At 68.8% G+C, this 115,343-nt stretch carries 93 protein-coding genes, 1 other RNA gene, 3 pseudogenes and 1 riboswitch (1 of these 98 cut by a window edge); of the genes and pseudogenes, 64 read left to right on the top strand and 33 right to left on the bottom strand.

Translation table 11 applies throughout. From position 1 onward, the window contains the following. Positions 1-130: 130 nt before the first annotated feature. From LVB77_RS18660 to LVB77_RS18645, 4 genes and pseudogenes are all read right to left on the bottom strand, one after another. Positions 131-505, bottom strand: a pseudogene (locus LVB77_RS18660) (H-NS histone family protein); the annotation flags it as partial. A gap of 169 nt (positions 506-674) precedes the next feature. Beyond that, on the bottom strand, positions 675-2,393 hold the full coding sequence (locus LVB77_RS18655; protein WP_232907600.1) for a proline--tRNA ligase: 1,719 nt from the start codon (positions 2,391-2,393) through the stop codon (positions 675-677). A gap of 114 nt (positions 2,394-2,507) precedes the next feature. Further along, positions 2,508-2,774 (bottom strand): DUF4124 domain-containing protein, encoded by a 267-nt coding sequence (locus LVB77_RS18650; protein WP_232907599.1) that lies wholly within the window; start codon positions 2,772-2,774, stop codon positions 2,508-2,510. Between the two features lie 4 nt (positions 2,775-2,778). Next, positions 2,779-3,210 (bottom strand): DUF4124 domain-containing protein, encoded by a 432-nt coding sequence (locus LVB77_RS18645; RefSeq protein ID WP_232907597.1) that lies wholly within the window; start codon positions 3,208-3,210, stop codon positions 2,779-2,781. 106 nt (positions 3,211-3,316) lie between these two features. On the opposite strand from LVB77_RS18645, the gene pssA reads away from it, so the two are divergent. Genes pssA through rimI form a run of 3 tightly spaced genes read left to right on the top strand, consistent with a single transcriptional unit; the run spans position 3,317 to position 5,003 of the window. Continuing rightward, complete coding sequence (gene pssA, locus LVB77_RS18640) at positions 3,317-4,111, top strand: CDP-diacylglycerol--serine O-phosphatidyltransferase (protein WP_232907596.1); 795 nt, start codon at positions 3,317-3,319, stop codon at positions 4,109-4,111. Continuing rightward, positions 4,108-4,512 (top strand): alanine acetyltransferase, encoded by a 405-nt coding sequence (locus tag LVB77_RS18635; protein ID WP_232907595.1) that lies wholly within the window; start codon positions 4,108-4,110, stop codon positions 4,510-4,512. The genes pssA and LVB77_RS18635 overlap by 4 nt, the downstream gene beginning before the upstream one ends. Next, the gene (gene rimI / locus LVB77_RS18630; protein ID WP_232907593.1) at positions 4,509-5,003 is read left to right on the top strand and encodes a ribosomal protein S18-alanine N-acetyltransferase; all 495 of its coding nucleotides are present in this window, start codon (positions 4,509-4,511) and stop codon (positions 5,001-5,003) included. Before LVB77_RS18635 ends, rimI begins: the two co-directional genes overlap by 4 nt. Before the next feature lie 278 nt (positions 5,004-5,281). On the opposite strand, the gene LVB77_RS18625 is transcribed toward rimI, so the two are convergent. The 4 genes from LVB77_RS18625 to LVB77_RS18610 form a co-directional block, all read right to left on the bottom strand. Then, the gene (locus LVB77_RS18625) at positions 5,282-5,809 is read right to left on the bottom strand and encodes a hypothetical protein (RefSeq protein WP_232907592.1); all 528 of its coding nucleotides are present in this window, start codon (positions 5,807-5,809) and stop codon (positions 5,282-5,284) included. Positions 5,810-5,815: 6 nt separating this feature from the next. After that, a complete protein-coding gene (locus tag LVB77_RS18620; protein ID WP_232907591.1) occupies positions 5,816-8,869 on the bottom strand; it encodes a valine--tRNA ligase in 3,054 nt (1,017 codons plus the stop codon). A 280-nt stretch (positions 8,870-9,149) separates the two neighbouring features. Beyond that, complete coding sequence (locus tag LVB77_RS18615; protein ID WP_232907589.1) at positions 9,150-9,575, bottom strand: DNA polymerase III subunit chi; 426 nt, start codon at positions 9,573-9,575, stop codon at positions 9,150-9,152. A 19-nt stretch (positions 9,576-9,594) separates the two neighbouring features. Beyond that, the gene (locus LVB77_RS18610; RefSeq protein WP_232907588.1) at positions 9,595-11,064 is read right to left on the bottom strand and encodes a leucyl aminopeptidase; all 1,470 of its coding nucleotides are present in this window, start codon (positions 11,062-11,064) and stop codon (positions 9,595-9,597) included. Between the two features lie 174 nt (positions 11,065-11,238). Between LVB77_RS18610 and lptF the strand changes: the two genes are divergently transcribed. Next, complete coding sequence (gene lptF / locus LVB77_RS18605; protein WP_232907586.1) at positions 11,239-12,324, top strand: LPS export ABC transporter permease LptF; 1,086 nt, start codon at positions 11,239-11,241, stop codon at positions 12,322-12,324. Further along, positions 12,321-13,424 carry an LPS export ABC transporter permease LptG gene (gene lptG, locus LVB77_RS18600; RefSeq protein ID WP_232907584.1) on the top strand — a complete coding sequence of 368 codons (1,104 nt, stop codon included), beginning with the start codon at positions 12,321-12,323 and terminating at the stop codon, positions 13,422-13,424. The genes lptF and lptG overlap by 4 nt, the downstream gene beginning before the upstream one ends. A gap of 921 nt (positions 13,425-14,345) precedes the next feature. Here lptG and LVB77_RS18595 read toward each other — a convergent pair. Beyond that, on the bottom strand, positions 14,346-14,825 hold the full coding sequence (locus LVB77_RS18595; protein WP_232907583.1) for an RDD family protein: 480 nt from the start codon (positions 14,823-14,825) through the stop codon (positions 14,346-14,348). A gap of 95 nt (positions 14,826-14,920) precedes the next feature. Here LVB77_RS18595 and xerD point away from each other — a divergent pair, with 95 nt between their 5' ends. From xerD to LVB77_RS18485, 22 genes are all read left to right on the top strand, one after another. Continuing rightward, positions 14,921-15,889 (top strand): site-specific tyrosine recombinase XerD, encoded by a 969-nt coding sequence (gene xerD, locus LVB77_RS18590; protein WP_232907582.1) that lies wholly within the window; start codon positions 14,921-14,923, stop codon positions 15,887-15,889. 638 nt (positions 15,890-16,527) lie between these two features. Beyond that, on the top strand, positions 16,528-17,403 hold the full coding sequence (locus LVB77_RS18585; RefSeq protein WP_232907581.1) for a DsbC family protein: 876 nt from the start codon (positions 16,528-16,530) through the stop codon (positions 17,401-17,403). A gap of 295 nt (positions 17,404-17,698) precedes the next feature. Continuing rightward, positions 17,699-21,682, top strand: coding sequence for a phosphoribosylformylglycinamidine synthase (gene purL / locus LVB77_RS18580; RefSeq protein WP_232907580.1), 3,984 nt, complete (start codon positions 17,699-17,701; stop codon positions 21,680-21,682). Between the two features lie 389 nt (positions 21,683-22,071). Continuing rightward, positions 22,072-24,876, top strand: a complete 2,805-nt coding sequence (locus LVB77_RS18575; RefSeq protein WP_232907579.1) for a hypothetical protein — start codon at positions 22,072-22,074, stop codon at positions 24,874-24,876. Then, a complete protein-coding gene (locus tag LVB77_RS18570; RefSeq protein ID WP_232907577.1) occupies positions 24,860-28,285 on the top strand; it encodes an Ig-like domain-containing protein in 3,426 nt (1,141 codons plus the stop codon). The genes LVB77_RS18575 and LVB77_RS18570 overlap by 17 nt, the downstream gene beginning before the upstream one ends. A gap of 505 nt (positions 28,286-28,790) precedes the next feature. Further along, positions 28,791-31,577, top strand: a complete 2,787-nt coding sequence (locus LVB77_RS18565; protein ID WP_232907576.1) for a hypothetical protein — start codon at positions 28,791-28,793, stop codon at positions 31,575-31,577. A gap of 102 nt (positions 31,578-31,679) precedes the next feature. After that, on the top strand, positions 31,680-34,907 hold the full coding sequence (locus LVB77_RS18560; RefSeq protein WP_232907574.1) for an Ig-like domain-containing protein: 3,228 nt from the start codon (positions 31,680-31,682) through the stop codon (positions 34,905-34,907). A 28-nt stretch (positions 34,908-34,935) separates the two neighbouring features. Next, positions 34,936-35,322 (top strand): hypothetical protein, encoded by a 387-nt coding sequence (locus LVB77_RS18555; protein ID WP_232907573.1) that lies wholly within the window; start codon positions 34,936-34,938, stop codon positions 35,320-35,322. Positions 35,323-35,704: 382 nt separating this feature from the next. Continuing rightward, positions 35,705-37,375, top strand: coding sequence for a type II secretion system ATPase GspE (gspE, locus tag LVB77_RS18550; protein WP_232910362.1), 1,671 nt, complete (start codon positions 35,705-35,707; stop codon positions 37,373-37,375). Positions 37,376-37,415: 40 nt separating this feature from the next. Continuing rightward, positions 37,416-37,886, top strand: a complete 471-nt coding sequence (locus LVB77_RS18545; RefSeq protein ID WP_232907571.1) for a hypothetical protein — start codon at positions 37,416-37,418, stop codon at positions 37,884-37,886. A gap of 13 nt (positions 37,887-37,899) precedes the next feature. Next, on the top strand, positions 37,900-39,117 hold the full coding sequence (locus LVB77_RS18540; protein ID WP_232907570.1) for a type II secretion system F family protein: 1,218 nt from the start codon (positions 37,900-37,902) through the stop codon (positions 39,115-39,117). Between the two features lie 267 nt (positions 39,118-39,384). Next, on the top strand, positions 39,385-39,816 hold the full coding sequence (gene gspG, locus LVB77_RS18535; RefSeq protein ID WP_232907568.1) for a type II secretion system major pseudopilin GspG: 432 nt from the start codon (positions 39,385-39,387) through the stop codon (positions 39,814-39,816). A gap of 121 nt (positions 39,817-39,937) precedes the next feature. Beyond that, a complete protein-coding gene (locus tag LVB77_RS18530; RefSeq protein WP_232910360.1) occupies positions 39,938-40,357 on the top strand; it encodes a GspH/FimT family protein in 420 nt (139 codons plus the stop codon). Then, complete coding sequence (locus LVB77_RS18525; protein ID WP_232907567.1) at positions 40,354-40,815, top strand: prepilin-type N-terminal cleavage/methylation domain-containing protein; 462 nt, start codon at positions 40,354-40,356, stop codon at positions 40,813-40,815. Before LVB77_RS18530 ends, LVB77_RS18525 begins: the two co-directional genes overlap by 4 nt. Continuing rightward, entirely contained in the window at positions 40,812-41,483 is a 672-nt protein-coding gene (locus LVB77_RS18520) for a general secretion pathway protein GspJ (RefSeq protein ID WP_232907566.1), read from the top strand. The genes LVB77_RS18525 and LVB77_RS18520 overlap by 4 nt, the downstream gene beginning before the upstream one ends. Beyond that, positions 41,480-42,394, top strand: coding sequence for a type II secretion system protein GspK (locus LVB77_RS18515; protein WP_232907565.1), 915 nt, complete (start codon positions 41,480-41,482; stop codon positions 42,392-42,394). Before LVB77_RS18520 ends, LVB77_RS18515 begins: the two co-directional genes overlap by 4 nt. Beyond that, positions 42,391-43,602: a PilN domain-containing protein gene (locus LVB77_RS18510; RefSeq protein WP_232907563.1), complete on the top strand. Its 1,212-nt coding sequence runs from the start codon at positions 42,391-42,393 to the stop codon at positions 43,600-43,602. Before LVB77_RS18515 ends, LVB77_RS18510 begins: the two co-directional genes overlap by 4 nt. After that, the gene (gene gspM / locus LVB77_RS18505; protein ID WP_232907557.1) at positions 43,592-44,278 is read left to right on the top strand and encodes a type II secretion system protein GspM; all 687 of its coding nucleotides are present in this window, start codon (positions 43,592-43,594) and stop codon (positions 44,276-44,278) included. Before LVB77_RS18510 ends, gspM begins: the two co-directional genes overlap by 11 nt. Continuing rightward, on the top strand, positions 44,268-45,086 hold the full coding sequence (locus LVB77_RS18500; RefSeq protein WP_232907555.1) for a general secretion pathway protein GspN: 819 nt from the start codon (positions 44,268-44,270) through the stop codon (positions 45,084-45,086). The genes gspM and LVB77_RS18500 overlap by 11 nt, the downstream gene beginning before the upstream one ends. 10 nt (positions 45,087-45,096) lie before the next feature. Further along, positions 45,097-47,316, top strand: a complete 2,220-nt coding sequence (gene gspD, locus LVB77_RS18495; RefSeq protein ID WP_232907554.1) for a type II secretion system secretin GspD — start codon at positions 45,097-45,099, stop codon at positions 47,314-47,316. Positions 47,317-47,384: 68 nt separating this feature from the next. After that, positions 47,385-48,218, top strand: coding sequence for a glycosyltransferase family 2 protein (locus tag LVB77_RS18490; protein WP_232907553.1), 834 nt, complete (start codon positions 47,385-47,387; stop codon positions 48,216-48,218). A gap of 40 nt (positions 48,219-48,258) precedes the next feature. Further along, positions 48,259-49,098, top strand: coding sequence for a glycosyltransferase family 2 protein (locus LVB77_RS18485; protein WP_232910359.1), 840 nt, complete (start codon positions 48,259-48,261; stop codon positions 49,096-49,098). A 173-nt stretch (positions 49,099-49,271) separates the two neighbouring features. Here LVB77_RS18485 and LVB77_RS18480 read toward each other — a convergent pair whose 3' ends face one another. From LVB77_RS18480 to lpxO, 4 genes are all read right to left on the bottom strand, one after another. Then, a complete protein-coding gene (locus LVB77_RS18480) occupies positions 49,272-50,228 on the bottom strand; it encodes an MBL fold metallo-hydrolase (protein WP_232907551.1) in 957 nt (318 codons plus the stop codon). A 133-nt stretch (positions 50,229-50,361) separates the two neighbouring features. Continuing rightward, complete coding sequence (pyrF, locus tag LVB77_RS18475; RefSeq protein ID WP_232907546.1) at positions 50,362-51,174, bottom strand: orotidine-5'-phosphate decarboxylase; 813 nt, start codon at positions 51,172-51,174, stop codon at positions 50,362-50,364. Positions 51,175-51,548: 374 nt separating this feature from the next. Continuing rightward, on the bottom strand, positions 51,549-53,207 hold the full coding sequence (gene ettA, locus LVB77_RS18470) for an energy-dependent translational throttle protein EttA (protein ID WP_232907544.1): 1,659 nt from the start codon (positions 53,205-53,207) through the stop codon (positions 51,549-51,551). Between the two features lie 410 nt (positions 53,208-53,617). Then, positions 53,618-54,520, bottom strand: a complete 903-nt coding sequence (lpxO, locus tag LVB77_RS18465; RefSeq protein WP_232907543.1) for a lipid A hydroxylase LpxO — start codon at positions 54,518-54,520, stop codon at positions 53,618-53,620. A 225-nt stretch (positions 54,521-54,745) separates the two neighbouring features. Between lpxO and glyA the strand changes: the two genes are divergently transcribed. From glyA to thiL, 13 genes are all read left to right on the top strand, one after another. Next, a complete protein-coding gene (gene glyA, locus LVB77_RS18460; RefSeq protein ID WP_232907541.1) occupies positions 54,746-55,999 on the top strand; it encodes a serine hydroxymethyltransferase in 1,254 nt (417 codons plus the stop codon). Then, entirely contained in the window at positions 55,992-56,627 is a 636-nt protein-coding gene (locus LVB77_RS18455) for a TonB family protein (protein WP_232907540.1), read from the top strand. The genes glyA and LVB77_RS18455 overlap by 8 nt, the downstream gene beginning before the upstream one ends. Before the next feature lie 52 nt (positions 56,628-56,679). After that, on the top strand, positions 56,680-57,198 hold the full coding sequence (gene nrdR / locus LVB77_RS18450; protein WP_232907538.1) for a transcriptional regulator NrdR: 519 nt from the start codon (positions 56,680-56,682) through the stop codon (positions 57,196-57,198). 13 nt (positions 57,199-57,211) lie between these two features. Then, positions 57,212-57,697: a hypothetical protein gene (locus LVB77_RS18445; RefSeq protein ID WP_232907537.1), complete on the top strand. Its 486-nt coding sequence runs from the start codon at positions 57,212-57,214 to the stop codon at positions 57,695-57,697. A 93-nt stretch (positions 57,698-57,790) separates the two neighbouring features. After that, positions 57,791-58,984, top strand: a complete 1,194-nt coding sequence (locus tag LVB77_RS18440; RefSeq protein WP_232907536.1) for a hypothetical protein — start codon at positions 57,791-57,793, stop codon at positions 58,982-58,984. Between the two features lie 19 nt (positions 58,985-59,003). Next, positions 59,004-59,858 carry a hypothetical protein gene (locus tag LVB77_RS18435; RefSeq protein ID WP_232907534.1) on the top strand — a complete coding sequence of 285 codons (855 nt, stop codon included), beginning with the start codon at positions 59,004-59,006 and terminating at the stop codon, positions 59,856-59,858. After that, the gene (gene ribD, locus LVB77_RS18430; protein ID WP_232907533.1) at positions 59,855-60,955 is read left to right on the top strand and encodes a bifunctional diaminohydroxyphosphoribosylaminopyrimidine deaminase/5-amino-6-(5-phosphoribosylamino)uracil reductase RibD; all 1,101 of its coding nucleotides are present in this window, start codon (positions 59,855-59,857) and stop codon (positions 60,953-60,955) included. The genes LVB77_RS18435 and ribD overlap by 4 nt, the downstream gene beginning before the upstream one ends. A gap of 22 nt (positions 60,956-60,977) precedes the next feature. Then, a complete protein-coding gene (locus tag LVB77_RS18425; protein WP_232907532.1) occupies positions 60,978-61,739 on the top strand; it encodes a class I SAM-dependent methyltransferase in 762 nt (253 codons plus the stop codon). A 344-nt stretch (positions 61,740-62,083) separates the two neighbouring features. Continuing rightward, positions 62,084-62,230, top strand: a riboswitch (FMN riboswitch). 131 nt (positions 62,231-62,361) lie between these two features. Beyond that, positions 62,362-62,970: a riboflavin synthase gene (locus tag LVB77_RS18420; RefSeq protein ID WP_232907531.1), complete on the top strand. Its 609-nt coding sequence runs from the start codon at positions 62,362-62,364 to the stop codon at positions 62,968-62,970. Continuing rightward, the gene (gene ribB / locus LVB77_RS18415; RefSeq protein WP_232907529.1) at positions 62,967-64,085 is read left to right on the top strand and encodes a 3,4-dihydroxy-2-butanone-4-phosphate synthase; all 1,119 of its coding nucleotides are present in this window, start codon (positions 62,967-62,969) and stop codon (positions 64,083-64,085) included. The genes LVB77_RS18420 and ribB overlap by 4 nt, the downstream gene beginning before the upstream one ends. Positions 64,086-64,212: 127 nt before the next feature. Further along, positions 64,213-64,710 (top strand): 6,7-dimethyl-8-ribityllumazine synthase, encoded by a 498-nt coding sequence (gene ribH, locus LVB77_RS18410; RefSeq protein ID WP_232907528.1) that lies wholly within the window; start codon positions 64,213-64,215, stop codon positions 64,708-64,710. Next, positions 64,707-65,168: a transcription antitermination factor NusB gene (gene nusB / locus LVB77_RS18405; RefSeq protein WP_232907527.1), complete on the top strand. Its 462-nt coding sequence runs from the start codon at positions 64,707-64,709 to the stop codon at positions 65,166-65,168. The genes ribH and nusB overlap by 4 nt, the downstream gene beginning before the upstream one ends. 25 nt (positions 65,169-65,193) lie before the next feature. Next, the gene (gene thiL / locus LVB77_RS18400; RefSeq protein ID WP_232907526.1) at positions 65,194-66,141 is read left to right on the top strand and encodes a thiamine-phosphate kinase; all 948 of its coding nucleotides are present in this window, start codon (positions 65,194-65,196) and stop codon (positions 66,139-66,141) included. Positions 66,142-66,453: 312 nt separating this feature from the next. On the opposite strand, the gene LVB77_RS18395 is transcribed toward thiL, so the two are convergent. From LVB77_RS18395 to LVB77_RS18380, 4 genes and pseudogenes are all read right to left on the bottom strand, one after another. Beyond that, on the bottom strand, positions 66,454-67,875 hold the full coding sequence (locus tag LVB77_RS18395; protein WP_232907524.1) for an FAD-linked oxidase C-terminal domain-containing protein: 1,422 nt from the start codon (positions 67,873-67,875) through the stop codon (positions 66,454-66,456). Further along, positions 67,872-68,405, bottom strand: a complete 534-nt coding sequence (locus tag LVB77_RS18390; protein WP_232907522.1) for a metal-dependent hydrolase — start codon at positions 68,403-68,405, stop codon at positions 67,872-67,874. Before LVB77_RS18390 ends, LVB77_RS18395 begins: the two co-directional genes overlap by 4 nt. 7 nt (positions 68,406-68,412) lie before the next feature. Further along, positions 68,413-68,805, bottom strand: coding sequence for a YraN family protein (locus tag LVB77_RS18385; RefSeq protein WP_232907521.1), 393 nt, complete (start codon positions 68,803-68,805; stop codon positions 68,413-68,415). A 5-nt stretch (positions 68,806-68,810) separates the two neighbouring features. After that, a pseudogene (locus tag LVB77_RS18380) lies at positions 68,811-70,055 on the bottom strand (penicillin-binding protein activator); the annotation flags it as partial. A 266-nt stretch (positions 70,056-70,321) separates the two neighbouring features. On the opposite strand from LVB77_RS18380, the gene rsmI reads away from it, so the two are divergent. After that, positions 70,322-71,146, top strand: coding sequence for a 16S rRNA (cytidine(1402)-2'-O)-methyltransferase (rsmI, locus tag LVB77_RS18375; RefSeq protein ID WP_232907520.1), 825 nt, complete (start codon positions 70,322-70,324; stop codon positions 71,144-71,146). Between the two features lie 123 nt (positions 71,147-71,269). Here the strand turns inward: rsmI and LVB77_RS18370 are convergent, their stop codons facing one another. After that, positions 71,270-71,611 carry a hypothetical protein gene (locus LVB77_RS18370; protein ID WP_232907518.1) on the bottom strand — a complete coding sequence of 114 codons (342 nt, stop codon included), beginning with the start codon at positions 71,609-71,611 and terminating at the stop codon, positions 71,270-71,272. Positions 71,612-71,708: 97 nt separating this feature from the next. Here LVB77_RS18370 and rnpB point away from each other — a divergent pair. Next, positions 71,709-72,069: RNase P RNA component class A (gene rnpB / locus LVB77_RS18365), an RNA gene on the top strand. Between the two features lie 545 nt (positions 72,070-72,614). On the opposite strand, the gene LVB77_RS18360 is transcribed toward rnpB, so the two are convergent. Then, entirely contained in the window at positions 72,615-73,001 is a 387-nt protein-coding gene (locus LVB77_RS18360) for a VOC family protein (protein ID WP_232907517.1), read from the bottom strand. A gap of 515 nt (positions 73,002-73,516) precedes the next feature. On the opposite strand from LVB77_RS18360, the gene mraZ reads away from it, so the two are divergent. The 15 genes and pseudogenes from mraZ (at position 73,517) to lpxC (ending at position 90,614) form a co-directional block, all read left to right on the top strand. Beyond that, positions 73,517-73,963 carry a division/cell wall cluster transcriptional repressor MraZ gene (gene mraZ / locus LVB77_RS18355; protein WP_232907515.1) on the top strand — a complete coding sequence of 149 codons (447 nt, stop codon included), beginning with the start codon at positions 73,517-73,519 and terminating at the stop codon, positions 73,961-73,963. An 11-nt stretch (positions 73,964-73,974) separates the two neighbouring features. After that, entirely contained in the window at positions 73,975-74,916 is a 942-nt protein-coding gene (gene rsmH / locus LVB77_RS18350) for a 16S rRNA (cytosine(1402)-N(4))-methyltransferase RsmH (protein WP_232907514.1), read from the top strand. Further along, positions 74,913-75,179: a cell division protein FtsL gene (gene ftsL, locus LVB77_RS18345; RefSeq protein ID WP_232907512.1), complete on the top strand. Its 267-nt coding sequence runs from the start codon at positions 74,913-74,915 to the stop codon at positions 75,177-75,179. The genes rsmH and ftsL overlap by 4 nt, the downstream gene beginning before the upstream one ends. Continuing rightward, on the top strand, positions 75,176-77,137 hold the full coding sequence (locus LVB77_RS18340; protein ID WP_232907511.1) for a penicillin-binding transpeptidase domain-containing protein: 1,962 nt from the start codon (positions 75,176-75,178) through the stop codon (positions 77,135-77,137). Before ftsL ends, LVB77_RS18340 begins: the two co-directional genes overlap by 4 nt. Further along, positions 77,134-78,615 carry a UDP-N-acetylmuramoyl-L-alanyl-D-glutamate--2,6-diaminopimelate ligase gene (locus LVB77_RS18335; RefSeq protein WP_232907509.1) on the top strand — a complete coding sequence of 494 codons (1,482 nt, stop codon included), beginning with the start codon at positions 77,134-77,136 and terminating at the stop codon, positions 78,613-78,615. Before LVB77_RS18340 ends, LVB77_RS18335 begins: the two co-directional genes overlap by 4 nt. Further along, on the top strand, positions 78,612-80,018 hold the full coding sequence (gene murF, locus LVB77_RS18330) for a UDP-N-acetylmuramoyl-tripeptide--D-alanyl-D-alanine ligase (RefSeq protein WP_232907508.1): 1,407 nt from the start codon (positions 78,612-78,614) through the stop codon (positions 80,016-80,018). Before LVB77_RS18335 ends, murF begins: the two co-directional genes overlap by 4 nt. After that, positions 80,008-81,093 (top strand): phospho-N-acetylmuramoyl-pentapeptide-transferase, encoded by a 1,086-nt coding sequence (gene mraY, locus LVB77_RS18325; RefSeq protein WP_232907506.1) that lies wholly within the window; start codon positions 80,008-80,010, stop codon positions 81,091-81,093. The genes murF and mraY overlap by 11 nt, the downstream gene beginning before the upstream one ends. Next, a complete protein-coding gene (gene ftsW, locus LVB77_RS18320; RefSeq protein WP_232907502.1) occupies positions 81,093-82,394 on the top strand; it encodes a putative lipid II flippase FtsW in 1,302 nt (433 codons plus the stop codon). Before mraY ends, ftsW begins: the two co-directional genes overlap by 1 nt. After that, positions 82,391-83,506 (top strand): undecaprenyldiphospho-muramoylpentapeptide beta-N-acetylglucosaminyltransferase, encoded by a 1,116-nt coding sequence (murG, locus tag LVB77_RS18315; RefSeq protein ID WP_232907500.1) that lies wholly within the window; start codon positions 82,391-82,393, stop codon positions 83,504-83,506. Before ftsW ends, murG begins: the two co-directional genes overlap by 4 nt. An 8-nt stretch (positions 83,507-83,514) precedes the next feature. Further along, positions 83,515-84,948, top strand: coding sequence for a UDP-N-acetylmuramate--L-alanine ligase (gene murC, locus LVB77_RS18310; protein WP_232910357.1), 1,434 nt, complete (start codon positions 83,515-83,517; stop codon positions 84,946-84,948). After that, positions 84,945-85,922 carry a D-alanine--D-alanine ligase gene (locus tag LVB77_RS18305; protein WP_305068909.1) on the top strand — a complete coding sequence of 326 codons (978 nt, stop codon included), beginning with the start codon at positions 84,945-84,947 and terminating at the stop codon, positions 85,920-85,922. Before murC ends, LVB77_RS18305 begins: the two co-directional genes overlap by 4 nt. Beyond that, positions 85,919-86,614, top strand: a pseudogene (locus LVB77_RS18300) (cell division protein FtsQ/DivIB); the annotation flags it as partial. The gene LVB77_RS18305 and the pseudogene LVB77_RS18300, both read left to right, overlap by 4 nt. A 56-nt stretch (positions 86,615-86,670) precedes the next feature. Continuing rightward, positions 86,671-87,909 carry a cell division protein FtsA gene (gene ftsA, locus LVB77_RS18295; protein WP_055908594.1) on the top strand — a complete coding sequence of 413 codons (1,239 nt, stop codon included), beginning with the start codon at positions 86,671-86,673 and terminating at the stop codon, positions 87,907-87,909. A 186-nt stretch (positions 87,910-88,095) separates the two neighbouring features. Beyond that, positions 88,096-89,319, top strand: coding sequence for a cell division protein FtsZ (ftsZ, locus tag LVB77_RS18290; RefSeq protein ID WP_232907499.1), 1,224 nt, complete (start codon positions 88,096-88,098; stop codon positions 89,317-89,319). A gap of 386 nt (positions 89,320-89,705) precedes the next feature. Then, entirely contained in the window at positions 89,706-90,614 is a 909-nt protein-coding gene (lpxC, locus tag LVB77_RS18285; protein WP_232907497.1) for a UDP-3-O-acyl-N-acetylglucosamine deacetylase, read from the top strand. 230 nt (positions 90,615-90,844) lie between these two features. Here lpxC and LVB77_RS18280 read toward each other — a convergent pair whose 3' ends face one another. Next, positions 90,845-91,294: a DUF721 domain-containing protein gene (locus LVB77_RS18280; RefSeq protein WP_232907496.1), complete on the bottom strand. Its 450-nt coding sequence runs from the start codon at positions 91,292-91,294 to the stop codon at positions 90,845-90,847. Positions 91,295-91,301: 7 nt separating this feature from the next. Here LVB77_RS18280 and LVB77_RS18275 point away from each other — a divergent pair, with 7 nt between their 5' ends. From LVB77_RS18275 to LVB77_RS18265, 3 genes are all read left to right on the top strand, one after another. Further along, complete coding sequence (locus LVB77_RS18275) at positions 91,302-92,213, top strand: M23 family metallopeptidase (protein WP_232907494.1); 912 nt, start codon at positions 91,302-91,304, stop codon at positions 92,211-92,213. A gap of 503 nt (positions 92,214-92,716) precedes the next feature. Beyond that, positions 92,717-95,437, top strand: coding sequence for a preprotein translocase subunit SecA (gene secA, locus LVB77_RS18270; RefSeq protein WP_232907493.1), 2,721 nt, complete (start codon positions 92,717-92,719; stop codon positions 95,435-95,437). 201 nt (positions 95,438-95,638) lie between these two features. Next, entirely contained in the window at positions 95,639-96,598 is a 960-nt protein-coding gene (locus tag LVB77_RS18265) for a Nudix family hydrolase (protein ID WP_232907492.1), read from the top strand. Between the two features lie 147 nt (positions 96,599-96,745). Here LVB77_RS18265 and coaE read toward each other — a convergent pair whose 3' ends face one another. The 11 genes from coaE to LVB77_RS18200 form a co-directional block, all read right to left on the bottom strand. After that, positions 96,746-97,357, bottom strand: coding sequence for a dephospho-CoA kinase (gene coaE / locus LVB77_RS18260; protein WP_232907491.1), 612 nt, complete (start codon positions 97,355-97,357; stop codon positions 96,746-96,748). A 5-nt stretch (positions 97,358-97,362) separates the two neighbouring features. Continuing rightward, positions 97,363-98,226 carry an A24 family peptidase gene (locus LVB77_RS18255; protein ID WP_232907490.1) on the bottom strand — a complete coding sequence of 288 codons (864 nt, stop codon included), beginning with the start codon at positions 98,224-98,226 and terminating at the stop codon, positions 97,363-97,365. A gap of 23 nt (positions 98,227-98,249) precedes the next feature. Continuing rightward, positions 98,250-99,503, bottom strand: a complete 1,254-nt coding sequence (locus tag LVB77_RS18250) for a type II secretion system F family protein (protein ID WP_232907488.1) — start codon at positions 99,501-99,503, stop codon at positions 98,250-98,252. Positions 99,504-99,506: 3 nt separating this feature from the next. Continuing rightward, a complete protein-coding gene (pilB, locus tag LVB77_RS18245) occupies positions 99,507-101,234 on the bottom strand; it encodes a type IV-A pilus assembly ATPase PilB (RefSeq protein WP_232907487.1) in 1,728 nt (575 codons plus the stop codon). A 148-nt stretch (positions 101,235-101,382) separates the two neighbouring features. Beyond that, a complete protein-coding gene (locus tag LVB77_RS18240) occupies positions 101,383-103,317 on the bottom strand; it encodes a hypothetical protein (RefSeq protein WP_232907485.1) in 1,935 nt (644 codons plus the stop codon). A 206-nt stretch (positions 103,318-103,523) separates the two neighbouring features. Further along, positions 103,524-105,485 (bottom strand): hypothetical protein, encoded by a 1,962-nt coding sequence (locus LVB77_RS18235; RefSeq protein WP_232907483.1) that lies wholly within the window; start codon positions 105,483-105,485, stop codon positions 103,524-103,526. A 189-nt stretch (positions 105,486-105,674) separates the two neighbouring features. Continuing rightward, positions 105,675-106,103 carry a prepilin-type N-terminal cleavage/methylation domain-containing protein gene (locus LVB77_RS21315; protein WP_305068908.1) on the bottom strand — a complete coding sequence of 143 codons (429 nt, stop codon included), beginning with the start codon at positions 106,101-106,103 and terminating at the stop codon, positions 105,675-105,677. A gap of 240 nt (positions 106,104-106,343) precedes the next feature. Further along, positions 106,344-108,287 (bottom strand): hypothetical protein, encoded by a 1,944-nt coding sequence (locus LVB77_RS18220; protein ID WP_232907482.1) that lies wholly within the window; start codon positions 108,285-108,287, stop codon positions 106,344-106,346. A 125-nt stretch (positions 108,288-108,412) separates the two neighbouring features. After that, positions 108,413-108,829 carry a pilin gene (locus tag LVB77_RS21310; RefSeq protein ID WP_305068907.1) on the bottom strand — a complete coding sequence of 139 codons (417 nt, stop codon included), beginning with the start codon at positions 108,827-108,829 and terminating at the stop codon, positions 108,413-108,415. A 278-nt stretch (positions 108,830-109,107) separates the two neighbouring features. Continuing rightward, the gene (locus LVB77_RS18205) at positions 109,108-109,527 is read right to left on the bottom strand and encodes a pilin (protein WP_232907480.1); all 420 of its coding nucleotides are present in this window, start codon (positions 109,525-109,527) and stop codon (positions 109,108-109,110) included. A 356-nt stretch (positions 109,528-109,883) separates the two neighbouring features. Next, positions 109,884-110,303, bottom strand: a complete 420-nt coding sequence (locus tag LVB77_RS18200) for a pilin (RefSeq protein WP_232907479.1) — start codon at positions 110,301-110,303, stop codon at positions 109,884-109,886. A 473-nt stretch (positions 110,304-110,776) separates the two neighbouring features. Between LVB77_RS18200 and LVB77_RS18195 the strand changes: the two genes are divergently transcribed. From LVB77_RS18195 to LVB77_RS18180, 4 genes are read left to right on the top strand one after another with little or no spacing between them, the layout of a single operon-like run. Further along, the gene (locus tag LVB77_RS18195) at positions 110,777-111,139 is read left to right on the top strand and encodes an EamA family transporter (protein ID WP_232907478.1); all 363 of its coding nucleotides are present in this window, start codon (positions 110,777-110,779) and stop codon (positions 111,137-111,139) included. A gap of 11 nt (positions 111,140-111,150) precedes the next feature. Next, positions 111,151-111,945, top strand: a complete 795-nt coding sequence (locus LVB77_RS18190; RefSeq protein ID WP_232907476.1) for a glycosyltransferase family A protein — start codon at positions 111,151-111,153, stop codon at positions 111,943-111,945. After that, positions 111,942-112,973, top strand: a complete 1,032-nt coding sequence (locus LVB77_RS18185) for a glycosyltransferase (protein WP_232907475.1) — start codon at positions 111,942-111,944, stop codon at positions 112,971-112,973. Before LVB77_RS18190 ends, LVB77_RS18185 begins: the two co-directional genes overlap by 4 nt. Before the next feature lies 1 nt (position 112,974). After that, positions 112,975-113,574, top strand: coding sequence for a class I SAM-dependent methyltransferase (locus tag LVB77_RS18180; protein ID WP_232907474.1), 600 nt, complete (start codon positions 112,975-112,977; stop codon positions 113,572-113,574). 40 nt (positions 113,575-113,614) lie between these two features. On the opposite strand, the gene LVB77_RS18175 is transcribed toward LVB77_RS18180, so the two are convergent. Further along, positions 113,615-115,030, bottom strand: coding sequence for a sigma-54 dependent transcriptional regulator (locus LVB77_RS18175; protein ID WP_232907473.1), 1,416 nt, complete (start codon positions 115,028-115,030; stop codon positions 113,615-113,617). 65 nt (positions 115,031-115,095) lie between these two features. After that, positions 115,096-115,343 carry the end of an ATP-binding protein gene (locus LVB77_RS18170; protein ID WP_232907472.1) on the bottom strand. 1,372 nt of this gene lie beyond the right edge of the window, so only the last 248 of its 1,620 coding nucleotides appear in the window; the start codon falls outside the window, past its right edge; its stop codon occupies positions 115,096-115,098.

Raw genomic sequence — 115,343 nt, 5'->3', positions numbered from 1 at the left:
ATTATCCCTGGGGAAACTCCGGATCCGGCGTCCGCATTCATGTCGCGATAATCCGATTCGCGAAAACGAAAACGCCGGCGCGGGGCCGGCGTTTTCGCGAGCGCTGCGCGTGACCGCGCCGCGTTTACTTGATCAGGAACTCTTCCAGCTTGCGGCCGTTGCCGGTGTAGGCGGCCAGCCAGCGCGGCTGCTTGCCGCGGCCGGTCCAGGTCTCGCCGGTGTTGCCGGGGTTGCGGTACTTCGGCGCGACCTTGCCCAACGGCTTGCGCGCCTTGCGCGCGGCGCCCGCGGCCGGCTTGGCGGCCTTGGCGCGCGTGCTGGAGGCGCTGGCGCCGTTGCCGAACAGCTCGGCGATGTCGTAGCCCTCGGCCTTGGCGAGCTGGGTCAGCTTCTTGCGCACGGCCGCGATCGGCTTGCGCTTGTTGAGCGTGGTTTTGCGCTTTTTGGCCTGCGTGATCAGCGATTCGAGTTCTTTCGCGGACAACGAGTTCAGATCGATCGACATGGGGGGCTCCGGTGGGGAATATCGGTTTGGATTATCAGCCGCTCCATGGCTTGCCCGGGCATGTTAATCGGGCCGGGCGGCGGCGTAAATCTCCCGGGGTATCCCGGGAGATATTCGGTTCGATAATCCCCGCCGGCCGCGGACCCGACGGACGGGCCGCGCGGGCGGCTCAGGCGCCCGGCAGCAGGCGCGCGAACAGGCGCTCGCGGTCGAGGTTTTCGGCCTCGCTGGCGCGGCGCTGGCGGTACTCGTAAGTGCCCGCGGCCAGGCCGCGCTCGGACACCACGATCCGGTGCGGCACGCCGATCAGCTCCATGTCGGCGAACATCGCGCCCGGGCGCAGGCCGCGGTCGTCCAGGGCGGTGTCGACGCCGGCGGCGTTGAGGTCGCGGTACAGCGCCTGCGCCGCCTCGGCCACGGCCGGGTCGTTCTTGGGGTTGATCACGCACACCACCGCCGCCCACGGCGCCATCGCCTCGGGCCAGCAGATGCCGGCCTCGTCGTGGTTCTGCTCGATCGCGGCGGCGACGATGCGCGATACGCCGATGCCGTAGCAGCCCATGGCCGGCACCGCGGCCTTGCCGGTCTCGTCCAGCACGCTGAGCTTCATCGCCTCGGCGTACTTGCGGCCCAACTGGAACACGTGGCCCACCTCGATGCCGCGGCCGATGTCCAGGCGGCCCTGGCCGTCGGGCGAGGGGTCGCCGGCGACCGCGTTGCGCACGTCGGCGACCTCGTCCGGCTCGGCCAGGTCGCGGCCCCAGTTGACGCCGGCCAGGTGGTAGCCGTTCTCGTTGGCGCCGACCACGAAATCGGCCATGGCCGCGACGCTGCGGTCGGCGATCACGCGGATCTTCCTGGCCGGCGCGACCGGGCCGAGGAAGCCGGGGTTCGCGCCCAGGTGTTCGAGGATCTCGGCCTCGGTGGCCAGGCGGTACTCGCCCAGGCCGGCGAGCTTGCGCAGCTTGATTTCGTTGACCACGTGGTCGCCGCGCACCAGCACCAGCGCGAACTGCGGCTGGCCTTCGCCGTCCGCACCGACGACGGCCACCGACTTCACCGTGCGCGACAGCGCCACGCCCATCAGCGCGGCCACGTCCTCGCAGGTCTTCTGCGTCGGCGTGTCGATCTTGCGCATCGCTTCGGCCGCCGCGGCGCGCTCGCCCGGCGCCAGCGCCTCGGCCAGCTCGACGTTGGCGGCGTAGTCGGAGCCGTCCGAGAACGCGATCGCGTCCTCGCCCGAATCGGCCAGCACGTGGAACTCGTGCGAGGCGCTGCCGCCGATCGCGCCGGTGTCGGCGAACACGGCGCGGAACTTCAGGCCCAGGCGGGTGAAGATGCGGCCGTAGGTGTCGTACATGTTGCGGTATTCGCGGCCCAGGTCCTCATCGCTGAGGTGGAAGGAGTAGGCGTCCTTCATCAGGAACTCGCGCGCGCGCATCACGCCGAAGCGCGGCCGGATCTCGTCGCGGAACTTGGTCTGCACCTGGTAGAAGTTCACCGGCAGCTGCTTGTAGCTGGACAGCTCGTCGCGCGCGAAGTCGGTGATGACTTCCTCGGCGGTGGGGGCGTAGCAGTAGCCGGACTCCTTGCGGTCCTTGAACTTCAGCAGCTGGTCGCCGAATTTCTCCCAGCGCCCGGTTTCCTCCCACAGCTCGCGCGGCTGCACGGTCGGCATCAGCACCTCGATCGCGCCGGCGGCGTCCATTTCCTCGCGCACCGCGCGCTCGACCTTGCGCAACACGCGCAGGCCCAGCGGCGACCAGGTGTACAGGCCGGCGGCAAGCTTGCGGATCATGCCGGCCTTGAGCATCAGCTTGTGGCTGACGATTTCGGCCTCGGCGGGGGTTTCCTTGCTGGTATGGAGGTGGAACTGCGACAGACGCATCGGCGGGGCTTCGAAACCGGAGGGAAGCCCCCATTCTGCCGTGCGCGCGCGCATCGCGCGAATTCGACGGTTCGGATGGCGCCGGTTGGGATGCGTCCGTCCGGATGCGCCGGCTCAGTCGCGGTCGCCGTGGACTTCGATACCGGCCTGCGGCTGGCGCGGCAGGCGTTGGTAGGGGCGGCCCTTGGGCGGCGTGTCGCCGACATGGAGCTGGCCGTCGTCGTCGCGCCAGCGGTACAGGGGCGGGTCGGCGGCCTCGGCGCGGGCCTGCGCCTGGCGGGCGCGGGCGCTGTTCGCGGGGGCGGCTTCGTTCTGCGCGGCCCACCAGGCCAGGCCGACGCCGAGCGCGATGCCCGCGGCGATGGCCCAGCCCGGTTTCATGCGTTCAGGCTTGCGGCGTGCCGGCGGCGGCCACGGCCGGCTTGCAGTAGGCGGCGATCGAGGCCTCGGCCAGCTTGACCTGGGCGGCGCGCTGCTCCGGGGTGAAAGCGCTGTCGGCCTTGCCGTCCTTGTCGGTGTCCAGCCCGATCGGGGCGTTGCTCTGCAGTTGCTTGAGATTGCTGCGCGCGGTGGTGCATTCGGCGCTTTCGGTGGGCTTGGCCTGGGCCACCGAGGGCGTGCCGGTGCGGTTCTGGATCTGGCGGCCCTTGACGTTGCCCTGGTTGGCCGGCGGCGAATCGGAGTAGTGGGTGACGCCGTTGGCGTCCTTCCACTGGTAGACCTCGCCGGCGGCGGCGGGCAGGGCCAGCGCCAGCAGCGCCAGGGCTAGCCACGCGCGGCGCGGACGGGGGACGGGAGTACGGGTCGGGCAGGGCATGGTCGGCTCCGGGCAGGTCGGTGCTGGACGGTGGTAGGTACGGTACGGCGGGGGAACGTCGATTGCAGCACCGTGCCGGCGCGCAGGCAAGCGCTACACTTCCGTTATGGAACCTATGCCTACGCCTCGACCGCGCGGACGCGGCATCTATTTGCTGCCGAACCTGTTCACCACCGGCGGCCTGTTCGCCGGCTTCTACGCCATCATCGCCGCCACCCAGGGCCGCTACGGCGACGCCTGCATCGCGATCTTCATCGCCGCCATCCTGGACGGCGTCGACGGCCGGGTCGCGCGCCTGACCAATACCCAGAGCGAGTTCGGGGTGCAGTACGACTCCCTGGCCGACCTGATCAGCTTCGGCCTGGCGCCGTCGCTGGTGATGTACCACTGGGCGCTGGAAACGATGAAGCACGACGGCCCGATGCCGGCCAAGATCGGCTGGATCGCCGCCTTCCTGTACGCGGCCTGCGCGGCGCTGCGGCTGGCGCGCTTCAACTCCCAGGTCGGCCAGGTCGACAAGCGCTGGTTCATCGGCCTGGCCAGCCCGGCCGCGGCCGGACTGGTCGCCAGTTTCGTCTGGACCTGCGACGAGCTGGGCTGGACCGGCGAGGAGCTGCGCTACGCCGCGCTGTCGGTGACGGTGATCGCCGGCTTGCTGATGGTCAGCCGCTTGCGCTATTTCAGCTTCAAGGGCGGCGGCCCCAAGCACGACCGGGTGCCGTTCCTGGCGATCCTGATCGTGGTGGTGGTGGTGATCGCGATCGCGATCGATCCGCCCAGCGTGCTGCTGCTGATCTTCGCCCCCTACGCGCTGTCGGGGCCGGTCTACGCCCTGTACCGGCGCGCGCGGCGCATGCCGCCGGCGGAGACGGCACCGACAGACAAGGGCCCTGGCGCATGAGTTTGTGGAGCGCGCAGCAGCGCGAATGGCTGCAGGCATTGGGCCATCCGGCGCTGGCGCTGGCCACGGCCGGCGATGCGCCGCCGCCGCGCGCGGCCGAGCCTGTGCCCGTGCAGGCGCGCGCCGCCACCGAGCCCCGCGCGGCCGCAACCGCGGAGCCGACGCGCTCGCAAGAAACCCCGCAGGCGCGCACGCCCGAGCGCGCGCGTCCGGCGCCGTCCACGAATAACGACGACGCCCTGCTGCGCGCGGTGCTGCGCGCGGCCGGACGCCACCCCGGCGCGGCGCCCGACGCAGCGGTGCTGGCGCTGTACGATGCCGCCGCCTTGCGCGGCTATCCGGCCGCCAAGCGCGCGCTGTGGCCTTTGCTGCGCAGCCTGCGCCGGGGCGCACGCGCATGAGCGCGCAGGCCGTCGACCGCGAAGCGCCGGCCGCCGGTCTGCGGCCGATGCGCGAGGACGACCTGGACGCGGTGCACGCGATCGAGATCCGCGCCTACGAGTTCCCCTGGACCCTGGGCATCTTCCGCGACTGCCTGCGCGCGGATTACCCGTCCTGGGTGCTGTACCGCAACGACCGCATCCTGGGCTATTTCCTGATGAGCCTGGCCGCCGGCGAAGCGCACGTGCTCAACGTCTGCGTCGCACCGGAACAGCAGGGCCACGGCTACGGCCGGCGCCTGCTGCACGCGATGCTGCAGATCGCGCGCGGCCGCGGCGCGCAGCGGATCTTCCTGGAAGTGCGTCCGTCCAATCCCGGTGCGATCGCGCTCTACCACGCCGAAGGCTTCAACGAGATCGGCCGCCGCCCGCGTTATTACCCGGCCCGCGACGGCCGCGAGGACGCGCTGGTGATGGCGATGGAGTTGCTGGCGCCGGAAGGCATGGGCTAGCGCGCCCTGCTTTCTGTGGGAGCGGCGTAAGCCGCGATGAATCCCATGAGCCGGCGGAACCCGCGATCCGAAGTCGGGTGCGGCGACAACCGCACCATCGCTCCCGCCCGATAGCCGCGCCAATGCGGTGCGCCTTGCTTTCTGTGGGAGCGGCGTAAGCCGCGATGGATCCCACGTACCAGCGGAACCCGCGACCCGAGGTAGGGTGCGGCGACAACCGCACCATCGCTCTCGCCCGATAGCCGCGCCGATGCGGTGCGCCTGCGGCTTAGCGCATCCTACGGCTGGCGTTCGAGATAGAGCTCGGCGGGCAGCCCGAGGAAGGCCGGTGCGCCCAGCCTCGAACCGGCCAGGTCGCTTTCGTTGTTGAGCGCGTGGTTGACTGCGTCGACCATCGACGCGCGCGTCGCGATCGCCTGGAAACGCGCACGCGGCCCCTCGTGAAACATGCGCGCGGCGATTTGCGCGGCCTGCGCGAACAGCGGTTCGCGCCCCCAGCGGAACTCGTGCCAGCGCCCGTCCGCGTCCTGGGCCTGGAAGCCCTCGGGCTTGGTCACCTCGGCGCAGGCCGGAATATGCGCGATCAGCAGCAGGCCGAACGCCTCGGGCACCACGTCCACCAAGCGCCGCGCGGTCATCGCGTCGCCGGCCAGCGCCCGCATGTCGGCTTCGATCTGCTCGTCGCTACGGTCGCCCTCGCCGAACACCAGGACGGCGCGTTCGACCTCTTCGTCCGACAGCGCCCGCGGCGGCGGCACGACGATCGCCGGGCGCTTGCCGAACCAGTCGCGCAGACGCCGCAACACCCGATCTCAGCCCAGCTTCGCGCGCTGCGCCTGCAGCGCTTCCAGCTGCACTCGCCAGTCGCTCAGGCGCTTGCGCTCCTGCTCGACCACCGCCGGCGGCGCGTTCTGCACGAAGGTCTCGCTGGCCAGCTTGTTCTCGCACTTGCCGATCTCGCCTTCGACGCGCTTGATCTCCTTGTCCAGGCGCACGCGTTCGGCGCCCAGATCGACCAGCCCTTCCAGCGGCACCAGCAGGGTCAGGTCGCCGACCACGCCCGTCGCGGCGGCCGGCGAGGCGGCGCCCGCGGCGAGCGCCTCGACGCGCTCCAGGCGGTTGAGGAAGCGCAGCTGCGAATCGAAGCGGACGGCCCGCGCACGGTCGCCGTCGTTACCGCCGGACAGCAGCAGCACCACGTTCTTGGACGGCGCCACATTGAGTTCGCTGCGGATCTTGCGCAGCGCGCTGACCATCGCCATAAGCCACTCCACGTCGGCTTCGGCGCTGGCGTAATCCGCGGCGTAATCCGCGGCGCGCGGGTAGGGCCGCAGCATGATCGTGGCCTCGGCGATGCCCAGGCGCGGCGCGACCTGCTGCCACAGCTCCTCGGTCACGAACGGGACCAGCGGATGCAGCAGCGACAGCAGGCGTTCCAGCACGTACAGCAGAGTGTGGCGGGTGCTGTCGGCGGCGGCCTGGTCCTCGCCCTGCAGCGCCGGCTTGGCCAGTTCGACGAACCAGTCGCAGAACTCGTTCCAGGCGAATTCGTACAGCGCCTGCGCGAGCAAATCGAAACGGTAGGCGGCGAACTGGGCCTCGGCCTCGGCCGCGACCCGCGCCAGACGCGACAGGATCCAGCGCTCGGCGTCGGTGCGCGGCTGCGGGGCGCCGGCGAAGCTGGCGCCCTCGGTGTTCATCAGCACGAAACGGGTCGCGTTCCAGAGCTTGTTGCAGAAGTTCTTGTAGCCCTCGGCGCGGCCCAGGTCGAACTTGATGTCGCGGCCGGGGCCGGCCAGCGCGGTCATGGTGAAGCGCAGCGCGTCGGCGCCGAAGGCCGGGATGCCGTCGGGGAATTCCTTGCGCGTGGCCTTCTCGATCTTGGGTGCGTCCTGCGGCTTCATCAGGCCGGTGGTGCGCTTGGCGACCAGCGCATCGAGCGTGATGCCGTCGATGATGTCCAGCGGGTCGAGGATGTTGCCCTTCGACTTGGACATCTTCTGGCCGTCCTTGTCGCGGACCAGACCGGTGATGTAGACGTCGCGGAACGGCACGCGGCCGACCAGCTCGTCGGTCATCATGATCATGCGCGCGACCCAGAAGAAGATGATGTCGAAGCCGGTCACCAGCACGCTGGTCGGCAGCGCGACGTCGAAGCCGAGCTCGCCCATCTTGTCTTCGTTCGGCCAGCCCTGCGTGCTGAACGGGAACATGGCCGAGGAGAACCAGGTTTCCAGTACGTCCGGGTCTTGCACCAGTTCGATGCGGTCCTTGACCTTGTCGTAGTTGTCGCTGCCCAGCGCGGCCAGCAACTTGGCGTGTGCGGCGACCACGGCCTCGGCTTCCGTCCGGGCGACGATTTCTCCGCCGAGCAGCGGCGTGAAATCCGTTTCGCCGCTGCGGACGGTCCAGGCCGGAATGCGGTGGCCCCACCAAAGCTGACGCGAAATCGTCCAGTCCTGGATGTTCTCCAGCCAGTGGCGGTAGGTGTTGATCCAGTTCGACGGAACGAACTTCACCTCGCCGGATTCGACCAGTTCGAGCCCGCGCTGCGCCAGGCTGTCCATCTTCACGAACCACTGGTCGGTCAGGTACGGCTCGATCACCTGGCCGCTGCGGTCGCCGCGCGGCACCTGCAGGCGATGCGGTTTGACCTCGACCAGCAGCTCCGCGACATCCAGATCCGCGACGATCATCTTGCGCGCGTCGAAGCGGTCCAGGCCGCGATACGCGGCCGGAATGTACTTCTCGACGATCGCCGTCATGCCCTGTTCGGTGAACAAGGCGAAATCGTCCATGTACTGGGTCTGCTGCGGCGTGCGGTTGTCCAGATCGATCTTGGTGAAGTTCGGATCCGCGGACGACAGCACGTGCTTGAGCGCGACCGGGCCCGTATCGGTCCAGACCGACGCGTTGGGCGCGAAGATGTTGATCGACAGCAGCGAATGACGCTGACCCACCGCGTAGTCGTTGGCGTCGTGCGCGGGCGTGACCTTGACCACGCCGGTGCCGAAGGCGCGGTCGACGTAGCTGTCGGTGATGACGGGAATGCGGCGGCCGGTCAGCGGCAGATCGACGAACTTGCCGTGGATGGCGGTGTAGCGTTCGTCGTCGGGGTGCACCATCACCGCGGTGTCGCCCAGCATGGTTTCCGGGCGGGTGGTGGCGACCACGACGTAGTCGCGGGTCTCGCGCAGGGTTTCGTTGCCGTCGTCGTCGCGTTCGACGTATTCGTAGCTCGCGCCGTCGGCCAGCGGGTAGCGGATCGACCACATGTGGCCGTTCTCTTCCTCGTTGGCCACCTCCAGGTCGGAGATCGCGGTCTTCAGCACCGGATCCCAGTTGACCAGGCGCTGGCCGCGATAGATCAACCCCTTCTCGTGCAGGCGCACGAAGGCTTCGGTGATCGCCTCCGAGGCCATCGGGTCCATGGTGAACACGCTGCGCGACCAGTCGCCGCTGGCGCCGAGGCGGCGCATCTGGCGTTCGATGGTGTCGCCGGAGTGCTGCTTCCACTCCCAGACCTTTTCGATGAACTTGTCGCGGCCCAGCGAGTCGCGGGTTTCGCCCTTGCCTTCGAGGGCGAGGTTGCGGCCCACCACCATCTCCGTCGCGATGCCGGCGTGGTCGGTGCCCATCTGCCACAGCGTGCGATAACCGCGCATGCGGTGATAGCGGATCAGCGCGTCCTGCAGGGTGTGCTGGAAGGCGTGGCCCATGTGCAGGGTGCCGGTCACGTTGGGCGGCGGCAGCAGGATCGCGTAGGACGGACCGTCGCCGCGCGGCTGGAACACGCCGCTGCTCTCCCATTGCGCGTACAGGCGGGCTTCGAACTGCTTGGGGTCGTAGCTGGAGGCGAGGGACATAAAGACTCGTGATTCGGAATTGGATTGCGGGGCGTGGAACGGAACTTGGATCTGAGGGCGCGACGCTGCCGATTCGGGTCTTTGCCCGTCATTCCCGCACAGGCGGGAATCCGGCGACTTCGGCATCGTGCCTATTCGCTTTGGCTCGTCATTCCCGCGAAAGCGGGAATCCAGAGACTTGAGCGTCATGCCTGGATGAAGCCCTGGACCCCCGATGTCGCGGGGATGACGGATCGGGACTGGCGCCGGCCGCTGCCTTCCCGGGCTTCGAATCCGCCCGTTACATATCGTGCTTCTTCAACTCCAACCCGCGCGACTGATACTGCTTCCAACGCTCGCGCAATGGGCCGCGCGCCTCGGCGTCGGCGGGCACCACTTCCAGTACGCGCTCGAACCCGTCCCGGACCGCGTCGTCGCGCAGGTTGATCACCAGCGCGCGCATCGCCGCGTCGGTGCCGGGCGCGCTGATCAGCACGTCGGCCTCGTCCTCGTCGACGTCGGCGCCGGCGATCTGGTGCGGGATGAAGACGTCGTCGCCCATGTCCCACAGCAGATCGTCCAGGGCCTCGGCCTGGGCCGCGTCGCGGGCCAGGATCAGCGTCGGCAGGCCGGCGTCGACGGCCTTGCGCGCCAGTTCGCCCACCAGCCGCAGCGGCTCCTCGCGGAACCGCGCGGTGGTGATCAGATAGAAGTCGGCGCGCGGCATCCGATGCGGCCCGCCGGGCTCAGCCCGCGCGCTCGAGCAGCCACTGGCTCAGCATGCCGACCGGACGGCCGGTGGCCAGGCCGCGCTTGCCTTCGTCGTTGGCCACGCCGGCGATGTCCAGGTGCGCCCAGCGCTGGCCTTCGGTGAAGCGGGCCAGGAAGCAGCCGGCAGTGATCGCGCCGGCCCAGCGGCCGCCGATGTTGTAGACGTCGGCGAAGGTCGACTCGAGCTGGGTCTGGTACTCGTCCCACAGCGGCAGGCGCCAGGCGCGGTCGAACACCTGCTCGCCGGCGCTCAGCAGCTCGGCGGCCAGGTCGTCGTCCTTGCTCATCAGGCCGCTGGCGTACTTGCCCAGCGCGACCACGCAGGCGCCGGTCAGGGTTGCCACGTCGAGCAGGGCCTGCGGCTCGAAGCGCTGCGCATAGGTCAGCGCGTCGCACAGGATCAGGCGGCCTTCGGCGTCGGTGTTGCCGACCTCGATGGTCTTGCCGGACATGCTGGTCAGCACGTCGGAGGGGCGGTAGGCGTCGGCGTCGGGCATGTTCTCCACCGCCGGCACCACCACCACCAAGTTGATCGGCAGCTGCATGCCCACCGCGGACACGAAGGTGCCCATCACGGTGGCCGCGCCGCACATGTCGAACTTCATTTCCTCGATGCCGCCCTGCACCTTCAGGTTGATGCCGCCGGTGTCGAAGGTGATGCCCTTGCCGACCATCACATAGGGCTTGGCGTCGCCGCCGTTGTTGTACCTGAGCACGATGAGCTTGGGCGGATTGGCCGAGCCGCGCGCGACCGCGAGCAGCGAGCCCATGCCCAGTTCCTGCATCTGCGCGCGCTCTAGCACCTCGCAGCTGGTGGTGGGGAAGCGCGCGGCGAAGGTCTGCGCCTGCTCGGCCAGGTAGGCCGGGTTGCACACGTTGGGCGGCAGGTTGCCCAGCTCGCGCGCGAACGCGACACCGGCGGCGATCGCCTGGCCCTGAGCCAGCGCGGTGGCGTCGGTGCCGTTGATGGACAGCTTGCGCAGGCCGGGCTCGTCTTTCTTCTTGCCCAGCGTGGCGGTGTAGCGGTAGCAGGCGTGATCGGCGGCGATCGCGGCCTGGCGGATCGCCCAGGCGGCGTCGCGGCCGGCGACCGGCTCGTCGGACAGCGTGAAGACCGCGTGTTCGACCGGGCCGGCCTTGAGCGCGCGCGCGGCGTCGCCGGCGGCCTTGAGGTACTGCGGCACGCCGAACTTGCCGGCTTCGCCCAGGCCCACCACCAGCACGCGCGGCGCGGCGACGCCGGCCAGGTCGTGCAGCAGGGTGGTCTTGCCGGTCTTGCCGCTGACGTCGCCGCGCTCCAGCAGGGCGCTCAGGCGGCCGCCGCTGGCGCTGTCCAGGGCCTGCGCGGCCGCGGTCAGGGTCTTGTCGGCATAGGCGCCGACCACGATGCAATCGGTCTTGGCGGCGGCGGGCGCATCGCGGTTCAGGTCGAATTCGAGGGTCATCCAACAGATTCCCAGAGTAGAAGTGCAGCTAAAGGAAGTGAGTTCCGTACAATCGGGCGGCTTCCGGTGGGCTGGACTTGCCGGTGTCGGCGCGCATCGCGCCTGCCGCAGCCGTCCCACGCCGTCGAACGAACCCCCGAGTTTAACGCAAGCCCGCCCCGATGCCGAAGCCCAATGCCCAAGCTTGACCGCTATTTGCTGAGCGAATTCACCCAGGCCACCTTCGCGACCCTGGTGGTCCTGCTGATCGTCGCCGTGGGCGGGGCGTTCACCGACGTGCTGGGCGATATCGCCCGCGGCCGGGTGCCGGCCGGGATGATGCTGGCCCAGCTGGGACTGGTGCTGCTGAAGTGGCTGCCGCTGATCCTGCCGCTGGCGCTGATGCTGGGCCTGATGCTGGGCGTGGGCCGGCTGTACCGCGATTCGGAGATGCCGGTGATCGCCTCGATCGGCGTCGGCCCGCGCCGCCTGCTCAAGCCCCTGCTGATGCTGGTGCTGCCGATCGTGCTGGTGGTGGGCGCCTGCTCGCTGTGGCTGGGGCCCTGGGCCGAGCGCCTGTCCAAGCAGATGATCAGCGAGGCCAACCGCAACCTGATCGTGGCCGGCCTGGAGCCGGGCAGCTTCACCGAGCTGCCGGGCGGCAAGGGCGGGGTGATCTACGTCGGCGCGATGTCCAACGACGGCAGCCGCTTCCAGCGCGTGTTCGTCTACCGCCAGGGCGAGGACCGGCGCGAGATCACCACCTCCAACGACGGCGTACTCAAGGTCGACGAGCAGGGCAACCGCTATCTGACCCTCAACAAGGGCTTCCAGGTCGAGGGCCCGCGCGACAACGGCCTGGATTTCCGCATGATGCATTACGCCAGCAACGAGCTGCTGCTGCCCGCCGGCGAGACCAAGTACGACCCCAACAATCCCGAGCTGATGTCGACGCCGGCCCTGCTGGGCGACCCGCGCCGCGAGGCCGGCGCGCAGCTGCACTACCGCCTGGCGCCGGTGCTGCTGACCTTCGCCTTCGCCCTGATGGCGGTGCCCTTGGCGCGCAGCATGCCGCGCCAGGCACGTTACGGGCGCATTTTGATGGGCTTCCTGGCGTATCTGATCGGTGTGAATCTGATGATCGCAGGCACAGGCTGGCTGGAAACCGGCAAGATTTCGCTGAGCCTGGGGCTGTGGTGGCTGGTGCTGCCGATGCTGGCGCTGGCCTTGTGGCTGTATTTCGGTGACGGCCGTCTGGGCCGCGCGAAGGCGCTGGCATGAAGCCGTTTCCGAAGATCCACGACCTCTACGTCGGCCGCGTCGTGCTGGGCACGGTGCTGCTGACCTGGACGGTGATGATCGGCCTGGACGTGATGCTGGGCTTCGTCAGCAGCGAGCTCAGCGACGTCGGCAAGGGCAACTACGGCCTCACCCAGGCGCTGACCTACATGGTCTACACCATTCCGCGCCGCGCCTACACGCTGTTCCCGACGTCGGCGGTGATCGGCGCCCTGATGGCGCTGGGCCAGCTGGCGGCGACCTCCGAGCTGACCGCGTTGCGCGCGGTCGGTCTGTCGCGCCGTCGCCTCAGCTTGGCGGTGGCCGGTTCGCTGGCGACCCTGACCCTGCTGATGGTGGTCAACGGCGAGACCCTGTCGCCGTGGGCGCAGCGCAGCGCCGAGGCGCTCAAGGCCTCGGCCAAGTCCAAGAACATGATCGTGGCGCAGTACTCGGGGCTGTGGGCGCGCGAGGGCGATTTCATCCTCAACGCCGGCGGCGGTCAGGACCGCAGCAACGGCACGGACACCTGGCTGGAACTGCGCGACGTGTTCTTCTACGAATTCGCCGAGGACGGCCGCCTGAAGTCGGCGGCGATCGCGCACATCGCCGAGCACCGCCCCGGCGGTTGGGTGCTGCGCGACGTCACCCGCACCCGTTTCGACGCCAAGTCGGTGACGCAGACGCATGTGGCGCAGGAGCGCTGGGAGTCCAAGCTGGACGGCGCGGCGTTGATGGCCGGTTCGGAGCGTCCGCGTTATCTGAGTTCGACGGCGCTGTCGGCGGCGATCGATTACCGCGAGCGCAACGGTCTGGATGCGAGCGAGTTCAAGGAGCATTACTGGGGCCGCTGGTTCTATCCGATCAACGTGCTCGCGCTGTGCCTGGCGGCGATTCCGTTCGCGTTCGGTGCGTTGCGCAGCGGCGGCATGGGCAAGCGTTTGTTCATCGGCATCGTGTTCGCGCTGGGTTTCTGGCTGCTGCAGACGCAGTTCGTGAAGTTGGCCAGTGTGTACAAGTTCGATTTCCGCCTGGCTTATCTGATGCCGACGGTGATCATGGTCGGGGTGTCGGCGTTCTTGTTTAAGAAGCGCTCGGGGTAGCGCGGGTTTCGTTGGCATGGCTCCTTGGGTTGAAGGGGCGTTTTGCTGCCGTATTCCAAAGGCGCGTGACTTTTGCCTGCTGCGCAGTCGGGTCACTTTCTCTTGCCGGCGCTCTCTGTAGGAGCGGCGTGAGCCGCGACCGCGAATCCCGGCTATCGAGCCTATCCGGTTCCGATGGCCTCCAAATCCCGGTGTTGCGCTTTTAGCCCCCTCCTTTGACAAAGGGTGAAGCCGTGCGTTTACGAACCGCAGGTTCGTGCACGGGTGAACGACAACAGGCTGTGCCTGTTGGCCGGGCGGGCTGGGGAGGATTTGCTTTGGCCGTTGCTTTGCTGCTTCTGACCGAAGGTCAAAGGCTTCCGCCTGCTGCGCATGTGGGTCACTTTCTCTTGCCGACGCTCTCTGTAGGAGCGGCGTGAGCCGCGACCGCGAATCCCGGCGACCGCGTCTATCCGGTTCCGTTCGATCCCATGTGCCGATGTTGCGCTCTTAGCTCCCTCCTTTGACAAAGGAGGGTTGGGGAGGATTTGCTTTTGCTGTTGCTTCGCTGTTTCTGGCCGAAGGTCAAAAGCTTCCGCCTGCTGCGCATGCGGGTCACTTTCTCTTGCTGACCCAAGAGAAAGTAACCAAAGAGAAGGGTCTGAGCCAGAAGCTCCCGTGTGGTTTCGGTTCTGGCGCCGGGATTTTTCGATAAGACATCCCTGTCTTATCGAAAAACGGCGCGCGTCCTGCGCGCCGCCCTTCGGGTCTGGGAATGGTCGTGTGGCTTCGGATCAATGGACTTCAATGCCGGAGCAAACTCAACGGCAACGGCAACGGCAACGGCAACGGCAACGGCAACGGCAACGGCTTGCGTCGCAACCGAGTGCTTCGTTGTGAATTTGGAGGGCGGCGCGGCGTCGCTGCTTTCGCTCAACGGCCTCAGGTGCGTTTCGGCTCGCGCACCAAGCGCGTTCCGCTGGCGCGGTCGTGCCAGGTTAGGCGGTCGCGGTCCAGCCAGGCCCACCAGAAGCCCAGGCCGGCGAGCAGTAGCGAGGCGGTGCCGACGAGGTAGCGGATCAGCAGCGGTTTCCAGGCGGGTGCGCCGCCGTCGGTGCCGATCAGGCGCAGGCGCCAGGGGCGCATGCCCAGGGTCTGGCCGCCGCGGCGCCAGCTCAGGGTGGCGTAGACGCCGGTGAGCAGCCAGCACACCAGCCATAGCGCCCACTGCAAGGCGCTGAACGGTGCGATGTTCTCGTGTACGTCGTGGCCGGACACCGTGTAGCCGAGCGAGAACGCCGCCGAGGCCAGCATCCACAGCGCCAGCACCGGCCAGAAATCGTAGAACAGCGCGAACAAGCGCCACGGCAGCAGGGTGGCGGGGCGGGCGGGCGTGTTCGCGGTGGCGCGTTCGGTGTTCATCGCTACAGGATAACGGTCATGCGCTCGCGCTCGTAGCGCGTCGGTCGAAGGCATCGGGCTTGCGCGGGCGCCCGTGGCTGAGGGACGCTGCCGCGATGACGTCGTCGAAATCCCGTAAAACCACGCCGGCCGAGCGCCGTAGCCTGGCCATGTCGCTGCCGCCGCTGCCCGATGCGGACGAGGCCGCGATTCAAGCGTTTCTCGACGCGATCTGGGCCGAAAGCGGCCTGGCGCAGCAGACCCTGGACAGCTATCGCCGCGATCTGGCCGGGCTGGCGCGCTGGCTGGACGGGCGCAAGGGAGGTTTGACCGGCGCCGACCGCGCGACGCTGTTCGACTACCTGGCCTGGCGTACCCAGGAGGGCTATTCGCCGCGCAGCAACGCGCGCCTGCTGTCGGCCCTGCGTGCGTTCTATGCGCTGCGCCTGCGGCGCGGCGAGCGCAGCGACGATCCCACCGCCTTGCTCGAACCGCCGCGCTTGCCGCGCTCGCTGCCCAAGGCCCTGGCCGAGAGCCAGATCGAGGCGCTGCTGCATGCGCCTGAGATCGAGACGCCGTTGGGTCTGCGCGACCGCGCCATGCTGGAGCTGATGTACGCCGCCGGCCTGCGCGTGAGCGAGTTGGTCAACCTGACCGCCACCGCGGTCAACCTGCGTCAGGGCGTGCTGCGCGTGAGCGGCAAAGGCGGCAAGGAGCGGCTGGTGCCGCTGGGCGAAGAGGCGCAGCACTGGCTGGAGCGTTACCTGGCCCAGGCTCGGCCGGTGTTGGCCGGCAAACGCGCGCTGGCGCCGCTGTTCCTGGCACAAAGCGGCGAAGCGCCGACCCGCCAGCAGTTCTGGCTGCTGGTGAAGCGCTACGCCGCCGTCGCCGGCATCGACCCGGCCCGGATCAGCCCGCACGGCCTGCGCCACAGCTTCGCCACGCATCTGCTCAATCATGGCGCCGACCTGCGCGCGCTGCAGATGCTGCTGGGCCACAGCTCGCTGTCGACCACCCAGATCTACACCCTGGTCGCGCGCGAGCAGCTCAAGCAACTGCACGCCAAGCACCATCCGCGTGGGTGAGAGCACGCCGCTCAGGCGGCACTGCCGCCTGGCGTGCTCGAACGCCCGGCGCGCTGCGCCGGGCCGGAAGCGCTACTCCGAGTGCGGTGCCTTCTATCGAAGCGAGGCACTGCCCGCCTGGCGTGCTCGAACGCCCGGCGCGCTGCGCCGGGCCGGAAGCGCTACTCCGAGTGCGGTGCCTGCTATCGAAGCGAGGCACTGCCCGCCTGGCGTGCTCGAACGCCAGGCGCGCTGCGCCGGGCCGGAAGCGCTACTCCGAGTGCGGTGCCTTCTATCGAAACGAGGCACTGCCGCCTGGCGTGCTCGAACGCCAGGCGCGCTGCGCCGGGCCGGAAGCGCTACTCCGAGTGCGGTGCCTTCTATCGAAGCGAGGCACTGCCGCCTGGCGTGCTCGAACGCCCGGCCTGCCAGCGCCCCCGACGCCTCAAGGCGCCAGCCTAAACCCCGCTCAACGCCCGACGGCCGCCCCCAGCCCCCGTTTCCGTGTTTCCCCGTTCCCAAACCGCCAACCCCGTCGCGCTCGCAGAGGCCGGTCCGGCGGGGCGGGCCGACCCCTTTGCGCGCCCCGTGCGACAATCGTTGAACCACACCTTCCCCGCGCGGTCCAACGCCCGGTGAACCAGACAAGGACCCGATCGATGAAGTACGCCTTATTCGCTGTGCTCGGAGCGCTCAGCCTGTCGGCCTGCGCCGAGGCCCCCAAGCCCGCCGCCGATGCCGCCAAGACCCAGGCGGCCGCCAGCGCCAAGCCGGCCGAGGCCAAGGCCGCCGCCGGTACGCCGGACGCGCGCGCGATCGAGGCGATCCGCGTGCTCAATTCGCGCGTGACCGTCGAGCGCGTCGGCGCCGCGCCGATGCCGGGCTTCCGCGAGGCGATCGTCGCCGGCCAGGTGGTCTATGTCAGCGACGACGGCCGTTACCTGTTCCTGCCGGGCCCCGGCGGCGCGCTGTTCGACACCGCCGCCAAGAAGAACCTCAGCGAAGTCGCCCTGGCCGGCATGCGCAAAGAGGCCCTGAAGGCGATCCCGGCCAGCGAGCGCATCGTGTTCGCGCCGGCCAATCCCAAGTACACGGTGTCGGTGTTCACCGACGTCGAATGCGGCTACTGCCGCAAGCTGCACAGCGAGATCGCCGAGTACAACCGCCAGGGCATCGCGATCGAATACCTCGCGTTCCCGCGCGCCGGCATCGGCAGCCAGGATTTCAACAAGATGGTCTCGGTGTGGTGCGCGCCCGACCGCCGCAAGGCCCTGACCGACGCCAAGGCCGATCACGCGGTGCCGAACAAGAACTGCAAGAACTCCATCACCCAGCAGTACGACGTCGGCCAGCGCGTGGGCCTGACCGGCACGCCGATGATCCTGGCCGCCGACGGCACCCAGCTGGGCGGCTACGTGCCGCCGGCCGCGCTGCGCGAGAGCCTGGACAAGCTGGCCGCCGACGGCAACGCCAAGCCGGCCGCGACCGGTCCGGTCGACGCCGTGCCCGCCGCGACCACCGCCGGCGGCGCCTGAGCGTCGCCGTCCGGCCACACGGCCGGACACGCCGTAACCCGATGCCGCCGCGAGGCGGCATCGTCGTTTTCGGGGCGGTCGCCAAGCCGAACTGCGTCGCCAGCGGGGTCTGGGTTCGGACGTTGGCGCGCACCGGGGTGGGCTGCGAGCCAGGCGGGAGCAGGGCAAGACCTGTGGTTTCGGGCGCCCACCCGGCCGCGCCCGGCCCCGTCCGGCCGGTCGTGAACGGCGAAAACGGCGCGGAGCGGGGCGCTTGGATACAATACCGGGCCCGACGTTGCACGGTTCCCCGGACATGATCGTCCTCGAGGGCCTTTCGGCCCTGTCTCCGTTCCGCCGCGAACGGCTCCAAGCCCGCCTGCAAGCCATCCATCCCGAAGTCCGCCTGATCGACGCCTGGCCCGTGTACTGGGTCCGGCCCGATGCCGACGCGCAGCCGGACGGCGACACCCTGCGCCGCATCCTGCAGGCCGAACCCGACGCCGCCGCGCGCGAGCCGGGCGCGGTTTCCCGCTACGTGACCCCGCGCCTGGGCACGCTGTCGCCCTGGGCCAGCAAGGCCACCGAACTGCTGCGCGGCGCCGGGCAACCGGTCGCGCGCGTGGAGCGCGGCACCCGCTACGACTTGGCCGGCTGGCCGGCCGACGCCGCCCGCCAGGGCGCGCTGGCCAAGGCCCTGCACGATCCGATGACGCAGTCGCTGCTGGATGCGCGCGACGACGCCGCGGCGCTGTTCGCGGTGCCCGAGCGCGGCGAGCTGGAACGCATCCCGGTCGACGCGCTGGAGAACGCCAACGTGCGCCTGGGCCTGGCGCTGGCCGAGGACGAGATCGCTTATCTGCGCGAGCGCTACGCCGCGCTCGGCCGCGCGCCGTCCGACGTCGAACTGATGATGTTCGCGCAGGCCAACTCCGAGCATTGCCGGCATAAGATCTTCAACGCGTCCTGGACCATCGACGGTCGCGACATGCAGGTGAACGGTGGGCCGATCTCGCTGTTCAAGATGATCAAGCACACCCACGCGCAGACGCCGGAAAACACCCTCTCGGCGTACAGCGACAACGCGGCGGTGGTCGAGGGCTATCCGAGCCGGCGTTTCCGTCCGCAGCCCGGCAGCCACGCGTACCTGGCCGAAGCCGAAACGCCATCGGCGTTCTGCATCAAGGTCGAAACGCATAACCACCCGACCGCGATCGCGCCGTTCCCGGGCGCCAGCACCGGCAACGGCGGCGAAATCCGCGACGAGGGCGCGACCGGCCGCGGCGGCCGTCCCAAGGCCGGCCTGTGCGGTTTCAGCGTCTCGCACCTGCGCATTCCGACCCTGCCGCAGCCCTGGGAAGGCGAGCGCGCGCTCAATCCGCGCATGGCGCCGGCGCTGGAGATCATGCTGGACGGCCCGATCGGCGCGGCCGCGTTCAACAACGAATTCGGCCGTCCCAACCTGGTCGGTTATTTCCGCAGCTTCGAACTGTCCGAGGGCGGCCACGCGCGCGCCTACGACAAGCCGATCATGCTGGCCGGCGGTCTCGGCGCGATGGACCGCATCCAGGTCGCCAAGCTCGGCCTCAAGCCCGGGCATGCGGTGATCGTGCTGGGCGGTCCGGCGATGCTGATCGGCCTGGGCGGCGGCGCCGCCAGTTCGGTCGCCTCCGGCGACAGCGCCGAAGATCTCGATTTCGCCAGCGTGCAGCGCGACAACCCGGAAATGGAGCGCCGCTGCCAGGAAGTGATCGACCGTTGCGTCGCGCTCGGCGCGGACAACCCGATCGACAGCGCCCACGACGTCGGCGCCGGCGGTTTGTCCAACGCGATTCCGGAGCTGTTGCACGACTCCAGCCTGGGCGGCGTGATCGACCTGGCACGCGTGCCCAGCGACGATCCCTCGCTGTCGCCGATGCAGCTGTGGTGCAACGAATCGCAGGAGCGCTACGTGCTCGGCCTGCCGGCCGACCGCGTCGAAGACTTCGCCGCGATCTGCGAGCGCGAGCGCTGCCCGTTCGCGGTGGTCGGCTACGCCACCGCCGAGGAACGCCTGGTGGTGGGCTACGGCGCCACCGTCGAATCGGTGTATGGCGCCGACGCAGACGCGAATGCCGATTGGCCCATCGACCTGCCGATGGACCTGCTGTTCGGCAAGCCGCCCAAGATGCACCGCGACACCCGCCGGCCGCCGGCCGCGCCGTGGCCGGCGCTGAACTGGAACGGCCTGGACCTGCGTCAGGCCGCGCTGCGCGTGCTCGCGCATCCGACCGTCGCGTCCAAGCAGTTCCTGGTCACCATCGGCGACCGCAGCGTCGGCGGCCTGACCGCGCGCGATCAGATGATCGGCCCCTGGCAGCTGCCGCTGGCCGATTGCGCGCTCACCTTGTCGGGCTTCGACGGCTATGTCGGCGAAGCGATGGCGATCGGCGAACGCACGCCGCTGGCCCTGCTGGACGCCGCCGCCGCCGCGCGCATGGCGGTGGGCGAGGCGATCACCAACCTTTGCGCCGCGCCGGTGGAATCGCTGAACCGGATCAAGCTGTCGGCCAACTGGATGGCCGCTGCCGGGCACGCCGGCGAAGACGCGTTGCTGTTCGACGCGGTCAAGGCCGTGGGCCTGGAGCTGTGTCCGGAGTTGGAGCTGAGCATTCCGGTCGGCAAGGACTCGCTGTCGATGCAGGCGCAGTGGCAGGACCAGGGCGTCGCCCACAAGTCGGTGTCGCCGGTGTCGCTGATCGTCAGCGCGTTCGCGCCGGTGGTCGACGTGCGCCAGCAACTCACTCCGCTGCTCGCGCGCGAGGCCGAGAGCGAGTTGTGGCTGATCGGCCTGGGCGCCGGTAAGCAGCGCCTGGGCGGTTCGGTGCTCGCGCAATGCCATCCGCAGGCAACGCATGCCGCCGATGCCGGCGGTTTGCCCGCGTTCGCCGCGCAGTCCGCCGACGGCGACCGCGACGATCTGGGCGTGCCCGACCTGGATCACCCGCAGCGCCTGCGCGATTTCTTCGAGCTGATCCGCGATGCGCGCGAGGCCGGCCTGCTGCTGGCCTACCACGACCGCAGCGACGGCGGCGCCTTCGCCGCGCTCAGCGAAATGGCGTTCTGCTCGCGCCTGGGCCTGGACATCAGCCTCGACGGCTGGGGCGAGGATCCGTTCCGCACGCTGTTCAACGAGGAACTCGGCGCCATCGTGCAGATCGCCGACGAGGACCGCGCCGAATTCGCCGACCTGGTCGCACGCCATGGCCTGATCGATTGCGCGCAGCGCATCGCCAAGCCGGTGCTGAGCCGGGTCGAGGGCGCGACCGCCGCGATCCGCGTGCGCGAGGACGGTGCGACCCTGGCCGAATGGCGCTGGGAGGAACTGTTCGACGCCTGGTGGTCGGTCAGCCATGCGATGCAGAAGCTGCGCGACAACCCCGACTGCGCCGACGAGGAGCGTGCGATCGCGCGCGACTTCGCCGCGCCGGGTCTGAAGCCCAAGCTCACGTTCGATCCGGCCGACGACGTCGCCGCGCCGTTCGTGAACCTGGGCGCGCGGCCCAAGGTCGCGATCCTGCGCGAGCAGGGCGTCAACGGCCAGATCGAGATGGCGGCGGCGTTCGACCGCGCCGGCTTCGAAGCCTTCGACGTGCACATGAGCGACCTGATCGCCGGCCGCGTCTCGCTGCAGGACTACAAGGGCTTCGCCGCCTGCGGCGGTTTCAGCTACGGCGACGTGCTCGGCGCGGGCCGCGGCTGGGCCACCAGCGTGCTCGAGCGCAGCGCCCTGCGCGATGCCTTCGCGGCCTTCTTCGCGCGCGAGGACAGTTTCTCGCTGGGCGTGTGCAACGGCTGCCAGATGCTGGCCCAGCTCAAGCCCATCATCCCGGGCGCCGAGCATTGGCCGCGTTTCCTGCGCAACCGCAGCGAACAGTTCGAGGCGCGCCTGGGCCTGCTCGAAGTCGCCGAGTCGCCGTCGCTGTTCTTCCGCGGCATGGCCGGCTCGCGCATCCCGGTGTCGGTCGCGCACGGCGAAGGCCGCGCCAGCTTCGACAACAACCTCGACCAGAGCGCCGCGGACATCTCGCTGCGCTACATAGACGGCGAAGGCCGCATCGCCGAGCGTTATCCGCTCAATCCGAACGGTTCGCCCGACGGCATCGCCGGCCTGACCTCGCGCGACGGCCGCGCGACCATCCTGATGCCGCATCCCGAACGCACCCTGCGCAGCGCCAACCTGAGCTGGGCGCCGCGCGACTGGAGCGGCGACTCGCCGTGGATGCGCATGTTCCGCAATGCGCGGGTGTGGGTGGGCTGAGGCGCGGTTCTAGTTTGAAGTTGCGGAAGAGGGCGCCCGATGGGCGCCTTCTTCTTGCTTCATGCGCGCTGCTGCGGCGAGGCGTGCCTGATCTGCGATAAGACGTTTCAGGCCGTCGGCGCCTGCGCTTGAGCGTGCGCGAGCTGCGCCCAACCGGGCTCTTACGCAGCGCGGCTGACTCGATAATCCCCCTCGATCGTCGCATTCGCGCGATCGCAGCCGGTTTGCGGTAGGGCGGCATCACGCGCTCCGCCGAAGGCAAGGGCGAGGTTCGGGGGAATCCAATGAAAGCAAGACCAGTGCCGATCTTGCGGCCGGCGATCGTCGCCGCTTGTCCTGTGCGCACGCTTCGGCGGCGATGGTGGTCCTATGGGCGTGGCGTTGCGCTCTTGTTCGCGATCGCGCTGGCCTCGCTGCCGGCGATGGCCGTCGACTATCGCCAGGAATACGAGAAGCGGGTCAAATCGGCCACGGACATCGTAGCCCTGCAAGTCGACAGCGCGTCGGGCGAGAAGCTTTCGCTCTACGACGGACGACTGCAGTTTAACACCGTCGACATCGATGTTCCGGGCAATTCGGCGCTGCCGGTGCGGCTGGCGCGCAGTTGGAAGCTCGATCGGCAAGCCCGCAACGGCCCGCGCGCCTTCGACGATTGGGATCTGGATGTTCCGTATCTGTCGGGCATCTTCACCGCCAGCAAGGGCTGGACCATGCAGTTCGGTGAGCGCTGCGGCAGCGCGTCGGGCCTGCTGGCCAACGCACCGGCCTATTACGCGCACATGGTCGAGCCCCAGGGAGATTCGGCCCAGGCCCAGGGCGCGTATTACGTTTACTTCGAGCCGCGCCTGTTCTGGCACGGCTACAGCCTGCACGTGGACGGCGGCGAGCAGACGCTGCTGGTTAGGCATGCCGGCAATCCGAACGGGCCTTCCGCCGCGCACACCTGGAGTACCCAGGAGGGCTGGGCGTTCTCCTGCATCCCCGCCGATAATGGCGAGGGCTTCCTCGGACTCGACACCCAGGGCAACAAGTACTACTTCAATCATGTGGCCGCGCTGCCGTACGAGCCGGTGCATCAGGCCGTGGCGAACCCCTATGCGCCGCCCTGCGAACTGGGTTGCGATTACCCGCGCTATGCCAGTCCGCCGTTAGGGCCGAAGCTCTTGCGCAGCCAGGTCCGCCTGCTCGCGACCAGGGTGGAAGACCGCTTCGGCAACTGGGTGGCCTACGACTACGACGGCGCCAAGCTGCTGCGCATCCGCAGCAACGACGGCCGCCAGATCGACCTGGCCCACGACGCGCGCGGCCGGGTGATCCAGGCCACGGCCGGCGGCAGAATCTGGCTCTACGGCTATCAGCAGGTGGCCGCGCCCGCGAGCGACAAGAGCGACCATGTGCTCAAAAGCGTGACCTTGCCCGATGGCAGTGCCTGGAACTACACCCTGGACCGGTTGGGCTACGCCGAGTCCGTGCCGATGGCGGACGACGGCTGGCGCACGGACGAATTGGATTGCGGCCAGCTCGGTCCCGAACCGGACCTGTTCAACGGCAACGAAGTGTTCGCGGCCAGCGTGGTGACGCCGTCGGGCGCGCGCTACGACTACAAAGCCCGGCCCACCCGCCACCACTTGACCTACGTGACCGAAGCGCCGGTGTTCGGCGGCGTGTGCTTGGGCGGTTCGGCCATCCCGCGCTTGTTCGATGTCGTGTCGGTGTTCGAGCGCACGGTCAGCGGAGCGGGCGTGCCGGCCAGGACGTGGAGCTACGCCTACCAGCAGCCCGAACGCAAGTTTCGCTACGAGTGCGACGCGGCACCCGCGTCGTGCTCCGACCGCAAGACCGTGCTCATCACCGAACCCAGCGGCACCGTGCGCAAGCAGTACTACGGGGTCAAGGAGAACGCGAACACCGGCCTGTTGCTGGGCGAAGAGGTATGGAAGGACGGGGCGCTGTATCGCGTCACCGGGCAGATCTACCAAGAAACGCCGGCAGGGCAGCCGTATCCGGCGTTGCAGGGATTGACGCCCACCGAGCTCGGCCTCTATGCCGATGGCGAATGGCCCGGCGGCCGCAACCGGCCGCTCAAACAGGCGTGGATCGATCAGGACGGCGTGCGTTTCACCCGCGACACGGCCTCGTTCGACCGGTTTGCACGGCCTACGGCGACCAGCCGCTACAGCACGCTGGGCTACTCGGCGGCCGAAACCACCCAGTACGCCGACGATACGGGCCGGTGGATCCTGGGGCAGGTGGTGCGGTCGACGCAGGATGGCGTGGAAACCACGCGAGCGGACTTGGACGCGAACCTGCTGCCCTGGCGCACTTACAACCATGGCCAGTTGCTCGAAACCCTGGCTTACGCCGCCGACGGGACGCTGTTGACCAGCACCGACGCCAAGAACCGCGTCACCTCGTTCTCGCAGTGGAAGCGCGGCCTGCCGCAGCGGATACAGTACCCGCCGACGCCGGAAGCGCCGGCCGGCGCCAGCCAATCGGCTGTGGTCGACGACTCGGGTTGGATCACCTCGACCACCGACGAAAACGGCTACACCACGGCCTACAGCCACGACGCCATGGGGCGCTTGGCCACGCTGACCCATCCCGGTGGCGACAGCGTCGATTGGCTGCCGACCACGCAAAGCTTCGCGGTGTCGCCTTCCGCACAGCATGGGCTGCCGGCCGGACACTGGCTGCAGACGGTCACCACCGGCAATGCGCGCAAGACCACGCACTACGATGCGTTGAGGCGGCCGGTCGTGACGGTGGAGCAGGATTTGAACGATCCCGCGGGCACCACCCGTTGGTCTGCCCAGCGTTACGACGAGATGGGCCGAGTGGAGTTCGCCTCGTACCCGATCAATCCATATGCGAGCGGCTGGAAAAGCTACGCGGACGCCACGTTGGCCGGCGTGCTCACCCGCTACGACGCCCTGGACCGGCCCGTGCGCCGCGTACAGACCTCCGAGCTCGGCGATCTGACCACGACGATCGAATACCTGTCCGGTTTGAAGCGCCGCACCGTGAACCCTCGCGGCGTCGCCACCGTCGAGGCCTTCCAGGCCTTCGACCAGCCCGGCTACGACAGCGTGATCCGTATCGACACCGCAGCGGGCACGGCGGATGCCGTGCGCACCGTGATCGACCGCGACAACTACGGCAAGGCCAAGGAGGTGTCGCGTGGCGCTGGCGAATGACAATTTGCTGCCGGCGCGCCCGGCTACGCCGACTCCGTGGCGCACGCGACGAATGGCGCCCTTGGGCTGGCTGCTGGCGCTGTTGTTCGCAGCGCCGATGGCGCACGCGGACTGCCCGGTGCCGGACTTCAACAATCCCGACTGCATCATCGAGCCGCCGGCCGAGCGCGACGCCAATCCTTCGGCCATGTCGGTGCCGACCGTGATGCAGCCCGGTCGGTACTACCCGGTGTCGGTGACGTTCCGCAACACCGGCGCGGCCACCTGGACCGCAGGCGAAGGTTACAAACTCGGATCGGCCGGGCCGCAGGACAACTGGACCTGGGGGTTGTCGCGGGTGGCGGTGCCCGGCGCGATCGGGCCGCAGCAAGAGGCCACGTTCCACTTCACCGTGCGCGCGCCGGACACACCGGGCCGTTACACCTTCCAGTGGCGCATGCTGATGGAGGGAGTGGAATGGTTCGGGCCGTCGACTTCGGGCGTGTGGGTCGACGTCTATGCCGGTTCGATTTCCGCATCGCCTGCGACCTGCACGATCCCGTGGGGCGCCAACGCCTGCTACACCACGGTCAGCTGGAGCTCGAACGCGCCGAACGCGAAGGTCTGGTACTCGCTGCCGGACGGCAGCCTGATGACCCAGTGGGCCAATGGGCAGAACGGCTCGGCGGTAGGCGGTATCGACACCCGTGGGCTGCGCTTCCACCTCAAGAGCGGCGACCTGACCCTGGCGACCGTGGACGCGAGCGCGGTGCCGACCCACAACAGCGCCCCTTCGGTGGCGCTGACCGGTCCCGGCAATAACCATGTCTACCAGCTAGGCAGCGCGGTGGCGTTCACCGCCAATGCCTTTGACCCCGACGACGGCGTGCAACGGGTCGAGTTCCTGATCGACGGCGTCAAGATGGGCCAGGACACTAGTGCGCCTTACGAGCTGCATTGGACCGGCACCGACGGCGGCCACAGCCTGGTCGCGCGCGCGTTCGACACCCGCGGCTACCACACCGACTCGGTGGCCATGTGGATCGCCGCCAACGGCCTGCCCAACGTCGCCCTGACCAGTCCGGCCAACGGTGCCCGCACCACGGAACCGGCGAGCTTCCTGCTCAAGGCCGACGCCTCGGACACGGACGGCGTGCAACGGGTGGAGTTCTACGCGAACAACGCACTCGTCGGCACCGACACTGCCGCGCCCTATGAGGTCACTTGGTCGGGCGCCGGCGTAGGTACGCACGCGGTGCACGCGGTCGCGTACGACGTGCTGGGCGCCTCCAGGCGCTCGGCCACCTCCAACGTCGGCGTGGACCGGCTGGTGACCGGGCCTGCCGGCCTGTCGCGGCGTTGGGTCTACGACTCGCAGCAGCGGCTGTGCAAGACCCTCGATCCGGAAGCCGGCGCGACCGTGATCGAGTACGACGAGGTCGGCAATGTCGCCTGGAGCGCCGCTGGCCTGAACCTGCCCGATCCCTCGTCCTGCAATCGCACCGAGGCGGCCGGCTCCGGCCGCACGGTCGGGCGCAGCTACGACGGACGCGATCGTCTGCAGACGCTGAGCTTCCCCGACGGGCGCGGCAACCAAACCTGGGAGTACTACGCCGACGGTCTGCCGAAAACGGTGACCACGTCCAACGAAGGGGCGGGGCAGGGCATCGTCGTCAACACCTACCACTACGACAAACGCCGCCACCTGACCGCCGAAGCGCAGTCGCAGCCGGGCTGGTACAGCTGGTCCAGCGGTTACGGTTATCAGTCCGACGGTCAGCTGCGCTGGCACAGCTATCCCACCGGCGCGGTGATCGACTACGCACCTAATGCCCTGGGCCAGCCGCGCCAGGTGGCCACATCGGCGCAGACCTACGCCAGCAACGTGCGCTACTACCCGAACGGCGCGATCTCGCAGTTCACCTTCGGCAACGGCGTCGTTCACACCATGAGCCAGAACGCGCGCCAGCTGCCGGAACGCAGCGTGAGCACCGGCGTGCTGGATTTGCGAACCGGCTACGACCACGCAGGCAACGTCGTCGAGATACGCGACCTGGCCCGCGGCGACACCTACAGTCGCTGGATGGTCTACGACGGCCTGGACCGCCTGACCGCGGCCGGCTCCTGCAGCTTCGGCGGCGACTGTTGGCATCGCTACACCTACGACGCCTTGAACAACCTCAAGACCTGGTCGCTGGGCGGCGTCAAGGATCACCGCTACTACTACGATGCGGGCAACCGGCTGACGAATATCCAGAACGCCAGCGGCGCCAGCGTGATCGGCCTGGGCTACGACCTGCAAGGCAACCTGGACAACAAGAACGGCCAGGCCTACGTCTTCGACTACGGCAACCGCTTGCGCCGGGTAACCGGAAAGGAAGCCTATCGCTACGACGCCCTGGGCCGGCGCGTGATGTCGGCCAGCGCCGACTGGGCCACGGTCCGTCGCCTGTCGATGTACAACAAGGCCGGGCAGATGATCTATACCGAGGCGGGAAATCCGCGCAAGTCGCTCGAGCACTACTACCTGGGCGAGTCGCTGCTGGCGATCCGAGAAAGCGACTTCAGCCCAGGCGTTCCCGCTGTGGTGCGCTACCAGCATACCGATGCGTTGGGCAGCCCGGTGGCGGTGACCGACGCCGCGGGCGCTGTGGTCGAGCGTACCGATTGGGAGCCCTATGGTGCCGCGATCGGCAAGCCGAACTACGACGGCGTCGGCTACACCGGCCATGTCATGGACGGGGCTTCAGGTCTTACGTACATGCAGCAGCGTTACTACGACGAGGACGTAGGCCGCTTCCTGAGCGTGGACCCGGTGACGGTCGACACGGCCACCGGCTTCAACTTCAACCGTTACGGCTACGGCAACAACAACCCCTATCGCTTCACCGACCCCGATGGACGGCAGAGCGAGGAGAACGATAAACATAGCGTTTGCGAGAACGGCGGCGGTCACTGCGGCGAGCGGTTCGTCGCCGAGGCCTCCGATGCCATCATGAAACCCTTGATCGCCGGCCACGGTGCGTTCGTGCGCGCCGTGGAAGCTACAGCGGCCGCCATCAACGACAACGTGGGCGTCAAGTTCGAGCTGAGCGGAGGTGCTGTGGTGGCGGCATCGTTCACCCAAAACCTGGTCACCTCTTGGGAAGGCGATGTTTCGCTCGAGAGGGGCGCGGTGGGCGGGCTGCAAGGGGGGCTCTACTTGGAGAACAAGAATCCGTTGACGCTGGATCTCCCGTTCGAAATGCCTTTCGAATTTTCGAGCGGCGCGAGTTTCGGCACTGGGCTTGGTGTCGGTGTGGATGTCGACTTCAAGGGGAGTTCCGCAGAAATCAAGTTCAAAGGCGGTGTGTCGTTCGGCGCGAAAGGCAAGCCGTTCTCGTTTGGATCGAAGGTGATCGAGTGGAATTTGGGTTCTAAGGCAAAGTAGGGCGTCAACCGTTCGCTTGCTCGCAGTAAATTCCGCTCAGGATGGGCCCGCCTTGTAGTTCGGTATGTCGAAGCCTGCTGGCGCGTTGTGCATGGCGATCGCGCACCGAGTCGTGGGCGGCAGGGCGGAAGTACGGTCACGAAGGCTCATGATCCAAGAGCCCCGCAATGCGGGGCTGTTTTCGCCGACGCCTGCGGCCCGAGAGGTCATGGTGCCCCGGTTTCGGCGTTCGCCAACAGAGCACGGCTGCGTTACCCGAAAGGATCGCACTCGCGGGAGCCGTCAAGTGGCGCGGGTGCGTGCACACGGTAAGACCGGTATGCGGCAGACCGTGTTCGCGTTGCGGCGGGGCGTTTGGCCTTGCGGACGTTCACGACGCGATGCGCTCCGGCGTGCGCGCACTGCGCTGAGCCGTGCCCTATCGCGTTGCGGCTGACTCGACAATGCGTCACGCGATCGCCGCAACTGCGCCGATCGCATCCACTCTGGGGACAAGGAGTAAGCCGTGCGTTATCTGGTCGGAACGTTGCTTGCGCTCGCCTGCGGTGCGGCCTGCGCGGGAAGGGCGCCATGGGAGGAGTACGACAAGCTGATCAAGTCGGCGCAGACGGTGAAGTCCGAGGGGCCGACGCTGTTCGGAGATTCGGTCAACCTGTACACCGGCGCGACTAGCTTCGCGACTACGGATGTATCGATTCCAGGCAACTTCCCGATACCGGTCGCGCTGGGGCGGCGCTTCGCGGCCGCGACCGATGCGCGCAGCCGTCCGTTCGGCGACTGGGATTGGGATGTGCCGTACATCAGCGGCACATTCAGCAGTGCTGAGGGCTGGGTGCTGGGCTCGTTCGCAACCAACGCTACGGCCAATCGCTGTTCTTCTCCCACCAGTGTCGAGAGTGCGCGCCCACCGGCGGTGAAGATACAAAGCTCCACGCCGAGCCGTGCACCGGCCGTGCGGCCCGAGGAATACTGGAGCGGCTACAGCATGGCCGTGCCCGGGGGCGATCAGGAACTGCTGCTGGCCACCGCCGAAACTCGACCGCGTCCCACCGATGGCGGGGTCTATCCCTGGGTTACCAATAAGCATTGGCACCTGTCCTGCCTGCCCAGCCTGCAGAGCGGCCAGGCGGGCGAAGGCTTCATGGCGCACGCGCCCGACGGCACCCGCTACCGTTTCGATTGGATGGTAGTGCGAACCTCCGACGACCTGCTCAAGCCAGTGACTTCCGAAGGCGCCGTTGCGCAGCGACCGGTGCCGCGCGACGAGATCCGCCTGTATCCCACGCGCATCGAGGACCGTTTCGGGAACTGGGTCGCCTATCAATGGAATGGCGCACAGCTGCAGACTATTACGTCCAGTGATGGTCGTCAGCTCAGCTTTACCTGGGAGAACGTCAGCGGTTACGACCGTGTGGCCAAGGTGACCACCAATACCGGCCGCGAATGGCGCTACGGCTACTCGGCGTACTCGCAGCTGACCTCGGTGACCTTGCCGGACAGCAGCCGCTGGGCGATCGACTTCAGCGTGATGTGGGGTAATCCGTTCTATAGCAACGATCCGGAGCCCACCATTCCGGGTGGACAGGTGCGTCTGCAGGATAAGGCGCTGGACTGCAGCTGGATGCGCGCGCTGACGTCGGAGACCCGGACGGCCACGATCACCCATCCCTCGGGTGCGCGCGGCGAATTCGTGTTCCAGACCATCCGCCACGGGCGCCAGAACGTGCCCCTGGATTGCATGTCGCCTCCGGACATGAGCCCGCGGCCGGTACCGGACTACGAACCCACGCGCGACGCCTACACGGCCATGGTGCCGGCGCGCTTCGACGTTCTAGCCCTGCGCAGAAAGTCCGTGACCGGGCCGGGGTTGCCTGGCTATACCTGGACTTACGACTACACCACCCCGGTCGGTAGCTGGGAAGGCACCTGCGGCAACTGCGCGACCACCAAGACCACGACCGTCAACGGCCCCGGCGGCGAGCGCACGGTCAACACCTACGGCGTGGTCTTCGATCAGAACGAAGGCCAATTGTTGCAGGTGGAGGCCTACGCCGGCAGCACGTTGCTCCGCCGCACGACCAGCACCTACTTGAGTAACGCCGCCGCGCCGCAGCAAGCTTTCGCCGACCGCATGGGCCTGAGCCCGCAGGTGCGTCTGGACTCCTTCTCGTCCGAGCGCCAGCGTCCGCAGGTCTCCGGCTCGGTTCTGCAGGATGGTGTGAGCTTCTACAGCGATAACGAGACCTTCGACGAGTTCGCTCAGGTCACTCGTGTCGGCCAGTCCAACACCTTGGGCGCCACTCGCACCGATCTGACCGACTATTACAACGATAAGGCCAAGTGGGTGATCGGTCAGGTCGCCAAGCAGACCAACCTCAACACCGGCGCGATAGTTTCGCGTACCGACTACGATGTCGGCACCGCGCTACCCGTGCGCGACTACGCCTACGAGAAGCTGCAACAGACCCTCGGCTACAACCCCGACGGCACCCTGGCCAGTGTCAAGGATGGGCGCGATCTCGTCACCACGGTGAGCGATTGGAAGCGTGGCATGCCGCAGACGGTGCGCTTCCAGGACGGTACTCAGAAGCTCGCGGTGGTCGACGGCAACGGTTGGCTGGCCTCGCTCACCGACGAGAACGGCTACGCCACCGCTTATGGTTATGACGTCATGGGGCGGATCAACCGGATCACCCCGCCGGCGGGCGACGAGGTGGCCTGGCATCCGACGGTCGTCTCCTTCGAGCCGGTCGCGCAAAGCGAGTACGGACTCGCCCCCGGTCACTGGCGCCAGACCGTCACCACGGGCAATCACGTCAAAGCGGGTTACTTCGACGCCTTGTGGCGTCCGGTCGTGGAGAGCGAGCACGATGCGGCCGATGTCGCCGGTACCGCCCGTTGGAGCGCCAAGCGCTACGACGAAGAGGGGCGCACCGTGTTCGTCTCCTATCCGCGCAATCCCTACGTGGATGGCTGGATCAATTTCGACGACCCCTCGTTGAAAGGGACGCGCAGCGGCTTCGACGCGCTAGGGAGGCCGACCACGACGGTGCAGGATTCGGAGCACGGGCCATTGACCAGCCGCATCGACTATCTGGCCGGGTTCCGCCGCCAGACCACCGATGCGCGCGGCATCAAGGTCGTCGAGAGCTTCCAAGCCTATGGCCAACCCAGCTACGAGCAGCCGGCGACGATAGAGGCGGCCACCGGGACCGCGGACGCGGCGCGGACCAGCATCGTGCGCGACGTGTTGGGCAACACCAAGGAAATCGTGCGCGGCCCGGGCAGTTGATCCGGCGTTCGCTCAGGGGATTGCGGCGCGCGCGTCGCGGTACGGCATAGGACAGCAGGCCGGATTCGGCCCATAGGTTGGGGTATGCGCAAGACAGATGACATGAAGGCCCGCACGAGGGGGGCGAGGGCTCCGCGATGGACGCTGGCGTGGCTGTGGATCGCGCTGGCGGTCCTGCTGCCGGGCCTGGCGGCGGCCGGAGCCGGGCCGACCTTGAGTTTCAGCTATCCCGCTGCGCCGGAGATGAACTTCGCCGCGCCGGCCAACGTCAAGGTGCTGCTGAACGCGACCTCGGGCTGCGGCCCGATCAATATCTTCGTCAGCGGACCGGGGCTGGACACCTCGGTCAACAACGGCGACGTGCTAAACAACCTACCGCCGGGCCGCTACTTCATCGACGCCTCGTTTGAGATGTGCAACCGGCGCTGGGTCGATCCGGTCGGCGCCGGTCGCGCCTTCAACGTGCTCGGCGGCAGCATCAGCTCTTCGCCGGCCAGCTGCACCATTCCCTGGGGCAGCAGCCAATGCGTCACCACGATCAACTGGAACTCGAACGCGGCCAACGCGCAGGTCTGGTTCTCGTTCCCCGACGGCAGCGGCATGACCCCGTGGGTCAGCGGACAGAGCGGCTCGGCCGCGGCCGGCATCGGCACGCGCGGGCTGCGCTTCTATCTCAAGAGCGGCGACCTGACCCTGTCCACCGTGGACGTGAGCGCGGTGCCGACCAACAACACCGCGCCCTCGGTGGCGTTGACCGGTCCAGGAAACAACTACGTCTATCAGCTGGGCAGCGCGGTGGCGTTCACCGCCAATGCCTCCGACCCCGACGACGGCGTGCAGCGGGTCGAGTTTCTGATCGACGGCGTCAAGATGGGCGAGGACGCCAGTGCGCCCTACGAGCTGCATTGGACCGGCATCGAAGGCGGTCACAGCCTGGTCGCGCGCGCCTTCGACACGCGCGGCTACTACACCGATTCGGCGGCGATGTGGATCGTCGGCAACGGCCTGCCCAGCATCACCTTGACCAGTCCCGCCAACGGCGCGCAGGCGAGCATACCCGCCAGCTTTCAGTTGAGCGCCAACGCCTCCGACGTGGACGGCGTGAAACGGGTCGAGTTCTACGTCGACAACCAGCTCATCCATACCGATACCAGCGCCCCTTACGACTACACCTGGAGCGGCGTCGGCGTCGGGCCGCACTCGGTGTACGCGATCGTGCACGACAACCTGGGCGCATCCGTGCGTTCGGCCACGGCCAACGTCACCGTGACGATACCGCCGTCCGGGCCCAGTGGCGTGGCACGGCGCTACGTCTACGACCAGTACAACCAGTTGTGCAAGATCATCGAACTGGAAACCGGCGCCACGGTGATGGCCTACGACGCCGCCGGCAATCTCGCCTGGTCGGCCGCGGGCCTGGACCTACCGGACCCTAACCAATGCAACCTCGCCGAAGCCGAGCAATCCGGCCGCAAGGTGGCGCGCGGCTACGACAACCGCAATCGCTTGGCCGCCTTGGCCTTCCCGGACGGACGCGGCGACCAGACCTGGGCTTACACCTCTGACGGCTTGCCGCGTGAGGTGATCACGAGCAACGAGGGGCCGGGCCAGGGCAAGGTGATCAACAACTACACCTATAACAAGCGCCGTCTGCTCAATGCCGAGGCGCAGACCCAGGTGGGCTGGTACGTGCGCTCGGCCACCTATGGCTACGACGCGAACGGGAATCGCAACCGCTACACCACGCCGGACGGCTTGCCGGTCAGCTACGCCAACAACGCTTTGGGCCAGCCCACCGCGGTCAGCTCGACCTGGGGCAATCACGCCACCGGCATCAGCTATTACCCCAACGGCGGCATGAAGCGCTTCGTTTACGGCAACGGTGTCGTCCATTCGATGGCGCAGAACGCCAGGCAGCTGCCCGAGCGGGTGACCGATGCCGGCGTATTCGACCAGACCTACGCCTACGACGCGAACGGCAACACCACGGCCATTCGGGACGTCAATGCCGTGCAGGGTTTGTACAGCGGCAATCGCGACATGGTCTACGACAGTCGAGACCGTCTGGTGCAAGCGCACCTGCATTGGCTGACGGTCAGGGGCTTCGGCTACGATGCCTTGGACAACATCCGCTACAAGAGCAATTTCAACGGATCGACCACGGCCACGGATTACTACTGGTACGACGAGAAGAACCGGGTCACCAACTTCCGCAACGATCAAGGCGCCAGTACCTTGGGCCTGGGCTACGACCCGCAGGGCAACCTGAGCAACAAGAACGGCCAGGAGTACCTGTTCGACTTCGGCAACCGTCTGCGCAAGGTGACCGACAAGGAGGCCTACCGTTACGACGGCCAGGGGCGTCGCGTCCAGAACGCGAGCCTGTCCGACACGACCTATTCGCTGTCGTTCTACAACACCGATGGCCAGTTGCTGCTGCGCGAGGAGCATCACACGGGGGAGGCGGAGAATAACAACTATCCCGAGTTGACCATCCCGCACATCTACTTGAATGGCAGCCTGTTGGCGACCGTCGAGTGGGACCGCGTGACCAACAGCGGGCAGCTCAAATACCAGCACACCGATGCACTGGGCAGTCCGATCGCGGTCTCCAATGCCGCGGGCGCCGTGATCGACCGCACTCATTGGGAGCCTTACGGCGGTGCGATCAACAAGCCCAAGTACAACGGCGTGGGGTACACCGGTCATGTGATGGATGGCGCGACCGGTCTGACCTACATGCAGCAACGCTACTACGATCAGAGCGTCGGAAGGTTCTTGAGCGTCGATCCGGTCGCGGCCGATAAGATCAATGGATCGAACTTCAATCGTTACTGGTACGCCAATAACAACCCCTATAAGTTCACCGACCCCGACGGGCGGCAGTCGAAGGCGGCGGGCAAGAACCTGGGGCGGTGGATTCGCGCGCTTTGGGATAACGATGGCGATTACGAGAAGGCCAAGAAGCAGGTGGATAGGCAGCGAGAGGCGGATAAGGCAGTGCTCAACATCATTATCGAAGCGACTCCTATTTCCGCAGCTAAAGACGCGGTTGAGATCAGCGCCAAGCTCGCCAATGGTGAGGAAGCCCTGGGGCAAGCGACCGGATCGGCATCGGGCGACGTGGCATCTGAGGTCACCGAGCACGTGCTGGATGGAAAAGTGGGCGATGGACTTGCCAAGGCTGCCGGAGCCGCCGTCGGAAAGGTCGTGGGCGATATGGTGGAAGCGAAGGTTGATAAGGAACTAAGCGCCGGCCCCAATCAGGGCGGAGCCGATGGCAAAGTCGAACCCAGGCGGGATGTGCAGGATAAGATCGGAGATAAGTAAAGAAGCGGGAGCGAAGGTCAAGAGCGCTATGTTCAGGATTCTTGTCTTCGCCCTCGTGCTTTTTGCCCTGAGAGTCGTCGTCGGTTTTTTGTTTGGCGTTAGTGACGACGCATCCGGCATATCGGCTGTTCAGCGGTATCTCGCGGAATATTTCCTCGATTCCGCCGTGGTGGTGGCGGTGTTTGCCAGGCTGGCGGCCCTCGAGGTCGCCTCGCCCTGGAGGTGCGCATTCATCGTCGTCGTGTTGGAGGAGGCGTTCGGATCCATCCTGAGCGTTGCCGTGTTTGGCGGTCCCGTCCTTTCGCCTTCATGGATGCTCGACTATCCCGTCTTACTCTTGTCGCTCTCGATGGGTGTATGGATCGGGACCAAGATCGCGCATCGTGACCGCGGACGCGGTGGCGACGGCGCTTGATCGGGTCGCAGGCATGCATGCCGCAAGCGCCGTTTGGCTTGGGCTCAGTGAGGGCGGGCGCCTCTGGGGCGACGTGGAAGGCTTGATGGATCGGGCGCCATGCCTAGGCGGTCGCACATAGTTCGGCCGTCCAATCCCAACCACAGCAGTGTCGTGAAGGTGGGGGCAGCGTCCGGTAGTCGCGACGGCTCCAGAACGCGACGGATGGTCAGCCGAAACTGCTAAAGTCCATGTTCACGCGCAGGAGGGTGACGTGAACGCAGTAGCCACCACCACGGAGGGGCCCGGGCACGATCCGTCGGGCCTCCCACACACGGCCTCCGGCCAGACCGCGGCTGGGCCGGCGTCCGATGCCGGCCCGCAGGCCGCCGTCGATGCCGCCATTGTCGATGCCCTGCTGGCCAAGGGCCGGCTGAAGGAAGCCGACCTCGGCCGCGCCAAGCGGCTGCAGGAGGAAACCGGCGGCAGCCTGCTGGGGCTGCTGGCCCGGCTGGGCCTGGTGTCCGAGCGCGACCACGCCGAAACCGTGGCGGCGGTGCTGGACCTGCCCCTGGTCAGCATCAAGGACGCACCGGAATTGCCTCCGGAAGGCGTCGCGCTGACACTCAAATTCATGAAGCAGTTCGCGGTTTGCCCGGTCCGCGAGACCGAGCAGGCGGTTGAAGCGCTGATGGCCGATCCGCAGGATGTCTACACGCTGGACGCATTGCGCCTGGCGACCCAGCGCGAGGTGCGTCCCTATGTGGCGCTGCGCTCGGAGATCGGCGACCTGATCGAGCGCTGGCACGGCCAGGGCCGCAGCGCCATGGGCGCGATCGTGGAAACCGCCGAGGGCGAGGGTTCCGGCGATCTGGACGACGTCGAGCATCTGCGCGATCTGGCCTCCGAGGCGCCGGTGATCCGGCTGGTGAACCTGGTGATCCAGCGCGCGGTCGAGCTGCGCGCGTCGGACATCCACATCGAGCCGTTCGAAAACCGTCTGAAGGTGCGCTACCGCGTCGACGGCGTGTTGGCCGAGGGCGAGAGTCCGCCGGCCAACCTGACCGCGGCGGTGATCAGCCGCATCAAGATCATGGCCAAGCTCAACATCGCCGAGCGCCGCCTGCCGCAGGACGGCCGCATCATGCTGCGCGTGCAAGGCAAGGAGCTCGATCTGCGCGTGAGCACCGTGCCCACCGCGCACGGCGAGTCGGTGGTGATGCGATTGCTGGATCGCGAGACGGTGGTGTTCGACTTCCACAAGCTCGGCTTCACCGACGCCTTCCTGCCGCAGTTCCAGAAAGTGCTGGACCAGCCGCACGGCATCTTGCTGGTGACCGGCCCGACCGGTTCGGGCAAGACCACCACGCTGTACACCGCGCTGAGCAAGCTCAACACCAGCGACGTCAAGATCATCACGGTCGAAGACCCGGTCGAGTACCAGATCGAAGGCATCAACCAGATCCAGGCCAAGCCGCAGATCGGTCTGGATTTCTCGCACGCGCTGCGTTCGATCGTGCGCCAGGATCCGGACATCATCATGATCGGCGAAATGCGCGATCTGGAAACCGCGCGCATCGCGATCCAGTCCGCGCTCACCGGCCACCTGGTGCTGAGCACGCTGCACACCAACAACGCCGCCGGCGGCATCACCCGCCTGCTCGACATGGGCGTCGAGGACTATCTGCTGACCTCGACCATCAACGGCATCCTGGCCCAGCGCCTGGTGCGCCGGCTGGAGCCTACTCACGCCGAGAAATACCCGGCCTCGCCGGAGGAGATCGACAAGTTCGGCCTGCGCCGCTATCAGCCGCAGGGCGAGATCTTCCTGTACCGCCCGCGCGGTTCGGTGCTGGCGCCCACGGGCTACCACGGCCGCACCACGATCATGGAATTCCTGGTCATGAACGACGAGCTGCGGCGCGCGGTGATGCGCCATGCCGGCATGGGCGAGATCGAGCAGATCGCGCGCGAGTCCGGTGGCATGCGCACCATGTACGAGGACGGCATCGCCAAGGCGCTGGCGGGACAGACCACGATCGAGGAAGTGCTGCGCGTGACCGAGGACGCGTGACCGCGTCACGGCCGCGCGCCACCACCAAGGGGCAGGGCGTATGAACAAGGCAACGGTAAGAACGTCGGGCTGGACTGCGATCGCGCTCGCGGCCGCGCTGGTCTGCGGCGGCACGGCCTGGGCAGCGGGCAAGCCGGCGGCGAAGTCGCTGAGCAAGGCCGCGTTGCCGGCCGGCTTCGCGGTCGGCAGCGGTCAGCCGCCGCTGGCCCTGAAGGTCGAGGTCGCCGACGGCAAGGCCACGGCCAGGGCGGTCGCCGACGCGGCGCAGGCCAACGTCACCGCCAGCGGCGGCGCCGACGGCGGCGAGACCATGCTGACGATCCGCCACGATCTGGCGGTGGCGCTGAAGTTCGACCTGTACATCTCCGCCGACGGCGAGCGTTTCGACTACGCCAGTTCCTGCGCGGTCACGCCGGGGATTTCCAGCTTCGAGATGTGGTCGCGGCCGATCCGCGCCTTCGCGCTGGGCAACCCGCGCGTGGTGCCGGCCGACCGCATGACCTGCGACTGAGCCGACCGCGCCGATGCCCCTGTATCACTACAAAGCCCTCAACGCCCGCGGCGAAATGCTGGACGGGCAGATGGAGGCATCGACCAACGCCGAAGTCGTGCAGCGCCTGCAGGAGCAGGGCCATCTGCCGGTAGAGGCCAAGCTGGCCAGCGAGGCCGGCGGCGCGTCGGTGTGGAAGGGTCTGTTCAAGCCCAAGCCGTTCGGCGGCGCGCGCCTGGTCCAGTTCACCCAGCAACTGGCGACCTTGCTGGGCGCGGGCCAGCCGCTGGATCGCGCGCTGACGATTCTGCTGGAATTGCCCGAGGACGAAGCCGCCAAGCGCACCGTCACCGACGTGCGCGACGCGGTGCGCGGCGGCGCGTCGCTGTCGACCGCGCTGGAGCGTCAGCACGGCACGTTCTCGCGCCTGTACATCAACATGGTGCGTGCCGGCGAGGCCGGCGGCAGCATGCACGAAACGCTGGCGCGCCTGGCCGATTATCTGGAGCGCAGCCGCGCGCTGCAGGGCCGCGTCATCAACGCGTTGATCTATCCGGCGATCCTGGTGGTGATGGTCGGCGCCAGTTTGTTGTTCCTGCTGGGCTACGTGGTGCCGCAGTTCGCGGTGATGTACGAAAGCCTGGACGCGCCGCTGCCGTTCTTCACCAAGATCGTGCTCAGCATCGGCCTGTTCGTGCGCGACTGGTGGTTCCTGCTGGTCGCCACGCCGGCGGTGGCGCTGTGGTGGTTCGATCGCAAGCGTCGCGATCCGGTGTTCCGCGAAGCGCTGGACGGCTGGCTGCTCAAGCGCAAGTTCGCCGGCGCGCTGGTCGCCAAGATCGAGACCGCGCGATTGGCGCGCACGCTGGGCACGCTGGTGCGCAACGGCGTGCCGCTGATGACCGCGCTGGGCATCGGTCGCAACGTGATGGACAACCGCGTGCTCGCGGCAGATGTCGAGGCCGCGGCCGAGGAGGTCAAGAACGGCGTCGCCCTGTCGACCGCGCTCGGCAAGGGCAAGCGCTTTCCGCGGCTGGCGCTGCAGATGATCCAGGTCGGCGAGGAATCCGGCGCGCTGGACTCCATGCTGGTCAAGACCGCCGAGACCTTCGAGCACGAAACCAGCCTGGCGCTGGACCGCATGCTGGCGGCGATGGTGCCGGTGATCACCGTGGTGCTGGCCGGCGTGGTCGGCACCGTGGTGCTGGCCGTGCTCACGCCGCTCTACGATCTGACCAATGCGATCGGCTAGGGGCGGGGCGGCGAAACTGCGACACCGTTCCCTGTTCAGGCCCATGCCCGGCAGGCCGGATCGGCACGTTTCCGCCGTTTTGAACGCAAGCTGTACCGCTTCCCGCGCCGACGTGCCGGTGCCGGAAACGCGGCACAGAATCGAGCTGGACCACGCCGGCCCGGAACCGCTCAGGCGCGCGGCGGTCGAATCCAGGGCTGGGGGCAGCGGGATTAGGCCCCTGGCGAGCGTCTCTTCTGTGTACCCAACCACCTACGGATGAACGAAATGCGAAATCCCCGTTCCCTGCGCCGCCCGTCCGCCGCCCTGCAGCGCGGCATGAGCCTGATCGAAATCATCATCGTGATCGTGCTGATCGGCGCGGTGATGACGGTGGTCGGGACCAAGGTGTTCGGCGCCAACGACAACGCCAAGTTCAAGCTCGCCAAGACCCAGGTGCAGACCCTGGCCGGCAAGATCGAATCCTTCCAGATGGACACCGGCCGCCTGCCGGGCTCGCTGGAGGAACTGGTCAAAGCGCCGTCCGACGCCAACGGCTGGCTCGGTCCCTACGTCAAGGACACCGACCTCAAGGATCCCTGGGGCCATCCGATCGAATACCGCTCGCCTGGCGAAGGCCGCGATTTCGACGTGGTGATCCTGGGCAAGGACGGCAAGCCCGGCGGCACCAGCGTCGACGGCGACGTCAAGTACGAGTAAGCCGCGCATGAGGCAGTTGCGGCAGCGCCCTTCCGCTCCCGCGAGGGGAGGCCGGGGCTTTGCCGCGGCGCGGGCGGGCGTGCGCGCGCGCCGCGCCGGCGTCGGCTTCACGCTGCTGGAAATGCTGCTGGTGGTGGCGTTGATCGCGGCGATCGGTTTGCTGGCCGCGTTCGCCTTCACCGGCGGCATCGCCGGCATGCAGCTGCGCAGCAGCGCCAAGGAGCTGGCCGCGCAGTTGCGCTACACCCGCACCCAGGCGATCGCGACCGGCCAGAAGCAGACCTTCACCGTCGACCCGTCGGCGCACACCTGGAGCGGCGCCAACGGCCGCTCCGGCGAGATTCCGAAGTCCTTGAAACTGTCCTTCGTCGGCGCGCGCCAGACGCAGCCGCGCGAAGGCGAGGGCGCGATCGTGTTCTTCAACGACGGTGCCTCCACCGGCGGCCGCATCCAGCTCAGCGCCAAGCGCGCGGGCTGGAACATCGACGTGACCTGGCTGACCGGCGAAGTGCGGCTCAAGCGCGTGGAGGCGCGGCGATGAGCGCGCCGCCGCGGCGCGGCGCCGGCTTGCGCGCGCGGCATGCGCAGCGTGGCTACACCCTGATCGAGGTGATCATCGCCTTCGCCTTGCTGGCGCTGGCGATGACGCTGCTGCTGGGCACCTTGTCGGGTTCGGCGCGGCAGGTGCGCTGGTCCGGCGATGCCGGGCGCGCGGCACTGCACGCGCAATCGCTGCTGGACCAGATCGGCGTGGCCGAGCCGCTGTCGCCGGGCCAGCAAAGCGGGGACTTCGAGGAAGGCCGCTACCGCTGGACCCTGGGCGTGGCGCAATGGCGCGACCGCGCGGTGGCCGCGGCGCAGCAGCCGGTGGACGTGAACGGTCCGCAGTTGTTCGAAATCACCCTGGCGGTGGAATGGGGCGACGGCGGTCCCGCGCAGCGCTTCCAGTTGCGCAGCTTGCGCAGCGCGCAGGCCGGCACCGAGGCGGTGTTGCCGTGACGCGCGCCTGGCCCGCATCGCCGCGTCGCGCAGGCGCCGGCTTCACCCTGATCGAGATCCTGCTGGCGACGGTGCTGCTGGCCGCGGGCGTGGCGCTCGCGTTCGCGACGCTGTCGGCGGCGACCCAGACCGCCACGCGCGGCGAGGGCATGGCCCAGCGTAACGAGCGCCAGCGCGCGGTCGAAGGCTTTCTGCGCAAGCGTTTGATCGCGACGCGGCCGGTGGCGTTCGGCTTCGACCAGTCCAGCGCCTTGCCGCAGCGCTTCATCGGCGAGCCCGACCGCATGCGCTTCGTCGCCGACCTGCCGGATTACCTGGGCCGCGGCGGTCCGTATCTGCACGATTTCGCCATCGAGTCCGACGGCGATCAGGCGCGCATCATGCTGTCGCTGTCGATGGTGCTGGCCGGGCTGACCATCGAGGAAGAACAGGAGCGTCCGCCGGAATTGCTGGTCGAGGGCCTGAAGTCGGCGCGCTTCCGTTATCGCGCGCTGGACGAAACCGGCAGGCTCGGCGAGTGGCAGGAGCGTTGGCAGACCGTGGAACAACTGCCGCTGATGGTGGAGGTCACCTTCACCGATCTGGACGGCCGCGACTGGCCGCCGCTGGTGGTGTCGCTGCCGCTGGCGGCCAGCGTGGCGCGCGGCATCGTGCCGGGGACGATATGAGCGCGCCGCGCCGGTTCTCGACGCACAAGGCAGGCGGCGCCGCGTTGCTGCTGGTGCTGTGGCTGATCGCGATGCTGACCGCGCTGATCGGCGCGTTCGCGCTGTCGGCGCGTGTCGAAAACATGCAGGGCAAGGTCTTGATGCGTGGCTTGATTGCGCAGAATGCCGCGCGTGCGGGCATGGAATATGCGCTTACACGCGTCACGCAAAGCGATCCGCGCCTGCAATGGCGTCCCGACGGCACCGCCTACCGCTGGTCCTACGGCGGCGCCCAGGTGGAAGTGAAGCTGATCGACGAGAACGGCAAGGTCGACCTCAATCAGGCGGATCCGACGCTGCTGACCGCGCTGATCCAGGGCGCCGGCGGCATCGAGCAGCAGGCCGATGCGGCGCGACTGGCGTCGGCGATCGTCGACTGGCGCGATCCCGACCCGCTGACCCAGATCGCCGGCGGCGCCGAGGACCCGGACTACGCCTCCGCGGGCCTGCCCTACGGCGCCAAGGACTCGGAGTTCGAAAGCGTGGCCGAGGTCGAGCAGATCCTGGGCTTCACCCCGGCCCTGTACGCCAAGCTGGAGCCCTATCTGACCGTTTACAGCGGCCGTGCCCAGCCCGACCCCTCGTTCGCCGCCGCGCCGGTGCTGGACGCGATGGGCCTGAACGGCGCCGATGTGGTCGCCCAGCGTGGCCGTCGCAACCCCGACGGCACGCCGATGCCGGGCGGCGGATTGCCCGGACAACTGCCCGGTCTCGTCGGCGAAGGCAGCGGCACCTATAGTATCGACAGCCGCGCGCGGCTCTCCGATGGCCGCGAGTCGGTATTGCGGGTCGTCGTGCGCGCCGGAGGCAGTGCCGTGCCTGGCATGGCCTATACACCGTTGCGTTGGGAGGAGGGAGCTTCGCCACGATGAACTCGCAAGTCGAAAGCCGGCCGGGAAGCTGGCAGACGGACAATCCGTTGCGACGCCTGAGCGGCCGTTTGGCGCCGGGCGCGGGCGGCTTCCTATCGTGGTGGGGGCGCAATCTCGCCGCCTGGCTGCCGCTGCGCGCGCGCCAGGCCCTGGGCATGGACCGCGGCCGCCTGCTGCTGCAAGTGCAGGGCGATGCGGTGTCGCTGCGTCTGCAGCGCGGCGCCGAACTGCGCGAGCTGGGCGTGCTGCCCGGCCTGGCCGCCTATGCCGACCCCGCGTCGGCCGAACTGGCTGCGCTGTCCGGCCCTAACGCGGTGATCGCGCACACCGGCGATCCGCTGGCGCCGTTGCTGCCGTCCGGCCTGGCCGATCTGCCGCGCTGGCTGTTGCTGCCGGCCGCGAGCGGCCTGCGCCGCCGCCTGACCCTGCCGGCCGCGGCGGCCGATCGCCTGCGCGACGTGGTCGGTTTCGAAATCGACCGGCAGACGCCGTTCACCGCCGACGCGGTCGCGTTCGACGCGCGCGTGCTGGCGCGCCGCGAGGGCGACGGCCAGCTCGACGCCGAACTGGTCGCGGTGCCGCGGCAGGCCCTGAACGTGCAGCTGGCCGCGATCGGGCCGCTGGCCCAGAGTTTGGCCGGCGTCGACGTCGCCGGCGCCGACGGCGCGCCGCTGGCGGTGAACCTGCTGCCGCCCGCGCAGCGCCGCAGCCACAGCGATCCGTTCCGGTACTGGAACCTCGCCCTGGCCGCGGTCGCGCTGATCGCGATCGCCGCGACCATGTGGCAGTTGCTGGCCAATCGCCGCAGCGCCGCCGATATCCTTGAGCAGACCATCGCCAGCCACGCCGTCGCCGCGCGCAATGCCGCCGCGCAGCGCCAGGAACTGATCACGCTGATCGAAGGCCAGGCGTTCCTCGACCGCACCCGCGCCGAACGTCCGAGCACGATCGAACTGGTCAACGAACTCAGCAAGCGCCTGCCGGACAGCACGTATCTGGAGAAGCTGGCGATCGAGGACAACAGCCTGCTGTTGATCGGTTTGAGCCGCGAGGCTTCGTCGCTGATCGCGCGGCTGCAGGGCACGCAGTTGTGGCGTTCGCCGGCGTTGACCGGCGCGGTGCAGCCCGATCCCACCAGCGGCCGCGACCGTTTCACCCTGACCGCCGAAATCGGTCCGCCGCGTGCGGAGAACGCCCGTGGCCAATGACGTGAAAGTGTGGGGCATCGAACGCGACCGTTGGGCGGCGTTGGGTTTGCTGCTGGCGGTACTGGCGCTGGGCTATGCGGTGCTGATCCACCCGTGGTGGACGGTGCCGATGCTGGAAGCGAACGAGCGCCTGGACAGCCTGAAGGAACGCGAGCTGCGCCAGCGCATGCAGTTGCAGCAGGCGCCGCAGGTGCAGCAGCGCCTGCAGCAGGTGCGCCAGCAACAGGCCGGCCAGCCGGGCTTCCTGCCCGAGGCTTCGGCGGAACTGGCCAGCGCGGCGCTGGTGCAGCGCCTGGAGAACGTGGTCGCCCAGGCCAGCCCCGGCAATCGCAGCTGCCGCATCGACAACCGTTCGCCGCTGGCCGACACCAGCCGCCGCGATCGCTATGCGCGCGTGGTGGTGCAGGTGCGCCTGCGCTGCGGCACCGGCGAGACCGCGGCGGTGCTGCACGCGCTGGAAAGCGGCTCGCCGCGCCTGTTCGTCGGCAACCTCAATCTGCTGTCGGCGCGCGGCTACTTCGTGCCGGGCACCGGCCGGCCTTCGTCCGACGGCGGCGTCGACGTGAGCTTCGACCTGTACGGCTACCTGCGCCCCAGCCCCAAGGCCGCGGCGCCCGCCAAGCCCGCGGTCGGCATGCCCGCCGTCGATATGCCAGGAGCCGCCGATGCGCCTTGACGCCGCCAGCCCGCGCACCTGGTTGCTCGCCACCGTCGCCGGTTGGGCCGTGCTGGCCTGGGTGCTGGCCTTGGCCGGCATGGGCCGCGCCACGCGATTGCTCGACGACGACGCCAGCCTGGTCCAGGCCCTGCCGCAGTCGCGTCCGCCGGCGCAGCCACGGGTCGGCCCGCTCACCCAGTACGGCGAAATCGCCGCGCGCCCGCTGCTGATGGACGATCGCCGCCCGCGCGCGTTCTTCGTCCAGGGCAAGGGCGACGAGGCCGCGCAGGCCAACACCTTCGACTACGTGCTGACCAGCGTGCTGATCACCCCGACCCTGCAGATGGCGATCCTGCAGCCGGCCGACGGCAGCGAGTCGGTGCGGGTCAAGTTGGGCGAAGTACCCGAATCGCATCCGGCCTGGCGCCTGAGTTCGCTGGATCCGCGCAGGGCCGTGTTCGAAGGCCCCGAAGGCCGGCGCGAGATGGACCTGCGCGTGTACGACGGTCAGGGTGGCCAGCCGCCCACCGCGGTCGCGGTGCCGCCGGCGGCCGCGCCCAATCCGAGCGGGCCGAACACGCGACCGCCGCCGCCGCCGCCGCAACCGGTCGCGCGCAGCGCCACCGCGATGCCGGCGCCGGTCGCGACCAACGGCGGTCCCGCTCAGGTCGCACCCGTCACCAACAGCACCACCACCATCGCCCCGTCCGGTAGCGAACCGATGACCGAGCAGGCGCAGATGGAAGCCATCCGCAAAAGGATCGAGGCGCGTCGCGCCCAATTGCGGCAACAGCAAGCCCAGCAACCCCCGGCCAAGACGCCGTGAGAGTGAACGCATGAAGCTACGTCACAACCCAACCGCGTCCCGCGCCATCATCGGCTTCACCATCGCCAGCCTGCTGGCGGCTTGCGCGAGCGCGCCGGTCCCGGACATCCGGCGCGATGCCGATCCCAACGCCCTGGTCGGCAAGGCCGGCACCGCCGGCACGTCCTCGGCCGATCCGGTGTCGTCGCAACCGCTGCCGGAGGAGAACCGCGGCCCGCGTCCGCAGATCCGCCGCGGCACCGGACAGGTCATCAACCGCAGCGCCGCGGCCGAAGCGCCCGCAGGCATCGGCGCCACCAGCGGCTCGGCCACCTTCAACTTCGAAGGCGAGTCGCTGCACGCGGTGGTCAAGGCCATCCTCGGCGACATGCTGGGCCAGAACTACGTGATCGCGCCGGGCGTGCAGGGCACCGTGACCCTGTCCACGCCCAAGCCGGTCAGCCCCGCGGCGGCGATGAACCTGCTGGAAATGGTGCTGGGCTGGAACAACGCGCGCCTGGTCTACAGCGGCGGCCGCTACAACATCGTGCCCGCCGACCAGGCCTTGGCCGGCAACGTCGCGCCCAGCACCGCGCCGGCGTCGGCCGCGCGCGGCTTCGAGGTGCGCACCGTGCCGCTGCGCTTCATCTCGGCCACCGAGATGGAGAAGATCCTCAAGCCGTACGCGCGCCCGAACGCGATCGTCAACGTCGACGGCGCGCGCAACGTGATCAGCATCGGCGGCAGCCGCGCCGAGCTCGAGAACTACCTGCACACCATCGAAATCTTCGACGTCGACTGGCTGTCGGGCATGTCGGTGGGCGTGTTCCCGCTGCAGTCGGGCAAGGCGACCAAGGTGGTCGCCGACCTGGAGAAGGTGTTCGGCGAGCAGAGCAAGTCGCCGGTGGCGGGCATGTTCCGCTTCATGCCGCTGGAAGGCGCCAACGCGGTGCTGGTGATCAGCACGCAGCCGGACTACCTGGACGACATCCAGCAGTGGCTGGAGCGCATCGACGGCGCCGGCGGCGAGATGCAGTTGTTCACCTACGAACTCAAGTACATCAAGGCCAAGGAACTCGCCCAGCGCCTGTCGGAAGTGTTCGGCGGCCGCAGCGGCGGCAGCGGCGATTCCGGCGGCGGCTCGCCCTCGCTGATGCCGGGCCTGGACCCGGTCGAGCTGCAGGACGGCGCCAACGGTTCCACCGCCAACATCGGCGGCAAGGACAGCGGCACCGGCGGCACCGGCGGTGGCAGTGGCGGCGGCGAAATGTCGCTGGGCTCGCGCCAGAGCGGCAACGGCAGCGTGACCTTGGAGATCGATGGCGCGCGCGTGGGCGTGGCCGCGGTCGAGGAAACCAACTCGCTGCTGGTGCGCAGCAGCCCGGGCGCCTGGCGCTCGATCCGCGATGTGATCGACAAGCTCGACGTGATGCCGATGCAGGTGCACATCGAGGCCCAGGTCGCGACCGTGCAGCTGCGCGGCGACCTGTCCTACGGCGTGAACTGGTATTTCGAGCGCGCGGTCACCGACAACGGCCTGCCCGACGCGGTCGGCCGCACCACCTGGAGCACCCTGGCCGGCAGCATCAAGCCGGTCGACACCACCAACGGCACCGGCGGCCTGGGCTGGACCTTCCTCGGCCGCAACGCCGCGGCGGTGATCAGCGCGCTGGACGCGGTGACCGACGTGCAGCTGCTGCAGTCGCCGTCGGTGCTGGTGCGCAATAACGCCGAGGCCACGCTCAACGTCGGCAGCCGCATTCCGATCGCTTCGGTCACGGTCAATCCGGGCTCCAACAACGACAACACCTACAGCCAGGTCCAGTACCTGGACACCGGCATCATCCTCAAGGTGCGTCCGCGCGTGAGCAAGGACGGCATGGTGTTCCTGGACATCGTGCAGGAAGTCAGCAGCCCCACCGGCAACCCCGACCGCAACGGCAACGTCCGCATCGACACGCGCAAGCTCAAGACCGAGGCGGCGATCCAGAGCGGCGACACGGTGCTGATGGCGGGCCTGATCAGCGACCAGCTCGGCCGCGGCTCCTCGGGTTTCCCGGGGCTGAGCCGGATTCCGGTGATAGGCGGCTTGTTCGGGCGCCAGTCCTCGACCAACGAGCGTCTGGAGACGATCATCCTGCTGACGCCGACGATCGTGCGTAACCCGCAGGAAGTGCGCAACCTGACCGACGAGTACGGCCGCCGCTTCCGCGCCCTGGAGCCGCTGCAGCCCAAGCGCCGCAAGCCCTGAGCCCGGACAGGTCCGGGCCGGGCGTTGCGGCCTTGACGGATCCGCGAGCGATCGCGGATCGTCTGCGCATGCTCGAACTGCCCATCGTCGTGGTCCCGGTCGGCGTCGACGACGACGCGCTGGACGCCTGCCTGGCCGCGCTGGACGCGTGCACGCCGCCGGGCACGCGCGTCTGGCTGGCCGACGACGCCCAGGCCGGGCCGCGCGGCTACGCCATCGTCGAACGCTGGATGGCGCGCACGCCGCTGAAGGCCGACTACACGCGCCGGCAGCGGCCGATCGGCGAGGCCGCGCACCTGGGCGAGGCGCTGGCGGTGTGCGGCGACGCCGACGTGGCGGTGCTGGCGCCGGACGCGATTCCCGCGCCGGGCTGGCTCAGCCGGCTCGCGGCCTGCCTGAGCAGCGACGGCGCCATCGCCACCGCGACGCCCTGGAGCAACGCCGGCGAAGCCGCGTCCTGGCCGCGCATCGGCGAGATCGAAGCGGTGCCGGGCGATCTGGAGCGGCTGTCGCGCGCGGCCGCCGGCATGCCGGCGCTGTACCCCGAACTGCCCGCGGCGGTCGGCCACGCGGTGCTGTTGCGCGGCAGTGCGCGCAAGCGCGCCGGCGGCCTCGACGGCGCCAGCTACGGCTCCTGGTACGCGGCCCTGACCGACCTGTCGCTGCGCCTGTCCGGCCTGGGCTGGCGCAATGCGCTGTGCGATACCGCCTTCGTCGCCCGCCGCGGCGAAGGCGGACCTTGCGACGGCGATATGGACCATCTCGCGGTGCGCTGGCCGGACTGGCACGCGCGCCTGGCGGGTTTTTTGATGAGCGACCCGCTACGCGGTTCGCGCGAACGATTGGCCGCGCTGCTGGACGGCGTCGACCCCCCGGATCCGCAACGTGACTTCTTTACCTGATATTTCCGGCAACGACGCAGCGGCCGACGCGAACGACGGCATCGCCGCGATCGTGGTCAGCTACCAGAGTGCGGCCACCATCGACGACTGCCTGACGCGTCTGCGCGCGGCCCAAGGCGTGAGCGCGATCCGCGTGGTCGACAACCATTCCAGCGACGGCACGCTCGACATCGTCCAGCGCCATGCGGCCGGCGACGCGCGCGTGCGCTTCATCGACAACCCGGACAACCCGGGCTTCGGCGTCGGCTGCAATCAGGGCGTCGACGATCTGGGCGCGGTGCCCGCGCGCTGGCTGGCATTCGTGAATCCCGACTGCCTGCTCGAAGCCGACGCGCTGGCGCGCCTGCGCGCGCTGGCCGCGCCGCTGGGCGACGCGCTGTTGGGCGCCGACCTGGTCGACGAGGACGGCGTGCGCGACGGCGCCGCGCGCCGCAACGACCCCGACTTCGCCGGCATGCTGGCCGGCGCTCTGCGACGCGCGCCGACCGCGGCGCTCAATCTCGCGCCCGACGACGCTCGCGCGCTGCAGCCGGTGCAGGCGGTGTCCGGCGCCTTGATGCTGATGCCGCGCGCCTTGTTCGCGCGCATCGGCGGTTTCGATCCGGGCTATCGCCTGCACGCCGAAGACCTGGACCTGTGCCGGCGCGCGCGCGAGGCCGGCGCCACGGTCGCGGTCGCCAACCAGGTGCGCGTGCTGCACGTGCGCGGGGTGTCCAGCCGCTCGCGACCGTTGTTCGTGGAGTGGCATAAGCACCGCGGGCTGTGGCGCTATTTCCGCAAGTTCGAATACGCGCGCCGCGGGCCGCTGACACGTGCCGGCGTGTTCGCGGCGATCTGGCTGCGGTTTCCGATCGCGGCTTTGCGGGCTTGGTTGCGGTGAGCGGAGCAAAAGCAAATCCCCCCCTAGCCCCCCTTTTTCAAAGGGGGGAATCAAAAGCGGGGCGTGTTTCAAAGGGGCAAGAGCAGGACGTGGCCGTTGGTAGCCCCTCCTTTGAAGCGCTGTTGCTGTTCCCCCCTTTGAAAAAGGGGGGGTAGGGGGATTTGCTCTCGCCCTCAAATCTCCATCAAATCCCGCCCCACGATCAGCTCGCCCTTGAAATGCGGCGACACCGCCTCGCGCCACACCGCATCGGTCAGCGAGGCGTCGCCGCCGGGTACGAAGTGGTTGAGCACCAGCGTCTTCACTCCGGCCTCGCTGGCCAGGCGTCCGACCTGTTCGGTGGTGGTGTGGCTGTCTAGCAGGTGCTGGCGCAGGCGCGCGGCCTGCGCTTCGCTGGCGATCAGGCGTTCCAAGGCCGGCAGATACATCACCTCGTGCACCAGCACGTCGGCGCCGCGCGCCAGTTCGACCAGGGCGGGCGAGGGGCGGGTGTCGCCCGAGAACACGATGGAGCGGTCCGGTCCGTCGAAGCGGTAGGCGAACGCGGGTGCGACCGGCGGATGCTCGACCAGGGCGGCGGTCACCTTGACGCGCTCGTCCTGCATCACCACGCCGCCGCGCTTGAGCTCGTGCGCACGAATCATCGGCGCCAGCGGCGCGCGGCCCTCGTCGGCGATGCGGGTGCGGATATCGGCATCGTTCATGGCCAAGAACTGCCGCGTCATGCGCTTGAGCGGCGGCGGTCCCCATGTGTCGACCGGATGGCGCAGGTCGGCGGCCCAGGCCAGCCACAGCAGGTTGCCGTAGTCGGCGTTGTGGTCGGAATGATGATGGGTGATGAAGACGTCGGCGATGGCGCCCAGCGACAGACCGGCTAGCGCCAGCTGCCGCGCCACGCCGTTGCCGCAGTCGACCACGTAGACCGCGCCGTCGATCACCACCGCGCTGGCCGGCGCGGCGCGCAAGGCCTTGGGCGTGGGACCGCCCGCGGTGCCCAGCAGGACCAGCCGTGTGCGTTTGCGCGCGATCGCGCTGGCGAGCGTGGGCAGTGCGGGAGCGGCGCCTGCCGCGAGCGCGAACGGAGTGGCCGCGAGCAGGCGGCGACGGCGTGGATCGGCGGGAGTGTCCATGCCGCCAGCCTAACGCGAACGCGGCGCCGCGCTCATAAGGAAATGCGATGCCGCGAACACCGCTAATCGCCGCCTGCAGACGCGGGCAGCCGGTCGCGTGCCGTCGGCTCGCTCGGGGCAGGCGTGCCGACCCTCAGCGGTAGCGGTTGATCTCGTCGCGCAGCGACTTCGCCGCGTGCGCCGAGGCCTCGGCGTAGTCGGCGCCGTTGGACGCGTACAGGATCGCGCGCGAGGAGCTCACCATCAGGCCGGTGCCATCGGCGGTCTTGGCGTTGCTCACCACCGCTTCGACATCGCCGCCCTGGGCGCCGACGCCGGGCACCAGGAACGGCACCGCGCCGACGATCGCGCGCACTTCGCGCAGCTGTTCCGGCCAGGTCGCGCCGACTACCAGCGCGCAATTGCCGTGCACGTTCCAGTCCTGCGCGACCTTCTGCGCGAGATGCTGGTACAGCGGACGGCCGTCGACCATCAGATCTTGCAGATCGCCGGCGCCGGGATTGGAGGTGCGGCACAGCACGATCACGCCGCGATCGGCGCGGTCCAGGAACGGCTGCACCGAATCGCGGCCCAGATAGGGATTGGCGGTGACCGCATCGGCGGCGTAGCGGTCGAAGGCCTCGGCGGCGTAGTGCTGGGCGGTGCTGCCGATATCGCCGCGCTTGCTGTCCAGGATCACCGGGATCCCCGGGTGCTGCGCGTGGATGTGGGCGATCAAACGCGCCAGCGCGTCCTCGGCGCCCAGCGCGGCGAAGTGCGCGATCTGCGGCTTGAATGCGCAGGCGTACTCGGCCGTGGCGTCGGCGATGTCGCGGCAGAAGGCGAACACGGCGTCGGGCTCGGCGGCGAACTGCGCCGGGAACTTGGCCGGTTCCGGATCGAGGCCGACGCAGACCAAGGTGTCGGCCGATTGCCAGCGGGTGCGCAGTGCGTCGATGAAGCTCATGGGGCGCGGGCCTTGTGGGTTGTGCCTGGCTTGCTTGTGGTTTCTGCTTCGGGTTTGCTCGTCATTCCCGCGAAAGCGGGAATCCAGCTTTTGCCCTTCGCTCGTCATTCCCGCGAAGGCGGGAATCCAGCTTTTGTTTTCTTGCTCGTCGTTTCCCGCGAAGGCAAGAACTTAGCCTTTGCTTTTTTGCTCGTCATTCCCGCGAAGGCGGGAATCCAGAGTCGCGTCGTAACCTTCCCCGGCCATCGGGTCTCTCCCGATGGGTGCTGGGTGCCGCGGCTAGCAGGAAGCGGTGTCGCGACTCTGGATTCCCGCTTTCGCGGGGATGACGCATCGGCAAAGTCGGCCGCGCATTGCGCGGCCGGGCCGATGCGTCACTTCAACGCCTTGAACCGCAAACGATGCGGACCTGCGTTATCGCCCATGCGGCGCTTCTTGTCTTCCTCGTACTCGCGGTAGTTGCCCTGGAAGAACTCGACGTGCGAGTCGCCTTCGAAGGCCAGGATGTGGGTCGCGATGCGGTCCAGGAACCAGCGGTCGTGCGAGATCACGAAGGTGTTGCCCGGGAACTCGAGCAGGGCATCCTCGAGCGCGCGCAGGGTTTCGATATCCAGGTCGTTGGACGGTTCGTCGAGCAGCAGCACGTTGCCGCCCTGCAGCAGGGTCTTGGCCATGTGCAGACGGCCGCGTTCGCCGCCCGACAGCGAGCCGACCATCTTCTGCTGGTCCTGGCCCTTGAAGTTGAAGCGGCCGATGTAGGCGCGCGACTGGATCTCGATGCCGTTGATGTTGAGGATGTCCAGGCCGCCGGAGACTTCCTGGAACACGTTGTGGTTGCCGGTCAGCGCTTCGCGGCTCTGGTCGACGTAGGCCAGCTTGACGGTCGGGCCGGTCTCGATGGTGCCCGAGTCCGGCAGTTCCTTGCCGATGATCATCTTGAACAGCGTCGACTTGCCGGCGCCGTTGGGGCCGATGATGCCGACGATCGCGCCCGGCGGTACGGCGAAGCTCAGGTCTTCGATCAGCAAGCGGTCGCCGAACTTCTTGGTGACGTTCTTGAACTCGATGACCTTGTTGCCCAGGCGCTCGCCCGGCGGAATGAAGATTTCATTCGTTTCCTGGCGCTTCTGGTAGTCGACCGACTGCAGTTCCTCGATGCGCGCCAGACGCGCCTTGCCCTTGCTGCGGCCGCCCTTGGCGTTGCTGCGCGCCCACTCGAGTTCCTTCTGGATCGCCTTCTGGCGCGACTTTTCCTGGTTCTCTTCCTGCTTCAGGCGCTCGTCCTTCTGCACCAGCCAGTCGGTGTAGTTGCCCTTCCACGGAATGCCGCGGCCGCGGTCGAGTTCGAGGATCCACTCGGCGGCGTTGTCGAGGAAGTAGCGGTCGTGGGTGACGGCCACCACGGTGCCGGTGTAGCGGGCCAGGAACTGCTCCAGCCATTCGACCGATTCGGCGTCGAGGTGGTTGGTGGGTTCGTCGAGCAGCAGCATGTCGGGCTTTTGCAGCAGCAGCTGGCACAGCGCGACGCGGCGCTTCTCGCCGCCGGACAGGTTGCCGACGACGGCGTCCCACGGCGGCAGGCGCAGCGCATCGGCGGCGACTTCGAGCTGGTTTTCCAGGGTGTGCGCGTCGCCGGCGGCGAGGATCGATTCAAGACGCTGCTGTTCGGCGGCCAGCTTGTCGAAGTCGGCGCCTTCCTCGGCGTAGGCGGCGTAGACCGCATCCAGCGCGGCCTGGGCGTTGATGATTTCGCCCAGGCCCACTTCCACCGCCTGACGCACGGTATGGGCCGGATCCAGCTGCGGCTCCTGGGCCAGGTAACCGACCTTGATGCCGGTGGCCGGACGCGCTTCGCCGGTGAAGTCCTGGTCGACGCCGGCCATGATCTTCAGCACCGTCGACTTGCCCGCGCCGTTGAGGCCGAGCAGGCCGATCTTGGCGCCCGGGAAGAACGACAACGAGATGTCCTTGATGATCTGGCGCTTCGGCGGCACGACCTTGCTGACGCCGTTCATGGTGTAGATGTATTGCATGCGGACTCCGAAGCGTGGACGCGCCGAGCCGGGCCGGGGATGGCCGTCGGGGCGGGGCGGGAATCCCCAATTATCCCGCAGCGCAGGGCGGGGTGCCAGCGCGGGGCCGGCGGGCGGCTGAACCGGGGGGTGAAACGCCCGAAATGCTCTGCTTCCGACTTGGCGGGAGCGGGATTGGCTGGATTCGCGGTGTTTAGGCCGTCATCCCCGCGAAAGCGGGGATCCAGTGCCTTCAGCGCCATGCGGCCACGGCAAGGCCGGCGCGAATGCGCGAGCCAATGGCTTCAGCGCCATGCTTCGACGAGGCCCACGTCGGTGCAGCCCTGGGTTCCCGCCTTCGCGGGAACGACGATCGGGGGGATTCGCGATGTCAGGCCCGAACGAAGGTCGCGTAGCTCCGCAGGCCCGCCCTACAGCCAGATCACGAACGCGATCGCCGCCACCACCAGCGCGTACTTGAGCGCGTAATACAGCGTCTTGTTGCGCTCGCGCAGGCCCTTGGCCTTCAGGCGCAGGGCGTAGAAGTACTTGAACAACCGGTTGATGCCGCCGGTCTTGTCGCCTTCCATGTTCGGCGAGGCGCCGGCGGCGATGAAGTGCTTGGCCACGAAGCGGTTGATGCCGCGCGCCCAAGCGAAGCGCATCGGCCGCTCGATGTCGCAGAACAGGATGATGCGGTTGGCCTGCGAGGCGTTCTGGGCCCAGTGGATATAGGTCTCGTCGAACATGGTCCACTCGCCGTCGCGCCAGCTGTAGCGCTGGCCGTCGACGTCGATGAAGCAGGCGTCGTCGTTGGGCGTGTCCAGGCCCAGGTGCAGGCGCAAGGAGCCGGCGAAGGGGTCGCGGTGCGGGCGCAACTCGCCGCCCGGCGGCAGCTCGGCGAACATCGCCGCCTTCACCGCCGGGATCTGCCGCAGCAGCTGCGTGGTGCGCGGGCACAGCTCGGCCGCCGAGGGGTGGGCCTCGTCGTACCACTTCAGGTAGAAGCGCTTCCAGCCGCGGCGGAAGAACGAGTTGAAGCCGACGTCGTTGTAGCCGTCGGCGGCCTTGATGTGCTGCAGTTCGCGCAGGTGCAGGGCTTCCTCGCGGATCTCGCGCCAGCGCGCGCGCAGCGGTTCGAGCTCGGGGAAGTGGCGGTCGGGCTCGATGAAGGGGCTGGTCGGCACCCGCGAGCAGGCGTACATCAGCACGTTGATCGGGGCCATGAAGGTCGAATGGTCCAGCAATTGCCGTCCCAGACGGTGGCGTACCTTGCCGCGCAGGTGCACGTACACGGCGCTGGCCAGGAACAGGAAGACGAAGACCCATTTCACGGTCGGGACATCCAGTAAAGCGGTGGGGAAGGGGGTGGGGCGCCGATCCTGCGCCTCCTTGGTGCCACAAGGGGCCGCGGGCCCGTCCTTGGCGGTTGGCCGCCATACGCCCCTAGGCTAACATTTCGAGTCTTCCGTCTAGCCTGCTCGAAGGTTAACGCCGGCTCAGGCCCGACGCGACGCTCCCCCCTCCCCCCACGTCCGTTTTTCCCTCCGAGGCCGCGAATGTTCCCCAGCCAGACCCGTATTGCCGGATTCGACGACGAGCTTGCCCAGGCCATCGCGGCCGAGGCGCGCCGCCAGGAAGACCACGTCGAACTGATCGCCTCGGAGAATTACGCCAGCCCGCGCGTGCTGGAGGCCCAGGGCAGCGTGCTGACCAACAAGTACGCCGAAGGCTACCCGGGCAAGCGCTACTACGGCGGCTGCGAGTACGTCGACATCGCCGAGCAGCTGGCGATCGATCGCGTGAAGGAACTGTTCGGCGCGGACTACGCCAACGTGCAGCCGCATTCGGGCTCGCAGGCCAACCAGGCGGTGTACTTCGCCCTGCTCAACCCGGGCGACACCATCCTGGGCATGAGCCTGGCCCACGGCGGCCACCTCACCCACGGCGCCAAGGTCAACGCCAGCGGCAAGCTGTTCAACGCCGTGCAGTACGGCGTCAACGATCAGGGCCTGATCGATTACGACGAAGTCGAGCGCCTGGCGCTGGAGCACAAGCCGAAGATGGTCGTCGCCGGCTTCTCGGCGTATTCGCAGGTGATCGACTGGGCGCGCTTCCGCGCGATCGCCGACAAGATCGGCGCCTACCTGTTCGTCGACATGGCCCACGTCGCCGGCCTGATCGCCGCCGGCGTCTACCCCAGCCCGGTGCCGCACGCGCACGTGGTCACCTCGACCACCCACAAGACCCTGCGCGGCCCGCGCGGCGGCATCATCGTCGCCAAGGACGCCTCCGAGGACCTGGTCAAGAAGCTGCAGAGCATCGTCTTCCCGGGCATCCAGGGCGGTCCGCTGATGCACGTGATCGCGGCCAAGGCGGTGGCGTTCAAGGAAGCGCTGGAGCCGGAATTCAAGGATTACCAGGCCCAGGTCGTGAAGAACGCCCAGGCCATGGCCAAGACCATCATCGCGCGCGGCTATAAGATCGTCTCCGGCGGCACCCAGAACCACCTGATGCTGGTCGACATGATCGGCAAGGGCATCACCGGCAAGGCCGCCGAGGAAGCGCTGGGCAAGGCCCACATCACCGTCAACAAGAACGCGGTGCCGAACGACCCGCAGAAGCCGTTCGTGACCTCGGGCCTGCGCATCGGCACCCCGGCCGTCACCACCCGCGGCTACAAGGAAGCCGACTGCGTGGCGCTGGCCGAGTGGATCTGCGACGTGCTCGACCACCCGAACGACGACCAGGTCATCGCCGGCGTGCGCGAAAACGTGACCAAGCAGTGCGCGCAATTCCCGGTGTATGGCTAAAACCTTGCTGCGGCTGACGGCCGCCGGCTGGCTTGCATGCCTGGGCATGCAAGCCGCCGCGGCGCCGCCGGCGGTCGAGTACAAGACGCTGACGCCGGCCGAGGCCGCCACGGCGGTCGTGGTCGACGTACCGCCGCCGCCGAAGCCGGCGGTGGATTTCAGCCAGAACATCGGCATGACCGAGACCTACTACATCCCGACCTGCCAGGTGTACATGCCTGGCGGGCAGTACCGCGCCAGCTGGCGCGAGATCTCGGACTTCCATGCCCGCAACCAGGTGCCGTGGTTGTCGGAGCAGGATCGCGGCCACGCGCCGGATCCCTATTCGCTGCCCGGCAGCCGCGCGCCGGAGCCGAACAACCGGCCCAAGGCGGTCTATCCCGCCGCCGCGGGCGACAAGGTCGGCGAGGTCGTGGTGAAGGTCATCGTCGACGCCCAGGGCCGCACCCGCGACGCGATGGTGATCTGCAGCAACGACACGGTGTTCGACGGGCCCGCGCTGGCGTTCGCCAAGCAGGTGACCTTCCAGCCGGCGCTGCGCGATGGCCGGCCGGTCGCGGACTATGGCAATGTGAGCCTGCGCTTCTATCCGGACGGGCCGCAGTACGGGTTCCGGCGCCACAAATGACCGGCTCCGGACGCCGCGGTTTCCCATTCCCGTACCGACCCACGGTGGCTTGATGCATTGCCCCTTCTGCCAGCACCAGGACACCCGCGTGATCGATTCGCGCGTGTCCGACGACGGCGCCACCATCCGCCGCCGCCGCGTCTGCGAGGCCTGCGGGGAGCGCTTCAGCACGCTCGAGACCATCGAGCTCAAGCTGCCGATGATCATCAAGGGCGACGGCCGCCGCGAAGCCTTCGACGCGCGCAAGCTGCGCGTGGGTTTCGACCGCGCGCTGCAGAAGCGGCCGGTGGCCGAGGAACAGATCGAAGCCGCGGTGCGCGCGGTGGTGCACCAGCTGCGCATGACCGCCGAGCGCGAACTGCCGTCGCGCCGGGTCGGCGAGTTCGTGATGGCCGAGCTGCGCAAGCTCGACCATGTCGCGTACGTGCGCTTCGCCTCGGTCTACCGCTCGTTCGAGGACGTGGCCGATTTCCGCGAGGAGCTCGACCGCCTCGAACGCGACATCCCCGGCGACGGACAGCTGCCGCTGCTGGGCGAAGAGCCCATGCCCGAAAAGTCGCGCAAGCGCTGACGGAGAACCCGCGATGGAGACTCCGCGTAGGTTTCGCTTCGTGCGTGAAGAATTGCGCCGCGGCCTCACCGGCTTTACGCGCTGGGGAGCGATCGTATTCGCCTTGATCGCGTTGCCGCTGGGCATGGTGGGCGCATTGAAAGAACCGGTGGTGTTGGTGGCGGTGTTGGGCCTGGCGGCCGCGCTGGTGCTGATGGCCATGCACGAGCGCAAGGTCGAGGCCAAGTACTGGGCCATGCACGAGACGGCTGGCATGTGGTTCGACGGCGGCAAGCTGTACTGGGCCGATGCACGTCATGAAGTCCATGATCGGCTCGATGGGTTCGTCCGCGTGCGCATCTACACTTCGCGCGGCCGGGTGCACCGGCTGGTCGGCGAGCACCGCGATGGCATCGATCGCGAGTACCTCGCCCTGGACGACATGGACGCGTTCCTCGCCGAGTTCCGCCGTCACGCGCCGCACGCCAGCTTCGATCCCGCCGACGATCGTCGGCGGTGACATTCACCGTCTGCGCGCCTGGCGCGAATGGGAACGGACACTGAGCGCGACGGCGAGTATCGGCCGCCGCTACGCGACGAAAGGAGATCGCGCATGTTGAACGCATATGCATCCGGACTGCTGGCGCTGGCGCTATCGCTGCCGGGGTCGGCGCAGGCCGCCGATGCGGTCGAGGACCGTCAGCGCGCGGCGCTGGCCGGGCATTACACGCTGCAAGGCGCGGGCGACGCCGCTTCGGAACTGCTGCTCAAGCCGGACGGGCGTTTCGAGTTCACCCTCAGCTACGCCTTGGCGGTCGAAACCGCCAGCGGGCGCTGGGACGTGGCCGCCGACAGTGTGGTGCTGAGGACGCAGTCGGCTGGCGCCACACCCGTGTTCTCGCTGGATCGGTCGTTGCCGTGGAATGCCGATGCGCAAAAGCGTCTGCTGGAATTCGCGCAGGAGCGGCGCGAGACCACGATCGAACAGGCCTGCGGATTCGTGAAGACCTACCGCGACGGCCTGGCTTCGGGCGAGTTGGCCGCGATCGCCGATCTGACCGGCCCGATCGATCCGGCGCGCCGCCGCGAGGCCGAAGCCTCACTGGCGCCGGCGCTGGCGGCGCTGGAGCAATCGCGGCTGGCGCTGGAAACGGCGGCCGCCACGGCGATCGAGGCCAGGGTCCGGCATCCCGAGCCCTGCTGGCCACCGGTTGCTTCGGCAGCCGATGCGGCGGCCGCTGCCGCCGCTGCCGCGATGGCCGCCGCGAATGGAGCACAACCGCCGCCTGATGAGGCGGCCCCCGCCAACGAGATGGAGGCCGCCGAACGCGCCGCGCAGACCTATCTGCAACAACTGCGGCAGGTCTGGCGCCTGCATGCGACCGCCGAGCGGCCCACGCCCGACTTGCGTCCGGCGAAGTTCGATGCCGAACGTTGCGCGCCGGCATCGGAGGTAGGTAAGGGCGGCTACGCCGTGGTCGTCGGCGATCCGAAATCGGGTGCTCGCGCGCAGGGGATCGGCGTCGAGTTCGCCTATTCCGACGGACGCAGCGAGCATACCGAAACCGGTCCCAGCGGCTGGGCCTTGGCCGTGCAACGCGAGGGCGCGCGCTTGAAGCATGTGGTTCTTCGGCCCGCCGACCTTCCGCCGCAGACGGTGGCGCTGGACGAAGGCCGGGGCCGTATTTTCGCGATCACCCTGGACAGCGCCGCGGCGCGGCCGGTGCCGTTCGACTGGATCATTCTGAGCCAGGAAGACGGCGCGTTGATCATGCCCAATGTGCGCGGCCGCTATGTACGCGACTGAGGTCGCGCAGGTGCCTTCGATGCGCGAAGGATTCCGCGACTCACCGCATGTGTCGGCCACGAACAACCGTGGTGCGGTCACGGGCAGCGGGCGCCTGCGCGCGCTGTGCCTGCTCGCGCTGAGCGGGTGCGCGGCGATGATGTCGCCTGCGGCCGTCGCGATTTGCGCCCCCGCCGACGTGGCGACAGCAGGGCGTTATGCCGCGACCGGGGCGCAGGCGATGGCGAGCCTGCAATTAAATGCCGACGGCAGCTTCCGCATCCGCGATGTACCGATGGCGGGCGTGGAGGCGAGCGGCTGCTGGCAGCGCAGCCAGACCACCGTCGCGTTGATGGAGGGCGCGATCGGCGGCGGCGACGGCATTGTGCGTACCTTGCCCGCGCCCTTGACCGAAACCGATCTGGGCGCGGTGCGCGGCGACGGCATCGAGACCTTGCAGCAGGCGGTGGACGCGGGCCTGCTGCCGCTGGACCGCTGGTGGGCGAACCGGCCGCGTCGTGCCGGCGACAGCGTGTGGGTGAAGGTGTACGAGCCGCGCTACGGTCTGGCGGTGGGCGATGCCAAGGCCTTGCTGCGTTTGGCCGACGGCCGCGTGATCGAGCAATCCTCGCAGTCGGGTAGCGACGGCGATTTCGAGTTCGCCGGCTTGCCCGCCGACGCCGTGGTGAAGGCCATCGGCGTGCGTTTTCCGCAGCAGCCCGATCGGCCGCGCTGGCTCGACGTGGACGATGCGACCAAGCTGCTATACCTGATCGAGTTCGACCCTCATGCCATCGGCGCGGCCGAGGGCGGCATGATGACCTTGACGGTGCAGGCCGACCGCAGCCTGATCTCCGATTTCCCCGACGCCACTCATTTCAAACCCGTGCCATGACGACCGAGTTCAGCACCACCGACCACGCCCACATGGCCCGCGCGCTGCGCCTGGCCGAGCTGGGCGCCTACACCACCAAGCCCAACCCCATGGTCGGATGCGTGATCGCGCACGGCGACGAAGCGGTGGGCGAGGGCTGGCATCAGCGCGCCGGCGAGCCGCATGCGGAAGTGCATGCCTTGAACGCCGCCGGCGAACGCGCGCGCGGCGCGACCGCCTACGTGACGCTGGAGCCCTGCGCGCACACCGGCCGCACCGGCCCCTGCAGCCAGGCGCTGATCGCGGCGGGCGTGACCCGCGTGGTTGCGGCGATGCGCGATCCGTTCCCTCAGGTCGACGGCGCCGGTTTCGCGCAGTTGCAGGCGGCCGGCGTCGCCGTGTCCAGCGGCCTGATGGAGGCGCAGGCGCGCACGCTCAACCGCGGGTTCCTGTCGCGTATCGAACGTGGCCGGCCGTGGCTGCGGGTCAAGCTGGCGACCAGCATCGACGGCCGCAGCGCGCTGGCCAGCGGCGAGTCCAAGTGGATCAGCGGCGAGGCCTCGCGCCTGGACGTGCAGCGCTGGCGCGCGCGCGCCGGCGCCATCGTCACCGGCGCCGGCACCGTGCTGGCCGACGATCCCTCGCTGACGGTGCGCCTGGGCGACGACACCGCCTTCGTCGCGCCCCTGCGCGTGGTGCTGGACCCGGGCCTGGCCACGGTCGCGCGCGGACGCGTGCGCGAGGGCGATGCGCCCACGCTGTACCTGCACGCGCCCGACGCCAAACCGCCGCGCGAGCTCAGCGCCCAGCATGCAGCGGTGGCGGTGCGCGAGGGCCGCTTCGATCTGCCGGCGGTGTTGAAGCTGCTGGCCGACCGCGGCGTCAACGAAATCCAGCTGGAAGCCGGCGCCACCTTGGCCGGTGCGTTCCTGGCCGAAGGCCTGGTCGACGAGGTACTGCTGTACGTCGCGCCGGTGTTGTTGGGCGCGAACGCGCGGCCCTTGTTCGACGGCCTGCAGATCGAAGCGATGACGCAGAAGCTGCGCCTGAATATCGTCGAGTCGCGTCGCATCGGCGACGACGTGCGCCTGCTGCTGCGGCCCGACGCGACGGCGTGAAGCGATGGCTTGAGGAGACGGGATGAGCGACACGCCGTTCAAAGACCATTTCTCCGCGGTCGCCGGCACCTACGCGGCAGCGCGGCCCGAGTACCCCGATGCGCTGTTCGATGCGCTCGCCGCGGTCGCGCCGCCGACCTCGCGGGTGTGGGAGCCGGGTTGCGGCAGCGGCCAGGCCACGCGCGGGCTCGCCGCGCGTTTCGCCTGGGTCCACGCCAGCGATCCCAGCGCGCAGCAGATCGCCGAGCATTGGGCGCAGGCGCAAGACCCGCGCGTCGAGCTGGCGGTAGAACCTGGCGAGCGCTGCGCGCTGGCCGACGCCAGCGTGCAATTGGTCGCCGTCGCGCAGGCCTTGCACTGGTTCGACCGCGCGGCGTTCTTCGCCGAATGCGAGCGCGTGCTAGCGCCGGGCGGCGTGCTCGCGGCCTGGGGTTATCAGGACTTCCTGGCCCCGGAGGGCATGCTGGAGCCGGTGGCCGCGTTCCGGGCCCAGATCGAGGCCTATTGGCCGCCGGAACGGGCTCAGATCGACGCTGCCTACGCCGGTTACGCCTGGCCGTTTCCGGCCCTGCCGGCGCCGACGCTGTGGCTGGAGGCCGAATGGAGCCTGCCGCGGTTCCTGGGTTATCTGGCCAGCATGTCGGCGACCGCGCGCTGCCGCGCCGCGACCGGCGACGACCCGGTCGCGCGGCATGCCCCGGCGCTGGCCGCGGCCTGGGGCGAGGCGGGGGACCTGCGGACGATCCAGTGGCCGCTGTTTTTGCATTTGCGGCGTAGGGCCTAAGAGCAAATCCCCCTCAATCCCCCTTTTTCAAAGGGGGAAGACCAGCTGGGCTCGTGTAGCGACGAAGGCGACGGTTGGGTTCCCCCCTTTGAATAAGGGGGGCTAGGGGGGATTTGCTCCAGTCGACGTCGTACTCCACCCACAAAGCAAATCCCCCTCAATCCCCCTTTTCCAAAGGGGGAAGACCAGCGGGGCGTGCGTAGCGACGACGGGTTGCGTACGGGCTTCCCCTTCTTTATCGGGGAGTGGTGCAGGTTTGCTGCACCCGGCAGAACACTCCATCCGCCCCGGCCGCCCCCACCCCGGTGCTAAAATCCCCGCGCCGGCTCGCCGGTATTACTACGTAACGTCTTCAGGGCGGGGCGAAACTCCCCACCGGCGGTAGGCGCAGTTCCTGCGCGAGCCCGCGAGCGCCTCCGGCCACCGGAGGGTCAGCAGACCCGGTCCAATGCCGGGGCCGACGGTCACAGTCCGGATGAAAGAAGACGGCTTTCGCATGGCGCGCGTCGCCGTGCGCCTGCCTCGTGCCTTGAGGCGTTTTTCGCTCACCATCATGCGGGAAACGTTTCATGTTCAAGTTCCACCTACGCCATTGCGCGCTCGCCGCCGGGGAGTTGCGCTGATGTTCACCGGCATCATCGAAGGCGTCGGCACGCTCGCCGATCGCCAGGACCTGGGCGGCGACGTGCGTCTGCGCGTGGGCACCGGCAGCCTCGACTTCACCGATCCCAAGTTGGGCGAAAGCATCGCGGTCAACGGCGTATGCCTGACCGTAATCGCGTTCGGCGCCGACTGGTTCGACGCCGACGCCTCCACCGAAACCCTGGCCCTGACCACGTTGGGCGGGCTCAAGGACGGCGCGCTGCTCAACCTGGAACGCGCGATGCGCCCCAGCGACCGTCTCGGCGGGCACCTGGTCAGCGGCCACGTCGACGGCGTCGGCCGCGTGCTGGACGTGCGCGAGGACGCGCGCGCGCAGCGCTGGCGCTTCGCCGCGCCGGCCGCGCTGACCCGCTACATCGCCAAGAAGGGTTCGATCTGCGTCGACGGCGTCAGCCTGACCGTCAACGAATCCGATGCGCAGGGGTTCGAGGTCGCATTGATCCCGCACACCGTCGCCCACACCGCGTTCGCCCAGACGTCCGTCGGCGATGCGGTCAACCTCGAAATCGACCTGGTCGCCCGCTACGTGGAGCGCCTGCTCGGTCACGCGCAGGAGACCGGCGCATGAGCTTCGCCAGCATTCCCGAGCTGTTGGAAGAGATCCGCAACGGCCGCATGGTGGTCATCGTCGACGACGAGGACCGCGAGAACGAAGGCGACCTGATCATGGCCGCAGAGTTGGTGCGGCCGTCGGACATCAACTTCATGGTCACCCACGCGCGCGGCCTGGTCTGCCTGTCGCTGATGCGCGAGCGCTGCCTGCAGCTGGGCCTGGGGCCGATGGTCCGCGACAACACGTCCTCGCACCACACCAACTTCACCGTCAGCATCGAGGCCGCCGAGGGCGTCACCACCGGCATCTCCGCCTACGACCGCGCGCATACCGTGCGCACCGCCGTGCGTCCGGACGCCAAGCCGGCCGATCTGGCCCAGCCCGGCCACATCTTCCCGCTGATGTCGCAGCCCGGCGGCGTGCTCAACCGCGCCGGCCACACCGAAGCCGCCAGCGACCTGGCCATGCTCGCCGGCCTGGAGCCGGCCGGCGTGCTGGTGGAGATCCTCAACCCCGACGGCAGCATGGCGCGGCGTCCGCAGTTGGAGGCGTTCGCGGCCGAGCACGGGCTCAAGATCGGTTCGATCGAGGAACTGATCCGCTACCGCCTGGCCACCGAGCACACGGTGGAGCGCGTGGACGAGCGCGAGATCGAGACCGAATACGGCCCATTCCGCCTGCTCAGCTACCGCGACCGCCTCAGCCACGCCCTGCATTTCGCGCTGCTGCGCGGCCAGGCCGATGCGCAGGTGCCGACGCTGGTGCGCGTGCACGTGCAGAACCCGCTGGCCGACGCCCTGCATTGGCGGCGCGCCGATTTCGGTCCGGCGGTCGGCGACGTGCTGGCGGCGATCGCGCGCGAGGAACGCGGCGCGCTGGTGTTGCTGGGCGATGCGGCCGGCGCCGACGCCCTGCTGGCGCGGGTGCGCGAACAGCCGGCGGTGCACGAGGCCGATCCGGCCCAGGGCCACACGCTGGCCGAGTGGCGCCGCAACGGCGCCGGCGGCCAGATCCTGGCCGATCTCGGCCTGGGCCGCCTGCGCGTGCTGGGCACGCCGCGGCGTCAGGTCGGTCTGGCCGGCTTCGGGCTGGAAGTCGTCGAGTACGTCGATCCGGCCGCGCTGGGCTGAGCCCGGCGCCGGTGCGGAAGCGGCCGCCTCGGTCGCTTCCGCGCGCTGATGCGGCGCGATGGGCCCGATTTCGTCGGCAAGGCCGCCCCAGCCGCTAAACTACCCCTTTCGTCCCGACGGTCCCCCCATGCCCCATTACGAAGGCGATCTGCGCAGCCCCGAGGGCGCGCGCTATGCCGTCATCGCCAGCCGCTGGAACCCGCGCATCACCGATACGCTGGTCGCTGGCGCGCGCCGCACCTTCGCCGAGCACGGCGTGGCCGAGGACGCGATCGACGTGATCCGCGTGCCCGGCGCCTGGGAGCTGCCGGTGGTCGCCGCGCGCCTGGCCCGCGGCGGCGCGCACGCCGCGGTGGTCGCGCTGGGCTGCGTGGTGCGCGGCGATACCCGCCACTACGAGCAGGTCGCCGACGGCTGTTCCGATGGCCTGATGCGGGTCTCGCTGGACTACGGCCTGCCGATCGCCAACGGCGTGCTGGCAGTGGAACGCCACGAGGACGCCGAGGCGCGCGCCGGCGGCAGTCACGGCAACAAGGGCGAGGAATGCGCCCTGGCCGCATTGGAAATGGCGCACCTGCTCGCGCAGGCGCCGTTCGCACACGCAACGCAGGAGTCCACGCGATGAACCGCCGCCGCCACGATGGCATCGACCCCGTCGCCCGTTCGCGCGCCCGCCGCCGCGCTCTGCAGGCTGTGTACGCCTGGCAGCTGTCGGGTGCGCGCGTCGAGGACGTGATCGCGCAGTTCGCGCATGAGCAGGCGCACGAAGTCGCCGACTTGATGTATTTCGAGGACCTGGTGCGCGGCGTCGACAAGTACCAGGAAGAACTCGACGTCGCCCTGGCGCCGTTCCTGGACCGCGACATCGAGCAGGTCGATCCGATCGAGCGCGCGGTGCTGCGCATCGCCGCCTACGAGCTGCGCCGCCGTCCCGACGTGCCCTACCGCGTGGTCCTCAACGAGGCCATCGAAACGGTGAAGCGCTTCGGCGCCGAGCACGGCCACACCTACGTCAACGGCGTGCTCGACCACGCCGCCGCCGACTGGCGTCCGGTGGAAGTGCAGGCCCCGCGCGCCAAGTAAGGCGCGCGGCACGGCAACCGCCGCGATGGCCGAATTCGACCTGATCGCGCGCATCCGCCAACGCGTCGCCCAACGCGACGACGTGGTGCTGGGCATCGGCGACGACGCCGCGCTGCTGCGCGTGCCGGCCGGCCGCGAGTTGGTGGTGGCGATGGACACGCTCAATGCGGGCGTGCATTTCCCCAACGAGACCTCGCCGGCCGACATCGGCTGGAAGGCGTTGGCGGTGAACCTGTCCGACCTGGCCGCGATGGCCGCCGAACCGGCCTGGTGCACCTTGTCGCTGTCCCTGCCGCAGGCCGACGCCGATTGGCTGGACGCGTTTCTCGACGGGTTTCTCGGCCTGGCCGCGCTGCATGGCGTGGCCTTGGTCGGCGGCGACACCACGCGCGGGCCTTTATCGGTCTGCGTGACCGTGCACGGCTTCGTAGCGCCCGGCCAGGCGCGGCGCCGCGATGCCGCGCGCGTCGGCGACACGGTCTGGGTCAGCGGTACCTTGGGCGATGCCGCGGGCGGCTTGGCGCAGTGGCGCGAGGGCCAGGCCGCGGATCTCTACTTGCGCGAGCGCCTGGATCGGCCGATGCCACGTCTGGCGCTGCGGCCGGCGCTGCGGCATGCGCATGCCTGCATCGACGTGTCCGACGGCTTGCTGGCCGATCTGGGTCACGTGTGCGCGGCCAGCGGCGTCGGCGTGCAGCTCGACATCGATGCGCTGCCGGCGTCCGTGGCGCTGCGCGCGAACTTCGACGCCGACGCGCGCCGTCGCCTGCAGGCGACGGGCGGCGACGATTACGAACTGTGTTTCACCGCGCCGGCCTCCGCGCGCGAGGCCATCGAGCGCGAGGCCGCGATCGCGGGCGTCGCGGCGACGGCGATCGGTCGCGTGGTGGCGGGCGAGGGCGTGCAGGCGTTGGGCGCGGATGGCTCGCCTTGGGTGGCCGAGCGCAAGGGGTACGACCACTTCGGCGTGTAGGGCTGGCGGTGTGGCGTCGCGGTCGGACGTTTCGTGGCGATGCGGTTCGCCTGCGGCTCACCGCATCCTACTGAGCTGTGGTGGGCGCGACGCCTTGGAGATTCGGGCTCGCTGGAGGTGCTTGGTTACTCAGCCAAGAGCAAATCCCCCTTGGTCCCCCTTTTTCAAAGGGGGAAGACAAGCGGGTTGCCCTTCTACGGGGCAGAGCCGCGCATAACCTTTCTGCAGAAAGTGGAAGCGCGGGTGCTCCGCTGAAGAAACGGCGTCGCCACTGTGCCCCGCTTTTGAGTTCCCCCCTTTGAAAACGGGGGGTTAGGGGGGATTTGCTTTTGCTGCTTTACCCGGCGCGTCCAACTCCGGCAGCAACTTGCCCGGATTCAGAATCCCGTCCGGGTCGAACACCATTTTGAGCTGCCGCATCAGCGTCAGCGTAGGCGCGTCGATCGCCTGCGGCATGAAGTCGCGCTTGGCCAGGCCGATGCCGTGCTCGCCCGACAACGTGCCGCCCAGCGCCAGCGCCAGTGCGAACACGCGCGCCATCGCCGCGTTCGCGCGCGTGCTTTGATCCGCATCGGCGGGGTCGTAGAGCAGGTTGACGTGCAGGTTGCCGTTGCCGGCGTGGCCGAAACAAACAATGGGCAGCGCGAACTCGCGCGCCAGCGCCTGTACGCCGTCCACCAGCTCCGGTATGCGCGACACCGGCACCACCACGTCCTCGTTGATCTTGCCGGGAGCGAGGGTGCGCAACGCCGGCGACAGCGCCTTGCGCGCGGCCCACAGCGTTTCGCGCGCGGCCTCGTCGGCGGCATCGTCCAGCGCCAGCACGCCATCGCTGTCGGCCGCTCGCTTCAGCGCCGCGATGGCCTGCGGAAGCGTGTCCGCGTCGCCATCGGCTTCGATCATCAGCAGCGCGCCGGCATCCGCCGGCAGGTCGGCGCCGCCGACCTCGCGCGCCAGCCGCAGCGCCTGCGTGTCCATGAACTCCAGCATCGACGGCGTGATCGGCTGCGCCATCAGGCGCGCGACCGCCTGCGCGGCGGACGAAACGTCGCGATAGATCGCGCGCAAGGCGCGCCGCTGCGGCGCCGCGGGCGTGAGCCGCAGACTGGCTTCGACGATCAGCGCCAAGGTGCCTTCGCTGCCGACCAGCAGGCGATGCAGGTCGTAGCCGGTCGAGCCCTTGGTGGTCGCGGTGCCGCAGACGATCAGCTCGCCGGCGCCGGTGACGGCGGTGATCGCCAGCACGTTGTCGCGACTGGCGCCGTACTTGACCGCGCGCGGGCCGCCGGCGTTGCAGGCCAGGTTGCCGCCGACGGTGCTGAACGCCGCGCTGGTGGGGTCCGGCGGCCAGAACAGGCCGTGCGGCTTGAGCGCGGACTGCAGGTCGCCGTTGAGCACGCCCGGCTCGACCACCGCGCAGCGGTCGCCGGGGCGGATGGCGAGGATGCGGTTCATGCGCTCGAACGAGACCACCACACCCGCGTGCACCGGCACCGAGGCGCCGGTGGTGTTGGTGCCGCGTCCGCGCGCGACCACCGGCACGCGGTGCGCGCGGCAGGCGCGCACCAGCGCCTGCACCTGCTCGCGCGTGCGCGGCAGAGCGACCGCGTCGGGCAGCGATTCGCGACGCGAATTGTCGTAGGCGTAGGCCAGGCGTTCGCCGGGATCGGTGAGCCAGCCGTCGCCGAGCAGTTCGGCCAAGCTGCGCGACAGCTCCGCCGGCAGCACGTTCATGCCGCCTCTTTGCGCGAGCGCGCGAGCCAGGCCAGCGGCGCGGCCAGCAGCAGGGTCGGCAGCCATACCCATTGCAGTTCCGACCACAGCACCTTCAGGCCGCGCAGACTGAAGAAGCCGGCGCCGATCGGCGAAACCTCGATCGGCCGCCACGGCGCGAACAGGCGCGCGTCCGACCACGGCCACCACAGGGCCACGCCCAGGCCGCCGTCGGTCAGCGCATCCAGTAAAGGATGCGAGGCCACGCACAGCGCCAGCCATACGGCGGCCCACAGCGGCGGCGCGCGCAACCAGCGGCTGGCGAGCGCGCCCAGGGCGCCGACCGCAGCGGCGAAGGCGAAGGAATGGCTGGCGCCACGATGGCCGAAATCGTCGGCGTAGGCGATGCCGAGCTTGAACGCGACCACGTCGGCGTCGGGCAGCATGGCCGCGAGCGCGCCGGCGATCAGCAGACGGCGGTCGACGCGGCGCGGGCCCAGCGCCCAGCCCAACGCCAGCGGCACCACGGCATGGCTGATCACGGTCGGCATGGCGGTTTCAGATCTCGTCGGCGCGGAAGGCGTCGCGCAGCCAGTGCAGGCGCGGCGCGGTGGGATCGCCGTCGGCTTCGACCACGTCGAAGCGGCACGGCGCGTTGCGGTATTGGCGGTGCGCGGCCAGGAACGCCTGCGCCGCGTGCACCAGGCGCCGACGCTTGCCGGCATCGATCGAAGCCGCGCCGCCGCCGAACGCCGCGCTGCGCCGGTAGCGCACTTCGACGAAGACCACGCAGGCTTCGCGCGCGTTCGGGTCCAGCATCACCAGATCGAGTTCGCCGAAACGGAAGCTGGCGTTGGCGGCGATGTCGCGCAGGCCCTGCGCCAGCAGGTGTTCGCGCGCCGCCGCCTCGACCGCGGCGCCGCGGCTGCGTCGGTCGGTCGGCGCGGACATGGGGCTTACTGGCGCGTGGCCGCGTCGCTCAGGGATACCGCGACGCCGCTGCTGAAGGTCGACCAGGTGGGCGTGCGCAGCACGTTGCCAAAGCCGTCGATGCGCAGCGTGCCGGTGGCGCCGGCGACCTGGCCGTCGGCCGCGGTGGTCATGCGTTCCAGATAACCGGACAGCAACCAGGCGTCGTAGCCGAACGCGAACAGGCGCGCGGCCGGACCGCGCGCGGTCGGCAGAGTCTGCGCGGTGGACGAGGCGGCCGGCAGGCCGCGCACGCCGCGCGTGGTCCAGGCCTCGGACGGGAACACGATGCCGTCGAGCACGCGGTCCTGCTCCGGCTTGCCGGTGCCCGACAACACGTTGGAAGTCGCCACGCGCGGCTTGCCGCCCAGGCCGGCCAGCGCCAGCTTGGGCATCAGCGTGCGCGCCGAAGCGCCCTTGACCGCGAGGAAGATCGCATCGACGCCGCCGTCCTTGTTGGCGAACGGCGCGAAGTCGGCGGTGCCTTCGCCGACCACGTCGGTGACGGCGGCGCCGCGTTCGCTCAGACGCGCGCGCAGCGCGGCGACGGCGCGGTTCTGGCCGTCCTCGGCCGCGCCGACCACCAAGACGCGGCGCGCGCCGCGGCCGAGCAGGTAATCGGCGGCCGCGATGCCTTCGTCTTCCGGCGACAGCGAGAAGCTGGCGTTGCCGGCCGGCGGCGCGATCGTGCCGCGGTTGAGCGCCAGCACCGGCACCGGCAGCTCGCTCTTGCCGAACAGCGCGCTGACCTCGTCGCGGCCCAGCGGCCCGACCACGAAATCGTTGCCCTCGGCGGCGGCCTTGTCGTACGCGGCGAGCGTGCCGCCAGCGGTGCCCAGGGTGTCGTAGAACACCACGTCCGGACGGCGGCGGTTCTCGCCGTAGTAGCCGGCCAGGAAACCGTCGCGCACCGGCGAGGCGGCGGTGGCGAGCCCGCCGGACAGCGGCAGCAGCACCGCGATCTTGGTCGGCGGCCGGTAGCCGTCGCTGTCGGCCGGCGGACGCTTGGGATCGAAGCGCCAGTTGCGGTCGAACGGACGCGGCAGCGGCAGGCCGCGGCGCAGCAGCGCGCGGCCGGCGTAGTTGTACAGCGGATCGCCGGCCGGCAGCGCGGCGGCTTCGCGCGCGAGGCTGTCGTTGTCGAGCTGGTTGAGCAGGCGCTCGATCTGGCTGTCGTTCTCGGTGCGCGCCGCGCCGCTCAGGGCGGCGCCGTTGCGCGCCAATTCGGCGGCCTGCACCACCAACGGATGGCCGGCGGTACGCGCCGGCGCCGGGCCGGTATGGGTGGTCACCGTGCCGCAGCCCGCCAGCGCCAGGCCCAGCGCCAGGGCGGCGCAGGCGGTGCGCACGCCGCGCCAGCGGATCTGGCCGGCGCTGCGGTGCGAGGGAGGGGATCCTGCTATCTCGAGCTGAAGGCGCATCGGCTTGCTTCCCGCCGCGACGCGGCGTTCCTTGGGGGACCGGTTAGGATTCTACCCGGCCCCGACACGGAAGCACGATGCAAAGCCCCGGTACCCTGTACATCGTTGCGACCCCGATCGGCAACCTGGGCGACCTCAGCCCGCGCGCGCTCGACACCTTGCGCACCGTCGCGGCGATCTGTGCCGAGGACACCCGCCACACCCGCCAGCTGCTGTCCCACTTCGGGCTGGAGCGGCCCCTGCTGGCCCTGCACCAGCACAACGAGGACGCGCAGGCGACGCAGCTGATCGCCCGCCTGCAGGCCGGCGATTCGCTGGCGCTGGTGTCCGACGCCGGCACGCCGCTGGTCAGCGACCCCGGTTTCCGCCTGGTGCGCGCCGCCCGTGCGGCCGGCATCCGCGTCTCGCCGGTGCCCGGCGCCTGCGCGGCGATCGCCGCGCTCAGCGTCGCCGGCCTGGCTTCGGACCGGTTCGCCTTCGAGGGGTTCCTGCCGGCCAAGGCCTCCGCGCGCCGCGAGCGCCTGACGCGGTTGGCGGCCGAACCGCGCACCTTGCTGTTCTACGAATCCGCGCACCGCATCGAGGAGGCGCTGGCCGACATGGCCGCCGCGTTCGGCGACGAACGCCCGGCGGTGCTCGCGCGCGAGCTGACCAAGCTGTTCGAAACGGTGCTGGACGGCAGCCTGGCGCAGTTGCGCGAACGCGTGGCGGCCGATCCGAACCAACGCAAAGGCGAGTTCGTGGTGATGATCGAGGGCGCCGGCGAAGACGCCGACGCGCAGATCGTCGAAGGGCGGCGGTTGTACGCGAAACTGGCCGAGTACTTGAAGCCGTCGCAGGCGGCGAAGCTGGCGGCGGAGCTCAGTGGGGCGCCGCGTAAGGCCTTGTACGGCGGAGATTGAGCGCTCGGTAACGGTTGCCGGCGCGAAGCGTCGCCACCGCGGAGCGGCGCTGCGAGGCCGCTTGCCACAACGAGCGACCGCGACCTGCGCCGACCGCGCGGGCCGTGCCGCTTTCGAGCGCGGTCAATCCGCTCGCGCCTCGCGTGCCTGCGTCAGCGCGGCGACCAATCGATCCATCAATTCCGGGCCCGCCAGAACCTGGAAGCTCCAACTGTCCTCGGACACGAAGATCGGCAGGCCATTGAGCGATATCACGCGCTCGCCGCCGTCGATGCCGGACATCCGCTCCAGATCGGCTTCGGTTTCGCGGATCGCGCGATAGGCCGGCCAGAACGCCGCACGCAGTTGTTCTTCGGTCCAGTCCGGCAGGCGCTCGGCCAGATTCTGGGCGTCGATCAGACCGTGACGGCGCAGCATGCCCAGCGGATACAGCGGGTAGTGATCTTCCGGGTCGTCGCTATGCATGGCGGTCGGTCTTGGCTTGGACGCGCGGTACGTCGTGTGCGCCCATTTAACCTTACCGACGTCGGCCCGGCCCTGCGCATGCGATAATGCGCGCGGCGGAGTCGGCCAAGCAGTCGCGTCATCGGATCGCAAGATCGGGTGCCGAGGAAAGTCCGGGCTCCATAGGGCACGGTGCCAGGTAACGCCTGGGCGGCGCGAGCCGACGGAAAGTGCAACAGAAAGCAAACCGCCGAACGGCGTCGCAAGACGTGCGTGGTAAGGGTGAAACGGTGCGGTAAGAGCGCACCGCGAGTCCGGTAACGGACCGGCACGGCAAACCCCACCGGGAGCAAGGCCAAATAGGGAGGCAATGCCGCGGCCCGCGGTGTCTCCGGGTAGGCTGCTTGAGCGTAGCGGCGACGCTGCGCCTAGAGGAATGACTGCTCACGACAGAACCCGGCTTATGGCCGGCTCCGCCGCTTTTTTAGACGCCGAGGGCGTCTAAAAAAGCCCCAAAGTTTGCACAGCAAACTTTGGGCCCCAGGCTCTTTCTTCCAATCCCCGCCGCTTCGCGGCGCCCCCTTACTAAGGGGGTGCATTTCATGCTGCGCATGAAATCCCAAAGTTCGTTGCACGAACTTCGGGCCCCGCTATGTACTTCCAATCCCCGCCGCTTCGCGGCGCCCCCTTACTAAGGGGGCTCTTCCCGTCGAGCTTGCGTTGCGGCTTTTTGCCGTCATCCCCGCGAAGGCGGGGATCCAGGGACTTCAGCGCTCTGCGCCAAGTTGGCGTTGGGCCGGCACCGACGCGAAAGATCTTCGGTGCTTCGGGGCGATAACTTAAGGGGGCTCTCCACATCGAGGGGGCGAGCCGGCCATTGCGATCTTGCCCCCTCTCCCGCTTGCGGGGTGAGCGGTGGCGCTTGCGAGCCATTGGCTCGCGCCGGACCGAACGCCCGGCCGCTGTGCGTCGGGCCGGGTGCGGCTGGGGCGAGGGCGCGCGGGGCTTCGTGGTTGCGTCGCGGCTAGGGTTTGTTGGCGTCGTCCGCGTTGGCCGGTGTCGCGTCGGTCGCGAATCGCAGGCGGTTGCCGTCGGGGTCGGCGACCAGCATTTCGCGGGTGTCCCAAGGGGTGTTCTCGGGTGGTTCGGCGATGGCTATGCCGTTGGCCGCGAACGCGCGGTGGCATTCGTCCACGTCGGGGACTACGAAGTAGACGGCGCCGCCCACTGCGCAGTCGTCGCGGTGTTCGCTGAGGAAAATGGTCTGGCCGGCGCGCGTGAGCTGCACGAACAGTGGGAAGCCGGGCTCGAACTGGTGCTGCCAATCCACGCTGAAGCCCAGGCGTTCGTAGAAGGGCAGGCTGATGCCCGCGCGGAGCATCCGAAGTTGCGGGATGACGGTCTGGCCCATGGCGGTGCATTCCTGTCGATGAAGCGCTGGGCCCCGGATGCTCGCCCGCATCGTGGTTCGCGCCAAGTGGCGACCCCCTCCTGCGTGCCTGTTCAGGATTGTGGTCTGGCCGCCGGCGCCGCACAGCCCGTCGGCCACGCCGGTTGACGACCGTCCCAATTCCGATGCTGCGACGCAGCACGCCCCGCCCGTACCCGCCTCAAGACTGCGACCCCGGTCAAAGTAATCGCTCTAATCTCAAAATATGAGACGAAACAAAGGTTAGTGGATAAGTCTTGAATAAAGTTCTGAAGATTGCCGCAAGCCATTGATGCGCCTAGCGAAATTCCGTCTCAAAAGTTGTTGACAACCTTGTGCGCAGTGCTAAGGTGGGCATCCGAGGGAAAACCGGGTTTTTTGTGGTTTTTTCGGAGGCTTGGCCGCCGGTTGGCGGCCAGTACGCAGGTGATCCGCTCGCAAGGCGGACCTAACCAGGCGACCCGTCCGGTAGAGAGGGGCGCCGCACAAGGTGGGCAATGTTCCAGGGCGAAACCGCCATCACGATCGACGACAAGGGCCGGCTAGCGGTGCCCACCGCTTATCGGGACCTTGTCGCGCGCGAGTGCGGCAACCGCCTGGTCATCACCTACAACCCGTTCGAGGCCGGCAGCCTCTACCTCTATCCGCTGGCGGTCTGGGAGCGCGTGCGCGACCAGGTCAACGCGCTGCCCAAGGCCAAGAAGGTCAACCGCAACATCCAGCTCAAGCTGGTCGGCGCGGCGTCCTTCGTCGAGCTCGACGGCAACGGCCGCATCAGCGTGCCGGCCAGCCATCGCGCCGCGGTGGGCATAGAGAAGAAGGCCGTGCTGCTGGGCATGGGCGACAAATTCGAGTTGTGGAGCGAGCAGGCGCATCACGCGCAGATCCGTCAGACCATTACCGACGACGATCTGAGCGACGAGCTGCTCGACCTGCAGCTGTGACGGGCGGTGGCATGGAGCGCCCGGGCGCGCGATCCAGCCACCTCCCCGTGATGTATCGGCAGGTCCTGGACGGCCTGCGCATCGACGGGAGTGGGACGTATCTGGATGGCACGTTCGGCCGTGGCGGGCATGCGCGCGGCGTACTCGATCAACTCGGCGCCGGAGGCCGGCTGCTGCTGATGGACAAGGATCCCGAAGCGATCGCCGTCGCCGAACGCGAGTTCGGCGCCGATCCGCGCGTGGCGATCTTCCGCGGCAGCTTCGCCCAGCTCGCGCATTGGGACGCGGCCGCGTCCGGTCTGGACGGCATCCTGCTGGACCTGGGCGTGTCTTCGCCGCAGTTGGACGTGGCCGAGCGCGGCTTCAGCTTCGGCAAGGACGGTCCGCTGGACATGCGCATGGACCCCGACAGCGGCCAGAGCGCGGCGCAGTGGCTGGCCGAGGCGACCGACCGCGAGATCGCCGACGTGCTGTGGACCTACGGCGAGGAACGCCAGAGCCGCCGCATCGCGCGCGCCATCGTCGCCCGTCGCGGCGAGCAGCCGCTGACCCGCACCGCACAGCTGGCCGACCTGATCGCGTCGGTGATTCCGCGCGGCGGCGACAAGATCCATCCGGCCACGCGCAGCTTCCAGGCCATCCGCATCCACATCAACCGCGAGCTGGCCGACCTGGAAACCGGACTGGACGGTGCGCTGGCGCGGCTCAAGCCCGGCGGCCGGCTGGCGGTGATCAGCTTCCATTCGTTGGAAGACCGCATCGTCAAGCAGTTCATCGCGCGCCACAGCAAGGCTCCGCCGGCCAACCGGCGCATGCCGATCGAGGTCGCGTTCACGCCCACGCTGCTGGCGATCGGCGGCGCGCAGAAGGCGCTGGACGAGGAAACCGCCGACAACCCGCGCGCGCGCAGCGCGGTGCTGCGCGTGGCCGAAAAGCTCGGGGAGGCGGCATGACCCTGCGCCTGCTCGTGACCGTGCTGGTGGTGGCCAACCTGGCCTCGGCCCTGGCCGTGGTCTATGCGCGCCATCAGCACCGCCAGCTGTTCGTGCAGCTCAACAAGCTCGACCGCGAACGCGACGAACTCAACATCGAATTCGGCCGCCTGCAGCTGGAGCAGGCGACCTGGGCCGAGAGCAACCGCATCGATCAGGTCGCGCGCGACCGCCTGGGCATGAAGTTTCCGGAAGGCGCCGAAACCGTGGTGATCAAGCCATGAGCCGGCGCGACGAACCCCGCAGCGGCCCGCTGGACCGCCTGCTCGGCGAGCGCGGCAAGCGCCAGGCGCCGTACGCGCGCGGCGGCGCCGACCGTGGCGCCGGCAAGCCGCGCACGCGCGCGCGCTTCGACCTGCGCAACCGCCTGGTGATCGTCGGCGGCGCCCTGGGCCTGTGCGCGCTGGCGCTGGTCGGGCGCGCGTTCTACCTGCAGGTGGTCGGCAACGATTTCTACCGCCAGCAGGGCGATGCGCGCGCGCTGCGCGAGATCCCGATCCCGACCTCGCGCGGCATGATCACCGACCGCAACGGCGAGCCGTTGGCGGTGTCCACGCCGGTCGAGTCGATCTGGGGCAATCCCAAGGAACTGCTGAAGAACCCGGCGCGTCTGCCGGAGCTGGCGGCGGCGCTGGGCGTGCCCGTCGATTACCTGACCCGCAAGCTCAGCCAGCGTTCGGGCAAGGAATTCCTGTACCTCAAGCGCCGGATCAATCCGGACGAGGCGCACCGCATCCTGGCGCGCAAGATTCCCGGCGTGTTCTCGCAGCGCGAGTTCCGTCGCTTCTACCCGCAGGGCGAAGCGATGGCGCACGTGTTGGGCTTCACCAACATCGACGACCGCGGACAGGAAGGCCTGGAGCTGGCGTTCGACGATTGGCTGCGCGGCAAGCCCGGCGCCAAGCGCGTGCGCCGCGACGGCGCCGGCCGCATCATCGAGAACGTCGATCTGATCAAGTCGGCCGAGCCCGGTCACGACCTGACCCTGACCATCGACCGCCGCATTCAGTATTTGACCTATCGCGAACTGCGCCGCGCCCTGCTGGAAACCGGCGCCAGCAGCGGTTCGGCGGTGGTGCTGGACGTGTACACCGGCGAGGTGCTGGCGATGGCCAACCTGCCGACCTACAACCCGAACCTGCTCGGTGCCGGCAATCCCGACACCCACCGCAACCGCGCGGTCACCGACGTGGTCGAGCCCGGCTCGACCATGAAGCCGATCACCATCGCCGCGGCGCTGCAGTCGGGTCGCGTCACGCCGGCCACGATCGTCGACACGCGCCCGGGCTGGATGCCCAACGGCCGCTACCGCATCACCGACACGCACAACTACGGCGTGCTCAACGTCACCGGCGTGATCACCAAGAGTTCCAACGTCGGCGCCGCCAAGCTCGCGCTACCGCTGCCCAACGATTACTACTATCAGTTCGTCAAGGGCTTCGGTTACGGCCGCAAGCCCGAAAGCGGCTTCCCGGGCGAGTCGGCGGGCGTGGTGATGGCGCCGGACCGCTGGAGCGGCACCACCAAGGCGACCATGTCCTACGGCTACGGCCTTTCGGCCACGCCGCTGCAGATCGCCATGGCCTACGCGGCGCTGGCCAACGGCGGCAAGCTGATCGCGCCGACCTTCGTGCGCGGCCAGCGCAACGAGCCGACCCAGGTGATGGAGCCCAAGGTCGCCGGCGAAGTCATGCGCATGATGCAGACCGTGACCGAGCCGGGTGGCACCGCCAAGGACGCGGCGATCCTGGGCTACCACGTCGCCGGCAAGACCGGCACCTCGCGTAAGTTCAGCGCCAGCGGCGGCTATTCCAACAAGTACATCTCGCTGTTCGCCGGCGTGGTGCCGGTGAACCGTCCGCGTTTCTCGATGGCGGTGGTGGTCAGCGAACCCGATCCGTCGATGCGCGGCTACTACGGCGGCCGCGTGTCGGGCCCGGTGTTCCGCAACGTCATGGACGGCGCGCTGCGCCTGATGGACGTGGCGCCGGACGACATCGATACCTGGCTGGCGGCGCAGTCGGCGGCCGAGGCCAAGCGCCTCAAGGCCAACGGCGGCAAGGCCACCGGCCCGGTGCTGCCGGTCGATGCCGCCGAGGTGGACGAACCGGTCGAAGAGCTGCCCGTCGACCTGCCGCCGGTGGCGGCCGGTGCGATGGCGCCGCTGGGAGCGGGACGATGAGCGCCGCGCGCCGCCGCATGCCGCTGCGCGAACTGCTGCCCGACGTGGCGGCAGTGCCGGCAGGCCTGGACATCAGCGGACTGACGCTGGACAGCCGCGCGGTGCGCGCGGGCGACGCCTTCGTCGCGATCGCCGGTTTCGGCGCGCACGGCTTGAAGTTCGTCGCCCAGGCGCGCGCCGCGGGCGCCAGCGCGATCCTGTTCGAACCGCCGGCACCGGACGATCTGCCGGCGCCCGACGACGCCATCGCCGTGCCGGGCCTGCGCGCCCGCCTGGGCGAGATGGGCGATCGTTTTCACGGCCGCGTCAGCGACGCCATGACCATGGTCGGCGTGACCGGCACCAACGGCAAGACCTCCACCGTGCAGCTGCTGGCGCAAGCCTGGAGCCTGCGCGGTTTGCGCTGCGGCACCATCGGCACGCTGGGCGCGGGCTTGTACGGCCAGATCGTGCCGACCGGCTTCACCACGCCGTTGGTGCTGCAACTGCACGAGCTGCTGGCCGACATGCACGACGCCGGCGCGCAGGCGGTGGCGATGGAAGTCAGCTCGCACGCGCTCGACCAGGGGCGTGTCGACGGCGTGCATTTCGACGTGGGCGTGTTCACCAATCTCACCCGCGACCATCTCGACTACCACGGCGACATGGCCAGCTACGGCGCGGCCAAGGCGCGCCTGTTCGCATGGCCGGGCCTAAAGGCCGGCGCGATCAACCTCGACGATGCGTTCGGCCGCGAGCTGCACGCCGGCCTGCCGGCGACGGTGCGCGCGATCGGCTTGAGCTCGCGCGGCGTCCAGGACGCGCAACTGCGCGCCGAGCGCCTGACGTTCGACAACCGCGGCATCGGTTTCGAGCTGGTGGTCGACGGGCAGGCGCACGCGGTGGCGTCGCCGTTGCTGGGCCGTTTCAACGTCGACAATCTGTTGGCGGTGGCCGGCGCGCTGTACGCGCTGGGCGACGCGCCGGCGCAGATCGCCGAGACTTTGTCGCAGCTGCAGCCCATCCACGGCCGCATGAACCGCCTGGGCGGCGACGACGGCCGTCCGCTGGTGGTGATCGACTATGCGCACACCCCCGATGCGCTGGAGCAGGCGCTGGCCTCGCTGCGCGGCCACGCGCGCGCGCGCCTGATCTGCGTGTTCGGCTGCGGCGGCGAACGCGACCGCGGCAAGCGCCCGCAGATGGCGGCGATCGCCGAGGCGCGCGCGGACACCGTGGTGGTCACCGACGACAACCCGCGGCGCGAGAACGGCGACGCCATCGTCGCCGACATCGTCGCCGGCTTCGCCCATCCCGAGCGCGCGATCGTGCTGCGCGACCGCGCCGCCGCGATCGCGCGCGCGATCGCCGACGCCGGCGCCGACGACATCGTGCTGGTGGCCGGCAAGGGCCACGAGCCTTACCAGGACATCGACGGCGTGCAGCATCCCTTCGACGACACCCAGGTCGCGCACGCAGCGCTGGAGGCCAGGCGATGAAACCGCTACGCCTGTCCGACATCGCGCGCATGACCGGCGGCCGCCTGCACGGCGACGACGCCGTGGTCGCGGCGGTGGTCACCGATACCCGCGCCTTGGCCGACGCGCGCGAGGCGCTGTTCGTCGCGCTCAAGGGCGAGCGTTTCGACGGCCACGACCATGTCGCCGCGGCGGCCGCCGCGGGCGTGGCCGGCGCGCTGGTGTCGCGCCCGATCGACGCGGCGCTGCCGCAGGTGGTCGTGGCCGACACCGAGCGCGCGCTGGCCGCCTTCGCCACCGCGGTGCAGCGCGAACGCGGCGCCACCATCACCCTGGCCATCACCGGCAGCAGCGGCAAGACCAGCGTCAAGAACCTCACCATCGCGATCCTCGACCGCGCCGGCCGCGCCTACGCCACGCCGGGCAACCGCAACAACGAGATCGGCATGCCCCTAGCGGTGCTGGCCGCGCCCGAGGACGCGCAGTTCGCGGTCTACGAGATGGGCACCGGCGCGCCCGGCGACATCGCCTATCTGACCGCGATCGCGCCCGCGCGCGTGGCTCTGGTCAACAACGTCGCGCCGGCGCACCTGGAGCGCATGGGCAGCCTGCTGGCGATCGCCGACACCAAGGCCGCGGTCTACGACAGTCTGCCGCCGGACGGCGTGGCGGTGATCAATGCCGACGATGCGTTCGCGCCGTACTTCGCGCAGCGCGCGCACGGCCGCCGACTGATCCGCTTCGGCCTGGACGCCAGCGCCGACGTGAGCGCGCGCGACATCCGCCTGGGCGAGGAGGGCTCGAGCTTCGTGCTGACCACGCCGCAGGGCGAGGCCGCGATCGCGCTGGCCATTCCGGGCCGCCACAACGTGCGCAATGCGCTCGCCGCGGCCTCGCTGGCGCTGGGCGCGGGCGTGGCGCTGGAGGTCATCGCCGCCGGCCTCAACGCCGCGCGGCCGGTGTCCGGGCGCCTGGTCACGCATCGCCTGCGCAGCGGCGCGGTGCTGATCGACGACAGCTACAACGCCAATCCCGGTTCGGTCGCCGCGGCCATCGACACCCTGGCCGACGCCACCGCGCACGGTCGCGCGGGCGAAGGCTGGCTGGTGCTGGGCGACATGCGCGAACTCGGCCCGGACGGCGCGGCCATGCATGCCGAGGCCGGCCGCCGCGCCAAGGGCGCCGGGCTCAAGCGTTTGTTCGCGCTGGGCGCGCTCAGTGCCGAGGCGGCGCGCGCGTTCGGCGACGGCGCCACGCATTACGACAGCCACGACGCGCTGGCAACGGCGCTCGCGGCGGAGCTGCGCGAGGGTGTGCGCGCGCTGGTGAAGGGGTCGCGCGGCAGCGCGATGGACAAGATCGTGACTGCGCTGCTGGCCAGCGACGCGTCGCCGGAAGGGGAGGAATCGACGCATGCTGCTTGAATTGACGCGCTGGCTGGAACAACTTCAGAGCCTGTTCGGTCTGTTCGGCTATCTCACGTTCCGCGGCATTCTCAGCGCGCTGACCGCGCTGGGCCTGTCGCTGTGGTGGGGCCCGGCGGTGATCCGCAAGCTCGCCCAGTACAAGGGCGGCCAGCCGATCCGCAAGGACGGTCCGCAGTCGCACTTCTCCAAGGCCGGCACGCCGACCATGGGCGGCGCGCTGATCCTGATGACGGTGCTGGCCTCGGTGCTGCTGTGGGGCGACCTGCGCAACCGTTACGTGTGGCTGGTGATCGCGGTGATGCTGTGCTTCGGCGCGATCGGCTGGTACGACGACTGGATCAAGATCGTGCACCGCGATCCCAACGGCCTGAAGTCGCGCTGGAAGTACCTGCTGCAGTCGATCTTCGGCCTGGCCGCGGGCGTGTTCCTGTACTACACCGCCGACGCGCCGGCCGCGACCACGTTCTACATCCCGATGCTGAAGTCGATCGCGCTGCCGATGGTGGGCGTGACCTTCGTCGCGATCGCGTATTTCTGGATCGTCGGCTTCTCCAACGCGGTCAACCTGACCGACGGCCTGGACGGCCTGGCGATCATGCCGACCGTGCTGGTGGCCTGCGCGCTGGGCGTGTTCGCCTACGCCTCGGGCAATGCGGTGTTCTCCAACTACCTGCAGATTCCGCAGGTGCCGGGCGCGGGCGAGCTGGTGATCATCTGCGCGGCCATCGCCGGCGCGGGCCTGGGCTTTTTGTGGTTCAACACCTATCCGGCGATGGTGTTCATGGGCGACATCGGCGCGCTGGCGCTGGGCGCGGTGCTGGGCACCATCGCGGTGATCGTGCGCCAGGAACTGGTGCTGGTGGTCATGGGCGGCGTGTTCGTGATCGAAACGCTGTCGGTGATGATCCAGGTCGCCTCGTTCAAGCTCACCGGCAAGCGCGTGTTCCGGATGGCGCCCATCCACCACCATTTCGAGCTCAAGGGCTGGCCGGAGCCGCGCGTGATCGTGCGTTTCTGGATCATCTCGGTGGTGCTGGTCCTGGTCGGCCTGGCGACCTTGAAGGTGCGCTGATGAACGACTCCGCCGCACGCCAGGCGACACGACTGGACGCCATCCACGGGCGCTACGACCCGTGGCTGATGGCGGTGTCGTGCGCGCTGGGCTGCGTCGGACTGGTGATGGTCGGCTCGGCCTCGATCGGCATCGCCGACGGACTGGACGTCGGCCCGTTCTACTTCCTGATCAAGCACGCCATGTTCCTGTCGGTGGGGCTGGTGCTGGCGGTGTGGCTGATGCGCACCGAGCTCAAGACCATCGAGCAGCACAACCAGCTGCTGCTGCTGGCCTGCCTGGCGCTGCTGTTGGCGGTGTTCGTGCCCGGCATCGGCAAGAGCGTCAACGGCGCGCGCCGCTGGCTGAACTTCGGCGTGATGGGCTTCCAGGCGGTGGAGGCGGTCAAGCTGTTCTACATCGTCTGGCTGGCCAGCTATCTCAAGCGCTTCAGCGAGGACATCTCGGCGACCTGGATGGCGATGCTCAAGCCGATCGGCGTGGCGGTGTTGCTGGTGACGCTGCTGCTGCTGCAGCCCGACTTCGGTTCGTCCTCGCTGATCCTGGCGATCACCGCCGGCATGCTGGTGCTGGGCGGCGTCAACATGCCGCGCATGTTCGGTCCGGTGCTGATCGGCCTACCGGTGCTGGCGATCGTGGCGATCGCCGAACCGTACCGCGTGAGCCGCCTGACCTCGTTCCTGGATCCCTGGTCGGACCCGTTCAAGACCGGCTACCAGCTCACCAACGCGCTGATGGCGGTCGGCCGCGGCGAATGGCTGGGCGTGGGGCTGGGCGCGTCGGTGCAGAAGCTGTCCTACCTGCCCGAGGCGCACACCGACTTCATCATGGCGGTGATCGCCGAGGAATTCGGCTTCGTCGGCGTGTGCGCGGTGGTCGGCATGTACGTGCTGCTGACCGGGCGCGCGCTGTGGATCGGCCTGAAGTGCGTGGAGATGCGCCGCCATTTCTCCGGCTACGTCGCCTTCGGCATCGCGCTGTGGATCGGTCTGCAGAGTTTCGTCTCGATCGGCGTGAACCTGGGCCTGCTGCCGACCAAGGGCCTGACCCTGCCGATGATTTCCTCCGGCGGCTCCAGCGTGATCATGACCTGCGCCGCGCTGGGCGTGCTGCTGCGCGTGTCGTACGAACTCGATCGCGCGCAGCGCCAGGTCGCGCGCCTGCGCAACGAAGCCGCGCAGCCGTCGGCCGGCGTGCCCGCGACCGCCAATCCGCTGCCGTCCGGCGTCGCCGCCGATCCGGTGCGCGGCACCAGCCGCCTGCGCCAGCGCATCGAACCCAGCCTGGGGAGGACGGCATGAGCGCGCAAAGCGCCGCCGCCGATAGCCAGGCGCGCCCGGTGATGATCCTCGCCGGCGGCACGGGCGGGCATATCTTCCCGGGCCTGGCGGTCGCGCGCGCCCTGGGCGAGCGCAGTACGCCGGTGCTGTGGCTGGGCGCCGACGGCGGCATGGAAACGCGCCTGGTGCCGCAGCACGGCATCGCCATCGACACCATCGCCGTGCGCGGCATCCGCGGCAAGGGCGCGGCGGCGTTGCTGGCGGCGCCGTTCAAGGTGCTGGGCGCGGTGCGCGCGGCCGCACGCGTGCTGCGCGAGCGCCAGCCGCGCGCGGTGATCAGCTTCGGCGGTTACGCCGCCGGCCCCGGCGGCATCGCCGCGCGCCTGGCCGGCATTCCGCTGATCGTGCACGAACAGAACCGCGCGCCGGGCATGACCAACCGCGTGCTCGCGCGTTTCGCGCGGCAGGTGCTGACCGGTTTCCCGGACACTTTCGCCGACGGCCGCGAAACCGTGGTCGGCAACCCGGTGCGTGCCGAGATCTCGGCGATCGTGCCGCCGGAGCAGCGCTACGCCGGCCGCAGCGGCGCGCTGCGCCTGCTGGTGCTGGGCGGCAGCCAGGGCGCGCGCGCGCTCAACGCCGCGGTGCCCAAGGCGATCGCCGGCCTGCGCGGCCGCCTGACTTACGAAGTGCGCCACCAGTGCGGCGAGAAGCTGCGCGACGACGCGGTGCGCGCCTACGCCGACGCTGGCGTGAGCGCCTCGGTCGAACCGTTCATCGCCGACATGGCCGCGGCCTACGCCTGGGCCGACCTGGTGGTCTGCCGCGCCGGCGCGCTGACCCTGGCCGAGTTGTGCGCGGCCGGCGTGGGCAGCGTGCTGGTGCCGTTTCCGCAGGCGGTGGACGACCATCAGACCAAGAACGCGCAGTTCCTGGTCGATCGCGGCGCGGCCCAGCTGCTGCCGCAAAGCGGCGATCTGGCCGAGCGCCTGTCGGCCACCATCGAAATTCTCGGCGAGCGCGAGGGCCTGTTGCAGATGGCCCGCGCCGCGCGCGCCCTGGCCAAACCCGACGCGGCCGAGCGGGTCGCCGACATCGTCCTGGAGCAATCGAACATGAGGAAGCCGGCATGAGCACGGCCCTGCGCCGCCGGCTGCAGCACACGGGCGATCTCGCCCAGGCCTTTCCGCGCGTGCACTTCGTCGGCATCGGCGGCACCGGCATGAGCGGCATCGCCGAGGTCATGTGCACGCTGGGCTATCAGGTGTCCGGATCGGACATGGCCGACAACGCCGTCACGCGCCGCCTGGCGTCGCTGGGGATCGCCGTGCATCGCGGCCATGCCGCCGCCAACGTGCTGGGCAGCGACTGCGTGGTGGTGTCCAGCGCGATCAAGCGCGACAACCCGGAGCTGATGGAAGCGCGCGCGCAGCGCATTCCGGTGGTGCCGCGCGCGGAGATGCTGGCCGAGCTGATGCGTTTCCGTCGCGGTATCGCGGTGGCCGGCACCCACGGCAAGACCACCACCACCTCGCTGGCCGCCAGCGTGCTGGGCGAGGGCGGCATCGATCCGACCTTCGTGATCGGCGGCCAATTGCTCGCCGCCGGCGCCAACGCGCGCCTGGGCGGCGGCCAGTGGCTGGTGGCCGAGGCCGACGAGAGCGACGGCAGCTTCCTGCGCCTGAACCCGCAGATCGCCATCGTCACCAACATCGATGCCGATCACCTGGAGAACTACGGTGGCGACTTCGCCAAGGTCCAGGCCGCGTTCGAGGAATTCCTGCACCGTCTGCCGTTCTACGGCCTGGCGGTGCTGTGCATCGACGATCCCAAGGTCGCCGCGCTGGCCGCCGAGACGCCGCGCCACGTGATGACCTACGGCTTCGACGGCGCCGCCGACGTGCGCGCCGAGGACGTCGAGCAGCACGGCCCGAACATGCGCTTCACCCTGTGCCTGCCCGACGCGACGCGCACCGCGGTGACCTTGGCGCTGCCGGGCCGCCACAACGTGCTCAACGCGCTGGCCGCGGCCGCGGTGGGCTGGCAGCTGGGCGTGCAGCCCGAGGCGATCGCGCGCGCGTTGCAGAACTTCGCCGGCATCGGCCGCCGCTTCAACCTGCTGGCGCAGCTGCGCACCGCCAAGGGCGCCAACGTGCAGCTGGTCGACGACTACGGCCACCACCCCAAGGAATTGGAGGCGGTGTTCGCCGCCGCGCGCGGCGGCTGGCCGGACAAGCGCCTGGTGGTAGCGTTCCAGCCGCACCGCTACAGCCGCACCCGCGACCTGTTCGACGAGTTCGCCGCGGTGCTGTCCAGCGTCGATGCGCTGGTGCTGACCGAGATCTACCCGGCCGGCGAGGCGCCGATCGCCGGCGCCGACGCCAAGTCGCTGGCGCGCGCGATCCGCGCGCGCGGCCGCATCGATCCGGTCGTGGTCGGCGGCGCAGGCGAACTGGCCGCGGTGCTGCCCGACGTGCTCAACGACGGCGACCTGCTGCTGATGATGGGGGCCGGCGACATCGGCCACGCCGCGCAGCAGATCGCCCACAACGGTTTTCAGGGAGAGTCCAAGTGAGTTCGCAGTTCGTTCCGCTCCGCGTCACCGATCCGGCCGTGTTCGGGCGCGTCGCCGTGCTCATGGGCGGCACCAGCGCCGAGCGCGAGGTGTCGCTGGATTCCGGGCGCGGCGTGCTAGAGGCGCTGCGTTCGCGCGGCGTCGAAGCGTTCGCGGTGGACGGCATTCCTGCGCTGATCGAGGCCATCCAGGCGAAGCGCGTCGACCGCGTGTTCAACATCCTGCACGGCAACAAGGGCGGCGGTGAGGACGGCGTGCTGCAAGGCGTGCTGGAAGCGCTGGGCGTGCCCTATACCGGCTCGGATGTGCTGGGTTCGGCGCTGGCCATGGACAAGATCCGCACCAAGCAGGTGTGGATGGCCGAAGGCCTGCCGACGCCGCGCTACAAGCGCATCGCCAAGGGCGAGGACGTGCACGCGGCAGCGCGCGAGATCGGTCTGCCGGTGATCATCAAGCCGTCCAGCGAAGGCTCCAGCGTGGGCGTGTCGCGGGTGCTGGCCGACGCCGACATCGACGAGGCCGTGGCGCTTGCCGCGCGCTATCCCGGTGAGATGCTGATGGAGCAGATGGTGATCGGCGACGAGCTCACCGTCGCGGTGCTGATCAACGGCGACGGCTACACCGCGCTGCCGTCGATCCGCATCGTGCCCAAGGGCCCGTGGTACGACTACCACGCCAAGTACATCGCCGACGACACCCAGTACCTGTGCCCGGGTCTGGAGGGCGAGGTCGAGGACGAGATCCGCCGCATCGCGATGCGCGCCTTCGTCGCCGCCGGCTGCAAGGGTTGGGGCCGCGTCGACGTGATGCGCGACCGCGACAGCGGCCAGCTGTACCTGATCGAGGTCAACACCGCGCCGGGCATGACCAGCCATTCGCTGGTGCCCAAGGCGGCGCGTCAGGTCGGCATCGAGTACGACGAGCTGTGCTGGCGCGTGCTCGAGGCGACCGTGCAAGGAGGTGCCACGGCGTGAACGCCATGCTGCGCCTCATCGGTTGGCTGCTCGCGCTGGCGCTGGTCGCGCTGCCGGTGGTCGCCGTGCTCAACGGCTGGATCGGCGCGGGCCAATGGCCGTTGCGCAAGCTGCGCGTGACCGGGCAGTTCGACCGGGTCGACGAGGCGCTGCTGCGTCGCACGCTGCTGCCCTACGCGCAGCGCGGCTTCTTCGCGGTCGATCTGGCCGGCGCGCAGGGCGCGGTCGCCAAGCTGCCGTGGGTGGAGCACGCCGAGGTGCGCAAGCGCTGGCCCGATGTGTTGGAGGTGAGCGTGGCCGAGCATCGCCCGTTCGCGCGCTGGGGCGCCGACCGCCTGTTGTCGGAGCAGGGCCGTTTGTTCCCGGCCAAGGGCGTGGACGTGCCCAAGGGCCTGCCGCAGTTCGCCGGCCCGGATGCGCGCGTGGCCGAAGTGGTGGCGCTGTACAACGAGTCGCGCGCGATGTTCGCGCCGATCGGGATGGAAGTGCAGCGGGTCGAAATCGACCAGCGCGGCAGCTGCACGCTGGGCCTGGTCAACGGTGCCGCCCCGGGCGGCACCGAGGTGGTGGTGGGGCGCGAGCAGGCGCGCGCGCGCCTGGCGCGTTTCGTGCGGCTGATGCCGCGTTTGCTGGCGCAACGGGTGCAGATCCTGGCCCGCGCCGATCTTCGTTACACCAATGGTTTCGCGCTGTCGTGGGCGCCGATCACCGCGCCCACGGCCGCAACGCAACAGCAGCAGGAAAAGTCATGAATCGCAAAGGCGACAAATCGCTGATCGTCGGCCTCGACATCGGCACCTCGAAGGTGGTGGCGCTGGTGGGCGAGTATTCGCCGGGCAACCCGATCGAGGTCATCGGCATCGGATCGCACGAATCGCGCGGCCTCAAGCGCGGCGTGGTGGTCGATATCGAGTCGACGGTGCAATCGATCCAGCGCGCGATCGAGGAGGCCGAGCTGATGGCCGGCTGCGAGATCCGCTCGGTCTACGCCTCGATCTCCGGCAACCACGTGCAGTGCCGCAACTCGCAGGGCATCGCCCCGATCCGCGACGGCGAGGTCACCTACGGCGATCTCGACCGCGTGCTGGAGGCGGCCAAGGCGGTGGCGATCCCGGCCGACCAGAAAATCCTGCACGCGATCCCGCGCGACTACGTGCTGGACGATTCGCAGGAAGGCATCCGCAATCCGGTCGGCATGACCGGCGTGCGCCTGGAGGTGCATGCGCACCTGGTGGTGTGCGCGCAGTCGGCGGCGGCCAACATCAGCAAGTGCGTGCAGCGCTGCGGCCTGCAGGTCGACGACCTGATCCTGAGCGTGCTGGCCTCCAGCACCGCGGTGCTGACCAGCGACGAGCGCGAGCTGGGCGTGGTGCTGGTCGACATCGGCGCCGGCACCACCGACATCGCGGTGTTCGTGCAGGGCGCGATCGCGCACAGCGCCAGCCTGGCGATCGCCGGCGACAAGGTCACCGAGGACATCGCGCACATGCTGCGCACGCCCACGCCCGAGGCCGAGCAGATCAAGGTGCGCTACGCCTGCGCGCTGGCGCAGATGGCCACCGCCGAAGAGTCGATCCAGGTGCCCAGCGTGGGCGATCGTCCGCCGCGGCGCATGCCGCGCCATTCGCTGGCGCAGGCGGTGCAGGCGCGCTACGAGGAGATCTTCGAAATGATCCAGGCCGAGCTGCGCCGTTCGGGTTTCGAACAGCACGTGCGCGCCGGCATGGTCCTGACCGGCGGCGCGGCGAAGATGGAAGGCGTGGTGGAGCTGGCCGAGGAAATGCTGCAGATGCCGGTGCGCGTGGGCATTCCGCAACACGTGACCGGGCTGGGCGAGGTGGTCGGCAACCCGGTCCACGCCACCGGCGTGGGCCTGCTGCTGATGGGCAGCCAGATCGAGCATCCGCGGCGCAGTTCGGTGATTCCGACCGGTCGCGCCGGCAGCTTCTTCAACAAGATCAAGAACTGGTACCGCGGCGAATTCTGACCGGACGGACGGTCGTGAGCGACGTGGGTTTCAAGGAATCGAGCCGGATGCGATCGGCGCCGATTCCGGATCCGGGCCGGGCCCGGATCGCGCGGCAGGCGAGACGGCGGCTAAGGGTTTGCAAGTCGGTTTCATGCGGCACCAGCGATGTATCCATAACTAGCAATACATAACGAGGACGAGGACATGGCACATTTCGAATTGGTTGAAAAAATGGCCCCGAACGCGGTCATCAAGGTCGTCGGCGTGGGCGGCGGCGGCGGCAACGCCGTGGCGCACATGGTCAGCGGCAGCGTCGACGGCGTGGAATTCATCACCGCCAACACCGACGCCCAGGCGATCAAGAACTGCGGCGCCAAGCTGCAGCTGCAGCTGGGCAGCAACGTCACCAAGGGCCTGGGCGCGGGCGCGAATCCGGAAGTGGGCCGTCAGGCCGCGCTGGAAGATCGCGAACGCATCATGGACGCGCTGACCGGCGCCGACATGGTCTTCATCACCGCCGGCATGGGCGGCGGCACCGGCACCGGCGCGGCGCCGGTAGTGGCGCAGCTGGCCAAGGAAATGGGCATCCTGACCGTGGCCGTGGTCACCAAGCCGTTCCCGTTCGAGGGCCGCCGCCGCATGCAGGTCGCGCTCAAGGGCATCGAGGAGCTGTCGCACCACTGCGACTCGCTGATCACGATCCCGAACGAGAAGCTGATCACCGTACTCGGCCGCAACGCGACCATGATCCAGGCCTTCCGCGCCGCCAACGACGTGCTGCTGGGCGCCGTGCAGGGCATCGCCGACCTGATCGTGCGTCCGGGTCTGATCAACGTCGACTTCGCCGACGTGCGCACCGTGATGAGCGAGATGGGCCTGGCGATGATGGGCACCGGCTCGGCGCGCGGCGACGATCGCGCCCAGGCCGCGGCCGAATCGGCGATCCAGAACCCGCTGCTGGACGACGTCAACCTGTCCGGCGCCAACGGCATCCTGGTCAACATCACCGCCGGCCCGGACTTCACCATGGCCGAGTTCGACGAGGTCGGCCGTACCATCGAAGGCTTCGCCTCCGAGGATGCGACCGTGGTCATCGGCACCGTGCTGGATCCGGACATGCAGGACGAGGTCAAGGTCACCGTGGTCGCCACCGGCCTCAACCGCGTCGCCGCCAAGCAGTCGGTGCGCGGCCAGGGCTTTGATCGCGAATCGCAGCGCGCTCCGATCCAGCTGGTGCGCAACGCCACCACCGGCCAGCCGGAGTTCTCGGCCATGGACGAAATGCCGTCCTCGCCGATGTCCAGCTTCGGCGGCAACCTGCGCGGCGGCTCGCGCCCGATGGAAAGCTCGGCCCCGGCCGTGGCCGACTTCGGCAACGACAGCAGCTACCTGGACATCCCGGCGTTCCTGCGCCGCCAGGCGGATTGAAGCCAGAAGTGAGCAATAAGTAGAAGTACGGAGTGAGTATGGGGGCTGGGCTGAGTTCGCTCGCTCCTCACCCCTCTGCGCTCACTCCTGTTCCAACACCCCGGGCCGGATTCGTCCCCCGGCCCGGGGGCGGTACTCCGCCGCGCGCTCAGGCGCGCGGCGTTTTGGACCGGCCGACCCGTCCCTAGGCGGGTCGGCCGGCCGGTTTCGCGCACCGGCGCCAACGGTGGGACACTGCGTCCTTTCCGTTCAGGTTCAGGGTGCTGCGTGCTACCCTTGCGCGGTTTCGACCCCGTCCCGATAGTGATGGAGTCGGCCGCGAGGCCCGACACGAACCCGCACCAACGACAGGCCGTCCCACGCGGCCAGGCAGACCCCACCGACCCATGTTGCGTCAGCGCACCCTCAAGAACGTGATCCGCGCCACCGGCGTGGGCCTGCACAGCGGCGAGAAGGTTTTTCTCACCCTGCGCCCGGCCCCGGTGGACACCGGTGTCGTGTTCCGGCGCGTGGACCTGGACCCGGTGGTGGAGATCCCCGCGGCGGCGCAGCTGGTCACCGAGACCGTGCTGTGCACTGGCCTGACCCAGGGCGCGGGCAAGGTCATGACCGTCGAGCACCTGCTGTCGGCGCTGGCCGGCCTGGGCGTCGACAACATCTTTATCGAACTGTCCGCGGCCGAAGTGCCGATCATGGACGGTTCCGCCGGTCCCTTCGTGTTCCTGCTGCAGTCGGCGGGCATCGCCGAGCAGGAGGCGCCGAAGCGCTTCATCCGCATCAAGCGCCCGATCGAAGTGGTGCACGGCGACAAGGTCGCCCGCTTCGAGCCCTACGACGGCTTCCGTCTGGGCTTCACCGTGGTGTTCGACCACCCGGCGATCCCGGCCTCGCAATCGCGCGCGGAGGTCGAGTTCTCGACCGAGAACTACATCCGCGAAGTCAGCCGCGCCCGTACCTTCGGCTTCATGCGCGACCTGGAGTACATGCGCGAGCGCAACCTGGGCCTGGGCGGCTCGATGGACAACGCGATCGTGCTGGACGAGTTCCGCGTGCTCAACGACGACGGCCTGCGCTACGCCGACGAGTTCGTGCGCCACAAGATCCTCGACGCGGTCGGCGACCTGTACCTGGCCGGGCACCCGATCATCGGCGCCTACGAGGGCTACAAGTCCGGCCACGCGCTCAACAATCAGCTGGTGCGCGCCCTGCTGGCCGAGCGTTCGGCCTGGGAAGAAGTCACCTACACCGACGTGGATGCACCGCCGGTGGCCTACGGCGAACCCGTCCCGGCCTGAGTTCTCCGCCCGACCTGGCACGGCCAGTGAACACGCCGGGCACAGCCATGACCCCAACGTGCGACGGATCACAGACGTGAACGTCCGGTGACGCTTTAACTAAATTTTAACGGTTTTTTACCGTTTCTTTAGTGCGCTCTTAACAAATTCAAGGGTTTAGGCCGTTAGCATGCCCCGACCCGGCCACAACGCCGGCGGCGGCACGGACCGTGCCAGCCGTCGCGCAGGGGTCAGGCGGCGTCATCCGAATCCGATGGATCGGGTTCTTTGAGCGACGCCAGGGCATCCGCCAAGGCTTTCTGCGCGGCTGCCGACATGGGTAAGGCTTTCCGGACAGGCCGCACAGGCGCGGCCACCGGCGCTGTCGTTTTGACGATCAGTTCAGCTGCATCCAGCCCGACGGAACGGGCCGCGTCGAGTAGTTCCGGAGCCGCGAGCCGAAGCTTGGCCCGCCACACCGGAGCATCGACGACAAATACGAGCTTGCCGTTATCGAAGTTAGCCAGTCGCGCGTGCGCGGCCAGCGAAGGCGGCAAGAGGGGGCGTAACCGTCGGTCCAGACCGTCCAGCCACAGCGCTCGACGGATCGGGTTCCCCGCCGGCTCAGCGAGCAGCGCTTCGAGCGCGTCGCGAGGGGTCGAGGGGGGGCGCTTGGGTGGTTTGGACTTGGAATCAGACATAGAACACATGACCTATCAATCCATCGTAAACAAATCGCGGGCGCAGCTGGGAACGTTCTTCCAGCATGTCGGCCACTTCGGCGGACGCCGTCCTGCCGTCGCGGTCGCCCTGCTCCTGGGCTCCGGCGTGGCGCTGGGCGCCGGCGCCGGCATCGCCGACAACTTCATGCTGCGCGCGCAGGTGCGCGAACAGCAGGCTCAGATCGACGCGACCAAGCGCGACGCCCAGCGCGAGATCAACGCCCTGGCCGCGCGCATGGGCGAACTGCAGGCCGAGGCCAACCGCCTCAACGCGCTCGGCGAGCGCCTGACCCGTATCGGTCAGCTGCAGGACGGCGAGTTCGACTTCAACAAGCCGGTCGGCCAAGGTGGCGCGGGCCCGGTCCGCGACATGCCCAAGGCCGAGTTATCGGGCGGCATGGCGCACCTGGATCGCCAGTTCAAGGCCTCCGGCGAGCAGCTGTCGGTGCTGGAGTCGCTGCTGTTCAACCGCCAGCTCGACATGAACGCGGTGCCCTCGCGCGCGCCGATCGCCAACAGCTACATCACCTCCGGCTTCGGCGGCCGCGCCGATCCGTTCAACGGCGGCAGCGCGTTCCACAAGGGCATCGATTTCGAAGCCGACGTCGGCGACCCGGTGCTGGCCGTGGCCGACGGCGTGGTCAGCTATTCGGGCGTGCGCTCGGGCTACGGCAACGTGGTCGAGGTCGACCACGGCAACGGCTACGTGACCCGCTACGCGCACAACTCGCGCCTGCTGCTCAAGGTCGGCGAGCTGGTCCGCGCGGGCCAGGAAGTCGCCAAGGCCGGCTCCACCGGCCGCTCCACCGGCGCCCACGTGCATTTCGAGGTCTGGGAGAACGGTCGGGTCGTGAACCCGGTCAAGTTCTTGAACCAGCAGTCGCCGCTGCGTGGGTGAGGAAGGCCTGCTTGCGAGCCACTGGCTCGCGGCCTGACGAACGCCCGTCGCGCTGCGGCGGGCTGGGTAAGGAAGGCCTGCTTGCGAGCCACTGGCTCGCGGCCTGACGAACGCCCGTCGCGCTGCGGCGGGCTGGGTAAGGAAGGCCTGCTTGCGAGCCACTGGCTCGCGGCCTGACGAACGCCCGTCGCGCTGCGGCGGGCCGGAAGCCTCGCTACACGCGCAGCGCTAGCAGCAAAGAACCCGCCGACGGCGCCCCAGGGCGCCGTTTTCGTTTCCGGCCCCCCGAAACGCATGAATGCGGGGCGGGCCGCCCCCTTGCAAGCACCCGGGCGCGGCCCAAGCTAGAATGAGCGTTGGCTTAAGACCAGGCTCGACACGATCGGGGCGCCAGGCGCTCCGATTTCGTCTCTGGACCTCCCTAAAACCGGGAACTCGCTGGCGGGTAAGCGTTCTTAACGCATCCCGCCCTCGCATTCCTGTTCCGCTTCACGGACCCGTTCATGCTCAACAGCCTGCTTACCCGCGTTTTCGGCAGCCGCAACGATCGCCTGCTGCGTCAACTGCAACGCTCCGTCGTCAAGATCAACGCGCTCGAACCGGAGATGGAAAAGCTCTCCGACGCGCAGCTGCAGGCCAAGACTCCCGAGTTCCAGCAGCGCATCGCCGACGGCGAGACCCTGGACAAGCTGCTGCCGGAAGCGTTCGCGGTCTGCCGCGAGGCGTCCAAGCGCGTACTCGGCATGCGCCATTACGACGTGCAGCTGATCGGCGGCATGGTGCTGCACCTGGGCAAGATCGCCGAGATGCGCACCGGCGAGGGCAAGACCCTGGTGGGCACGCTGCCGGTCTACCTCAACGCGCTCGAGGGCAAGGGCGTGCATGTGGTCACCGTCAACGACTACCTGGCGCGCCGCGACTCGGCCTGGATGGGTCGTCTGTACAACTGGCTGGGCCTGAGCGTGGACGTGGTCTACCCGGGCATGGCGCATAGCGACAAGCATGCCGCCTACGCCGCCGACATCACCTACGGCACCAACAACGAATTCGGCTTCGACTACCTGCGCGACAACATGGCGCTGTCGAAGGAGGACCGCTTCCAGCGCGGCCTGCACTACGCGATCGTCGACGAGGTCGACTCGATCCTGATCGACGAGGCGCGCACGCCGCTGATCATTTCCGGCCCGGCCGACGAATCGCCGGAGCTGTACATCAAGGTCAATCGCATCGTGCCGTCGCTGATCCGTCAGGAGAAGGAAGACGGCGAGGGCGATTACTGGGTCGACGAGAAGGGCAAGCAGGTGCACCTGTCCGAGTCCGGCCAGGAGCACGCCGAGGATCTGCTGCGCCGCGCCGGCATCCTGCAGGGCGACGAAGACAGCCTGTACGGCGCCACCAACCTCAGCGTGGTGCATCACCTCAACGCCGCGCTGCGCGCGCATGCGATCTACCAGCGCGACGTCGATTACATCGTGCGCGACGGCGAGGTGGTGATCGTCGACGAATTCACCGGCCGTACCCTGGCCGGCCGTCGCTGGTCGGACGGCCTGCACCAGGCGGTCGAGGCGAAGGAAGGCGTGCCGGTCCAGCGCGAGAACCAGACGCTGGCCTCGATCACCTTCCAGAACCTGTTCCGCATGTACAAGAAGCTGGCCGGCATGACCGGTACGGCGGACACCGAGGCGTACGAATTCCAGAGCATCTACGGCCTGGAAGTGATCGTGATCCCGACCCATCGCGCGATGGTGCGCAAGGATCATCCGGACCAGGTGTTCCTCAATCGCGCCGGCAAGTACCGCGCGGTGCTCAACGAGATCAAGGACGCGCACGGCCGCGGCCAGCCGGTGCTGGTCGGCACGACCTCGATCGAAGTGTCGGAAATGCTGAGCCAGCAGCTGCGCGAGGCCGGCGTGGCGCACGAGGTGCTCAACGCCAAGCAGCACGAGCGCGAAGCCAACATCGTCGCCCAGGCCGGCCGCCCCGGCGCGATCACCATCGCCACCAACATGGCCGGCCGCGGTACCGACATCGTGCTGGGCGGATCGCTGGAGAACGAGCTGAGCGAGCTGGCCGCGGCCAACGACGGCCAGCCGGTCGACGAAGTCACCCACGCGCGCCTGAAGACCGAATGGCAGCGTCGCCACGACGCGGTCAAGGCCTCCGGCGGCCTGCACATCGTCGGCACCGAGCGCCACGAGTCGCGCCGTATCGACAACCAGCTGCGCGGCCGCGCCGGCCGCCAGGGCGATCCGGGTTCGTCGCGCTTCTATCTGTCGCTCGAAGACAACCTGATGCGCATCTTCGCCGCCGACTGGGTGCAACGCGTGATGGCGCGCATGGGCCTGAAGGAAGACGACATCATCGAAAGCCCGCTGGTGACCAAGCAGATCGCCAACGCGCAGCGCAAGGTCGAGGCCCATAACTTCGACATCCGTAAGAACTTGCTCGACTTCGACGACGTCAACAACGACCAGCGCAAGGTGATCTACGGCCAGCGCGACGAGTTGCTGGAAGCCGAGAGCGTGCAGGACAACGTCGAAGGCATCCGCGAGGACGTGGTCGCCGACCTGGTCGCGCGCTACGTGCCGCCGAATTCGGTCGACGAGCAGTGGGATCTGCCGGGCCTGGAGTCGGGCATCGCCGAGGAGTTCGGCGTGCAGGTCGACATGGTCGACTTCGCCCGCAGCCACGACGAGCTCGATGCCGAAGGCGTCGCCGCGCGCGTGCTCGAGGCGGTCAACCAGCACTTCGGCGATCGCGAGGCGCAGCTGGGCGGCGAGACCATGCGCATGCTGGAAAAGCACATCATGCTCAACGTGCTCGACCAGAACTGGAAGGAGCATCTGGCGCGCATGGACTACCTGCGTCAGGGCATCCACCTGCGCGGTTATGCGCAGAAGCAGCCCAAGCAGGAATACAAGAAGGAAGCCTTCGAGCTGTTCTCGGACATGCTGGAGAAGGTCAAGCGCGAAGTGGTCACGCTGCTGTCGCGCGTGCGCATCCGCAACGAGGAAGAGATCGCGGCGATGGAAGCGCAGGAACGCGCGCAGGCCGAGGCCCAGGCCCGGCAGATGCAGTTCCAGCATGCCAGCGCCGGCGGCTTCGGCGCCGACGAGGAGGCCGCGCAGGTGTCCGAGGAGGCCTTCGCCAATGTCGGCCGCAACGATCCCTGCCCCTGCGGCAGCGGCAAGAAGTACAAGCACTGCCATGGGCAGCTGGCGTAAAGCCGGCTGCTCAGACTCCGCTCCCGCTCGTCGTCCTCGCGCAGGCGGGGATGACGCGCCGCGGCTTGCGAGCCATCGGCCCCTGCGGCGCTGAGCGCCGCCGGAGCCAGTCGGGTGGCCGGGAATGAAACTTCAGAGCCCTACCTGGACGACGCCCTGGCGCCCCGCCTTCGCGGGGACGACGATTCGGGCCGGCAAATAGTGTCCTCCCAACGCCGCCAGATTCACGTGGTCGCCGCGGTCGTGCGCGACGCACGCGGCCGGGTGCTGCTGACCCGGCGTACGGAAGGCCGCGACCTGGCCGGCCTGTGGGAATTTCCCGGCGGCAAGCGCGAGCCCGGCGAGTCGGCCGAGGCCGCCCTGCAACGCGAACTGCATGAGGAACTGGGCATCGCCTGCGAGGTCGGCGATGCCCTGATCGACGTGCCGCAGCAGTATCCGGACAAGCGCCTGCGCCTGGACGTGCGCGAGCTGCGGCACTGGAGCGGCAGCGTGCGCGGCCGCGAAGGTCAGGCCCTGGCCTGGGTGCCGCCGGCCAAGCTGAGCGCCTACGAGATGCCGCCGGCCGATCGGCCGGTGGTCGCGGCCCTGCTGCAGCCCGATCGCTATCTGGTCACGCCCGATCCCGCCGCGATGGCAGACGCCGACTGGCTGGCCGCGCTGGACCGCGCGCTGGCCGCCGGCGTGCGCCGGGTGCAGCTGCGCGCGACGGCCACGCCCGCGGCGCGCTGGAAATCGTTGGCCGCCGCCGCCGCATTGCGATGCCGTCGCGCGCGTGCCCAGGTCCTGCTCAACGGCGACGCCGCGCTCGCGGCCGAGCTGGGCACCGGCCTGCACCTGCGCGCGGCGCAACTGCGCGAGCACGCGCAACGTCCGCTGCCGGCCGGACAGGCGCTGGCGGCGTCCTGCCACGACGCGCAGGAGCTGCGCGCGGCGCAGGCGCTGGGCTGCGATTTCGCCGTGGTCGGCGCGGTCCGCGCCACGCCCAGCCACCCGGACCGGGCCGGCATCGGCTGGGACGGTTTCGCCGCGCTGCGCGAGGAGGTCTCGTTGCCGATCTATGCGATCGGCGGGCTGGGCGCGGACGATATGACAGAGGCGCGCGCGCACGGCGCGCAGGGAATCGCCGCCATTCGCGCGTTCTGGCCCGACGCCAAGTAGGTGCGGAACACTCTGCAATGGTCCGCAGGCAACGAGGCTCTGCGTGCTCTCCGTAGGAGCGGCGTAAGCCGCGATTCCCTGGTTCGCCAGCCGCTGGAGCAAATCGCGGCTCACGCCGCTCCCACAGAAACGGGTTTCGCGGCGAACTCAGCCCGACGCCAGCGCCCGATAGCGCCGGTCCAGCTCCGCTACGTGCCGGTCCAACGCGTCCAACGGGCCGTCGTTGACGATCACGTCGTCGGCGATCGCCAGGCGCGCCGCGCGCGTGGCCTGGGCCGCGATCATGCGTTCGGCCAGCTCGGCTTCGACGCGGTCGCGCGCCATCACGCGCGCGCGCTGCACCTCCACCGGTACGTCGACCAGCAGGATGCGCTGCAGCCAGGGGTAGGCCTCGCGGCCGCCGCCTTCGGTGAGCAAGGGGATCGCGGCGATCGCGTAGGCGCCGGGCGCGCGTTCGCATTGCTCGCGCAGCAAGGCGCGCACGCGCGGATGCACGATGGCCTCCAGGCGGCGGCGCGCGTCGGGGTCGGCGAACACGCGCCGGCGCATCGCGGCGCGATCCAGGCCGCCGTGCGCGTCTAGCACCTCATCGCCGAACGCGGCCACGACCTCGGCCAGCCCTTGCGAGCCGGCCTCGACGGCCGCGCGCGCGGCCAGGTCGGCGTCGGCCACGGTCACGCCCAGCGCCTCGAAACGCCGCGTCACTTCGCTCTTGCCCGAGGCCACGCCGCCGGTCACCCCGACGCAGAACGCGGCCATGGCGGTCAGCGCAGCCCGGCGTAGCGCATGTACGCGCCGACCAGTTGCTCGCCCCAGAAGAACACGATCCAGCCCGCGATTGCGAGGTAGGGACCGAATGGGATCGGCGTGGCCTTGTCGCGGCCGCGCGCGGTCAGCCAGATCGAACCGATGATGGCGCCGACCAGCGAGGACAGCAGGATGGTCGGCAGGATGCCTTTGAGCCCGACCCAGGCGCCGATCGCGGCGAGCAGCTTGAAGTCGCCGTGGCCCATGCCTTCCTTGCCGGTCAGCTGTTTGAACACCCACCACACCGACCACAGGCTGAGGTAGCCGGCGATCGCGCCGAGCAGGGCCGGCTTGGTCTGGAAATAGAGATTGTCGGAACTGGCGATCAGGCCCAGCCACATCAAGGGTAATGTGAGCTGGTCGGGCAGCAGCTTGGTGCGGAAATCGATGCCCGACAGCGCGATCAGGAAGGTGCTGAACACGATCGCGCCGAAGCCCTGCCAGCCGAAGCCGAAGCGCCACACGCAGGCCAGCACCGCCAGCATGGTGATCGCCTCGACCAGCGGGTACTGCGGCGAAATCGGCGCCTTGCAGCTGCGGCAGCGGCCGCGCAGGAACAGGTAGCTGAAGAGCGGGATGTTTTCGTACCAGCTCAGCTGGTGCTTGCAATGCGGACAGTGCGAGCGCTCGACCACGATGCCCGGCGGCGGCGGGTCGTAGATTTCCGGCAGTTCCAGGATCTCGCGCGCGTCGCGATTCCACTGCCATTCCAGCCGCTTGGGCAGGCGCAGGATGACCACGTTGAGGAAACTGCCGACCAACAGGCCGAAGCCGGCCGCGAGCGGAAACCCGAGGCCGGGGTTCTGATCCAGGAATGCCATGCGCGAAGGATAACCCCGAAGCGTCAGATCGTCGCGGCGAGCTTGAAGATCGGCAGGTACATGCCGATGACCATGCTGCCGACGATCACGCCCAGCACCATCATGATCAGCGGTTCGAGCAGGCTGGACAGCGCGTCGACGGCGTTGTTGACCTCTTCCTCGTAGAACTCGGCGACCTTGAACAGCATGGTGTCGAGCGCGCCGGCCTCTTCGCCGATCGCGGTCATCTGGATCACCATGTGCGGGAACAGGTTGACCTGCTTCATCGACATATTGAGCTGGTAGCCCACCGCGACGTCGTCGCGGATGCGGCGCACGGCCGATTCGTAGACCACGTTGCCGGTGGCGCCGGCGACGGTGTCCAGCGCCTCCACCAGCGGCACGCCGGCCTTGAAGGTCACGGCCAGGGTGCGGGCGAAACGCGCGATCGCGGAGTTGTGCAGGATCTGCCCGACCACCGGGATCTTCAGCATCATGCGGTCCAGGAAGTGGGCGAAGGCCGGCGAGCGGTTCTTGGCCATGATGAAGCCCACGCCGGTGCCGATCAGCACCAGCAGCACCGCCCACCAATACGCGATCATGAAATCGCTGGCGCCGATGATCATCAGGGTGAACGCCGGCAGCTCGGCGCCGAAGCTCTCGAAGGTCTTCTCGAACTGCGGCACCACGAAGATCAGCAGGATCGCGCTGACCAGGATCGCCACCGCCACGACCGTGGCCGGATAGAACAGCGCCTTCTTGATCTTGCCCTTCAGGCTTTCGATGTTTTCCTTGTAGCTGGCGACGGTGTCGAGCACCGTTTCCAGCACACCGGCCGATTCGCCGGCCTTGACCAGGTTGCGGTAGAGCTCGTCGAACTGGACCGGATGCTTACTCAGCGCCTCGTGCATCGACGAGCCGCCTTCGAGGTCGGCGCGGACCGTGTTGATCAGCGTCTTCATCTTGGGGTTCTTCTGGCCGCCGGCCATGATCTCCAGCGAGGTCACGATCGGCACGCCGGATTTCATCATGGTCGCGATCTGACGGCTGAAGATGGCGATGTCGCGCGGCGTGATGCGCTTGCCGGCGCCGCCGAGCAGCGGCTTGCCCTTGGGCTTGACCGTGCCGGGCGTGATGCCCTGGCGGCGCAGCTCGGCGCGCAGCATGTTGGCGTTCTTGGCCGACTGCTCGCCCTTCATGACGACGCCACGCTTGTCCTTGCCTTCCCAGACAAAGATCTCGAGCGGATTGGGGCGGCGGGCGGCGGCGGGCTTGGTCGCGGAGCGGGTCGCGGACATGGTTTAGTCCTTGGTAACGCGGTTGATTTCGGAGAGGCTGGTCACGCCGTTCCTGACCTTCATCAACGCCGATTGGCGCAGGTCGCGGACGCCGGACTTCTGAGCGGCCGCCGCGATCTGCATCGCGTTGCCGCCCTCCAGCACGATGGCCTGGATCTGTTCGGTCATGGGCATGACCTGGTAGATGCCGGTACGGCCCTTGTAGCCCTCGGTGCAGTCCGGGCAGCCGGCGGGCTCGTAAACCTTGAGCCCACCGACGATCTCGTCGTGGCTGAAGCCCTCGGCCAGCAGCGCGTGCTCGGGCAGATGGACTTCGCGCTTGCAGTCGTGCAGGCGGCGGGCCAGTCGCTGGGCGATGACCAGGGTCACCGACGAGGTGATGTTGTACGGCGCCACGCCCATGTTCATCAGGCGCGCGATGGTCTGCGGGGCGTCGTTGGTGTGCAGGGTGGACAGCACCATGTGGCCGGTCTGGGCGGCCTTGATGGCGATCTCGGCGGTTTCCAGGTCGCGGATTTCGCCGACCATGATCACGTCCGGATCCTGTCGCAGGAAGCTGCGCAGCGCGGCGGCGAAGGTCATGCCGCGCTTGACGTTCATCTGCACCTGGTTGATGCCGGGCACGCGGATTTCGACCGGGTCCTCGACGGTGGAGATGTTGCGCATGTCGTCGTTGAGGATGTTCAGCGCGGTGTACAGCGACACCGTCTTGCCCGAGCCGGTGGGGCCGGTCACCAGCACCATGCCGTAGGGCTTGACCACGGCGCCGACGAACAGCTCCTTCTGGTCTTCCTCGTAACCCAGCTTGTCCACGCCCAGGCGCGCGGCGCTGCCGTCGAGGATACGCAGCACGATCTTCTCGCCGAACAGGGTCGGCAGGGTGCTGACGCGGAAGTCGATCTGCTTGGTCTTGGACAGGTTGAGCTTGATGCGGCCGTCCTGCGGGACGCGCTTCTCGGCGATGTCCAGCTGCGCCATGACCTTCAGGCGCGCGGCGATGCGCGGGCTCAGCTTGACCGGCACCTTGGCGACCTGCTTGAGTAGGCCGTCGATGCGCAGGCGCACGCGATAGTCGGTTTCGTAGGGCTCGAAGTGGATGTCCGAGGCGCCGCGGCGGATCGCGTCCACCAGCACCTTGTTGACGAACTTCACTACCGGGGTGTCGTCGCCCTTGGCGTCGACGCCGCTGTCGCCGGCGGCGGTCAGGTCGTCGTCGCCACCACCGACATCGAGCGTTTCCAGCCCTTCCTCGTTGACGCCGTCGCCCAGCGCGTCGGCCGACTCCAGCCACTTGTCCAGGCTGCGGCGGATCGTGTCCTCGTCGACGAGGATGGCCTCGATCACCAGGTTGGTCTGAAACTTGATCTCGTCCAGCGCGCGGGTGTTGGTCGGATCGGCCAGGCCCACGAACAGCTTGTTGCCGCGCTTGAACAGCGGCAGCACGGCGTGTTTGCGCACCAGCTCTTCGCTGACCAGCTTGACCGCCGACTGGGCCTGGTCGAGCACCGAGGCGTCGAACAGCGGCACGCCGAACTCGATCGAGTTGGCGGCCGCGAGCTGACCGGCCGAGACCAGTCGCTTTTCGGACAGATAGGTCGCGATCGGCTTGCGCTCGCCGCTGGCGGCGGCCATGGCCTCGCGGGCCGCGGCTTCTTCCAGGGCGCCGTCCAGCACCAAGCGCCGGGCAATGCCGGTGATCCCCACCAAGTTGGCGGTAGCGACGCTAGACATCGCAGTCCTCGGTTTTTCCCCAGGCCGACTTTACCCCAATCCTTGGGCCACGCGAGCGGACTACGGTCGCCTTTTTGCGCGTTGGAAGCCCCTGCAGGCCATATTTCAGGGCTTCCGCAGGATTCGGACCACGCGGCGGACGCAGGGTTCAGCGATCGGCGATCAGCGCCCGCAAGCGGACCAGACGCGCCTGGCCGACGCGATCGTAGCCGCGCGTGCGCGCGTCCAACTGCGCCAGCACGCGCCGAGCGCAGGCCGTTTGACCGTTCTTGGCGCAAGCCTGGACCAGCAGATCGCCGATCTCGGGCGTGGCCTGCGGCGACCAGGCCCGTTCGGCCTGGTCCTGGGCCTGCGGCCACTGCCCGGCGCGCGCGTGCAGCAAGGCCGCGACGTAACGCAATTGGCGTTTAGGCGTGGCCCGCTCGGGCTGGGTCGGGGCCGCGGCCAGCAGGGTGTGCACGGTGGCGATGGCCTGCGCTTCGCCGATGCGCGGGCAGCGTCCCGGTGCCGAGGCCTGGGCGAGCAGATCGGCGACCAGAACCTCGTCCAGGGTGATCTGCGGCTGGCGGTCGGCCAGGGCGGTACGCAGTTGCGCCGGGTCCGGATCGCGCCCGGCCAGGCAGGCGATGGACACCAGATCGATGCCGGCCAGCATGCGTCGGCGCGGCAGCGGACTGCGGCGCAGGTACTCCATTTGCGCGACCGCCGCGTCGTAACGGTTCGCGCTCAGATCGATGAAGGCCTGGGTCTGGCGCGCGCGCAGCGAGTCGGGGTGATGGATCAGCGCTTGCGCGACGATCTCGGCCTTGCTGCGCCAGGTCGCGACCCGGCCCTGCGCCGACCAGGCCAGCAGTGCGCAGACCGCGACCACGCCCAGCAACGCCAGACGGCTGCCGCGCACGTTGAACGCGCGCGCCGGCAGCAGGGCGGCCAAACCGACCACGGCCAGGGCCAGACCGATCGACGGCAGGTAGTTGCGGTGCTCGTAGTACATCTCCAGCGGCAGCGGTCCGGACTCGACGCTGTGCGCGGCGAGGAAGAAGAACCAGCCGGCGAACACGCTGGGCACGCGCTTGCGCAGGGCCACCGCGATCGCGCTCAGCGCCAGCAGGGCCACGATCGCCGCGGCGGTGGTGGCCGGCGAGAACAGGCCGGTGGACACCACGACGTCGTCGCGGAACAGCGTCATCGTCTCGCCGCGCGGCGCGAGCAGCGCGCCGAGGTAGTCGCACAGCACCCGTGCCTGAGTCAGCAGGCGCTGGGCCAGGCTGAAGTCCCATTCGGCATAACCGCCCAGCACGGTGTCGGGCGAGATCGCCAACAGCGCGAGCACGGCGGCGGCCGGCACCACCAGGAACAGGCCGAAGAAGGCCTTGATCGCATTCGGGCGCGGCGCGCGGAAATACGCCAGCTCCAGCACCAGGCACAGCAAAGGCGCCACGGCCGCGTTCTGTTTGCTGAGAACGCCGGCCGCCAGCAGGCAGGGGAAGGCCGCGAACAGCAGCAGCCAGGCCGAGCGCGACGGCCCGCGGATCAGGCGGCGACGCGCGACCAGATAGGTCCAGACCGCCGCCAGTGCGAACAGCGCGCTGAGCTGGGCCATGCGCTGCACGGCGTACAGCACCGTGCTGACCTGGATCGGATGCAACAGCCACAGCGCCACCGCGGTGGCGGCCATCGCGCGCGCGCGCGATGCCAGGACGGCGTCTTCGTCCAGCGCGCGGCGCAGCACGCGGAACGCCAACAGGCCGCACAACAAGTGCAGCAGCACATTGCCGAGCTTGTAGGACAACGGCCCCGGCCCGCCCAATCCCGCACTGAGCAGGAAGCTGAGCATGGCCACCGGCCGCGATTCGATCAGTCCCGGCTGGCCCAGCGCCACCTGCCGCCAATCGAGCTGGCCGTTGTACCAAGGGCGCAATGCCGCCAGGTTGGCGGCGTCGTCGAACAGGAAGGGGCCGTCGAGGCCGCTCCAATAGATCGCGACGGCGGCGACGGCCGCGCCCAGCAGCAACCAACGGGCCGCGTCCCAGCGCGCCGTGGCGCCGCCCAAATCGGCGCTCAGCGCCTTACGCCAGGACATGGCGCGGCAGGCGGATGCAACGGCAGCGGCAACGCGAACACGGCAGCGGCGCCGTCGGCGCAAGGCAGGTCGCCACCGTGGCGATGGTCGTTGCAACGGTCATGGTGCGTCCGGTCGTTTCCCCGCGGCGACTGTAGCGCATCCGTTCGCGGCCTCCGTGGCATGCGCTTGCAATCTGTGGTGCCGCGCACGCCGCTGTGCGAACGTCAGGGCGCGGCCAGCATGGCGCGTATCGCCGCCAGCTCGGCCTGGCCGCGGCTGTCGTAGGGCTTCATGCGGCGCTCCAACTCGCCCAACACTGCGATCGCCGACGCGTCTGCGCCCTGCGCGGCCATGACCTTGGCCAGCAAGGTGCCGGTGGGCAGATCGCCGCTGGCGGTCCAGGCCCGTTCGGCCTGCGCTCGCGAGGCGGCCAGATCGCCGGTGCCGGCGTAGATCTCCGCGGCGAGCAGGCGCAGCAGCCACTTCGGTCGCGAGGATTCGGGCTGAGCGCGCATGGCGTCCAGCACGCGGACGATGGCCGCGGCCAACTCGCGCGATTCGAAACCGCAGCCCTGAGCGGCATTGAAGCGCGCCAGCAGACGCAGCGCCTGCACATCGAACACGGTCGTGCTGGGCGGCGCCTGCGCGACCAGTTCCGCCAATGCGCCGCGATCGGAAACCTGGCCGGCGCGACAGCGCGCGGTGATGAGGTTGATGCGCCCCAGCCAGCGCTGACGCAGGTCCGGGCTGGCCGCCAAGTTCTGCATCAGGGCGATGTTGCCGCGCAGATCGCCGCGCGCCAGCAGCACGCCGCTGAAGTCGTAGCGCGCGCGCAGCGACTGCGGATGTTCGCGCAGGCCTTCGGACGCGATCGTGTCCATGCTGCGCCAGACCGATACCCGCGAGGCGGTGATCGCGGCCAGCGATACGATCGCCAGCGCGGCCACCGCCAGTACCTGCAGGCGGTACGCGGGACGGGCCTGCAGACGCTCGGGCAGCAGCGCGGTCAGACCGACCGCCGCCAGCGCTAGGCCCGCCAGCGGCAGGTAATTTCGGTGTTCGTAGTACAGCTCGACCGGCAGGAACGTCGATTCCACGGCGTGCGCGGCGAGGAAGAAGAACCAGCCCACGCAGGCGCTGGGCGCCGCCGCCCGCCACGCCCAGGCCGCGACGCTGATGGCGACCAGCGCGACGATCGAGCTCAGCGTGGAGACCGGCGAAAGCAGGCCGGTCGAGGTGGCGAAGTCGTCGGTGTACAGGCCCAGCGAGGGGCCGTGCGGCAGCACGATCTGGCCCAGGTAGGCCATCAGCGCGCGCGGCTCGCTGAGCAGGCGCTGCGGCAGGGTGAACGCCCATTCCGAGTAGCCGCCCAGCAGCCATTGCGGCGCAACGGCCAGCGACAGCAGCGCCAGCGCCGCCGGCGCGAGCAGGAACACGCCGAAGAATGCCCGCAGCGGTCGCGACGCGGCGGCGTCGCGCTTGAAGCAGCCCCATTCCACGACCGTGCACAACAGCGGCGCCACCGCCGCGTTCTGCTTGCTGAGCAGGCCCAGCAGCACCAGCAGCGGAAAGGTCAGAAACAGTTTCGAGCGCGCCGGCCGCGTTTGCCCGGCGGCGAGCTCCTGCCGCGCGAGCACATAGACCAGCACCGCCGCGAGTACCAGCATCGTGCTCAGCTGAGCCATGCGCTGCACCGAATACAGCACGGTGCTGACCTGGATCGGATGCAGCAGCCACAGTCCGCTGGCGATCGTCGCCAGCAATCGGGCCTGGCCGCTCAGGCGCGGATCCAACGCGAGCAGGCGGCGCAGCAGCTGCCAGACCAGCACGCCGCACAGCAGATGGATGAGCAGGTTGCCGAGCTTGAACGAGAATGGCGCGAAGCCGCCGAGGGCGGCGTTCAGCGCGAAGCTGGCCATCGCCACCGGCCGTCCGGCCCACGGCGAGCCGCGGCCCAGCACGGCTTCGGCGTAACTCGCCTGGCCGGCGAGCCAGCGTTCGATCACCGGGAAGGTGACGCCGTCGTCGAGCAGGAAGGGGCCGGTCAGTCCGCGCCAGTAGATCGCGAACGTCGCCAGCGCCAGCGCGGCCAGGGCGAAGGCGGCCATGCGCGCGTAGCGGCCGTCGGCGGAAACCGGGCTTGCGGGCGTGGGCACTGCGGAGGCGGACTCGGAGTCGGAGGGCATGGTCGGCTGCGGATGGGCCGACCGTTCGCCGTAAGCGCGGGGTGGGCGGGGTGGAGTGGGCGGGGCGATCGTGCGTCATCGCCGTTCGCGCTGTCCAGCGCGGCGACGCGAATGCGCAACGCCGGGCCCATTCGCGCCGACGGCCGCATTGCGCGGCCGTCGGGGTCTGTTCGTATCGTTAAGGCGGACTCAGCCGCGGCATTCTGCCGGCAGCTGCGAATCGTTGTCTTGGCCGCTGGCGGTGCAGGTCCATTCGATACGACCGCTGTTCTGGGTGCTTTCCGGATCCAGTTCGAAGGTGGTTATCGGCCCGCCCGTGCTGCGCGTGACCGACCTGACGGTGCCGCCTGCCATTACTTCGACGCTGGCGCAGTAATCGCTGCCAGTGAAGGAGAAGCCGGTGCTGGTCGCGGTGATGTTGTTCAGGCCTTCGGCGGAGTGCGCGGTTTCCGCCACGGCGAGCTTGGCGCCGGCGGAAATGTGCAAGCACTCGGAGTTCTTGGTGCGGATCGAGTAGTCCTGGTAAGCCGGCAGCGCGATGGCGATCAGGATGCCGAGGATGGCGATCACGATCATGAGTTCGATGAGGGTGAAACCCTCGGCGTGGCGCTTGTTCATGGACCCTCTCCAGTGAGCTCGATTCGGGTCGGAGCCGCCGGAACCCTGGTTCCGCGTCGGCAACGATCCCCCCTGAATCAATACTTCTGCAAAGAGCATGCCAAGTCCGCGCTTGTGACGGCGGTCATGGTCGCGGCACCGTTCAGCCCGTCGAGGGACGCGCGACGACGCCCGTAACGTCGGCATATGACGCTGCTGGACAACTTGCATCTGCGGCCGGCCCGATACCGGCGTGGCCGTTCAGGGCGACGGGGCCGGTCCCTTGGCGGCGGCACGCTGAGCGGCCCGGGTCGCATCGCGCTGGCGCCGCTGATCGATGGCGGTGCGCAGTTCGCGCAAGTATTTCTGCCCCCCGCCGTCGTAAGAGCGGGTTTGCACCTGCAGGCTGGCGTAGGTGCGTTCAGCCTCGGCCAGCTTGCCGTTTTGCAGGTACAGGCGCACCAGCATTTCGCCGACCGCGAAGTCCGCGCCCGGCCTCCAGGCCAGCGCGGCCTGCGCTTCGGCCTGCTGCCAGTGGCGGGCGCGGGCGTAGAACTCGGCGGCGATCGCGCGCGTCACCCACTTGGATCGCAAGCCGTCGGGTTGCGCGTGCGCGACGTCGATCAGTTTTTCCGTGGTTTGCGCCATGTCCAGCAGGCTCACCTCGCCACAGCCCTTGCCAGCGACCTTGGCCATCTGCATCAGGGTTTGCGATTCGAAGATGGTCAGCTGCGGCTGCGCATCGACCAGCGCGCGCTGCAGCAGGGCGCGATCGGCCTTGCCGTCGCGCAGGCACTGGGTGGTGACCAGGTTGAGGTTGGCCATCAGGCGGTTGCGGGGCGTCGGGCTCTTGGCGAGTTGCATAAGCAGCCGTTCGCTTTCATCGTATTTGCCGCCCAGCAGTGCCAGCGTCGACAGGTCCAGGTGCGCGCGCATCGAGTCGGGATGGAACTTCAGCGCCTGCATCACGATGGTGTCGTAGTGGCGCCAAACCAGGGCGCGCCCCAGGGTGGCGAACGCCAGCACCGCGGCCAGGCCGATCACCGCGGCCAGCGCCAGGCGGTTGGGTCCGGACGCCGAATCGGCACGGCGCGGCGCCAGCGCGCCCAGTCCGGCCACGGCCAGCAGCACACCGATCGAGGGCAGGTAGTTGCGGTGTTCGTAGTACATCTCGATCGGCAGGAAGCTGGACTCCACGCCGTGCGCGACCAGGAAGAAGAACCAGCCCGCGAACAGGCTGGGCGCGCGCTTGCGCAGCGCGATCGCGGCCACGCTGATCGCGGCCAGCAGCAGCAGCGCGAACAGCGTCGACGGCGGCGACAGCAGGCCGGTGGAGGTGGCGAAGTCGTCGGTGTACAGGCCCATGCGCGGCGCGTACGGCAGCAGCAGGGTGCCCAGGTAGTCGACCAGCGCGCGGGCCTGAGTCAGCAGACGCTGGCCCAGAGTGAAATCCCATTCGGCATAGCCGTCGAGCAGGCGTTCGGCCGCGAACGTCAGCAGCGCCGCTGCGCCCAGCAGGGGCAGCACCAGACTCAGGCCGAAGAACGCCCACACCGGCTTCGGGCGCGGACCGCGGAAGTAGGCCAGTTCCAGCACCAGGCACAAGGCCGGCGCGACCGCGCCGTTTTGCTTGCTGAGCAGGCCGGCCAGCATCAGCAGCGGGCAGAGCAGGAACAACAGCGCCAAGGCCGGGCGCAGGCGTCCTTGATCGAGCGCCTGCCGCGCCTGCAGATAGGTCCACAGCGACGCGAGCACAAACAGCGTGCTGAGCTGGGCCATGCGCTGCACGGCGTAGAGCACGGTGCTGGCATGCAGCGGATGCAGCAGCCACAACATGGTCAGCAACGCGGCGATCAGATCCGCGTGCGGCGCCAGGCGCGTGTCGCGCGCCAGCACGCGGCGCAGCACCTGCCAGCCGAGCGCGCCGCAGACCAGATGGACGATGAGATTGCCCAGCTTGTAGGAGAAGGGTGCATCGCCGCCCAACCAGCCGCTGAGCATGAAGCTGAGCATCGACACCGGACGCGCATACAACCAGGACGCATTGCCGGGCACCACTTCCTGCCAGGAGGCTTTGCCGGCCAGCCAGCCGTGCAGGGCGCCGAAGGCGGCGTTGTCGTCGAGCACGAACGGTCCGGTGAGCCCGGGCCAGTAGATCGCGACGGACACCAGCATCGCTGCGAGCAACAACAATCTGACGCGCATGCGAGGAAGGCCTTCGTTCGTGGGTTGCTGAGGCTAACGGTGGCGACCGGCGGCATGCAATGGCGCAAGCCGCAAAAGAGAAACCCCGGCGGACCGGGGTTTCGTGTGCAGCGCTTAGGTGAGGCTTAGCGGCACTCGGCCGGAATCTGCGAGTCCGGAGCGTTGGAGGTGCAGGTCCACTCGATGCGGCCCGAACCGGCCGGCATGGCCGGGGTCAGGGTGTGCACGGCGTTGGCGGCGGCGCCGGTGCTGCGGGTGGTCATGCCGATCACGCCGTTGGCGCCGACCGCGACGCGGTTGCAGTAGTCGCTGGCGGTGAAGGAGTAGCCGGTGTTGGTCGAGGTGACCAGGTTCAGCGAACCGCGGTCCTGGGCGGTCTCCGACACGGCCAGCTTGGCGGCCGCGGCGACGTTCAGGCACTCGGTGTTCTTCGTGCGGATGGTGTAGTCCTGGTACGCCGGCAGGGCGATGGCGATCAGGATGCCCAGGATCGCGATGACGATCATCAGTTCGATCAGAGTGAAGCCTTGCTGCTTGTTCATGGTGTGTCCCCTGTTGAATTCACGTGTGCGCGGCGTGCGCTCCGGCGGCAGTCGTGCGACCGCACGCACTACGTATTAGCGATGCATAAACCATGCCAATTTTGGCGTATGTACGTGTAGATGCTGGCGCTCGATATACGCATCGTTTGCATACGTGATGCTTCAAGCAGGGTGCGTACGTGCCCGAAAACGCAAAACCCCGGCAAGCCGGGGTCATGGGTTCACAAAAAACGAAACCCCGGCGAACCGGGGTTTCGTATGCAGCACTTACGTAAGGCTTAGCGGCACTCGGCCGGAATCTGCGAGTCCGGAGCGGTCGAGGCGCAGGTCCACTCGATGCGGCCCGAACCAGCCGGCATGGCCGGGGTCAGGGTGTGCACGGCGTCAGCGGCGGCGCCGGTGCTGCGGGTGGTCATGCCGATCACGCCGTTGGCGCCGACTTCAACGCGGTTGCAGTAGTCGCTGGCGGTGAAGGAGTAGCCGGTGTTGGTCGAGGTGACCAGGTTCAGCGAACCACGGTCCTGGGCGGTTTCGGACACGGCCAGCTTGGCGGCCGCGGCGACGTTCAGGCACTCGGTGTTCTTGGTGCGGATGGTGTAGTCCTGGTACGCCGGCAGAGCGATGGCGATCAGGATGCCCAGGATCGCGATGACGATCATCAGTTCGATCAGGGTGAAGCCTTGCTGGTTGTTCTTCATTGGTGTTTCCCCTAGGAGTGGTGAACTTCACGTGCCTGCTGGCCCGGCTTTTGCGGTCCGTCGGCTGCCGTGCGTAACTGCACGTGCACGGAAAGCTTACGCACAACCCATGCCAACAAGGCCACACAAAGTCTCGAAAACACTGCCCAGAGGGTGCCGATATGTCGAATGAGAGCGCAGTCGCAGTTAATTGGTGAACAAGCGCAGGCACCAGGAAGTCATATTGGGGATACATCTCTGATCAGGTTGCAATATTTCAATTAAAGAAAATTAATCCATATCAAGGCTTTATAATTTTCGATACAAAAAAAGCCCCGGCGCACCGGGGCTTTGAATGGAGCGCGGTTAGACCGAGATCAGCGGCACTCGGCCGGGACCTGCGAGTCCGGGGCGTTCGACTCGCACTTCCACTCGATGCGGCCCGAGCCGGCCGGCATGGTGGGGGTCAGGGTGTGAGCAGCGTCGGCGGCGGCACCGGTGCTCTTGGTTACCATCCCGATCACACCGTTGGCGTTGACCTTGACCTCTCTGCAGTAGTCGCTGGCGGTGAAGGAGTAGCCGGTGTTGGTGTCGGTGACCAGGTTCAGCGAGCCACGATCCTGGGCGGTCTCGGACACGGCCAGCTTGGCGGCCGCGGCGACGTTCAGGCACTCGGTGTTCTTGGTGCGGATGGTGTAGTCCTGGTAGGCCGGCAGGGCGATGGCGATCAGGATGCCCAGGATCGCGATGACGATCATCAGTTCGATCAGGGTGAAGCCTTGCTGATTGTTTTTCATGGGTTTTTTTCCTAGGGGTGGCGGTCTTCGCACGCCAGCCGGGACCGCTCGACGATCCGTCGCCTGCCAATCCAGCGGGACGTGCCCTAGGTATCACGCACAACTCATGCCAGCCTGATTAGGACGATAAAATCTCTAAAAAGAAAATTCGATCACAATTAGGACGGGTCCGCTGTAGGGGTCGGCTGCCCTTTTTTGTCAGTGCGCGAGGCTGTGCTGACGTTATGCGTCACATTGGCTGCTGCCGGCCGGAAGAATCCGTATGGACGCCCGCGCGGCGCCGCGGCCGCACGCGGGTCGGCGGTGACGGCGGTCGCAGCTCGGCGCTGCCCGCGTGGCAGGCGCGGGGCGAGCTTGCATACTAGGTAGGCCGCATCGATCCCTGCGTCGCCACACCCTTCGGGTTCGGCATGCGCGCAGACGCCATGTCGATGCACGTACGCCTTGGGGGCCGAGTGATCCGCGAAATTCTGATGATCGTGTTTGTGGCGTGCTCGACGCTGGGCAGCCAGTTGTTGATCAAGCGCTCGCTGCTGCATCTGGCCGCGACCAGCCCCGACCTGAAGGGCTTCGAGTGGCTGATGGCGGCCGTGCTGTCGCCGGGCGTGCTGGCGGCGGTCGCGATCCAGGGCCTGGGCTTCGTGATCTGGGTGGTGGTGGTCAGCAAGGTCAAGCTGGGGATGGCGTTCGCGATCAACGGCGCGTCCTTTTATATATTGATGGCGGTGGTGAGCTGGTGGCTGTACGGCGAGCGCCTGACGCCGATGCAGTGGGGCGGGATCGTGCTGGTCTCGACCGGCGTGCTGATGCTGTCGTCGATGGGGCAGAGCGCCTGAGCGTCGCCGACGTGTCCGAAGCGCTGCATTCCTTCGTCGTTCCCGCCTACGGGCATTCGCCGCATCTGCGCGCGTGCCTGGATTCGCTGCGCGCGCAGAGCCTGCCTTCGCGCCTGCATCTGGCGACCTCGACGCCGCACGACGGCCTGGCCGAGATCGCCCGCGAGTACGGCGCCACGCTGACCGTGCACGCGCCCAACGCCGGTATCGGCCGCGACTGGAACCGGGCGCTGGCCCAGGCCGATACGCCCTGGGTCACGATCGCGCACCAGGACGACGTCTACCTGCCCGAGTTCACCCGCCGCACATTGGCGGCCGCCGCGGCGCGGCCCGATGCCGCGCTGCTGTTCACCGGCTACGCGGAATTGCTGGGCGACAGCGGCGCGGTGCGCGACGCCACGGCGATGCTGCGGATCAAGCGTGTGCTGCTGGAACTGGCGTTCCTCGGCCGCGATGCGATCGCGCGACCGGGCGCGAAGCTGCGCGCGCTGCGCTTCGGCTGCCCGATTCCATGTCCGTCGGTGACCTTGGCGCGCGGCGCGACGCCGCCGCGTTTCCGCGAGGACCTGCGCGTCAATCTGGATTGGGACGCCTGGGTGCGGCGCGCGCGGGAGCCGGGCGCGTTCGTGTACATTCGCGAGCAGTTGATGCTGCATCGCATCCATCCCGGCAGCGAGACCAGCGCGGGCGTGCGCGATGGGGTGCGCGCGGCGGAGGACCGGATGATGTTCGATGCCCTCTGGCCCTTGCCGATCGCAGGCGCGCTGGCGCGCGTCTACCGCCTGTCCTATCAGAACGACGCATGATGAGCACCCCAGCCGAACCGATCGCCGTCGCCCTGCCAGGCCTGCAGCCCGCGTCCGTGCCGCCACGCATCGCCGTGGTCGTGCCCTGCCACCGCGTGCGCGCGCACATCCTGGGCGTGATCGAAGACGTGCCGGCGATGGTGTGGCGCATCTATGTGGTCGACGACGCCTGCCCCGAGCAGTCGGGCCGCTATGTCCAGAGCGAGTGCCGCGATCCGCGCGTGCGCGTGCTGTTCAACGAGGTCAACCTGGGCGTGGGCGGCGCGGTGATGGCCGGCTACCGCGCCGCGGCCGCGGACGGCGCCGACGTGGTGGTGAAGATGGACGGCGACGGCCAGATGGCCGGCGCGGCGCTGCCGCAGTTGGTGGGCCCGATCCTGCGCGGCGACGCCGACTACACCAAGGGCAACCGCTTCTACGACCTGGCCCAGATCGGCCGCATGCCCAAGCTGCGCATCTTCGGCAACGCCATGCTGTCGTTCATGACCAAGATCTCGTCGGGCTATTGGGACGTGTTCGACCCGACCAACGGCTACACCGCGATCCACGCCAAGGTCGTGGCCAAGCTGCCGCTGAAGAAGATCAGCCGGCGCTATTTCTTCGAGACCGACATGCTGTTCCGCCTCAACATCGTGCGCGCGGTGGTGGTGGACGTGCCGATGGACGCGCGCTACGGCGCCGAGACCAGCAACTTGCGCATCTCCAAGATCCTGTTCGACTTCCTGTTCAAGCACGTGCGAAACACCTTCAAGCGGGTGTTCTACAACTACTTCCTGCGCGATCTGTCGCTGGCGTCGATCCAGCTCGCGCTGGGCGTGCTGTTCGTGCTGGTCGGCACCGCGCTGGGCGCCAAGTTCTGGTTCGAGTCGTTCCTGACCGGCGTCACCGCCTCGGCCGGTAGCGTCATGCTGGCGGCGCTGCAGGTGATCGTGGGCATCCAACTGGTGCTGGGTTTCCTGGCCTACGACATCGCGGCGGTGCCCAAGCGCACCCTGCATCCGCTGCTGCCTTCCGGCGACGACGAGTGACATGAGCGGCGAATTCGACGAACGCTACACCGCTTACCAGACCGATCGCAGCGCGTTGCGACGCGTGGTGCGGCGCGTTTACCTGCGCAGCGCCGCGGCGCAGTTGCGCGGGCCCACGCTGGACTTCGGCTGCGGCGTGGGCGAATTGCTGGAACGTTTGCCGGCCGGCTCCAAGGGGCTGGAATACAACCGCGCCACGGTCGAGCACTGCCGCGCGCGCGGCCTGGACGTGGACTGGTACGACGGCTATGCCGACGATTGGAAGCTCAGTGCACTGCGCGGACAGCGCTACGAGTCGATGGTGATCAGCCACGTGCTGGAGCACTTCGACGGCCCCGCCGCGATCCTGTCGCGCCTGTTGGCGGCCGCGCGCGAACTGGGCGTGCGGCGCGTGCTGGCGATCGTGCCGGGGCGTGCGGGCTACCGCATCGACGACACCCATCGCACCTTCGTCGACCGTGCGATGCTGGCCGATCCGGCGCTCGCCGCCGGCAGCGGCTTCGTCCTGCAACGGGCGCGGTATTTCCCGGGCAACCTGCGCAAGATCGGCGACTGGTTCCCGCATCACGAACTGCAGGCCTTGTTCGTGCGCGGTGCCTGAGCGCCGCGCGACGCGGCGACCGCCCTCAGTCGATCCCGCCTCAGTCGATCCCGAGCTTCTTGAGCTTGTAGCGCAGCGCGCGGAAGGTGATGCCCAGCGCGGCGGCGGTGCGGGTTTTGTTGTAGCGGTTTTCCTGTAGCGCCTGCTGGATCGCGGCGCGCTCGATTTCCTCGATGTACGAGGGCAGGGCGCTGGTCGAGGTGTCGCGCGGGTTCATGGTGCGCGGATCGACGCTGGCGGCGGCCGCGGCCGGCGCGGCGGCGGTCGCGGTGGGTGCGCCGGTCGCCGGTGCGGGCGCCTGGGTCGACAGGCGCGGCAGGCGCAGGTCGCTGGCGTTGAGCAGTTCGCCTTCGGCCAGGGCGAGCGCGCGCTCAAGGATGTTTTCCAGCTCGCGCACGTTGCCCGGGAACGCGTAGGCGCGCAGCGCTTCGAGTGCGTCGTCGCCCAGGCGCGGGATCGCGCGGCCCTGGGCGCTGGCGAGGCGCTCTAGCACCTTGCTGGCCAGGCCGGGCAGATCGTCCAGGCGTTCGCGCAGCGGCGGCACGCGCAGTTCGATCACGTTGATGCGGTAGTACAGGTCCTGGCGGAAGCGGCCGTCGGCGACCAGCGCGGCCAGATCCTTGTGCGTGGCCGAGAGGATGCGCACGTCGACCACGACCTCGGCCTGGGCGCCGACCGGGCGGATCGACTTTTCCTGGATCGCGCGCAGCAGCTTGACCTGCATCGGCAGCGGCAGCTCGGCGACTTCGTCCAGGAACAAGGTGCCGCCGTCGGCGGCCTGGAACAGGCCGGGCTTGTCGGCGTGGGCGCCGGTGAAGCTGCCCTTCTTGTGGCCGAAGAATTCGCTTTCCATCAGCTCGGCCGGGATCGCGCCGCAGTTGACCGGCACGAACGGTCCGCTGGCGCGGCCGCCTTCGGCGTGGATGGTGCGCGCGACCAGTTCCTTGCCCACGCCGGACTCGCCGGCGATGTAGACCGGCGCCTGGCTGCGCGCGACCTTGCCGATGGTCTGGCGCAGTTTCGCCATCGCCGGCGACTCGCCGTACAGGCGCGAGGCGACGGTGTCGGCGGTGCTGCGGCGGCTCTCGTTCAGTTCCAGCGCGTGCCGGACCAGATCGCGCAGCACGGTCAGCTCGACCGGCTTGGCGACGAAGTCGAAGGCACCGGCCTTGAGCGCTTCCACCGCGGCCTCGACATTGCCGAAGGCGGTGATCATGGCGACCGGGGTGTCGGGATGCTTCTGGCTGATCTCGGCGATCAGCTCCAGGCCGGAACCGTCGGGCAGGCGCATGTCGGTCAGGCACAGGTCGTACCGATTGCGCGACAGCTGGCTGCGCGCCTCCGAAACGCTGGAGGCGGTATCGCAACGCAGGCCCATGCGGCCCAAAGTCATGACCAACAACTCGCGTATGTCGCGCTCGTCGTCGATCACCAGTGCACTACGAGTTTCAGCCATTGCGTCCTCCGCCCGACACGATAGCTTAAGGGTGCGTCACGGCCAAGCCGGGTGTGTGCGCCAGGTCACGCTGGCAGCATGGCGTTGGTGCCCGAGAGATGGATACGGAAACAGCCGCCTCCGCCCGGCATGGGCACGTAGTCCAGCGAGGCCTGATTGGCGCGGCACAGCTCGCGCGCGATGTACAGGCCCAGGCCGGTGCCGTGGCTGGAGGTGGTGAAGAACGGGCGGAACAGCCGTGAGGCCACCGACTCGGGGATGCCTGGGCCGCGGTCCAGCACGTCGATCACCGGCACCGCGCCCGCGTCCAGGT

It is taken from the genome of Lysobacter sp. 5GHs7-4, assembly GCF_021284765.1.
Lineage (GTDB): Bacteria > Pseudomonadota > Gammaproteobacteria > Xanthomonadales > Xanthomonadaceae > Lysobacter.
Note: the sequence above shows the minus strand (reverse complement) of the source record. Positions and strands in the feature narration are given on the sequence as shown.

Bases quoted from the DNA above. Each gene is read 5' to 3' on its own strand.
- LVB77_RS18655 (WP_232907600.1), bottom strand. From the start codon at position 2,393: ATGCGTCTGTCGCAGTTCCACCTCCATACCAGCAAGGAAACCCCCGCC.
- LVB77_RS18650 (WP_232907599.1), bottom strand. From the start codon at position 2,774: ATGAAACCGGGCTGGGCCATCGCCGCGGGCATCGCGCTCGGCGTCGGC.
- LVB77_RS18645 (WP_232907597.1), bottom strand. From the start codon at position 3,210: ATGCCCTGCCCGACCCGTACTCCCGTCCCCCGTCCGCGCCGCGCGTGG.
- pssA (WP_232907596.1), top strand. From the start codon at position 3,317: ATGGAACCTATGCCTACGCCTCGACCGCGCGGACGCGGCATCTATTTG.
- LVB77_RS18635 (WP_232907595.1), top strand. From the start codon at position 4,108: ATGAGTTTGTGGAGCGCGCAGCAGCGCGAATGGCTGCAGGCATTGGGC.
- rimI (WP_232907593.1), top strand. From the start codon at position 4,509: ATGAGCGCGCAGGCCGTCGACCGCGAAGCGCCGGCCGCCGGTCTGCGG.
- LVB77_RS18620 (WP_232907591.1), bottom strand. From the start codon at position 8,869: ATGTCCCTCGCCTCCAGCTACGACCCCAAGCAGTTCGAAGCCCGCCTG.
- LVB77_RS18615 (WP_232907589.1), bottom strand. From the start codon at position 9,575: ATGCCGCGCGCCGACTTCTATCTGATCACCACCGCGCGGTTCCGCGAG.
- LVB77_RS18610 (WP_232907588.1), bottom strand. From the start codon at position 11,064: ATGACCCTCGAATTCGACCTGAACCGCGATGCGCCCGCCGCCGCCAAG.
- lptF (WP_232907586.1), top strand. From the start codon at position 11,239: ATGCCCAAGCTTGACCGCTATTTGCTGAGCGAATTCACCCAGGCCACC.
- lptG (WP_232907584.1), top strand. From the start codon at position 12,321: ATGAAGCCGTTTCCGAAGATCCACGACCTCTACGTCGGCCGCGTCGTG.
- LVB77_RS18595 (WP_232907583.1), bottom strand. From the start codon at position 14,825: ATGAACACCGAACGCGCCACCGCGAACACGCCCGCCCGCCCCGCCACC.
- xerD (WP_232907582.1), top strand. From the start codon at position 14,921: ATGACGTCGTCGAAATCCCGTAAAACCACGCCGGCCGAGCGCCGTAGC.
- LVB77_RS18585 (WP_232907581.1), top strand. From the start codon at position 16,528: ATGAAGTACGCCTTATTCGCTGTGCTCGGAGCGCTCAGCCTGTCGGCC.
- purL (WP_232907580.1), top strand. From the start codon at position 17,699: ATGATCGTCCTCGAGGGCCTTTCGGCCCTGTCTCCGTTCCGCCGCGAA.
- LVB77_RS18560 (WP_232907574.1), top strand. From the start codon at position 31,680: ATGAAGGCCCGCACGAGGGGGGCGAGGGCTCCGCGATGGACGCTGGCG.
- LVB77_RS18555 (WP_232907573.1), top strand. From the start codon at position 34,936: ATGTTCAGGATTCTTGTCTTCGCCCTCGTGCTTTTTGCCCTGAGAGTC.
- LVB77_RS18545 (WP_232907571.1), top strand. From the start codon at position 37,416: ATGAACAAGGCAACGGTAAGAACGTCGGGCTGGACTGCGATCGCGCTC.
- LVB77_RS18540 (WP_232907570.1), top strand. From the start codon at position 37,900: ATGCCCCTGTATCACTACAAAGCCCTCAACGCCCGCGGCGAAATGCTG.
- gspG (WP_232907568.1), top strand. From the start codon at position 39,385: ATGCGAAATCCCCGTTCCCTGCGCCGCCCGTCCGCCGCCCTGCAGCGC.
- LVB77_RS18530 (WP_232910360.1), top strand. From the start codon at position 39,938: ATGCTGCTGGTGGTGGCGTTGATCGCGGCGATCGGTTTGCTGGCCGCG.
- LVB77_RS18525 (WP_232907567.1), top strand. From the start codon at position 40,354: ATGAGCGCGCCGCCGCGGCGCGGCGCCGGCTTGCGCGCGCGGCATGCG.
- LVB77_RS18515 (WP_232907565.1), top strand. From the start codon at position 41,480: ATGAGCGCGCCGCGCCGGTTCTCGACGCACAAGGCAGGCGGCGCCGCG.
- LVB77_RS18510 (WP_232907563.1), top strand. From the start codon at position 42,391: ATGAACTCGCAAGTCGAAAGCCGGCCGGGAAGCTGGCAGACGGACAAT.
- LVB77_RS18500 (WP_232907555.1), top strand. From the start codon at position 44,268: ATGCGCCTTGACGCCGCCAGCCCGCGCACCTGGTTGCTCGCCACCGTC.
- gspD (WP_232907554.1), top strand. From the start codon at position 45,097: ATGAAGCTACGTCACAACCCAACCGCGTCCCGCGCCATCATCGGCTTC.
- LVB77_RS18490 (WP_232907553.1), top strand. From the start codon at position 47,385: ATGCTCGAACTGCCCATCGTCGTGGTCCCGGTCGGCGTCGACGACGAC.
- LVB77_RS18480 (WP_232907551.1), bottom strand. From the start codon at position 50,228: ATGGACACTCCCGCCGATCCACGCCGTCGCCGCCTGCTCGCGGCCACT.
- pyrF (WP_232907546.1), bottom strand. From the start codon at position 51,174: ATGAGCTTCATCGACGCACTGCGCACCCGCTGGCAATCGGCCGACACC.
- ettA (WP_232907544.1), bottom strand. From the start codon at position 53,207: ATGCAATACATCTACACCATGAACGGCGTCAGCAAGGTCGTGCCGCCG.
- glyA (WP_232907541.1), top strand. From the start codon at position 54,746: ATGTTCCCCAGCCAGACCCGTATTGCCGGATTCGACGACGAGCTTGCC.
- LVB77_RS18455 (WP_232907540.1), top strand. From the start codon at position 55,992: ATGGCTAAAACCTTGCTGCGGCTGACGGCCGCCGGCTGGCTTGCATGC.
- nrdR (WP_232907538.1), top strand. From the start codon at position 56,680: ATGCATTGCCCCTTCTGCCAGCACCAGGACACCCGCGTGATCGATTCG.
- LVB77_RS18445 (WP_232907537.1), top strand. From the start codon at position 57,212: ATGGAGACTCCGCGTAGGTTTCGCTTCGTGCGTGAAGAATTGCGCCGC.
- LVB77_RS18440 (WP_232907536.1), top strand. From the start codon at position 57,791: ATGTTGAACGCATATGCATCCGGACTGCTGGCGCTGGCGCTATCGCTG.
- LVB77_RS18435 (WP_232907534.1), top strand. From the start codon at position 59,004: ATGCGCGAAGGATTCCGCGACTCACCGCATGTGTCGGCCACGAACAAC.
- ribD (WP_232907533.1), top strand. From the start codon at position 59,855: ATGACGACCGAGTTCAGCACCACCGACCACGCCCACATGGCCCGCGCG.
- LVB77_RS18425 (WP_232907532.1), top strand. From the start codon at position 60,978: ATGAGCGACACGCCGTTCAAAGACCATTTCTCCGCGGTCGCCGGCACC.
- LVB77_RS18420 (WP_232907531.1), top strand. From the start codon at position 62,362: ATGTTCACCGGCATCATCGAAGGCGTCGGCACGCTCGCCGATCGCCAG.
- ribB (WP_232907529.1), top strand. From the start codon at position 62,967: ATGAGCTTCGCCAGCATTCCCGAGCTGTTGGAAGAGATCCGCAACGGC.
- ribH (WP_232907528.1), top strand. From the start codon at position 64,213: ATGCCCCATTACGAAGGCGATCTGCGCAGCCCCGAGGGCGCGCGCTAT.
- nusB (WP_232907527.1), top strand. From the start codon at position 64,707: ATGAACCGCCGCCGCCACGATGGCATCGACCCCGTCGCCCGTTCGCGC.
- thiL (WP_232907526.1), top strand. From the start codon at position 65,194: ATGGCCGAATTCGACCTGATCGCGCGCATCCGCCAACGCGTCGCCCAA.
- LVB77_RS18395 (WP_232907524.1), bottom strand. From the start codon at position 67,875: ATGAACGTGCTGCCGGCGGAGCTGTCGCGCAGCTTGGCCGAACTGCTC.
- LVB77_RS18390 (WP_232907522.1), bottom strand. From the start codon at position 68,405: ATGCCGACCGTGATCAGCCATGCCGTGGTGCCGCTGGCGTTGGGCTGG.
- LVB77_RS18385 (WP_232907521.1), bottom strand. From the start codon at position 68,805: ATGTCCGCGCCGACCGACCGACGCAGCCGCGGCGCCGCGGTCGAGGCG.
- rsmI (WP_232907520.1), top strand. From the start codon at position 70,322: ATGCAAAGCCCCGGTACCCTGTACATCGTTGCGACCCCGATCGGCAAC.
- LVB77_RS18370 (WP_232907518.1), bottom strand. From the start codon at position 71,611: ATGCATAGCGACGACCCGGAAGATCACTACCCGCTGTATCCGCTGGGC.
- LVB77_RS18360 (WP_232907517.1), bottom strand. From the start codon at position 73,001: ATGGGCCAGACCGTCATCCCGCAACTTCGGATGCTCCGCGCGGGCATC.
- mraZ (WP_232907515.1), top strand. From the start codon at position 73,517: ATGTTCCAGGGCGAAACCGCCATCACGATCGACGACAAGGGCCGGCTA.
- rsmH (WP_232907514.1), top strand. From the start codon at position 73,975: ATGGAGCGCCCGGGCGCGCGATCCAGCCACCTCCCCGTGATGTATCGG.
- ftsL (WP_232907512.1), top strand. From the start codon at position 74,913: ATGACCCTGCGCCTGCTCGTGACCGTGCTGGTGGTGGCCAACCTGGCC.
- LVB77_RS18340 (WP_232907511.1), top strand. From the start codon at position 75,176: ATGAGCCGGCGCGACGAACCCCGCAGCGGCCCGCTGGACCGCCTGCTC.
- LVB77_RS18335 (WP_232907509.1), top strand. From the start codon at position 77,134: ATGAGCGCCGCGCGCCGCCGCATGCCGCTGCGCGAACTGCTGCCCGAC.
- murF (WP_232907508.1), top strand. From the start codon at position 78,612: ATGAAACCGCTACGCCTGTCCGACATCGCGCGCATGACCGGCGGCCGC.
- mraY (WP_232907506.1), top strand. From the start codon at position 80,008: ATGCTGCTTGAATTGACGCGCTGGCTGGAACAACTTCAGAGCCTGTTC.
- ftsW (WP_232907502.1), top strand. From the start codon at position 81,093: ATGAACGACTCCGCCGCACGCCAGGCGACACGACTGGACGCCATCCAC.
- murG (WP_232907500.1), top strand. From the start codon at position 82,391: ATGAGCGCGCAAAGCGCCGCCGCCGATAGCCAGGCGCGCCCGGTGATG.
- ftsA (WP_055908594.1), top strand. From the start codon at position 86,671: ATGAATCGCAAAGGCGACAAATCGCTGATCGTCGGCCTCGACATCGGC.
- ftsZ (WP_232907499.1), top strand. From the start codon at position 88,096: ATGGCACATTTCGAATTGGTTGAAAAAATGGCCCCGAACGCGGTCATC.
- lpxC (WP_232907497.1), top strand. From the start codon at position 89,706: ATGTTGCGTCAGCGCACCCTCAAGAACGTGATCCGCGCCACCGGCGTG.
- LVB77_RS18280 (WP_232907496.1), bottom strand. From the start codon at position 91,294: ATGTCTGATTCCAAGTCCAAACCACCCAAGCGCCCCCCCTCGACCCCT.
- LVB77_RS18275 (WP_232907494.1), top strand. From the start codon at position 91,302: ATGACCTATCAATCCATCGTAAACAAATCGCGGGCGCAGCTGGGAACG.
- secA (WP_232907493.1), top strand. From the start codon at position 92,717: ATGCTCAACAGCCTGCTTACCCGCGTTTTCGGCAGCCGCAACGATCGC.
- coaE (WP_232907491.1), bottom strand. From the start codon at position 97,357: ATGGCCGCGTTCTGCGTCGGGGTGACCGGCGGCGTGGCCTCGGGCAAG.
- LVB77_RS18255 (WP_232907490.1), bottom strand. From the start codon at position 98,226: ATGGCATTCCTGGATCAGAACCCCGGCCTCGGGTTTCCGCTCGCGGCC.
- LVB77_RS18250 (WP_232907488.1), bottom strand. From the start codon at position 99,503: ATGTCCGCGACCCGCTCCGCGACCAAGCCCGCCGCCGCCCGCCGCCCC.
- pilB (WP_232907487.1), bottom strand. From the start codon at position 101,234: ATGTCTAGCGTCGCTACCGCCAACTTGGTGGGGATCACCGGCATTGCC.
- LVB77_RS18240 (WP_232907485.1), bottom strand. From the start codon at position 103,317: ATGTCCTGGCGTAAGGCGCTGAGCGCCGATTTGGGCGGCGCCACGGCG.
- LVB77_RS18235 (WP_232907483.1), bottom strand. From the start codon at position 105,485: ATGCCCTCCGACTCCGAGTCCGCCTCCGCAGTGCCCACGCCCGCAAGC.
- LVB77_RS21315 (WP_305068908.1), bottom strand. From the start codon at position 106,103: ATGAACAAGCGCCACGCCGAGGGTTTCACCCTCATCGAACTCATGATC.
- LVB77_RS18220 (WP_232907482.1), bottom strand. From the start codon at position 108,287: ATGCGCGTCAGATTGTTGTTGCTCGCAGCGATGCTGGTGTCCGTCGCG.
- LVB77_RS21310 (WP_305068907.1), bottom strand. From the start codon at position 108,829: ATGAACAAGCAGCAAGGCTTCACTCTGATCGAACTGATGATCGTCATC.
- LVB77_RS18205 (WP_232907480.1), bottom strand. From the start codon at position 109,527: ATGAAGAACAACCAGCAAGGCTTCACCCTGATCGAACTGATGATCGTC.
- LVB77_RS18200 (WP_232907479.1), bottom strand. From the start codon at position 110,303: ATGAAAAACAATCAGCAAGGCTTCACCCTGATCGAACTGATGATCGTC.
- LVB77_RS18195 (WP_232907478.1), top strand. From the start codon at position 110,777: ATGATCGTGTTTGTGGCGTGCTCGACGCTGGGCAGCCAGTTGTTGATC.
- LVB77_RS18185 (WP_232907475.1), top strand. From the start codon at position 111,942: ATGATGAGCACCCCAGCCGAACCGATCGCCGTCGCCCTGCCAGGCCTG.
- LVB77_RS18180 (WP_232907474.1), top strand. From the start codon at position 112,975: ATGAGCGGCGAATTCGACGAACGCTACACCGCTTACCAGACCGATCGC.
- LVB77_RS18175 (WP_232907473.1), bottom strand. From the start codon at position 115,030: ATGGCTGAAACTCGTAGTGCACTGGTGATCGACGACGAGCGCGACATA.